Genomic DNA, 113,574 nt, shown 5'->3' on the forward strand with positions numbered 1-113,574 from the left:
CACTCGGCGTAGAAGCGGTCCGGTCGATCCCCTCGGTTGATGGCGTCGTGCATCGGGGGGTAGTAGTCGGGGATGTATTCGGTGACCCGTGCGCCCAGCTTGTTCAGGTTGAAGTGCGCGTTGCGCCGGATAAGCGGGTCGAACGTCCATAGGATGCGGTTCGCGCTCCGCGCGAGCGCCCAGTCACGCTGCCCGAACTTCAGAGCACTCCCGATGCCTTTGCCCGCCTCGGTGGAGCTGACCGCGGCGATGAGCGAATAGATCGAATCCACCCCGGGCCCGCCGGCGACGCCGACGGTGACCCCGGCGAGGTCGCCGCCCGCCGTGAACGCTCCCAGGACGCAGCCGCCGGCATGCGCGATGGACGCCAACAGGTCGGATGGGATGGGGGACGATTCCGGGGTGGTCCCCCAGATGTCGGCGAGCAGCCGAGTGGCGGCGACATGTTCCTCATGGCCGGCGAGTTCGACGACCTCGGGGCGGACGGAAGCGGGCATGGTGCCAAGGGTCGTGAGCCGACCCCTTCAGGTCATTGAGGCGTAGACCAGAGTTTCGGCGGAACTTTGGTGAAGCCGACAGCGGTCATGCGTGTCGATGTCCTCATCATTGTGTGATGGGCCGAGATTGACCGGTGAACAGAGGACGGCGAGAAGCATGGAAAAGGCGCCCGAAGCATCGACGGCGGATGCGGCTCGGGACCCGGCCGCCCCATCCACGGCCGGGACGTTCGCCGACGACGAGCTGACCGTCGTTCCGCGTCGGCACATCGGCCGCCTCATCGTCGCCGTGATTCTCCTCGCTTTGCTGGCGCTGGCGCTGAAGTCGGTCTTCACGAATCCGAGGTTCCAGTGGAACGTCGTCGGCGCTTACCTTCGGGACGTGTCCATCGGCGGTGGCCTGTGGATCACGATCAAGTTGACCATCGTGTGCATGCTGATCGGTGTCGTTCTCGGTCTCGTCCTCGCGGTGCTACGGCTCTCTAACAACCCCGTCGTCAACGGGATCGCCTTCGGCTACATCACGCTGTTCCGCGGTACGCCCCTGCTCGTCCAGCTCCTGTTCTGGTACAACCTCGCCGCGCTCTATCCGAAGATCACCTTTGGGCTGCCCGGGATCGCGCTCAACGCCAACCAGCTCATCACACCGACCACCGCCGCGATCCTCGGACTGGGCCTCAACGAGGCGGCATACATGTCCGAGATCGTGCGAGCGGGCATCCTGTCCGTGGAGCAGGGACAGTCGGAGGCGGCCGCCGCGCTGGGCCTGACGAGAATGCAGACGATGCGGCGCGTCATCCTGCCGCAGGCCATGCGCGTCATCGTGCCGCCTACCGGCAACGAGACCATCGGGATGCTCAAGATGACCTCGCTGGTCAGCGTCCTGGCCGTCCCGGACCTGCTCTATTCGGCGCAGCTCATCTACTCGCGGAGTTTCCAGACGATCCCACTGCTCATCGTCGCGAGCATCTGGTACCTCGTCGTCACGACGATCCTCACGGTCATTCAGTTCTACATCGAGCGGCGCTTCGCGCGAGGCAACCGCAACCTGCCGCCGACACCACTGCAACGGGTACGGACCTTCTTCAGGACACATGCGCCGGGCATCGCGGAGAGGACCGCATGAGCAGCGACACCACCGTCCAGGTGAGATCGGCGGAAACGTCCGCATCACCCATGGTCCGGGCCGAACGGGTCCGCAAGTCGTTCGGACGCCTCGAGGTCCTACGCGGTATCACCCTCGATGTGGCAGAAGGCGAAGTCGTCTGTCTCATCGGGCCGTCCGGCTCCGGCAAGAGCACCTTCCTGCGCTGCATCAACCACCTCGAGCGCGTCGACGGCGGACGCATCTGGGTCGACGGCAAGGTCGTCGGGTACGCCCAGCGCGGCGGCAGGCTCCATGAGCTGAGCGACAAGGAGATATGCAAGCGACGGACCGAGATCGGCATGGTCTTCCAGCATTTCAACCTTTTCCCGCACATGACCGTTTTGCAGAACCTCATCGAAGCGCCACGTCGGGCGTTGCGAGAGAAGAAGGAATCGGCCACCGAACGCGCGCTGGAGCTGCTCGATCGCGTTGGCCTCGCGGACAAGGCGGGCGCCTATCCCCGTCAGCTGTCCGGCGGCCAGCAGCAACGCGTCGCGATCGCTCGTGCGCTGTGCATGCGGCCGAAACTTCTCCTGTTCGACGAACCCACGTCGGCTCTCGACCCGGAACTTGTCGGCGAGGTGCTCACGGTCATGCGCGACCTCGCTGCGTCGGGCATGACGATGATCGTCGTAACCCACGAGATCGGGTTCGCCCGTGAGGTCGCCGACCGCGTCCTGTTCTTCGACAACGGTCAGGTCGTCGAAGAAGGGCCGGCCGACCAGGTCATCGCCAACCCGCGACACAGCCGGACGCGAGCATTCCTTTCCGCCGTGCGTTGAAGTGCTCGCGGCGGCGATCGCCGAGCCGACCACGCTCTTCTACCTCGTCGCCCTCGCCCGCGTGGCCTCCTGCCCCCGAGCCCGTGCTACATCACCCGCCGCACCATTGAGGGCAAGGCTCAGCCCGTGGCGACTCAGCCGTGTAGGTGGCGGCGGAGGAAGGTGTGCCAGGTCTGCTCGAACGAGCGGGTCAGGGTCGACGCGGCCGCGAAGCGGTCCCAGGCGTGGAACGCGCGGGCGTAGAGATGCAGGTCGACCGGCACGCCGGCGGTGATCAGCCGGCGGGCGAAGTCGATGCCCTCGTCCCGCAGCAGGTCGAACTGGGCGACGGCGACGAAGGTGTCCGGCAGGTCGGTGAGGTCGGTGGCCCGGCCGGGCGCGGAGTACGGGTGCACGTCGTCCGTGCCGAACCGGTCGCCCAGGACCGCGGCCCAGGCGAGCCGGATGTCCGGGCGGGCGAAGACGACCTCGGCGATGGTCTCGGAGCTCGACGGCGTCTCGAGGCGGTCGTCGAGCATCGGGTAGAGCAGGGACAGCGAGCACGGCCGCGGAGCCTGCCGGTCGCGCACCATGAGTGCGGTGGCCGCGGCGGGCGCTCCGCCGCCGCTGGCGCCGGCGAGTCCGATCCGGTGCGGGTCGATCCGGTGCTCGGCGGCGTGCTCGGCGAGGTGGGTGTAGGCCAGGTAACCGTCCTCGGCGGCGCCGGGAGCCGGGGTCTCCGGGGCGAGCCGGTAGACGACGGCGGCCAGGACGCAGTCGAGGTCCAGGGCCAGGGCGGTGTGGTAAGCGTCGTCGTCGCGGGCGTCGTCGCCGAGGACCTGGGCGCCGGCGTGGAACCAGACCAGCGCCGGGAGGGTGTGCTCGGCGTCGGCCGGGCGGTACAGGACCACCTCGAGTGCGGTCCGGTCGTCCCGGGGAATGTGGACGGTTTCGATCGTGACCCGGGGGTCCGGCGGGGTCGCGGGCAGGTGCGCGCGTGCCGCGCGGTATTGCGCGCGCAGGCCCGGGATGTCGGAGAGTTCGAGCAGGGTGCCGTTCGCGGCCTTGGGCATTTCGGCGAACGCGGCGGCGAGTTCAGGGTCGAGCGCGTCGTTGGTTCCAGGCATGGGAGGTCCTTTCAGAAGAGGGAGGGCTGGCCGCTGCCGGCGGTGATGCCGCCGTCGACGGGCAGGATCGTGCCGGTGATGAAACGGGCGTCTTCCGAGGCCAGGAAGCTGACCGCGGCGGCGACGTCGGCTGGGGTGCTGAAGCCGGCGAGCGCCCGGCGCTGGTTGAAGCGTTCGATCATGTCGGCGTGCGTCGTCGCCAGCTCTTCCGGTCCGGTCAGTGACGGGGCGACGGTGTTCACCCGGATGCCGAACTGGCCGAGGTCGAAGGCGAGCCCGCGGGTGAAGTTCACGACCGCGCCCTTGGCCGCGTTGTAGGCGGTGAGCCGGCGGTCGCCGCCGAGGCCGGAGGCGGAGGCGATCTGGACGATGCTGCCGCGACTCTCCTTCAGGTACGGCAGCGCCGCCTGCGCGCCGAAGAAGCAGCTGTCGACGTCGGTGCTCATGACCAGCCGCCAGTCCGCCGGCGTCGTCTCCGCGAACTCCTTGCCGAGGCCGACGCCGGCGTTGGAAACCAGGACGTCGATGCCGCCGAACCGGGCCGCGCCGGCGTCGATCATCGCTTGTACGGCGTCCTGGCTGGTGACGTCGGTGGCGACCGGGAGGGCGCGGTGGGTACCGATCTCGGCCGCGAGGGCCTCCAGCCGGTCCTTGCGCCGCGCGGCGAGGACGAGGTTGGCCCCTTCGGCGGCGAACCGCCGCGCGATGCCGTCGCCGATGCCGGAGCTGGCGCCGGTGACGACGACCGTCCTGCCGGTGAAGCGCTGTTCCATGGTGGCTCTTTTCGTCAGTTCCTGACATCAAGCTGTGTCAGAGACTGACGGTACTTTGAGTCAGTGACTGACGCAAGTAGTGTCAGTCTCTGACGGTCCGTGGTAGAGTCGGAGCCGTGCCACGGAACGGGGATGCAGTCCGGCTGCGGCTGCAGGAGGCCGCGCTCGACCTGTATCTGGAGCGTGGCTACGACAAGACCACGGCCGGAGACATCGCCGCCCGCGCCGGCGTCACCGAGCGGACCTTCTTCCGCCACTTCGCCGACAAGCGTGAGGTCTTCTTCGACGGCGAGGCGGAGCTACGGGACCTGCTGACCGGCGCGGTCGCGGCGGTGCCGGCCGGCACCAAACCGCTGCCCACCCTGCGGGCCGCGTTCCATCAGGTGGTGCCGCTGATCGAGCGCAACCTCCCGGTCACCGAGCGGCGGGTGCCGGTCATTGCCGCCACGCCGGCCCTGCAGGAACGGGCGCTGGCCAAGACCGCGGCCCTGGTCGCCGCGCTCACCGACGCCCTGCGGGCCCGCGGCGTCGCCGAGCCGCTCGCGGCCCTGTGCGCCCAAGTGGGCATGGACGCCTACTCGATCGCCATCCGCCGGTGGAGGGCCGATCGTGCCGACGACCTGCACACCCATCTCGACCGGGCCTTCACCGATCTGCGCCTGGCCGCGAACGCCCTGAAGTGAGCGGCGCCGGGTCGGCCGCGCCGTAGGTGCGGGTGCCGCCGGTCCGGCGGGACGACGGTCCACCGCCGGGGGTGAGCGCGACGAGGGTGGGGTGGCGTTGCGCGGCGAGAGCGCCGCGCACGATCACCTCCTTGTACAGCGCGGCGATCCGGCCGGTGAGGACGAACTCCACTGGACTGTCGTCCGCCCGCACGTACTGCACCAGCGCGTCCCGCCGTCCCAAGCTGATGCACTGGTTGACGTACCGGAACCGGAAGGGCCCCGGCTCGCGTCCGGCCAGCTCGTCGCCCACCGCGCGCGCCACATGCCGCGCGGACGGCAACGCGGTGGCACACGCCATGCGAAGCTCCTGCTCGTCCGGCCGCTGCATCACGGCCGCGTCGCCGATCGCGTACACCTCCGGATTCGATACCGAGCGCAGTGCCGGATCCACGAGCATTCGCCCGTGTCCGTCCACCGCGAATCCCGCGTCGCGGGCCAGGTCCGGCACCCGGAAACCCGTGGCCCACACGACGGTGTCCGCAGGGACGTGCTCACCCCCGTCCAGAAGCAGACCGTCCGCGCGCACCTCGGCGACCCGCACGCCGTCTCGGATTTCTACGCCGAGCCGGGTGAACACGCGCCGCACGTGCCTGCGGCCCCGTTCGGACAGCGCCGCGCCCAGCTGATCGGCGGTCAGCAACCGCACCGTCCGCTCTGGGTGCGTCTCCGCCAGCTCGGCCGCCGCCTCGATCCCCGTCAACCCGCCGCCGACCACCGCGACCGTGCCGTCGGCGGTGAGCCGCTCCCACAGCCGCGCGGCGTCGTCCGCGACGGCGACCGGGTAGGCATGCTCCGCCGCCCCGGGCACGCCGCCACCGTCGGACATGCTGCCCAGCGCATAGATCAAGATGTCGTAGCCGAGCCGCCGCCCATCGGCCAGCTCAGCCTCGCGTCGCGCGGCGTCGATCGCAGTGACCCGGCCGACGACGAAATCCACGGGCGCGCCGCCGAGCAGCTCCGCGATCGGCCGCGTCCGTACCCGCTGCCCCGTCGCGACCTGGTGCAGCCGCACCCGTTCCACGAACCGATCGCTCGCGTTGACCAGCGTCACCCGGGCGTCCCGGTGTCGCGCGGTCAGCCCGGCCGCGACCAATCCCGCATAGCCCGCACCGAGAACCAGAATGCGCACCGCCATCTCACTGATCCCTTCGCCGACGATGTCCTGTCGAGGGAGTGACTCGACAGGCCCGCCGATTCGTGACGGCCGCGCCCAGTGACGGTGCTCACACCTGCTGCGCCGCCGCGAAGGCGAGCTTGTCGGGGTTGAGAACGCTGCGCAGACCGGTCACCCGGCCGTCGTTGGCCTCGAGGCACACGATCATGTACAGGTCGCCGGCCTCGTGCACCACGATCGCCGGCTCGCCGTTGACCGTCCGGATCGAAACGTCCATGCGGGCCGCGCGCGGGTGGGCGGCCAGCCCGATGAACAGGCGCGCCACCGCGGGCCGCCCCTCGACCGGTCGTCGCGCAGCCGAGACCTTGCCGCCGCCGTCCGACCAGGCGACGACGTCCTCGGCGAGCAGCCCCTCCAGGCCGGCTACGTCACCCTCCAGCGCCGCGGCGAGGAAGCGGCGCACGATCTCCTCGCGGTGTCCGGGGCGGGCGGTGAACCGCCGCCGGGGGTCGCCCACGTGCTCGCGGGCACGCCGGTAGAGCTGTCGCGCATGCGCCTCGTCCATGTCCAGCACGTCGGCGACCTCCCGGTGCCGGTAGCCGAACGCCTCCCGGAGCACGAACGCCGCGCGTTCGGGAGGTGTCAGCCGCTCCAGCAGGACGAGGACGCCCAACGACAGTGACTCCCGTTGCTCGACCTGTTCCAGCGGGCCGAACTGGCCGCCGGCGGTGAACACCGGCTCGGGTAGCCATGGCCCCACGTACGTCTCTCTGCGGACGCGGGCCGAGCCGAGGCGGCTCAGGCACAGGTTCGTCACCACCTTGGTCAGCCATGCCGCCGGGACCTCGACCGGCCCGGTTCTCGCCCAGCGCAGGTAGGCGTCCTGCAGAACGTCCTCGGCTTCGGAGGCCTCCCCGAGCATCCGGTACGCCAGACCGAGCAGCCGCGGCCGGTTCTCCGCGAACTCAGCGAGCTGGTCCATGCGCCCCGTCTGCCTCCCGACCTCGATGGCCCAAGCCGACCGCCGAGTCCTCGATCTCCCGGTCGGTCCGCAGAGGCATTCTCCGACAGTACGCCTTGGTCTGCCGCGGTCTGCTCGGGTACGCGTTGACGGAGCCTCAGGTCTCCAGCACGATGTGCACGGTGTGATGGCCGGTTACGGCTGCGGGGATCACCGGTCGGCTCGAGCGGCCGTCGACGGTGCACGAGCGTACCCGGTTGCCGGCGCCGGTCAGGGTGATGTCGAGCGTCGCGTCACGATAGGGCACGCCGTACAGACCGACGTCGCCCCAGGCCGGAGGCAGGGTCGGGGAGATGCTCACCTGGTTCGGCGTGAACGTCAGGCCGAACAGGCCGGAGTAGATCATCCGCAGGTATCCGGAGGCCGACCAGGCCTGGTCGGGCTGGGACGTCCACCGCGAGTCGTTCCCCGTCTGCCAGCCGCCGTCCACCGCCCCGGTCAGCGAGTTGTACAGCTCGTAGAAGTTGTCGTCGCTGTCACCGACGAGGCTTGCCAGGCCGGTGATCGCGCGCTCGAACAGGTCGGTCCGTCCGCCGGCGGCCGCGGCGTGCCCGAACATGCTGTGCACCATCGGCCACACCATGACGTTGTGCCGTCCGGGCCGGTCGTCGCTGAACCTCGGGAAGTGCGGCCAGACGTTGACGATGCCCCGTGGCTGCCAATGTGCGTTGTTCAGCAGCAGCCTGGTCCGCCGCGCGTCGGCGACGCCGCACAGCACCGCGAAGGCGAGGCCGGCGCCTTCCTGGGACGGGTCGAGTTCGCCGGCGTGGGTATCGCCGCCATGGATGAGATAACCGTAGCTGCCGGGATTCTCCCGCCAGAGGTGACGGTTGATCGCCTGCCGCAGCGCCCGCGCGTCGCTCCGGTACCCGCCGGCCTCGCCGGACCGGCCCACCTGGTCGGCCATTCCCGCCAACGCGGTGAGCGCGCCGTGGTAGAGGCAGTTCGTGGACAGACACATCAGTTCGTCCGCGTGCGGGTAGTCGAGCACGAACGACGAGCCGATGCCGTCCGCCCAGGGCGGGCTGGGGTATCCGGCGATACCGTCGTTCATGAACGACGGTCCGGTGAACAGCCCGAATTCGGTGTTGAAGTTCCGTGCCTTGCGGGCCGCCAGCGTGTTCGCCGACGCCTGGTAGGCATTCGCGAGAAAGTGCCGGTCGCCGGTGATCGCGTAGTGGTTCCAGGCGGCGACCACCCAGATGACCTGGTCCCACCACTGGTTGTCCTGCTGGACGATGAGACCGTCGTGCTCCTGGCGGTCGATCACCGCCCAGAGCGTGTTGGCCCCCACCATCGGGCCCAGCAGGCTGGCCGCGTTCCAGGCGTTGACGGCGGCGTCGCGCGTCCACCTCTGCGGCGACGGATAGCCGCCTCCCGCGCGTACGAACGCCCCCGGGGGATAGTCGACGAGTCCGGCGCGGTCGTAGACCGCCGGGGTCGCGTAGACGGTGTTGATGCCGATCAGCCCCGTCAGCGCCGCTTCGTAGAGCCTGCCCAGGGAGTTCTGCCGGCCGACGTCCCTGAAGGACAGCGAGGGCATGCTGAACTCCACCCTGCGTGCCCGGGTGGTCGGGGGTGCTTCGGCTGCGGCGGCGCGGCTCTGGGGGACCAGCACGGTGGCCGCTGCGAGCGTTCCGTTCGCGGACAGGAACGCGCGTCGGGAAGTTCCTTGGCTTTGATCGGAATGCGACATGCGCGGATGGTATGACAACGTTGTCAGGTCAGATAGCCCTGAAATAGGGATGATTTGGCCGATTGTGGAAGTTTCCAGAGCAAAGCACTCGCGTGGCCCGGGGCTGCCCCAGTGCGGGTTAGCCGTACATTCGACGATCACTAGCGCGTTTCCACCGTCCTGGACCGCTCGGCGCGCAAGGTGGAGACGATTCAGGGACGGCTCTGTGCCCAGGCAAGGGCCACCGCGGGGGGCGTTCGTCTCGCGAGCTAGGCGTTGAGGGCGTCGATCACGACGTAGTCGGCCTCGCTCGGGTGCCGGCCAACGGCGTGCGGGTGGTGTCGACCTGATCGGTGGCGGCGCTGGAATACTTGCCCGACAGGAACCCGCTCTTCAGCGATCGGCCTGGTCGGCAGCCGCCTGACCGTCGTCGCCCGCGCGATCGAGTGGATCAAGACTCATTATGACCGGGTGATTCGCATCGACGACCTCGCCGACCACGTCGGTCTCAGCGTCTCCTCGCTCAACCGGCACTTCCGCGCGGTGACCGCCATGAGTCCGCTGCAGTACCAAGAACAGCTTCGACTCCAAAAAGCTCGCATCCAACTCATCGCGGCGCCGCACGACGTGGCCGCGGTCGGCTACGTCGTCGGTTACGACAGTCCATCGCAGTTCAGCCGTGAGTACCGGCGCATGTTCGGCGCTCCACCAGGGCAGGACGCAGCACGCTTGCAGGGCATGGCGACCGTCCAGGAATAGACGCGATGCACGGTGGCGGCCCAGGCACGGCTCTTCGACCGGTTTATCTGATCTTCGTAGGAGCGCTTGCGAAGCGGACGGCGTGATGTCGGTCCTTGCCGGTGGCAGACATCTCCAGGACCCATCCGCCTACCTATGGTGTTTCCCGCAGCGGCCAGACCTCGACAACACCGTGTGCGACGGCGCAGGGGGTCATGGACACGAGCTGGACGGCCTCCTCCAGCGTTGCCGCTTCAATGATCATGAACCCGGCGACTGGAAGAGCCGACGACATGAACGATCCGCTCTCCACGCTCACGCCGGCACCGTCATGGTTTCGTACCTGTACGGGCGAACCGGCGATCCCCATATCGGCTCCTGCCGCACGCAAGCGAGCGTCATGCGCGTGCGCCTGGTCGCGGACCGTCGCGTCGGTTCGGTCGTAACCTTCCTGGTCGCCGTACCCGATGGTCAGGAATTTCGCCATCGCAGGTCCTCCTTTGGTTCGTCCGGACCGCTCGTCAGTACTGACTTCCCTCGCGTCCTCGATTCATCGGTGCGTCCGGCACTACGGACACCAGGGGCAGCCACCGGGGTCCGCTCTCGGCGCGAACCCATGGCCTATCCGGCGAATGCCGTGAGGCAATTCGCGATCAACCGTCGGACCTCTGGTCAGGTTCGCGTCCGAAACGGGGCCAGGGTGGCGCGGACCTGGTCGGCCGCGCCCCAGTCGTCGTCGAACTGGGCCAGCACGGCGAGGTGCTGTCGCAGCTGGACAATCGGCATGCGGGCCCGCCAGTCGTCATCAAGGGAGGTCAGCTCCGCATAGATCTCGAAAAACCGTTGTGCCTCGGGCGGGGGCGAGGTGGACCACACGTGGGCGAGGTCGACCTCGGCCCACATGTAGGACACGGCCGGGTCGATCAGCGCGGGCCGGCCGTCCGGGGTGGCCAGGAGGTTCTGTGCCCATAGATCGCCGTGCGTCAGGCACGCCGGCCGGTCCGGCAGCAGGTCGGGCAGCCGGTGACACAGCCGCTCCAGCGCCGCCCGGTCTTCGGCGTCGAGTGCCGCCTCGACGCGGGGCTCTCCGAGCCACCGAAGCAGCCGATGCTGTGTGAAGAACGCAAAGCCGTCGTCATTCCAAGTGTTGATCTGCCGGCGGCGGCCCAGCCAGTTGTCGCGGTGCCATCCGAAGCGAGGGTGGGTCGTGCTCATGTGCAGCCGGGCGAGCGCGTGGGCGAACTGCTCCCAGAAGGTCTCGCTGCGCGGCCTCGGCCGCAGGACCGACAACACGAGCATTTCTCGGTCCGCCAGGATCACCTCGGGCGTCGCCACACCGCCGAGCTCGCGCAAGGCGGCCAGCCCTTCGGCCTCCGCGACGAAGACGTCGTCGCCGGGCGCTTCGACGAAGGCCTTCACGAACACCGACGGCGCGTGCCGGCGGGTGGCCACGCCCGCGAGCGCCGCGACCCCACCCGTCGCCGGCTCCACTGTGACGACATCGCGCATCCGGGCCCGAAGCAGGCACTCGAGCAGGGATGTCGCCGAGCGCATCACGAAGGGCTCCTTTTGTCTGGCGCGCTTGTTCGCCAGATCTTATGTAAGGAGAGTCGACCACCTTCCGAGCACCGCGCACGTGTACGGCGATGACCTGGGCGCGGAGCCGGGTGAACTTGAGTGAGGACCCTGCCCGTACCGTGTCCTCCGTGTCGACCTACTGAGCAACGGAAGGTCGACGAGCCGCACCAGGCCAGGCTTCCGAAAGGGGATTCAAGCCGGGTGCGGTGCCGTCACCGGTCCTCCTGCCTGAACGGCCCATCGGCGGAGCCCTTGGGAGGGCGGCTTGCGGCTCAGCCCGGTGAGACGCGGAAGATCGGCCAGCCGACCTCAGTACGCCATGAGCCCGGGTCCGGGTCGTCGCGCGGCCCCACAAGGTACGTCTCGTGTACCGGGCCGTCGACGACGAGGGCGTGGTCGGTGACGTAGGCACCGAGCCGTCCGTATGTCACGTCGATGTCGTCATGCGGCCCAGGATGCACGGTGACGGCGAGTTCGACGGCCGGCAGGATGACCGGCCGCACGCGGCCGACGGCGGGCGGCTCCGTGACCGGACGATAGATCAATACGTCACCGCGGCCGTCGGTGAACAGCTCGCCTGCGTATCTGCCCCCGGGCGGTCCGGTCACCCGCCGTCCGGCGAGCGCGGCGTCGAGTTCGGCCATGGCCGAGTCGTACCACTCCAGGACCCGCGCCTTGTCGACCGTCTCTCCGACCGCCGCCACCGTCATCGGCGGCACCGACCGCAGTTCGACGTCGAGCCGTCCCGGCTCCGGACGCAGCAGTCGCCGAAGCGACGTCACGGCCATCCTGGTGCGGTCCAGTTCGGATTCCAGCCGGCTCAGATGCGCGGCGACCAGGGACGCGCGGGTGTCCGGATCCGTCGCGTCCATCACCCTGCGAACCTCGCGCAACGGCATGTCCAGCTCGCGTAGCCGGTAGATGACCTGCGCGGCGGGAATCTGCTCGCTGGTGTAGTAGCGGTATCCGCTGTCGGGATCGACGACGGCCGGTTCGAGCAGGCCCCGATCGTGGTATCGGCGCAGCGTACGGACACTCAGACGAGTGATCTGCGCGAACTCGCCGATGGTGAGACCCGATCGCATGACAACACTGTGCACCCTCTCCCCGGGAGAGGGTCGACCCGGCCCCGGCCGGACTTGACCCTCTCCCGGGGAGAGGCCGCACGGTGGCCTCATGACAGACGACACCCAGGCCATCGGCCTGATTGAGCTTCCGCGAACGATCACCGATTACCTCACGGCACACCGCGACCGTGACGCGGACACGGCCATCACCCACTTCACCGACGAGGCGACGGTGATCGACGATGGGCGGACCTACCGCGGACTCGCCGAAATCCACAGCTGGCTGGACCGATCATCCGGCGAGTACACGTACACCATCGAGCTCGTCGGGGCTGAGAAGATCGATGACGAGCACTACACCGCCATCAACCATCTCGAAGGCGACTTCCCCGGTGGTGTCATCGACCTGCACTTCCGGTTCACTCTGCGCGACGGGCGCATCGCCGATCTGGTCATCGAGGCGTAACGGCATGTCCCTTGAGCGCATCGGCGTCGAGCACCCCGGCCGGTTTCTGCTCGGTATCGGTATCGGCCATCCAGCACGAAGTTCCACTCGCCGTACGACACGATGATGTCCTACCTGGACGAACTAGACGCCGCCGTCCCCGGGCCACGACCCGATGCCCGGCCACCGCCAACTGGCGAAGGCCCAACAGCGGGTCCCGAGGGTGATGTGGGTTTGCTGGGAGGTGAGCGCCGGGTGAACGTCGTCGCCGAAGCGGCCGAAGGTTCACGCCCGCCATCGGTCTTGCGGCTCACTTTGATCAGCTTGAGGTGGAAGCCGATCTCGCCACCGGCCGGCTTCGCGGACGGCCACTTGTCTGCCGCGAAGCTTGAAATGCCGCCTCCTCTTGGAAGGTAGCGTCTCAGCCATTCTCGGTCTGCGCCCAGCCCGTGTGCGGAGCCGTTCCGTGAACATGTCCCAGACGCCGGCAGCGTAAGCCGCCCTTCCCGTTCAATCGGTGAGCAGACGCGGCGCCCGCTCATGATTCGGCGCGTCGGTTCGACCGCGGCATGACGACGGCTCCGCCCCCCCGGTGCTGCGGGGGGCGGAGCCGTCACTGTCGAGCGGTGGTCAGGGCGTGGGCGTCGACCAGATACCGCGTCCGTGGGTGGCGATGTAGAGCGTGCCGCCGTCCGGGCTCGGGCTGAGGTAGACGGCCGCTGACGTGGGCAGGTTCGCCGAGGAGGTGATGTCCGCCGGGCCGAGTCGCTTCCAGTGGCCCAGGCCGTCGGCCTTGACGTCGTCGACGAACACGCCGAGGTCGGTGGCGACCGTCAGAGAGCCGTCTCGGGCGATGAACAGCCGGTTGGCGGGAGCGTCGGGGAACGAGTCGGCGGCCGTGTCGCTGCCGCTGACGTCGGTCCAGGTCTTGCCGCCGTCGGTCGTGCGCCATATGTGGCCGTAGCCGGCGCCCGGGCCTTCGTTCCAGTGCCGGGAGAAACCCGAGAGGGTGACGTAGACGGTCGCTCCCGTCGAGTCGGACGGGTCGATCGTCAGGCCCTGGATGTAGCGGTTCGGGAAGTCGCCCGGCAGGCTCAGCTGATGCCAGTCGCCGCCGTAGTCGGTGGCGATGCCGCGGCCGAAGGAACTGCCGGCGTCGCAGGAACCGCACCAGGCGGCCCAGGTCACACGCTTCTGGCTGGCGATGGCCGTGATCGAGCGGCCGGCACCCGTGTCGTACAGCTTCTGCCAGTCGGCGCCCGACGTGCTCGCCCAGGTCTTGGTGTTGGCCCAGACGTACTCGCCGCCGGCCACCCAGTAGCCCGTGTCGGCCGAGTCGGCCGCGAACGGGGCGATGAACCGTGGGGTGGGGTCACTGGGGGCGATGTTGACGATCGCCGACGGCGTACCGTCGTCGTTCGCCGTGTAGCCGCAGTTGTTGGTCAGCTGCAGCGTCAGGTCGGTGTACTCGCCGACGGTCTGGCAGCCGTTCTTCGGGTTGACCAGCTGGTCGCCGCCGTCGCCGCCGAACGGCTCGGTCATCTCGCCGTTCGGGTTGAGTTTCTCGGTGACCGGGGTGGTCGTTCCCGGGTAGGTGTAGGTGTACGTCGAGCCGGTGGGGCTCGCCATCGCCACACCGTTGTCCTGCAGGCCGCCCCAGACGGCGTCCCCGCCGCTGGGCAGGGAACCGGCCCCGACCGAGTAGTACTGCAGCGTACGCAGGGTGCCGCTCGCGTTCAGGTTGCGCCAGCCCGGCGTCTTCTGGGCGGTGGGCCTGGCGTACGCGCCGCCGTCATTGCCGACGTACACCTCGGGCGTCTTGCCGCTCCAGTCGCTGAACGCCAGCGCGTGCTGGTCGGAGTGCATGACGTTGCCGTCACAGGTGTTCTGCGCCGGCGTGTAGCTGAAGCACGACATCCCGAAGTTCCAGTACCGGCCGACCGCCTGCCAGGTCGCGCCGCCGTCCCAGGTCTCATAGACCTCTTCCAGCCCCAGGTAGAGGTGGTTCGGGTTGGACGGGTCGACGCCGAGCGACTGGTCGTACCAGGCCTGGACGCCCGGCTGGTAACCCGGGCCGATCTCGGTGCGCTTCATCGCCGAGCCGCTGTTGGCCAGGACGCTGGAGGTCGCGATCTGGTTGTACGGGCCCGCGATGTCGCCGTTCGGCGACACGTAGACCCCGGCCAGCGCGGTGCTCGCACCCTTGTTGAGCAGGGTGGGCGACTCCATGACGACGTACAGCTTGCTGCCGTCGCCGGCGTACGCGAACGTCGCGTTGCCGATCTCCTTGGGGTTGATCGCGCCGGTCGGGTTCGCGAGCTTCCACGTGAGGCCGGCGTCGTTCGAGTAGTAGAAGCCGTTGTACGGCGCGCCGCTGCGCCAGGCCACGTTCGCGACCAGCGACCTGCCGCCGCTGCCCGGCTGCACGACGAGGTCGTTGGCGATGTCGGCGTAGAACTCGGTGGTGCCGCAGGAGACCCCGGTGATCCCGACGCCGGCGCACGGTGCGAGCACCTTCTGCCAGGCGCTCGTCTGGCCGGCGTTCAGCGCGCGCCGGAAGACGCCGCGGGACGTCACCGCGAAGACATAGCCCGCCTCCGCGTCCAGGCGCAGCTCGTGAATGGACGAACTCTGCAGCTCGTCGCCACCCACCTGGTCGGCCTCGGTGAACGTCCCCCTCGACGGGTCGGCGAGCCGGTACACACCCGAGCCGACGTAGTTCTCGTACGCCGTCGTGGCCTCACCGGTGCCGAGCCAGAGCGACCCGTCCGGCATGACCGCCAGCGAGCCGACGGACAGGGCCGGGAGATGGTCCGCGATGGGCGTCCAGGTCTTGCCGTCGTCGCTGGAGCGGAAGACGCCGCCGTCGGCGCCGCCCACGTAGACCACGCCGGGATGGCCGGGGTCGACCGCCATCGCCGCGACGCGGCCCGACGAGTGGCCGGCGCCGCCACCGGAGTTGGAGGCGCTGCGGTCCCTGAAGTGCAGGGCGTCGGAGTTGAACGGCTGGGTGGTGACCTCCTTGTAGGACGCCGAGCGCACCGGCATGCCCTTGATGTGCTGCCAGGCCGCGCCATAGGCACCGGGTTGGACGGTGCCGTTCGGCGACAGGCGAGGCTCGCCGTACGACTCCAGGGCCTCCATGAGCTCGGCCGACTCGTCGCCGGCCTCCTTGACGTGGGAGGAACCCGGGGACGGCTCGGCGCCGACCGGGGGACTCGACCACAGGAGTGCCGCAGCCATGCCCGCCAGCGAAATGAATACGGCACTGTTACGCCGCGTGGTCAGAAAACGCATCTGACCTCCATACCGATCCAAGTGGGGGTGAACCCAAGAAGTGGGGCAGCGGCACGCTACCTATTTCTCCGTTCCCTGCCAAGAGAAAATGCAGGTCGTCATTCCGGCCTGCGCGGTATACGGGGTGAACGCGCGGTAGATCGGCTGATCAGGGCATGGTGAGTGGCCGGTTTACGCCACTCGTTGTTTCCGGGTAACATTTTTCTGGCTCGTGGCGGTGTAAAAGTGGGGGATTTCTATGTGTTTTCATGGTCGAGATATTCGTTCGTCCGGTGGCTTCTAAATAGATGTCGCTCACCCGAGGTTCGAGCTCGGGTCGAGGCCGGTCAGGTCGGCGGTGGCGGCCCACAGGCGCGCCGCGAGTGCGGGGTCGGCCAGGTGGCCCCGGACGGGTTCGAGGGTGGGCAGGCCGCGGATCCCGAACACCCGCGGACCCCAGAGCCCCCTGGTCGGTGAAGGATCTGCCGTACCCGGTCGTACAGGTACCGTCGGCGGATTCCACGCTCGGGTCGGGGTTCGGCGGGTCGAGCGTTATGCGATGGTTCGGTACTGCGCCGCCGCCGTGGCCATTCGACGATGTGCAGGCGTCGTCCGGCCACGGTCGGCGGTGTGAGGCGCACCGCGGACGGGCCCCCTGAACTATGCGGGACGTGTGATGGTCTCCTGGAGTTCGGTCACCCAGGTCTCGGGGTCGCCGTCGCCGTACTTGAGGTAGACCTCGCGCGCGAGGCCGGTGCTGCGGTAGCCGTTCTCCTCGATCCATCGGCCGAGCTGCTGGAACGTCGCGTCCACGTTGTCCATCGACCCGTGGTGGATGACCGTCGCCGCCTGTTCGAGCGCGGGTAGGTCGACGATGTCGAAGTCGTAGGGCTTGCCCTTCTCGGCGTTCACCGGGGCTCCGGCGTGCACCCGTACGCCCTCGGGGACCTGTTCGTAGTACGCGATCGCCGGGCCGGTGATCGCGAGTCCGGCCTCGTGGAGCCGTTTGGAAAGTTCCGCGTACAGGGGCTGGATGACCGGGCTGATCTTGTCGGACTCGTAGCTTTCCGCGACATCGCTCAACTCGGCGACGCGGACTGCGGGGACACTCTTGATCACGACATCTGCCGGCATGGCACCCTCCGTTTCGATCGCTCGGAGTCTCGCCTCGACCCGGGTCAGCCGTGCCGTTTCGTCGGCCACCTGAGCCTCCAGCTCCGCGCGGCGAAGCCGCAGCATGCCGTACAGCTCCTCCGGGCCCACCTTCTCGTCGAGGATCCGTCCCACCTGCTGGAGGCTGAGGCCGAGGTCCTTGAGCGCGATCAGCCGGTTGAGCCGGGTCAGCTGTGCCGCCTCGTAGTAGCGGTAGCCGGTGGCCTGGTCGACGCGGGCGGGCCGGAGCAGCCCGAGCGTGTCGTAATGCCGCAACATGCGTACGGACACCCGGCCGATACGTGCGAAATCTCCGATGCTGAACATGGCGTCTCCCGGTCTATGGCCTCACACGGTGTCAGGGTCAATCTCACGACGCGAGTGCCGAGATGCGCGGTCGCCGGGAGAGGCGCTCAGTACTGGTGGCCCGCGCGCAGCCATGCGATGTAGTCGGCGGCGGCGCGTTCGGTGTCGTATTCGGGCTTGTAGCCGGTGTCCTGGTGGAGCCGGGTGATGTCGAGGTGGTTCTGCTCGGTGGTCCCTCCGGTGGGGAGCTCGATCCGGGCGTCCGGGACGACCTGCTTGATCGCGGCGATGACCTCCGCGTTGGTCGTCGCGCGGCCGGACGCGACGTTGTACGTGCGGTGGTTGAGCCGGTCCGTCAGCTGGAGGAGTGCGATGGCCCGCGCGGTGTCCTTCACGTAGCACAGGTCGATCGAGTCTTCCAGGTGCGCGGGCTGGACGAGCGCGGACAGGTCGGGCCTGGTTCCGCGGACGGCGGCATGGACGAACGCGGGGGCGGGGAAGAACGGATCGGCGTGGCCCCGCGGGCCCCATGTGCCCGAGATGCGGTAGTTGACGACATCGATGCCGGTGGCGCCGGCCAGGTGGTCGTTGAGCATCTCGCCGATCTTCTTGAAGGTCGGGATCAGGTGGGGCGCGGTCATCCGCACCGGCATGTCCTCCCTGAGCGGACCCTCGCCGGCCCCGAGCGGGCCGGTGCCCGCGATGCCGGCGTAGACGCCGATCGTGCTGGCGACGCCCACTCGGCCCACACCCCAGTCCTGGGCGGCCTGGACGATGTTGAACAGGCCGCCCACGGCCTTTCGTGCCTGCTCAACGGGCTGCTCGGAGCTGGGGGGCCAGGGCATGGAGCCCGCGAGGTGCACGATGCCGGTGATCTCGTGACGCTCCCCGACGCGCAGCAGTGCGCCCGGATCGGTGATGTCGGCCTGCTCGACCGCGACCTGCTCGTCGGCGAGGTCGGCCGGTACCTCGGCGGGCCGGCGCTGGACCAGCACGCAGCCCTGGCCCAGGTCGAGCAGTGCCCGCACGGTGTGGGAGCCGATGAAACCCAGACCTCCGGTGACCAGGATCATTGTCCCGCCCTTCTGTCGTTCTCCTGATTGTCAGTACTACTGACGATCAGGTTAGCGATAGATTGGGGGCATGTCGAGCACCGATGGCGACGGCCCGGGTCCCGAGCTGAGCAGGAACCTGGTCTACCTGCTCAAACATGCGCAGCTCCGGATGGCCGAGCTGGGCACGAACGCGTTGACGCCGTACGGCATCGACGGGCGCGAAATGGGGGTGTTGCTCGCCCTCGCCGACCGTGAGCCGGCCTCTCAGCAGCAGGCGGCGCAGCGGCTCGGCATCGACCGCACGACGATGGTCGCGCTGCTGGACGCACTCGAACGCAAAGGCTTGGTGGCACGTCGCCCGCACGCGGAAGACCGGCGCCGCAACGTCGTCGAACTGACCGACGCCGGAAAGGAGACCCTCCGGTCGGCCATCAAGGCGAACGATGACGCCGAACGCGAATTCCTCGCGCCGCTCGGCGCGCAGGCCGCCGAACGGCTGCGGAAGTCACTGCAGGCGATCGTGCTCCGTCCGGACGGCCGGCGCACCTGAGGATCGAGTGGAGACTCCGAACGCGAGCCGCGCTATGTTCGCAGTCATCGCGGAAGCCTCGAGCGGGGAGCGCTCATGACGGCACTCGGTGACAACGTGCACATCTTCGCCCGGCCCCACCGTCGCGAGGCCTTGGTTCGGTGCTTCGAGACCGTGCTCGGATGTACGGTGCGGACCGTCGAGTTCCCCGGGATCGCCGAGCCGATGCTCGTGGTCAGGTTCCCCGACGGTGGCGCGCTGAGCATCGAGTTCCTCGACGACGCGCCCGACGACGACCGGCCCCGGCTGGGGGCGTGGCTCGAGCTGCGGGCCGACGACCCGGCGGCGCTGATGCGCGCCGCGATGGACGCGGGCCTCCGCGAGGTCGAGCACCCCGGCCACCCGTACTACTTCATGGCCCCAGGCGGCCAGGTGTTCACGATCGCCCCGAGGTCGGGAGGGACCGCCTCATGAGCACGCAGCTCGTACGAGGCCGGTCATGACGGCGACCGCCGGACGGTCCGGTCAAGGGGCGCCGGCCTTCCGTGCGAGGACGAGCCGGCACCGTGGGCCGCCGTCCTGACGTTGGCCGAGAGCCGTCAGGGGGACCGTCGTCACGGTGAATCCGGACGCCGTCAGGTCGTCGCGGAGCGCCGGCAGCCCGCAGGTGCGGTAGTACATGACGAACGGCGGACGCCACACGGCGTTGCGAACCCGCATGGCCAGGTCGAACCCGAGCAGCGCCCAGTACCCGGCCGAGGTGACGGGCTGCGGTCCGCTGATGGGGAAGGCGAAGAGCCCGCCGGGCCGCAGCGCGCGGTGCACCCCGGCGAACAGCGCCGGGCGTTCGGCGGGCAGGAAGTGCCCGAGCGCTCCGAAGCTGACCGCCAGGTCGAAGGCCTCGGCGAAGGGCAGGGCCCGGACGTCGGCGCGTACCCACTCGGCGTCCGGATGCGTCCGGCGCGCCTGCGCGAGCATGCCGGCGCTGAAGTCGACGCCCGTGACGCCTTCCCCGCACAGGGGCCGGAGGGCCCGCATGCCCGCACCGGTGCCGCAGCACACGTCCAGTCCCCGGCCGAACGGCCCGAGCGGGCGCAGCGCCTCGGCGGTCGCGTCGAGAATGCCGTCGGGCGTACGGAAAGGCGTGTGGTCGAACTTCGGAGCCAGCAGGTCATAGCCGCGCTCGACCGAGGACAGCGCCTGCATCGCCAGCTCACGCAGAGACGGGCCTTGAGGCGAGAACACGAGCCAAGAGTACTTCCCGACGCCGGACCGGCCCTCGGCCGGGAAAACACCTACCGCCGCCTGCGAAGACCCGGCCGAGCGGGCGTCAACCATGGCAGGGAGCGCCGACCGGCACGTGGACGGTGGCCGTCTCCCGCCCCGCCCGAACCCGCAAGGGCACGCAGGCGGCCTGGTCGAGGGAGAACCCGCCGGGGAAGACCAGCCACCGCCCCGTAGCGGCGGGCGGCGCCGGGCAGGCGGGGATGTGCAGAACGGTGGTCCACGCGGGTGCGTGGTTGCCCCAGGCGATGGAGAGGCGGGCGGCCCAGCTCGCCGGTACGGTCAGGCTTCCCTCCCGCCCCGCATGGACGAGAAGCCCGGTCTTGGCGAAGAGGCGATGGGGCCCGGCTCCCTCCGCCCTCGCGGCCTGCACCGTCGACGTGGTGTCCAGGCCCACGATGTCGAGAACGCCACGCTGCGGCCCGGTCGGCGACGGCACCGTGTCGATCGGATCGGAGCAGTCGAGATCGACCTGCCCCGGTGACGTGGCCGCACCGTCCGACGGGACCGGCGTACGTCCACGGGGCGATGCCGCGGGGTCCCCCGTGCACGCGGCCCCTAAGCACAGGACGGTCATCACGGCGACTCGAGAGACGGCGCGCATGCCCTCATTATCGGAGTCATGGCAGAGATAGAGGTGGTCCTTGGCGACATCACGCGCGAACAGACCGACGCCGTCGTCACCGCGGCGAACGCGTCGCTGATGGGCGGCGGCGGGGTGGACGGCGCGATTCATCGCGCGGCCGGTCCGCGCCTGGCCGAAGCGGGAGCGGCGATCGGTCCCTGCGCTCCGGGCGACGCGATGGCGACACCGGCGTTCGGCCTTTATCCGCCGGTCAGGTACGTGATCCACACGGTCGGGCCGGTCTGGGCGGGCGGCGGCCGGGGCGAGGCCGGTGTCCTGGCCTCCTGCTACCGCCGCTGCCTCCGGGCCGCCGACGAACTGGGCGTGCGCAGCATCGCGTTCCCCGCCATCGCGACCGGTGCGTACGGGTTCCCGGCCGAAGAGGCGGCTCGGATCGCGGTCACCACCCTCGCCTCCACCTCGACCGCCGTGCGGCGGGTCAGGCTCGTCGCCTTCGACGCGGCGACCCGCGACCTCCTGACCGCCGAACTCGCCCGGGTGTCCCCATCCGATCCCGACGACACCATGCTGCTGGCACAGCTGGACACCAGCGCCGAGCGGGTCGACGCCTGGCACCGGCTGGTGGCCGTCGCGGGCGAGTTCGCGGCCCTGCCGCACGCCGAAGACGACTGTCGCTGGGTGCGGGCGGAGAAACGGCCGGACGGCGTCATCAGGATGGGCTATCCGGTCTACGGCGAACGCGTCGACCGCGCCTGCGACGCGCTGGTCGGAGTAGGCGCGGTCACCCCGGCCTACCACTGGATGCAGCGACGCCCGCCCACCGTGCCCGCCGATGGCGTGTTGTCCCCGGCCGATGCCGTCCGCCTCGCCACGGCAACGGTACGAGGCGAGCGTTTCGGCGAGGGGACCATCGGCGACGCGGTGGAGCGGGGCACTCTGCAGGCCATTCTGACCTCGCTGTCCACCTGGTACGGGAGCCGGCCTGAACGGTGAGGGCCGTCCGTGAGTTCGCGGCTCGTGGTCAGGGGGTGAGGATGACCTTGCCGGTGACGGTCTTGGACTCGGCCAGGCGCAGGGCGTCGGCGGCGTCCGCGAGGGAGAACCGGGCCGCGATCTGCGCGGTGATGTGCCCCTCGGCCATCGCCTGCAGGACCTGCGTGAGGTCGTGCCGCAGCCGGGTGCGGAACCGCTGCTTGGCCAGACCGCGGCCGGCCCAGATGTTGTAGAAGTAGGCGTGCCGCCCGTTGGGCAGCGCGTTCCAGGCCCAGACCCGGCCCAGGATCTTGAGCACCGGGAGCTGTTTGGAGCCGGTGTCGTCGAGGGTGGCGGCGCTTCCGTAGGCGACCAGGGTGCCGCCCGGGGCGAGCAGCCGCCATGAGTCGAGCACGCTGGGGACGCCGAGGTGGTCGAAGACCGCGTCGACGCCGCCGGAGGCGATCTCGCGTACGGCGGCGGGCACGTCGGTGCGGTAGTCGATCGGGATGACGCCGAGGTCGCGCAGCCGGTCGTGGTTGCGCGGGGAGGCGGTGCCGATCACCCGGATCCCGGCGAGGCGGGCCAGCTGCACGAGGGTGGAGCCGACGCCGCCGTTGGCGCCGTGCACCAGGATCGTCCGGCCGGCCTTGACGCGGGCCTTGCGGTGCAGCATCTGCCACGCGGTGATGCCGTTCACCACGACGGTCTCCGCCTCGGCCGGGTCCAGGCCGTCGGGCACCGGCATCACGTCGGCGGCGTCGACGACCACGTGGCTGGCCCAGCCGCCCACCTTGGTCAGCGCCGCGACGCGCCGCCCGAGGACCGTGGAGTCCGCGCCGGGCCCGACGGCCTCCACGATCCCGACCAGGTCGTAGCCGGGTACGAACGGAAACGGCGGCTGGTCGTAGTACCGGCCCCGGCGCATCTGCTGCTCGGCGAAGGACACGCCTGTCGCCTCCATGCGGATCACCACCTGGCCGGCGCCGGGCACCGGGATCGGTGACGTGCGCAGTCGCAGGCCGTCGGGGGACACCACGCCCGGGAGCACGATCTCGGTGCGCTGTTCCGTGCCCATGTCCATCACTCTCCAGTCCGTTACTGCTTCTCGTATTAGTTATAGGCTCTAACGAGAGTATTATGTGCTCACTGAAGTGAAGTCAAGCGAGGGATACGGACATGGGCGATGCGGTCAAGAGCCCGCGGGCGCGTTACCGCGAGCAGGTGCGCGAGGAGATCAAGGCGCACGCCTGGGCGCAGGTCGCCGCCACGGGCGCGTCGGCGCTGTCCCTCAACGCGATCGCCAAGCAGATGGGCATCAGCGGTCCCGCTCTCTACCGCTACTTCCGCAACCGTGACGAGCTGATCACCGAACTCGTCCTGGACGCCTACCGCGACCTGTCCGACACCTGCCAGGCCGCCGTGACGCCCGGCGATCCGCCCGAGGCGAGGCTGGCCGCGATGGCGTCCGCCCTGCGCCGGTGGGCGCTGGCCGCTCCACACCGCTACCTGCTCATCTACGGCACACCGGTGCCCGGCTACGCCGCCCCGCCCGAGGCGACCACGCTCGCCGCCGGCATCATGACGCTCCTGCTCGACGCCTATGCCGAGGCCGGCACAGAGGCAGGAACGGAGGCAGGAACGGAGGCAGGAACGGCGGCAGGAGGCGGTCCGGCCTCCGATGCCGCCACGGCCCTCGACGACCACCTGGCCGCGCATCGGCAGTGGGCGGCCGACCACCCCGCTTCGGCGTCCGCCCTACGTCGCGCGCTCACCTTCTGGACCCGGCTGCACGGCGTCATCAGTCTCGAGGTCGCCGGCCACTTCACCGGCATGGGCTTCGACCCCGCCCTGCTCTACGCCGCGGAAAGCGACTCCGCCGGCGCATCGGGGGAGGTCAGAAGTCGATGAGCTCGACCTTCACCGTCGCGACGTCGCCCGCGTCGAGGGATTCGGCCGTGCGGACGGCGCGCTTGATGGGCAGCACGTAACGACCGCGCGCGCTGTCGGGGAAGATCGAGGTCGTCCACGTGCTGCCGCCGACCACGACGCGTACCCGCAGTGAACCGAAGCCGCGACGCAGCCCGCCGGCCAGGTCACGGATCTCTTCGGACTCATCGGCGGGCAGGCTGACGAAGGTCCAGGTGTCGGAGCGTCGCGCATCCCAGATCCACAGCTCGGCATCGAAGACGACCACCATGGAGGAAGCATCACACGCGGCACCGACAGTCAGGGTCGCGGGGAGCCGGGCGCGATCGTCGTCTGAGCGGCGGAGCAGAGCAGGCGCACGCTGCGGATGAACTTCTCGTCCTGGTCGTGGCGCGATGCTTCGGCCGTGGTCATCGGGAAGCGCTCGTGGAGGTCGGTGACGTCCTGCCGGTCGACGGCGGGGCCGGGGGACCGGCTCTGCTCCTGGAGCACGAACCCGGTGACGTGGCTGAGCAACGTGTCCGCGACGATGACGCGATGCTCCTCGGGCACGCCCGCGTCGCGCAGGGTCTCCAGCAGCCGTTCCATCAGGGACAGTGCGCCGGGGCTCAGCATGCTCGGGCTGTCGGCGAGCAGGAGAGGCCCGCCCGGATGCCGCCTGATGCTCTCTCGCAGCGTGAGGGCCTGCGCCTCGATCCGCGCCCGCCAGTCCGCTTCCTCCGGCAGGGCCGCCAGGGCCGCGCTGCCGGCGTCGTACGCCTGCTGGGCGATCCGATCCGCCATCAGTCTCAGCAGGGCGTCCTTGTTCCGTACGTGGTAGTAGAGGCTCCCGGCGTGCACGTCGAGACGTTCGGCCACGCGCCGCATGGACAGTCCCTGGTAGCCCACCTCGGCGAACGTGGCCATGCCCGCGTCGATGATCCGGTCCGTGCTCAGCTTCACGGCGTCACCGTAGCGCACTTTTGAACGCTGTTTGAATTGCCCCTCGGTCGGCGTTACAGTCGGCACCAGACGGATTCAAACGGTGTTCAAAAAGGCGGGCCGAGATGGGCGCACTGCTGTTCAACGTGACCACGGCGGGGCTGATGGTGCTGATGTTCAAGGCCGGTCAGGTTCTGGTGGAGCGGGACGCGATCGGGTGGCGCCGCCTCCCCTGGGCCGCGGCCGGGCTGACCGCGGTGGCACTGGCAGGCGTGGTGACCCAGCTCTGCTGGCACGGAGCGATGGCGGCCCTCGACGCGGATCCGGACAAGACGGGCTGGTGGCGCGTGGTCACCTCGGTCTTCATGCAGAACGGAGGCGTCGCCGGGGCGTCGTGGAACATCGTCACCCTGGCCGTCATCGCCGCCCTGGCCGAGCGCGTCTGGAACGGGCCGCTGACGGTGGTTCTGTTCGCCGCCGGCGCGCTCCTCCCGCGGTACGTCGACGCGCTGTTCGGCGCGACGAGCGGTAGCACCGATCCACGCGACTTCGCCGGCAGTTCCGGAGCCACCTACTTCCTCGGTGCGACCCTGGCCGGCGTCCTTCTCCTGCGCGGCCACGCCGTCAAGGAACGGCTGCTCGCCGCCGGCGTGCCGGTGTTCGGCCTGGCGCTGTGGTTCGCCCAGGGGAACGGCCACGGGCTGGTGGCGGCGTACGGCTTCGCCCTCGGCCTCCTCGTCCGTGGGCCGGCACGCCTGGTGGCCCGCCCCCAACACGGCCGGCGGCGGCTCAGGCGGGGTCCGCGCCCCGAGGACGCCGACTCCCCGCACCTTCGCGACCAGCCGCAGAACTCCTGAGTACGGCGCTCAGCGGGCGGTGGTCGCGTCGTAAGGCCCGTTCCACGGGCGCCCGGCGCCGGTGAGCGCGTCGGTCAGCGCGACCGGGACGCCGACGAGCAGGTCGACGTTGCGGTCGGCCGGAGTCCCGTGCGCCGCGGGGCCGCCGACGCTGCCGGGCTCGTTGGCCGCGGCCTCGCGGTGCAGAGCGGCCAGCCGCCACAGCCCGTGGCCGTCGGCCGGGTCGGCCGGCGCCGCCGAGTCCAGGCTGGTGCTGCGCAGCACGACGATGCCGGGCCCGGCCGTGCCCAGCTCCAGGCGCCGGCCCTGCACCGGCCACTCGGCCAGCGACGACGTCGAGATCTCCCAGAAGCCGCCGCCGGGGCCCGGCCGTGGGGTGACCCGGTTGACGTGGGTGTGCCCGGACACCCACGCGACCACGTTCGGGAACCGGTGCAGCAGGCGCTCGACGTCCGGCGCGAGCAGCCGGGGCAGGTCGGCTGCGGTCCGCTCCGCCGGGTCGGCGGGCGGCACCCCGTTGGTGAGGGTCGACAGCCCGTGGTGGGAGAAGAGGACGACGGCCCGGTCGGCGCCCGGGCCGTGCACCTCGGCGAGCCGGTCGGTCAGCCAGGCCGCCTGCCGGGCGCCCAGGCTGCCGTCGGCGTACCCGCCCGGGTTGGTCGTGTCGAGGCAGATCAGGCGGACACCGGGGACGGCGTCGTAGACGTAGTACCCCGTGCCGTCGGCCGCGTTCGCGGCGGTGAAGCCGTGTCCGGCCGGGTCGCCGCCCGCCTCGAGGTGGGCCCGGACGTACTCGGCCACCCCGACGTGGCGGCGTTCGGGATCCGGGCGCACCGGCCGCGAGGCGCCGCCGCTCACGACGGTCGGGTCGAGCCGGTACGCGTCGATGAGGTCACCGCCCGGGAGGCCGAGCGGTGGCGCGACCGGCTTCGCCGCCCCGCGGACGAGACGCTCGAGGGCCGGTGTCGTCGGCGCCCGGCCCTGGACGAGCGTGTCGTGGTTGCCGAAGCAGGCCAGCCAGGGCACCGCGAGCCCGGCCGGACGGAACGGCCGCGCCGCCTCGGCCAGCAGACCCGGCACGTCGGGAAAACCGCGCTCGCGCTTCCAGACGTCGGCCGGGCCGGGCTCGGGGTTCCAGTACGCGCCGCCGCGGACGGCCGCCGGCGTCGCGTCCAGCCCGCCCGCGCCGCGCGCCGGGTCGATCGGCGCGGCCCCGGTGAGCAGGTCGAGCCAGGTGCGCAGCTCGTTGGCCTGCGCGCTGTCGGTGTTGTCGCCGGTGGTCAGCACGAGGTCGATCGGCCCGCCGGCCGCCGCCGGGTCGCGCAGTGTCCTGATCATGGCCTCGGCGCCGTGCAGGGCGAGGAACTCCTGCGGCCGGTAGGCCGGCAGCATCAGCCGCAAGCCGGGCGTGCCCTCCCGCTCCTGCAGGAACTCCACCCGTGCCGGCGAGGCCAGGTCGGCGATCTGGAGGTCGGTGAGGTGCACCGCCCGCAGCACCACCGAACCGCCCGGCTCCGGCGCCCGTTCCGGCACCAGGTCCGTACGGACCGTATGCGGCTCGCCCGGCCCGTCGGCCAGCACGCGGTACGGCGCCACGGTCCCGGTCCGTGCCGTCGCGGCCCGCCTGATCGTCCTGGTGGTCGTTCCCGGGGCGTACGGGGGCGGTTCCACAGGCGGCTCCTCACGTCCGGTCGACAGGCATCACTTTAACGTTTGAGTCCGGAAGCGGCGCGGCCTGGTGTCCGCGGGTCAGCGCGGAGGCGGGGCGGTCGAGCCGCGGACGAGCAGCGTGGCGGGCAGGCTGACGTCACGCGTGGTGGCCGGCCGGCCGGCGAGCGCGTCGAGGAGCAGGCCGGCCGCGGTCACACCGATGGTGCGGCGGTCGACGGCCAGGGTCGTGAGCGGGGGAGCGAGCAAAGCCGAGGTGGGCAGGTCATCGTGGCCGACCACGGAGAGGTCGTCGGGGATGCGCAGGCCCTGTCCGGCCGCCGCCGCGTAGACGACGTGGGCCAGGTGGTCGCTGTTGGTGATCACCGCGGTGGCGCGGGAGCGCCGGGGACGGGCCAGCTCGGCGTCCAGGGCGGGGCCCGCCGCGGCGGCGGTCAGCTCGGTCTCCAGGATCCGGCCGGACAGCCGGCGCTCGGCGACGACGCGCAGGAACGTGTCGGCCCGCTCGGGGTCGGGGCTGCGCCGCCGGGGCGCGGAGAGCAGGGCCAGCCGGCGGTGGCCCAGGTCGGCGAGGTGGCCCACGGCCTGCTCGACGGCCGCGACACCGTCGACGTGGGTGCGCATGACGGGGAGCGCGCGCCCGAGCCGCGCAGCGTTGAGCAGCACCGTCGGACGGCCGGTCGTCCGGTGCCACTCGCCGGCCGCACGCGAACCGCCGACCGGCGCCAGCGCCAGCGCGTCGACGCCCCGGGCGATGAAGGTCCGCATCAGCTCGGTCTCGCGCCGCAGGTCGTAGTGCGAGGACGCGGTGATCAACGCGTACCCGCTCCCCGCGCACACCGCCTCGAAGCCCTCGATGACGTCGAGGAAGAACGGGTTGGACAGGTTGCGGATGAGCAGGCCGATCGTCCGCGACCGGCGGGTGCGCAGGGCGACGGCCGAGGTGTTGGGCCGATAGCCGAGGTCGGCGGCGGTCTGCCGTACCCGGGCGCGCAGGTCCTCGCTCACTCCGGACCGGTCGTTCAGGGCCAGGCTCACCGCCGACACCGAGATGCCGAGGGCGCGTGCAACGTCGTGCTGCGTGGGTGCGTTGCCGCCGGGTCCTGCCACGGGCACAACAGTAACCGGTGTCTGGACGGTGGCGGACCGAGCTGCTAGAACGTTTGAGTACCAGCAGCACCCCGCCCCGCTCGCCGCTGACCGGGAGTTCTCGTGACCACGACCGACTTCTCCGTCTTGGACTCCGAGGAACTGCGCGGTTTCCACCGCAAGGTGACGGCTCTGTCCGTCGCGGGCATGTTCCTCGACGGGTACGACCTCGCGGTGATCGCGGTCGCGCTACCCGTCCTCACCAAGCAGTGGTCGATCCCCTCGTCGATGACCGGGCCGCTCGCGGCGTCCGCCGTGTTCGGCATGCTGGTCGGCGCGCTCGTGCTCGGCCGCCTCACCGACCGGCTCGGCCGCAAGAAGATGTACCTGGTCGACCTCCTGTGCTTCTTCGTCTTCGCGGTCCTCACCGCGGTCAGCCAGAACTACTGGGAGCTCTTCGTCTTCCGGTTCCTGCTCGGCCTCGGGCTCGGCGCCGACTACTCGATCTCCTCCACGCTGCTGGCCGAGTTCGCGCCCGCCCGCCGGCGCGGCATGCTGATGTGCGGGCTGGGGGCCACCTGGTTCGCCGGTTCGGCGACCGCGTACCTCGCCGGGCTGGCGTTCTCGCCGCTCGGCGCGAGCTCGTGGCGCTGGATGCTCCTGCTGGGCGGGGTCTTCGCGGCGGTCGTCATCTACCTGCGCAGCAAGGTCCCCGAGTCGCCGCGGTGGCTGCAGTCCAAGGGCCGCACCGCCGAGGCGGCCGCCGTGCTCTCCGACCTGTCGGGCCGTCCCGTCGCGGAGGTGGAGGCGCGTCCCGCGCAGGCGCCGTTCAGCCGGCTGCTGACCGGGCGAATGCTGCGGCTCACGCTGTTCTGCTGCGGGTTCTGGTTCATGTACACGCTCACCTACTACGGCATCACGATCTACACGCCGACCATCCTCGGGCATCTCGCCTCGACGCCGACCGAGGCCCGCGTCGGGTCGTGCGTGGTCGGCCTGCTCGGCGTCGCCGGTGCGTCCATCGGCGTGGCCGTGGTCGATCGCGTCGGCCGGCGGCCGCTGATCATCGTCTCCTTCGCGGGGCTGGTCGTCGCACTCGCCGTGCTCGCGCTGATCCCGTCGCCGCCGCTGGCCGTCGTGGTGCTGCTCTTCGCCCTCGCCGTGCTGTGCGCGAACGCCGGGCCGGGCATCCTCGACTTCGTCTACCCGACCGAGCTCTTCCCGACCTCGCTGCGCGCGAGCGGCACCGGCCTGGCCGCGGCCACGAGCCGGGTCGGCGGCATCATCGGCACCCTGGCCTTCCCCGACATGGTCGCGGCCTGGGGCATCTCCAACGCGCTGTGGCTCTTCGTCGCGGCGGGCGTGCTCGGCGTGCTGATCTGCGTACGGCTCGCCCCCGAGACCAAGGGCGAGACCCTGGAGGCGCTGAACCGGCGGCTGGTCGGTGAGGCGGAGCTGCGCGAGCTGGACGAGGCCGCGGCACCGGCCGCGTGATCAGGCTCCCGTGAGCGAGCCGGAACGCTTCGGGGCGCCGGGGGCGTCGGTGGAGCGCGCCGCGGCGACCTCGACGGCCGTACGGACGAACGCGGCGAGCGCGCGGTCGCGACGCTCCTCGGGCCAGGCGGCCAGCAGGGTCGTCCGGCGATCGTCGACGGGAACGGCGACCAGGCCGCGGCCGATCCGGCAGGCGACCGACTCGGGCAGTACGGCGGTGATACGCCCGAGCGCGACCAGCTCGGCCACCTGCCCGGTGTCGGTGATGACCGGCCCGTCGCCCGGTGACTCGTCGGTCCAGCGCGGGAGGACCTCGCCGGCCAGGTCGACCGTGCGTACCGACGCGCGGCCGGCCAGCCGATGCGTGGGCGGCAGCACCACCAGCTCGCGCTCGGTCAGCAGCTCCTCGGTGGCCAGCCCGGACAGGTCGCTCTGCGGCGTGCGCAGCAGCGCGACGTCGGCGGTTCCGTCGCGCAGCAGGCTCTTCTGCTCGCCGATGCCGCAGATCAGCACCTCGACCTCGACCGTGTCCGGGTGTGTGGCGAAGCGGGCCAGGATCGGTTCGAGGAGGCCGGCGTCACCGGCCGGTTTCGTCACCACCACCAACCGCGGCTCGCGCCCGGCGCGGCGGGTCAGCCGCTCGGCCGCGGCCAGGTTGGTGAGGGCCTTGCGACCCTCGTTCAGCAGGACCTCGCCGGCGGGGGTCAGGGACACGTGGCGGCTGGTGCGCTCTAGAAGCCGTACGCCGAGCCGTCGCTCCAGGCGCTGGATCGCCCGGGACAGCGGCGGCTGGGCGATGCCGAGCCGCTCGGCCGCCCGGCTGAAGTTGCGCTCCTCCGCGACCACGACGAAGTAGGCCAGCTCCCGGGAATCCATACCTTCAGGGTATAGGTGCGCGTCCCCATCGGTCTTGGTGTCGTCCGGCGGCGGCTGGTGAGCTGGCGTCATGACGGACACGACAACGATCGCCCTGGTCACCGGGGCCAACAAGGGCATCGGCTACGCCATCGCGGCCGGGCTCGCCGACCGGAAGATGACAGTACTCATCGGAGCCCGCGACACCGGGCGACGGGACGCCGCGGTGGAACGGCTGCGCGCCGCCGGCGGCGACGTGCACGGGATGACCCTGGACGTGACCGCCGCCGACACCGTGGCCATGGCCGCCGAGGAGATCGCGACCCGGTACGGCCGGCTGGACGTCCTGGTCAACAACGCCGGGATCACCGGCGACGAACGGCAGATTCCCGGCGCGGGCACGGACGTGCCGGCCGAGGTCCGCAGGGTGTTCGAGACGAACGTCTTCGGCCTGGTCGCGGTGACCGAGGCGATGCTGCCGCTGCTCTTGCACTCGCCGGCCGGACGCGTGGTGAACGTGTCCGGGCGGGGCGGCTCGCTGACCGCGATGGCCACGCCGGACGGAGAGCTCGCCGACCTGCCACCGTTGCTGGGCTACCCGGCGAGCAAGGCCGCGGTCAACGCGGTCACGACGCAGTACGCCAAGCACCTGCGCCGGAACGGGATCCTGGTCAACGCCGTCTGCCCGGGCAGGACCGCGACCGAGGGCAACGGGTTCAGCGGCGACCGCACCGCCGAGCAGGGCGCCGCGATCGCGGTGCGCATGGCGACGCTCGGCCCGGACGGCCCGACGGGCACCTTCGTCGACGAGAGCGGGCCGATTCCCTGGTGACCCGGCGCCGACCCGCATGCGTGCCGTCCCCACGCCCCCTGCCGGGCTGGGGGCGGCGCCGTTTTATGGGTCTTACCGGCTGAACCTGCGGTCGGCGGCTTGGGTTCCAATCACCCTCACTGTGACGTTCCCATTACCTTCCGTGCAGACTTCTGTGCACACTCGTCCCCTTAACGGCCTCAGACCTTCACACCTAGTGTTCGACGGGCAACGCGCTGTGCATCTCGCGACCGTCTCCAGATGGGAGCCTGTCATGACCGACGCCATCGCCGAACCGGCGGCCGAACACGACAGGCTGAGCCTCGGCACGCAGGCGGCCCGTAATCTCGCCACCACCACCAAGACCGTCCCGCAGATGCAGGGCATCACCTCGCGGTGGCTGCTGCGCACACTGCCGTGGGTCGAGGTCTCCGGCGGAACCTATCGGGTGAACCGGCGGCTCAAGCTCGCCGTCGGCCGCGGCCGGGTCGGGTTCGTCCAGACGGGCGCCGACGACGTGCGGATCGTTCCGGAGACCCTGGCCGAGCTGCCGCTCCTACGGGGGTTCGACGACACGGCGGTGCTCGCCGACCTGGCCCGCCGGTTCGTGCTCCGCCACTTCGAGCCCGGCGAGGTCATCGCCGAGTCCGGCGCGCGGGTGACGGACGTGTTCATTATCGCGCACGGCAAGGTCGAACAACGCGGCACCGGCGCGTACGGCGACGTCCAGCACCGGGGCGTGCTCATCGACGGCACGCACCTGGGCGACGAGGCGCTTCACCGGTCCGAGCCGGTATGGCGGCACACCTACAAGGCCATCACGGCGGGAACCCTCATGGCCCTCAGCCGGCGAAGCCTTCAGGAGGTCCTCGACGGCTCGTCGCGCCTCCGGTCGCACATCGCCGAACGCCTCGCCGTCACCGGCCGGCCCGTCAACCGCAAGGGCGAGGCCGAGGTCGCGGTGGCCTCGGGACACCACGGCGAGCCCACGCTGCCGGGCACGTTCGTCGACTACGATCCGGCGCCCCGTGAATACGAGCTGGGGGTCGTGCAGACCGTCCTGCGGGTCCACTCGCGCGTTCATGACCTCTACAGCGACCCCATGGACCAGCTCGAACAGCAGTTGCGGCTGGTCGTGGAGGAGATCCGCGAAGGCCAGGAGCGAGAGCTCCTGAACAACCGCGAGTTCGGGCTGCTGCACAACGCCGAGTACGACCAGCGCATCAGCACCCGGTACGGGCCGCCGACCCCCGACGACATGGACGAACTGCTCACCCGCCGCCGCGGCACCAGGCTGTTCCTGGCCCACCCGAAGGCCATCGCCGCGTTCATGCGCGAATGCAGCCGGCGCGGCGTGTACCCCACGACGGTCGTCGAGGACGGGCAGGCCGTCACCGCCTGGCGGGGCGTGCCCATCTTCCCCTGCGACAAGCTGCCCATCAGCGCGGGGCAGACGACCACGATCGCGGCGATGCGTCTCGGCGAGGACGACCAAGGCGTCGTCGGACTGCGCCAGACCGGGCTTCCCCACGAGTACGCGCCGGGGCTCAACGTCCGCTTCATGGGCATCGACGAACGCGCTCTGACCCATTACCTGGTCTCCGCCTACGCGTCGGTAGCGGTCCTGGTGCCCGACGCGATCGGTCTGCTGGAGAACGTCGACATCGCCGCCGCACGCGACTGAGCAGCAACCCCCCACCGAAAGGAATCAGGCATGACCATCGCCAGCGTGTACCAGAACGACGTGGCCAACTACTGGAACGCCGAGCGCAACCCCGTCAACCTGCGGCTGGGCGATGTGTCGGGGATCTACCACCACCACTACGGCGTCGGCGAGGTCGACTGGTCCGTCCTCGACGTCGCCGACGACCACGCACGGGACGAGGCGGTCATCACCGAACTACACCGGCTGGAGAACGCCCAGGCCCGGCTCCTGCTCAGCCACCTGGGCGAGATCCGGCCCGAGCACCGCCTGCTCGACGCCGGCTCCGGCCGGGGCGGCACCAGCATCATGGCGAACTCCGCCTTCGGCTGCCGGGTCGACGGCGTCTCCATCTCCCAGGCCCAGGTGGACTTCGCCAACGACCAGGCGGCCAAGCACGGCGTCGCCGACAAGGTGCGGTTCCACCTCAAGAACATGCTCGACACCGGGTTCGAGGCCGGCGGCTTCCAGGCGATCTGGAACAACGAGTCGACGATGTACGTCGTCCTCGACGACCTCTTCGCGGCGCACTCCCGGCTGCTGACGCGCGGCGGCCGATACGTCACCATCACCGGCTGCTACAACGACGTGTACGGGCTGCCGTGCAAGGCGGTCTCCACGATCAACGCCCACTACGTGTGCGACATCCATCCCCGCAGGGACTATTTCCGCGCGATGGCGGCCAACCGGCTCGTGCCCGTCAGCGTCATCGACCTGACCGCGGACACCATCCCATACTGGGAGCTTCGGCAGAAGTCATCGGTCGCCACCGGCATCGAGGAGGCGTTCCTGGAGGCCTACCGCACGGGCGGCTTCCAGTACCTGCTGATCGCCGCCGACCGGATCTGAGTCCCTCCTCGCAACGACCGTGTTCGACGAAGGCAGGTGAGCAGGCATGAACCCGACGCACGGGCCGTGCGGCACCGGAGGCCGGCCCATCCCGCCGGTCGCCGAGGTGCGGCTGGGCAGACCGACCGGCCTGGGGACCGACGCGGCGCTCCTGCCCTCGCTGCTCGCCGCCGCGGGCCCCAGCCGCCGGCCGGCGTACGGCACCCTCCCGGACGCGGTCCCGGGCCCGGCGCGCGGTGGTCCGGGCTATGCCGAACGGCCGTGGGGCGACGGTACGCACTCACCGCTCTACTGCCCGCTGCCCGAACGCGTCGACCAGAGGCTCGCCGACGAGGTGGACGCCAGGCTCGGAGACTGGGCGCGCGACCGCGGCTTCAGCGACGACGAACTCGACGCGCTGGGCAAGGCCGCGTTCGGGAAGCTCGTCACGCTCGCCCATCCCGACACCGACGATCCCGACGCACTCCTCGTCGCCGCGCAGCTCAACGCCGCCTGGTGGGCGGCCGACGACTACTACGCCGACGACACCGCACTGGGTGCCGTGCCCGCACGCCTTCCGCAACGCCTCACCCTGGCGATGTCGGCCATGGACCCGGTCCCGCCCGTGGGAGACCTCACGCCTCCGCTGCGCGAGGCCCACGGAGACGACCTGGTCCTGCGGATGCTCGAGTCGGCGGTCGCCCACCTGAACCGCCACGCGACCTCGGCCCAGGTCCAGCGCATCTGTTACTCGACCTTCGCCATGTTCGTGAGCTGGACCGCGTACGCGGCCTGGCGGGAGACCGGCGAGGACCCACCCGCGTGGGAGTACCTCGCGGCGCGCCAGCACGACAGCTTCTACACCTCCATGACGCTCATCGACGTCGTCGGCGGCTACGAGGTGCCGGCCGAGCTCTTCTACGAGCCGCGCGTCCGCCGCGCCTCCATGCAGGCCGGCACCGCGAGCGTGCTGGTCAACGACCTGCACTCGGTGGCCAAGGACGCCGCCGACGAGAACCCCGTCTGCAACCTCGTCCTCCTGATCGCCGCCGACCGGGACTGCACCGTCGACGAGGCGACCGAGATCACCGTGACGCTCCACAACGACCTCGTACGCGACTTCGAGGCCGGCCACCGAGAACTCGCGGCCGTCCCGTCCGCCGAACTCCAGCGCTACCTGCGCGGGCTGCGCGCCTGGATGGGCGGCGGCTTCGAATGGCACGCCACCAACCCTCGCTACGGCCGGCAGGAGTGACGCGGCATCGGCGCGCTCACCGTCCGCGGGACGTACGCCCTACCTGGCCGGTGACACGGTCGTGGCGAGGAACTCCCGGAACGGCACGGGCGGCCGGCCGAGGAGGCGGGCGAGGGACGGGTCCACCTCGGCGAACTCCCCCTGCCGGCTCGCGACGAAGATGCCCAGCAGCAGGTCGGCCGCCGGCTCGGGAACGCCGTGGGCGACCAGCCCGGCGCGGTACGCCTCGTCGGACACGACGGTCCGGCGGATCGTCCGGCCCGTCAGCTCCGAGGCGATCTCCGCCATCCCGGCCATGTCGATCGCCTCGAAGCCGGTGAGGGCGGGGGTCAGGCCGTCGAGCCCGCCGCCGGCCGAGCCGTCGGGTTCGCCGCCGCCGGTCAGGGCGAGTGCGGCGGCCTCGGCCAGGTCGGCGTGGGCGGTCCAGGACACCGGACCGTCCTCCGGCACGGCCAGCTCGCCCGTTCTGAGCGCGTTCTCGAGCAACATGGCGCCGCTTGCCGCGTAGAAGCCGTTGCGCAGCGAGGTGAAGGGCACGCCGGAGTCCCGCAGCGCGACCTCGGTGGCGGCATGGTCGACCATCGGCGCGAAGGGCGAGGCCGGGTTCGAGCCCATGTGGCTGGTGTAGAGGATGCGGCCCGCCCCGGCCTCCTTGGCGGCGTCGATCGCCGTGCGGTGGTGGCGCACCGCGACCTCGCCCGTGGTGGCGGTGGACACGATGAGGACACGCGACGCCCCCTCGAACGCGTGCACCAGGCTCCCCGGGTCCTCGAAGTCACCCCGGCGTACGCGGACGCCGCGCGCCGCGAACTCCGGCACCTTCTCCGGGTCACGGACGCTCACGCCGATCTGCCCGGCGGGGAGGCGTTCGAGCAGCCGCTCGACGGTCGCCCTGCCCAGCTGACCGCTGGCACCGGTAACGATGATCACGCTGGTCTCCAGTCATGAAGGAGTGGGCCGGAACCCGGCCCGCGACGGCGTTTCCGTCGCTAACGCGGTGACGTTAGCATCGATATCAAAGAATCGCTAACGCTGGACTGTTAACATCGATTCATGGACGACGTCGGTTCGACCCCCTCGGCCGGCGCCCGGGAGGACACGCGGACGCGGATCCTCGCCGCGGCGGCCGACCTTCTCGCGGAGGGCGGCCGGGAGGCCGTCTCGACCCGCGCCGTCGGCGCCGCCGCCGGGGTCCAGGCCCCGACCATCTACCGCCTCTTCGGTGACAAACGCGGACTCCTCGACGCGCTGGCGACCTACGGCATCACCAGGTACCTGAGCCGCAAGACCGAACACCAACCCGGCGACGACCCGGTGGAGGACCTGCGCGCCGGATGGGACCTGCACGTCGGCTTCGGCCTGGCCAATCCCGAGCTCTACGCGCTGATGTACGGCGACCCGCACCACGGTTCCACCTCCCCGGCGGCCGCCGCGGCGTTCGACATCCTCGCCGGGCACATCGGCAGGATCGCCCGGGCGGGCCGCCTGAGAGTCGGTGAGGAACGCGCGGCACAGCTCGTCCACGCCGCCGGCAGCGGCACGACGCTCGTCCTCATCGCCCTGCCGGAAGAGGCCCGCGACCTGCGGCTGTCCTCCCTGGCCCGGGAGGCGATCATCGCCGCGATCGTCACCGACGTGCCCGTTCCGGCCGCGACCGGGCCGGTCGGCGCCGCCGTCGCCCTCCGAGCCGTCCTGCCGGAGACGACCGCCCTGACGCCGGGCGAGCGGAGCCTGCTGTCCGAGTGGCTCGACCGCATCGCCGCGGACGACGCGCCCCAGGTCCGGGCCGAATGATCGTTACGGCTCACTACGCTGGTCGGCCATGGACGAGATCGCCGGAATGGCCGGGTTTTTTGCCGCACACGGTGTCTGGAGTGTCTCCGACGGGGCGACGCTGATTCCCCTGCTCGGTTATGAGCAGGTGGACGGTGAGCGGGGCATGGACCGCCTCGTGTTCGACGACATCGCCGACGGTGCGAGAGCCGGCCAGGAGGCGCTGGAGGCGGGGCGTGACGGCCGGCTTCGCGCGGTGCTCGTCGCCGACGCCTACCTTCACCTCGACGCGGGCCGGGTCGACGCGTTGATGGTCGATGCCGTCGAGTACCTCCCGGTCCGGCGGTCGCTGAGGATCGCCGTCCCCTACCGGCCGCGGTCGGCACCTGAGGGCTTCGCCGTGTACCGGCCCCGGTTCGTCGGGGACACGGGCTTCGACGAGCCCGACTACGCGGCACTGGCCGACGCCTTCTTCGCCGGGGTCGATTCCCACGAGCAGGCGGCGGTCGTGTGGAACGCGCACCTCATCGATGAGTCCGTTGAGACCGTTCACGGCCGATGAGTGAGCGGGGCGAGGCCTACCGCCGGTGGGGATCGTCCTCGGGTAGCCAGGCCTCGGGGTCGTGGATCCCCAGGTCGCCGACGCCGTCGGTGAGTGCGTCGACGGCGGCCAGAACGGCGGGCCGATCCTCGTCGCGCCGCCAGACGAGGGACCAGGTCCAGTAGACCCGCGGTGCGATCAGCGGGCGTTTGACCAGGTCGGGCGGCAGCGAGGCGGTCCGGCCCTTGGGTGAGTCGACGATCGGGCGCGGGCTGCGGCGTACGTGGTCGAAGAAACCGGATCCGGTGATGCCGGAGTCGGGGATGCGCACCGCGCGGGCGCCGGTCTCGTGGGCGAGCCGTTCGGCGTAGACGTTCCACGACAGCCACGACGCGGTGTCGTCGGAGACGAGGACGGACGTGTCCTGGACGCGGACGTCGCCGGGGTCGGTGCCGGTCGCGACCGCGTAGAGCCGGTCGGCGCCGAGGAGCCGGGCGTTCAGCCCGTGCCGCTCGAGGTCGTCCGTGCACACCCAGCACACCGCGAGGTCCAGGCCGCCGGCGGAGACCCGGGCCGCCTGCGTGTGCGAGGGCGCGACCCAGGCGTCGATGTGCGGCTGAGCCACCGTGGAGACGCGGGGGACCAGGTCCGGGGGGAGCCAGCTGACGTACCCGAGCCGTACCGCCTCGGAGCCGGACAGTCGTGCCGCGCGGTTGCGGACGTCGTCGGCCCGTTCCAGTACGGCGCGAATGTGCGGGAGCAGGGCCGAGCCGGCGGGAGTGAGGCTGACCGAGCGGCGGTCGCGGTCGAACAGCCGTACGCCGAGGTCGCGTTCGAGCGCCTTGATCTGCTGGGAGAGCGACGGGCCGGCGATCAGCAGCCGCTCGGCGGCGCGGCCGAAGTTGAGTTCTTCGGCGACCGCGACGAAGTATCGCAGCTGACGAAGCTCCATCTCCGTCATGGTACGGCGCTGGGAGGCTGCGCCTACCAGCAGGGAGGAATCCGGTCCTGGCGTCATCCCCGGCGGACCTTGCATCGTGGAGGCATGGGAAACGCGACGGCACGCCACCGCCGGTCCTCACCGGGCCCGAGGAGAACCGCGTCCGGGCGCGCCGCGCCACGTCCCACGGCCGCGAGCTGACGAACGACTCCGCCCGGTCGCACCCGCCCCCACGGCTTCCCGCTGCCGCCCCCCGCGGCCGAGCGGGAGCCGTCCCCCCAAGGCTCCCGCCGCAGCACTCCGGGCTGCGGCGGGAGCCACCCCGCCCACCGTCCCGCCTCGCCGAGGAACTCCCATGTGCTCCGCATCGCTGCAAGAGCGCGGCGTCACCGACGCCGGCGCGGCCCGCTCGCCCCGGGCCCACATCATTCCCAGCGCCGCCGCGCTGGCGGCGGGCATGGGGGTGGGCCGGTTCGTCTACACCCCGATCCTTCCCCTGATGAACGCCCAGGCCGGCCTGTCGGCCGGGACCGGCGCGAGCTTGGCGACCGCGAATTACGCCGGTTACCTGGCCGGCGCCCTCGGCGGCATCCTGCTGCCGCGGCTGGTGCGTTCCTCGACCGTCCTGCGCTGCTCGCTGGTGGTCCTCGGCGTGTCCCTCGCCGCGATGCCGCTGACGCACGCGACCGCGCTGTGGCTGGCGCTGCGGTCGGTCGCCGGCGTGACCAGCGCCTTGATCTTCGTCATCGCCGTCAGCTCCGTCCTGGACCACCTGCGCGGCCACCCGGTCCACCTGCCGGGCTGGGCCTTCGGCGGTATCGGCGCGGGCATCGCCCTGTCCGGGCTGCTGGTGCTGATCCTGCGTTCCGTCGCGGACTGGCGCGTCGCGTGGTGGGCCGCCGCCGGGCTGGTCGTCCTGCTCACCGTCCCCTCGTGGAACCTGAGGACGGAACCGCCACCCCGGCCGGTGAACGTTGCCGGCCGGGAGCGAACGGGCGGCCGGCGCGTCCACCGCCGCTTCGCCGCCCTGTTCGTCTCCTACACGCTGGAGGGCGTCGGCTACATCATCGCGGGCACCTTCCTGGTCGCCGCGATCGAGCAGAGAGCCCCCGCCTGGATCGGCAGCGCGGCCTGGGCCCTGGTCGGCCTGGCGGCCATCCCCTCCTCCGCCCTGTGGGCATGGCTGCACCGGCGCTGGTCCCGCCCTGGTCTCCTGCTCACCGCGCTCATCGTGCAGGCGGTCGGCGTCGCCTCACCCGCCCTGGTCGGCGGTGTGGCGGCGGCACTGGTCTCGACGGCCCTGTTCGGCGGCACGTTCGTCGGGGTCAGCACCCTCGCGCTCGCCACAGGCACCGACCTGCGGTTCCCGCGCTCCGTCGCGCTGCTGACCGCGGGGTACTCCGCCGGCCAGATCGCCGGGCCGCTGGTGGTGACTCCGCTACTCCACCACGGATACCAGGGCGCCCTCACCGTGGCGGCCGCCGTGATCCTGGCGTCCGCCGCCGCAGCCGTCCTCCTCCGGATCGGCTTTCCGACCGGCGACACCGGCGGCAGGCCGGGCTGAGCCCGCGCGCCGCCCATCCCGGGGCCGATGCGGAGCTTGTCGGGGCGGCCCGTTCCTGCCACCGTGAGGACATGACCGGGGAGCGCACGCGGGTTCGCATGTCGCGTGAGGTTCGCGCCTGGCTGGCGGCGTTGCTGGCCGAGGACCACCAGATGGGCCGGGTGGTCGGTGAGGCCGTGACGGTGCTGTTCCAGGGCGGATTCGAGCCCGGTGCGCCGTTCGTCATCCCGCTGGAGTCCGCGCTTCGGGATCAGCATCCCGGGATCGCGCTGGATCACTCCTACCAGCGCCGGCTACGCCTCTTCCAGCGGGTCCGCCGGAGCGTCGCCGACCTGGCGACCGCACGCAGACGCCTGGAGCTGCGGATCGGTGCGGGCGGCCTTGATCCGGACACCCTGGCCGAGACGCGTCGGCAGTACGAGGAAGTGGTGGGGGAAGAAGCCAGGGCCGCCCTGTTCTCGCGGCGGATCCAGGCCGGACTGAACGTGTTCGCCGCACGCAAGGAGGCCGTGAAGGCGGGGTACGCCGCGGCGCTGGCCAACCGGACGATCGACGAGGCGTTCGCCGCCTTCGACGAGTCGTACGTGCCGGGCCGGCCGGTGGACGACGTGGCACCGGCCCGGGCCGCCGCCGACGACATGCTGCGCGGCGCCGCCGAGCTGGAGCAGTGGCTCGGCGGCGACACCGCGCCCGAGATCAGTGAGCTGCGGCTCGAGACCTCCGAGCTGCGTCTCCTGTTCGCGGTCGTGTCGCCGGACACGGCCGTACTCCTGGTCGTGGGCATCGGTCATGACGACTGGGACCGGTGGTACGAGCAGGCGCTGCCCCTGGCCCGGGACGAACTCGAGCTGGAGGACGGCGAGTTCACCGGCTACGACCTGACGACGTTCCTGACGGAGTACTTCCCCGGCGAGGAGGCGGAGATCCAGGCCGCCGCCCACCTCGTACGGACGTCCGGGTAGACGCACGTACAGGGCACCGAGGCGACCCGGTCTCAGGCGAAGAACGTCGCGAGGTCCGTGGGGCAGACTGGCCGCGTGCGGATCGTGGTCGGTGGCGACGACGTCCCTCTCGCCGAGCGCATGGCGAAGTTGAGCCGGGCGTACGGCGCGGAGGTGATGATCACAGGTGACGGATTCTCGGCGCTGATCGAGATGGCCGAGCGAGAGCGGCCGGACGTGACCATGACGACGGTGGGTCCGTCGTACGCGGACCACGACAAGGTACGGACGGCGCTGGACCTGCGGCGCCGGCACCCGGCGACCGGAGTCATGCTCGTCTCATCGAGCGCCGAAGTGAGCTACACGAGGGAGCTCGTGGCCGCCGGCGGCGGCGTCGGATATGTGTCGGGGAGCAGTTTCGACCGGCCCGCCGACGTCGTCCTCGCGCTGCTGCGCGTCGTCGCGGGGGAGTTCGGCCTGGACCGAGCGGTGATCGAGAATCTCGTCGGCTCGACCCGGGTGCCGGAGCTGCGCGGCCTGAACAGGGTGGAACGCGAAGTCGTGGATCTGGTCGCCGGGGGATGGTCCGACGAGGTGATCGCCGCGCGGCTGCTGTTCTCCGAGGCGACGGTGGTCAGGGTCGTCGGTGAGGTCTTCGACAAGCTCGGTCTGGAGCCGGTGGCCGACCCGGCGCGCCGGGCGCACGCCATGCTCTCTCTCGCCGCGGACCGCACACGTCCGCCGTCCTGACCTCAGTCGCGGAGCGCGTCGGCGAGCAGGATCGCGTGGACGTCGTGGGCCAGGTCGTCGAATCCGTTGCGACCGTGCACGCGCACGTCGCCGGTCTGGTCGGGCCTTCGGAGGAGCCGGCTCTCGGCGCCGGGGGCGTCAGGGGTCGCGAACCAGCCGTCCTCGGCCAGCTCGATCCGCAGGGCGGGGGCCGCGCCACCCGCGCTCACCACCAGCCGGCCGCGAGGGTCGTCCCGGTCGACGTCCTCGCGTTCGAGCACCCGCAACCCACGGCTGCGAAGGGCCCGGTCGAGTCGCCGGACGGCCTTCGCGAGCCAGTCGATCAGTTCGTCCCGTACGGAGGTGTCCGCGCCGGCGACGAGGTAGCCGCACCGTCCGTCGTCGAACACCAGGGTCTTGGTCAAGCCGACGTTGAACGGCGAGTGGCCGTTCCGGGAGAACCACGCGCGGATGTCGTCGGGGCTCGGTGGGCCGAGTTCGCGGCCGAGCGAACTCAGCCGGCGGAACGCGCCGGGACGCACTCCGGCGATCTCGACCGCTCGCTCGGTGAGCCATGGCGTGACGCCGACGCCGTACACCGCCGCCCTGCGCCAGCCCAGTTCACGTGCCAGTGGGGCCTCGACCTCCGCGATCGCGCCCTCGTTCCGCGGAAAGACGTCTTCCAGATCCCACTCGGGATCGCCCGCGTCGAGGCGGATGGAGTCGCCGGCGAGCCTGAAGGAGGTGCTGGAGTTGAAGGGGTACCACCGAGGGTTCAAGCGGGTCCACTCCCCATGGCGGGCAACGGCCGGGAGGCCACCGGGCCAGGGACCGGGTGACCGGTGTCCGCGGCTGGTCGCCGCGGGCGGCCCTCCGTTCAGGACGAGGTCGAGTGCCGAGCCGAGATCCTCGCCGAGGAGGTACCAGGCGTTGTCGTACCGAGCGAGGATCCGCCCGGTTTCGTCGACGAAAAGCCGGCCGCGGCCATTGATGTACCCCGGGCCGAGGACGTCGCCGCAATCCTCGATCAGGCCGATCGGAAAGAGCCGCGTCCCGATCTCTTCGGCGTACCACGCGTATTCCACCGGATCGATCCACGCGTCCAGCGGGAAGAAATGGATGTGGTACCCGACCTCGGCCATGTCGAGCAGGCCGAACTCCGCCAGGAGCGCGACGGCCGCGGGAAAGGCCTGATGACGGCGGCCCTGAATTCCCTCCCGGGCACAGAATTCGGTGAGCCAGGGTGTCACGCGAGCGCCGGCGTCCCGTCCCGGCTGCCAGCCCGCGCCCATCAGGGAGATCTCGACGTCGACGGTGAAGGGGGAGTCGTCGCTCAGCAACTCGTCCATCCGGTCCGGATCGTACGGAACGGTGGGCGGGTCGTTCGCCCAGCCCGACCGGTCGATCGAGCACTGGTCGACGGATCGGAGGTGCAGTTCCTCCGCGATCTCGCGATGGGCGCGAAGGGCGGACCGCGCCTTCGCGACCACGGCCGGTGAGACGGACGCGCACCGGTATTCGGCGGCGGCGATGTGCCTGAGGAATTCGGGCTGTGGCGCGTGGTGGTGGGCGATCAGGTGGTAGGCGCAGCCGTCCGACCAGATCCATGTGCCGTCGGTGTAATAGGACAGCGGGACCCCTTCGGCCGAGGCGGCCGGATCGTCGAACAGCGTGAACAGCCATGCCTGGCTCTGTTCGAGCACCTCGGCTCCCCGAAGGTAGCGGGCGATCCGGGCGCGTTCGGCGGCGTCGTCGATGACGGCGCGGGAACGCCCGTGACGCTCGGCATCACCGTCGAACCGATGAACCTCATCCGCGATACAGAACTCCTCGACCGTCGAGGGCAGGACCGATATCGGGTCACCGCCGAATACGTCCATGCCGCCATGCTATGGGAATTAATGGATCTCGTCCGCGGGTAATTGTTGTGTCATCGATATTTCAACGGGCCTGACTAGCTTCGCAGCGTAAACAGCGAAAGGCCTACTTACGGAGCCTCACGGGGGTAGCGGAGTGCCGGCGGCGTCCTCGCCGGGCCCGATGCCCGCGTTCTCCACTCCGGTTCACCGCGAACCGGCAAGCCATCGACCCGCGGTCGGCGGCTCTCCTCCTTTGCCACCCTCCGGCGCACCCGCCAGAGCCTCCCCGGGGCGCGCCGGAAAGTCCCCCAACAGCGAGGAAGGCGACAAGTGCATTCCATGTCGAACGCGAGAAGGCGACCAGGAAAAAGGCGCGCACGAAGGCTGGGACTGGCCGCGTTGGCGGTCACGGCGGCCGGCGCGACCGTGGCGGCCGCGACCATCTCCCCGCAGAGGGCGGCCCGCGCCGATTCCGACGTCACCTGCAGCCCGGTGAAGCTGATCTCGGTGCCCGGGACCTGGGAGATCACTCCATCCGCGGATCCGAACGCCGCGACGGGCATGCTGAAGGGCATCACGGACGGCCTCCAGCAGCAGTTCGGCTCGCGGGTCTCCACGTACACCGTGCCGTACGACGCCCAGGCCTTCACCCAGAACGAGACCTACGCCGACTCGGAGCAGGCGGGCCTCAGGGCCGCCCGGGCCGCGGTCACCAAGATCTCTCAGTCCTGCCCCGGCACCAAGTTCGTCGGCATCGGCTACAGCCAGGGCGCGGACATCGTCGGCGACCTTCTCGCCCAGGTCGGGAACGGCAACGGCCCGGTCCCGGCCGGCGACTTCATCGCCGGGGGCAACCTGGCCGACCCGCAGAAGGGCACGGACGGCGAGGTCGTTCTGGGCAACGAACTGCCCGGCACTCAGGGCCTCCTCGGTCCGCGCAAGGGCGGATACGGCGCCCTGAACGGGAAGATGGCCGAGGTCTGCCTCAAGGGCGACCTGTACTGCGCCTCGCCGAAGGACAACCACCTGACGCTGGCGCTCGGTGCGGTGCTGGGCAACGTCGGCCTCACCAACCTGCTGAACAGCGCCGACGACGACCTCACCCAGTCGCCCGACCCCAGCAAGACCGACGACCCGGACAAGAAGGAGGACGGGGCGAACCCCGACCTCAGCCTGCTGCCCACCGGCATCAAGAAGCTCGCGACCCAGGCGAAGCACAAGGACGCCAAGGGCGCCCGGCGTACGGCGACCAACCTCACCGCCCTCGTCCAGCCCGTGCAGGCGCTGGCCAAGCTCGCCTCCAACCCGTTGCTGGTGAACGCGCTGCTGGCCAACCCGCAGACCCACGACGCCGGCCAGGTGCTGCAGACCCTCGGGCAGATCGACATGGCCGGGCTCGCGAGCGACCTCGACAAGGCGACCACCGCCGCGTCCAACCAGGACCTGGACTCCCTGGCCTCGGTCGCGGCCGACGCCACCGGCAAGATCGCACCGCTGGCGGGTGTGCCGACGGGCCAGGTGGCGCAGGTCACGACGATCCTGCTGGCGCTCCAGCCGACCCATCTGCTGGGGCAGGCCAACAACATCCTCAAGCTCACGAAGATCGACTTCGCCGGCATCACGAAGGCCGCCAGGGCCCTCCCCGAGCAGATGAAGAAGGGCGACGTCAAGGGCACCTTCCGCTCGGTGAACGCCATCGAGGAGCGGCTCATGCCGCTGGCCCAGATCGCCAACGACATCGACTTCAGGGCGATCGGCGCGGCGCTGGAGCTGGTGCCCGACCAGAACGCCCAGCTGGTCGGCAAGGCGCTCATCGTCCTGGATCGGGTCAACTGGACGCGCATCGTCCGCGACCTGCGCAAGATGCAGACCGCTCTGGAGAAGTTCGACCCCCGGCACCCGCCGGTCATCGACCAGAAGCACCCGGTGAAGTCGCTCGACAACGTGTTCGGCGTCAACGTGCTCGGCATGCTGCCGCAGGTCCTCGACCTGGGTGAGCACGGTCTGCAGGTGGCCGGGCTCAAGCTGCCGAACGGCACTCTCAAGCAGCTGGTGAAGGAGGACCTCACCCCGAAGAACGTGGTGAGCGAAGGCCTCCAGGTCGCCGTCTTCTACGGATCCCAGGTCCACGTGGCCTACGGCACCCGGTCCGTCGACGGCACGGGCAAGCCCGCCGTGGACACGCTCGAGGAGTGGCTGGGCCAGCGGATAGCGGCCTCCTGAACCAGGCGCCCCCGGCCTCGCACAGGCGGGCCGGGGGCGCTCCGAGTTACGAAAGAGAAACGATGAAATACCTGAAAATCGGGGTCGCCGTCGCCGCAGCGGCGGCGACGGTCGCCGCCGTGACCGCCGCGGTGCAGTCCCCGGAGCAGAAGACGGCCGGAACCGTCGCCGCGAGCGCCGCGAACTCCGACAGCCCCGCCGCGATCCGCGCGTCGATCCTCGACGGCACCCTGTGGCGCACTCACAAGGTGGTCAACTCGTGCGCGGGTCCGAAGAAGTACCGCATCGGGTGCGACTTCGGGCTGCTCTCGGCGTCCGGTGACGCGTCGAAGCCCGCGAACACCGCACAACCCGCGGGTCTCGGCCCCGACGACCTGGCGCGCGCCTTCCACCTGCCGGCGGACAAGGGGAAGGGCGGGACCGTGGGCATCGTCACCATGGCCCACCACCCGAGCCTGGAGTCCGACCTGGCCGCCTACCGCAAGCAGTACGGGCTCCCGGCCTGTACGACCGCGAGCGGCTGCCTGAAGGTCGTCGGTGAGAAGGGCGGGAAGCCGCCGGCGACCACCGTGAGGCTGCCGCTGCTCTCGCAACTCGCGCAGAGCTACACCCTCGAGACCGTCATGGACGTCGAGATGGTGTCCGCGGCCTGCCCGAACTGCAAGATCCTGGTCGTCGAGCAGCCCATCGAACCGGCCTCGCTCGCCGCCGGCGCGGTCGGCTTCCCGCAACTCGACGCGCAGCACGAGGTCAATGCCACGAACACGGCCATACGCCTCGGCGCGGACGCGGTCTCGATCAGCTACTTCATCGGCAACGGACACCAGAGCAACATCCTCACCCAGGGCACGCTGCCCAAGGGCATGCACCACCCGGGTGTCCCGATCGTCTCCGCAGCGGGCGACCTGGGCTTCCTCGGGACCGCCCCGAAGGACCAGAACTGGCCGCAGCAGCTGCCCTTTGTGATCTCCGCGGGCGGGGTGGAGCTGACCTCGGCCGACGGCGGCCAGACCTTCACCAAGAAGGCGTGGGGCAAGGTGGAGGGCGAGAAGTACATGTCCTCCTCCAGCGGGTGCAGCACGACGCTGCCGCCCGCGAACCGGCAGCCGGCGTCCGTGTCGAAGATCTGTGGGGGACACCGCGCCACCACGGACATCGCCGCCGCCGCGAGCGGCCTGACGATCTACGACACCTACTGGCCCACCGCGAGCGCGGACCCGATCGGCGGCTGGGGCGTCGGCGTGGGCACCAGCGCCGCGTCGCCGTACATCGCCGGTCTGTTCGTCCGGGCCGGCGCGACCGAGAAGGTCAGCGGCCCGAACACGATCTACCGGGCGCCGAGCAGCGCGATCGAGGACGTCACCAGCGGCTCCAACATGCAGAACGGCGCCGAGGGCTGCAAGGACGCCCCGGCCGTGCTGTGCGTGTCCGGGCCGGGATGGGACGGTCCGACCGGCGTCGGCGTGCCGAACGGCCTGGGGGCCTTCCGGCCCGCGTCATGACGGCGGGCCGGCGCTCCCGTGAGCGCCGGCCGGCGACGGCCCCCGCAGGCCGGTGCTCCCCGCGGAGTACCGGCCTGCGGGTATTTTCCGGATAACTATTGAACGATCGGTCAATACTGCTAGTTTGCTGCCATGGTCAGGGTTCGCCTCGATACGGACCAGCGGCGCGAGCAGCTCCTGCGCGTCGGCATCGAGCTGCTCGGCACGCAGCCGGTGGAGACGCTGTCGGTCGGCACGATCGCCAGAGCCGCCGGGGTCTCCAAAGGGTTGCTGTACCACTACTTCCACGACCGGGAGGAGTTCCTCGTGGCAGTGGTGTGGGCGGCGACGGAGGAGCTCGTCGCCGCGACGGAACCGGACGTCTCGCTGCCGCCGCTGCGGCAGCTCGAGCACGCCATCGACGGCCTCATCACGTACGCCGAGGAGCACGCCATCGGCTACGCGGCGCTCGTCGAAGGGCGCATCGGCATCCCCGGCGTCGCCGAGGTGACCAAGGCCCAGCGCGAGCGGAGAGTCGCGAGCTTCGTCGACCACATCGCGCGGATGAGCCCGGCGGACCTGGAGACCGTACGCGGCTCGGCGGTGCTCAGGACGGCCATCGACGGGCAGCTCACCTTCCTCCACCAGTGCGTGCTGCGCTGGCTCGAACACCGGGACATGGATCGCGCGACGCTCCACCGCCTCCTGGTGAACGCCTTCCTGATGGCGATGCTCGCGGCGAACTCCGTCGACCCGAGGCTCCGGTTCGACGCGCTGGGCGCCTCCCCTTCCTTCCAGGCGGCCGTCGCTGAGAGCGAGAGAGCGTGATGGGAACCCTTCGGCAACTGCGGTTCACGGTGCTCGGTCCGGTACGGGCGTGGCTCGGCGACGCTCCGCTGGACCTCGGGCCGGTTCGCCAGCAGGCGCTCCTGGTGGCCCTGATGCTGCGGCCGGACGCGACGGTCAGCCGGCAGGAGCTGCTCGACGGGATCTGGGGCGCGGAGCCGCCGGGCACCGGCGGCAAGGTGATCCCGGTCTATGTGCACCGGCTGCGCGAGCGCCTGCGCGCCGCGGGTGCCGAGGACACCGTGATCAGCCGTGACCGGGGCGGATACCGCTTCGTCAGCGAGGGCGCCCGGGTGGACACGGCACGGCTGGAGGAGATCGCCGTCGAAGCGGCCTCGGCGCGCGACGCCGGCGATCTCAGTGCCGCGGTGGACACCTGGTCCGACGCCCTCAAGCTGTTCCGCGGCGAGCCGCTGAGCGGGCTTCCGGGGCCGTTCGCGGAGGGAGAGCGGCTGCGGCTGACGGAGCGCAGGATCGCTCTGCTGCAGGAGAAGCTCGAATGCCAGCTGCGGCTGGGCCGGTACGCGGAGGCGGTGAGCGAGCTGTCCGCGCTGACGGCGACGCACCCGCACAGCGAGGCGCTGGCCGGGCTGCTGATGCGCGCCATGTACGGAAGCGGCCGGCAGGCGGACGCGCTGTCGGTGTTCACCCAGATACGCGGCCGGCTGGTCGACGACCTGGCGGTCGAGCCGGGCGAGGAGCTGCGGCGGGTGCACCAGGCCGTGCTGCGCGGTGACGACGCGTTCCTCCTCGGCGGCGCACCACGGCGCGCGCCGGCCGACGAACCGGCTGCGGCGCCACCGGCCGGGCCGGGTCACTGCCGGCGCAACGAGCTGCCGGGTGACGTCGGCGAGCTGACCGGACGCGCCGCGGAGATCGCGGTCCTCACCGCGCCGTACCGTACGGACGCGGTGTCGGTCCTGGCGGTGGACGGTGTGGCGGGGGTCGGCAAGACGGCGCTGGTGGTGCACGCCGCACGGCTGCTCCAGAAGGGTTATCCGGACGGCTGCCTGTTCGTCGACCTGCACGGGCACAGCGACGGCCGCGAGCCGCCGGCCACGCTGCGCGTGCTGCGGCGGCTGCTGCGCACGGTCGGCGCCGACGAAGAGTCGGACGACCTCGACGAACTGACCGCGTCCTGGCGTGCGGCGACCGCCTCGACGCGGACCCTGCTGGTGCTCGACGACGCGGCCGGCGCCGAGCAGATCCGCCCCCTGCTGCCCGCGGGGGCGGGCAGCAGGGTCCTGGTCACCAGCCGCCGGCGGCTGGTCGGACTCGACGTGGACCAGCGGGTCTCGCTGGGACCGCTCGAGCTCGACGAGGCCGGGGAACTGCTCGCCCGCTTCGTGGGTGACACGCGTGCCTACCAGGAGCCCGCGGCGGTGCGGCAGCTGGCCCGGCTGTGCGACCGGCTCCCGCTGGCCCTGCGGATCGCCGGGGCACGGCTGCAGAGCCGGCCGATGTGGACGTTCGAGTACCTGGTGGCCCGGCTGTCCGACGACGAACGCCGCCTCGGCGAACTGACCGCCGAGGACCGCAGTGTGGAGGCGGCGTTCCGGCTCTCCTACGACCACCTTCCTCCCTGCACCCAGCGCGCGTTCCGCGCGCTGGGGCTGTCGCCGACGGTGGAGTTCGACCGGCTGACGCTGGCCGCCATGCTCGGCTGGTCGCGGCACGACACCGAACACGCCCTGGAGAGCCTGGTCGACGCCAGCCTCCTGTGGCAGCCGACCGCGGGTCGTTACCGCCTGCACGACCTGGTCGCGGCGTACGCGCGGCGGCTCGCGGCCGAGAACCCGGCCGAGGTCACCGCGGCCCGCACCGGCGTGTTCCGGCTCTACGTGGCCGCCGCGCGATGCGCGAACGGCTACGGCGTCGAGAGCTTCCCGGCGGGGCCGGGCCGGGAGTTCGTGCCCTTCGCCGACGCGAAGGAGGCGGCGTCCTGGCTGAACACGGCGGCCGGTGAACTTGCCGACGTGGCCGCTCACGCGGCGGCCGTGGGGCACATGGACGACGCTCGCCGCATCGCCGACAGCCTGGTCGACTACCTCGTCCGGCAGGGCCGGTACCACGAGTGCCGGGTGGTCGCCGAGACGGCGCTGCCGCTGGTCGAGGCGTCCGACGACCGGCTGGCGTCGTCACTGCGGGTGTGTCTCGGCATCGCGTACGGTCTGCAGGGCGAGTACGAGCAGGCGCACACCTGGCTGACCGACGCCCTGGCCATCAGCCGTCGCACGGGTGACCTGCGCGAACAGGCGCGAGCGCTGGGAGTGCTGGGGACGGTCACCCGATGGGCGGGGCGCACCTCCGAGGCGCTCGCCCGGCTGACCGAGGTGCTGAAGCTGGCCGGGCCGCTCGGCGACGACTGGCTCGTCGGCATGGCCACCTGCAACCTCGGCGCCGTCTACCAGCAACTCGGCCGGTACGACGAGGCGCTGGACCACTACGTGCGCTCCCTCCGGATCGCCGAGAAGCTCGGCAGCCCGAGGGTCATCGGCAAGACGCTGAGCCACATCGGCAGCCTTCACATGGACCGCGGCCGGCCGGCCGACGCCGTCGGGCCGCTGTACCGGGCCGCCGACCTGGCCGAGCAGGTCGGCGACCTCCCGCAGCAGGCCGCGCTCCTGACCCGGCTGGGCACGACGGAAGAGGGGCTGGGGAACACCGGCGCGGCCCTCGAACTCCATCGCCGGGCCCTGGCCGCGATCCGCGAGAAGGCCGACGTCGGGCTCGAGGTGGAGATCCGCAACCGGCTGGGCGGCAGCCTTCTCGCGACCGGCGACCTCGACGAGGCGTGCGAACAGTTCGACGCGGTGCTGGCCCTCAGCCAGACCGACGACGCCCCCGAGCAACTCGCCGGAGCCGTCGAGGTTCCCGGCCGTTGGGTGTGACGGCCGCCCGTCGCGATGCGGGTCCGTCCGGCGAGAGACCGGTGTGTTCCCCGGCGAACGCCAGGATGTCCGCGGTCAGGGCGCGTTCCTTGCTCGCGGGGGAGGCCGCGTGGGCGGTGCCGGGCTCGCGCCGCATGAGGACCGGCCGGTCGCTGCTCGTGGCGTGCTGGAGGGCCGCGCACATCTTGCTGACGTGGGCCTCGCCGGTCTGCAGGTCGGTCACCGCGCCGGCGAGGAGGAACGCCGGGTAGGGCGTTCCGGGCGTGATGTTGTGGTACGGGGAGTACCGGAGCAGCCAGCGGAGCTGTTCGGGGTGGGAGGCGGTGCCGAACTCCTCGGTCCAGGTGTGGCCCAGGCCGAAGCGCTCGTAGCGCACCATGTCACAGAGCGGACCGGCGGCGACGACCGCGGCGTACAGGTCCGGTCGCTGTGTGGCGGCGGCGGTGACCAGCAGTCCGCCGCCGGACACCCCGTAGCTCGCCAGCCGGGCCGGCGTGGTCCGGCCCGTCTCGACGAGCCAGGCCGCGGCGTCGTTGAAGTCGCTGATCGACCGGTGTTTGCGCGCGCCGCGACCGGCCTCGTGCCAGTGCTCACCCGCTTCGCCGCCCCCGCGCACGCAGGCGACCGCGAACGTGCCGCCGGCGCTCACCCAGGCGGCCGCCAGCGGGAAGAACCACGGCCGCATCGGCATGCCGAAGCTGCCGTAGCCGTACAGGAGGGTCGGGCGGGGGCCCGGGGGCTCCTCCGCCGGGGTGAACAGGAACAGGGGGATCTCCGTGCCGTCGCTCGCGCGGTAGCGAACGCCGTGGCTGTGGATCCTCGGAGCGTGCCCGGAGATCGCGGCGCCGGTCTCCCGTTCCAGCGTTCCGTCGGCGGCGTCGTAGCGGTAGATGACGGGCGGCGTGGTCAGGTCGCAGTAACCGAACCAGGCCTGACGGCCGTGCGGGAGGTTCGTGCGCAGCGACGACACGACGCCCGCCCCGGGCAGCGGCAGCCGGCCGAGCGGCCGTCCGTCGGCCAGGTCGTGCGGGGTGACGGTGGAGATGCCGTGCCGGGCGCGGGCCACCAGCAGGACGGGGCGCGCGAGCGCCGGGTCGTCCAGGACCACGCACTCGTCCAGGGGCGCTTCGGGATCCTCGGGGACCAGCGTGCGCCAGGCCGCCGGGTAGGTGTCGTGCCGGTCGGTCACGCAGATCCGGCCGCACGGCGCCTGGTAGTCGGTGACCAGCAGCAGGTCGCCGTTCGCGAGGAACCGGGGGAGCACGCGGGCCCGCGTCGTGCGCCCGTCCACCACCCGGACGAACCGCGGGGCCCGCGGGTCGATGAGCTCGGCCACGTACACGTGGTTGGGCGCGGCGGGTCCGGCCATCGCGGTGATCGCCAGGCTACGGCCGTCGGCGCTGACCGTGAGCCCGTAGTAGTGGTCCGGGGCGTCATCGTCGCCGAACACCACCGTGTCGGCCTCCCAGGACGTGCCGATCCGGTGCCACCGCACGCGCCGGTGCAGACGCGTGTCACCGGGGGCGAGTTGCTCGGCGGGAACGCGGCTGACGTAGTAGAACGCCTCTCCGCCCGGAAGCCAGGCGAGTGAGGTGTTGCGGGCGCGGGGGAGCGGCCCGTCCACCGTCTCGCCGGTACGGGCGTCCAGCACGATGATGTCGCTGCCGGGCTGCTCGGCGACCTCCAGCTGGACGGCCACGCGTTCGCCCTCCCGCGACGGCCACCAGGCGTACAGGCCGGTATGGCCGGTCGGGTCGATCTTCGCCGGATCGACGAGCACCCGCCGGCTCCCGTCGGCGTCGACGACGAGAAGCCGCCGTTGCTCGTCCTCCCGCCGCTGCTCGGCCAGGAACCTGACCGGACCGCGCGCCATGGGAGGCTCCGAAACACCGAACGACGACACCTCATCCACCAGGGACGCCCACGATCGCGCCTCGGGCCACCGGGCGCGATACGCGCGGAACAGCCGATCCTGGGCGCTCGTCCAGTCCCGTACGCTCCCGTCGTGGCCGTCTTCGAGCCACCGGTAGGGATCGGCGATCGACAAGCCGAAAAGGTTCTCCACCACATCGCCGCGCCGGGCGGCGGGATAAGAAAGCCGTGCCACCAACGACCCCCGTCCCATCATGAGCCGGGGTACCGCGGCCGGTGAACCCCGCGATACCCCGACGTATTCAGCTACGACTCGCCACGGAGAATGTCCTCCTGCCAGCCGCGTACGCCCCCGAAGCGAGGAGCCGGACTGGTCTCCTTATATGGCAGGTATCCATTCATGACAGCCTCCTGGATCCCTTTAGCAAGCCCAGAACGGGCGATTACTGACGACAGACATCCCCGTGGCTGCGATCGATAAACGAGGTATATCCCTCAACGGTTGGCAAAGTCATCATTTGGTAGATCGGCGGTAAATAACGGTGAATGCGCGTCATTCGGCGTCAGATCGGGCTCGGCGCCCGTTTGCTGAGAATTCTCTGAGATGCCGTCGTTAGCGTCGCGCCCGGACGTCGATCGCACGTCCCCGTGCTCCCGTGGAGGTGGAACCGCGATGCCCTTTCTCTCCTCGCTTCCCGACGCCGCCGGCGTCCTGGACGTCATGAAGGCCTTTCCCGAGGCCTCCGCGCCCTTGGTCGACTACCACGAGGTGGTTCTCCGCGGCCCGTCCGCGCTGACGGTCGGCGAGCGGGAACTGATCGCCGCGTACGTCTCGGGGCTGAACGCCTGTCACTACTGCCGCGGTGTTCACGGGGCGGTCGCCGAGGCGTTCGGCGTGGAGGAGGGCGTGCTGACCGCGCTGCTGGCCGACGTGGAGTCCGCGCCCGTACGGGACGAGTTGAAGCCGTTGTTCGCCTACGTGCGAAAGCTCACCCTGACGCCGAGCCGGATGGCCGCGGCCGACGCCGACGCGGTCTTCGCGGCCGGCTGGGAGGAGAAGGCCCTCTTCGACGCGGTGTCGGTGTGCGCGTTGTTCAACTTCATGAACCGCCTCGTGGAGGGCCTGGGCGTCAAGGCGCCCGACGACGCCTACTTCGCCGTCGCCGCCCGGCGCCTGACCTCCGGCCGCGACTACTCCGGCTACCGGCAACTGATCGCTCACGACCATCAGGCCTGAGGCGTGACGTCGGATATTTGCCAGCCGTGGCGCCGGCCGGTGACCACACTGCGGCCCATGGTCGATTTCTCTGAAGGGCTGGTCGATCGGTTCCTCCGGGCCAGTGCCGGGTTCGAGCGGAGGCTGGGGGCGGTCCGGCCCGAACACTGGGCCGGGCCGACTCCCTGTTCCGCGTGGAACGTACGTCAGCTGGTCAACCACATGACGCGAGGAAACCTCGGCTACGTGCGGCTGCTGCGGGGCGGGAGCGGCGCGGAGTTCCTGCGGCTGCGGGACGCCGACGCCCTGGGCGCGGATCCGGTGGGCGCCTACCTCCGGTCCGTCCAGGAGTGCGCCGAGGCGTTCGCCGCTGCCGGGGCCTTCGAGCGCGTCCTCGACTACCCGCTGGGGAAGGTGACCGGCCGCCAGGCCCTCGCGGTGCGGACGACCGACACCGTCGTTCACACCTGGGATCTGGCGCGCGCCGTCGGCGCGGACGAGGCACTCGACGGCGGTCTGGTCGCCTGGATCGATGACTTCCTCGAGGAGATCTACGCCGGGCTGGCGGAGACGCCCACCGCCGCGGAGACGACGCACCGGTTCTTCGCCGCGCCCGGCGGCGCGCTCGCGCCGGGCGCGTCCCGGCAGGAGCGGCTGCTGCACCGCATGGGCCGAGCCGGGTAGGCGCGCCGCCGTTTCCGCGGCTTGTGTATTCGCTAATGCGACGTTGGCTTTTGCAAGAGCACCGATGAGCCGGTGACGCCCCGGACGCGAGACGCGGTGTGTCCAGGGCGTCGCCTCGGCGTGGGTCAGGAGTCCTCCATGACGCGGGCGAAGTGCGCCCGCGCCTCCGCGGTGCGCCCGTTGCCGTAGACGCGCAGCATCGTGGCCAGGTCGGGATGGTGCGCCTCGATGAGCCGTGCGGCGTCCTCGATCTCCGCCGCCGACGCGAGCCCGCGCAGCAGCGCCTGGATTCCGGCGACCGGATCGGCCGATCGCGCGGCCGGTGAGGAGCGCTGCGCCGTCGGGACGCTCAGGTACGACGGCGTGGTGTTCTGGGAACGCACCTGGTCGAGCCGCTCGCGCACCTCGTCGGCCGACAGGGCGGCGAAGCCGGGCTCGGCGACCATCGACTCGACGGCCATCAGGCGGGACACCACGGCCGGGTTGCTGATCTTGGCGCGCTGCCCGGACATGAGCTGGGACAGCATCGGGGCGGACAGCCCGAGCACCTCCGCCAGGGCGGACTGGGGCAGCCGGAGCCGGTCGAGGAGCCGCCGGAAGCGGTCGTGCAGCGGCTCGCCGTACCACTCGATCTGCCGAGCTCGGTTGCGGATGACAATGTCGTCCGTCACGACCGTGCCTTTCCGACGCTGGGTCCGCGTCGCTCGGTGTGCATCTGCACACGACATTCTCCCACCCCGCCAGGCTATTCGGCGGCAGCGCGCGCCGTCGTCTCCGGGTGGGTCGCCGGCGGCGGTCCGTGCCGGTCGCGTTTGCGGACGCACAGAGAGGTCAGCGGGCGAGGGCGCCGAGAAGGCGCTCGGCCTCGGCCGCGACGACGGGCAGCGCCTTCGCCGGATCGCCGGAGCGGGCGAGCAGCATCCCCGCCTCGCACAGCGCACCGAAGATCAGCTGGCAGCGGGCCGGCAGGTCACCGTCGGCCATCGTCCCGTCCGCGGCGGCGGCGCTCATGCCTTCGGTGAGGACGCGGAGCGTGTGGGCGTACTCGATCTCGCGGACCTGCTCCCAGCCGAGGACCGCCGGGCCGTCCAGCAGCACGATCCGGCGGAACACCGGGTTAAGGCAGTGTTCGAGGAAGGTGCGGCACCCCCGGAGCAGTGCGGACCACGAGTCGGGCTCCCGCGCGGCGGCCTCCCGCAACGTGTCGGCGATCCGCCGCTGCTCCTCGACGAACACGCTGCGGAACAGGGCGGCCTTGCTGCGGAAATGGTGGTACGCGGCGCCCTTGGTCACGCCGGCGGCGGCGGCGACCGCCTCGATCGAGGTGGCGGCGTAGCCGTCCCGGCCGAACAGCTCCCGGGCCGCCGTGACGAGCATGGACGTCGTCGCGTCCGAGCGTTCGGCCTGCGTACGGCGAGGCGGGCGAGGCAACGGCGAACCCCCTTGACAGCGCGATCGGCTCGAACCTACGTTCGATGCCGGAAGTTACATACCCTCGGTACGGAAGTGGGATGGTCATGACCGCACCACTCATCGCAATCTACGGCGCGACCGGGCATACCGGACGGCTGGTGGCCGCCGAGCTGATCGACCGGGGCCAGGAGATCGTGCTGGCCGGACGCGACGGCGCGGCCCTTGGGGCGATGGCCGGTGAGCTCGGCTGCCGCGCCGTGACCGCGCCGCTGGACGACCGGGCGGCGATCCGCGGGCTCGCCGAGAGCGCCGACGTGCTGATCCACTGCGCCGGACCGTTCTCGGTGACGGGCGACCCGGTCGCCTCGGCCGCGGCCGAGGCGGGCTGCCACTACATCGACCACGCCGTCGAGCCGCACCATGTCAAGCACCTGTTCGACACGCATCAGGCGACGGCCCAGCGCACCGGGGCGATCATGATCCCCTCGCTGAGCTTCTACGGCGGCCTGGGTGACCTGCTCGCGGGCGCCGTCACCGAGGGGATGGCGGACGTCGCCCGGGTGACCGTCGCGTACGCGGTGACCGGCTGGCGGATGACCACCGGAGCGCTGGAGACCGCCCGGCAACTCTTCGCGGAGACCGCGCGGATCGGCTTCTCCGACGGTGCCCGGCAGGTGGGCTACGTGGAGCCGCGCAACGTGGTGTTCCCGTTCCCGCCGCCGGTCGGCCCCCGGTCGATGATCGCTCCCATTCCCTTCCCGGAGGCCGTGACCGTGCCCCGGCACGTGCCCGCCCGCGAGGTCGAGGCGATGCTGACCGCCCGGACGTTCGAGGAGGAGCCGGTGTTCACCAGTGAGGACGCCGACGCGCAGACCCGGGCGCGGACCGAGTTCACCGTCGCCGTACAGGCGTTCGGCGAGCACGGCGACCGGGCCGGCCACCTGAGCGGACACGACCTGTGGCGGGCCGCCGCGCTGGCGTCGGTGACCGGCGCCCTGCGGCTGACCGGCGGAGAAGCGCCCGCCAAGAGCGGGGTGCTCAGCCCCGGCGAGGCGTTTCCCGCGACACCGTTCCTCGCGTCGCTCGAACGGCTCGGCGCCTTCACCGTCACGCTGTGAGAAAGGACCAGGCGATGCGACCGATTCTCGTCACGGGAGCCGCGGGCGGCCGGCAGGGCTCCACCGGACGGCACGTCACGCGGATGTTGCTCGAACGCGGCCAGGCCGTACGCGCGTTCGTGCGCACCGATGACGCGCGAGCCGCCGAGCTGCGCGCGATGGGCGCGGAGGTGGTCGTCGGCGACCTCCGGGAGATCGCTTCGGTGATCCCGGCCGTACGGGGTGTGCGCCGGGCGTTCTTCACCTACCCGGTGACCGACGGGATGCTCGACGCCACGGCCGTCTTCGCCGCGGCGGCCGGGCAGGAGGGGCTGGAGCGCGTCGTCGACGTGTCACAACTCGCCGCCGACCCGGCCGCCGGCACGCCCCACATGCGCCGGCACTGGGTGTCGGAGCAGGTCTTCGACCGGGCCTGCGTCGGCGCCGTCCACCTGCGGGCGGCCGTCTTCTTCGAGAACCTGGCCGTGCTCGCGGACGCGAGTGACGGGCGCACGCTCGAGTTGCCCCTCGGGTCCGGCGAGACCGTGCTGCCGTTGGTCGCGGGGGCCGACGTCGCCCGCGTGGCCACGGGCCTGCTCACCGGGCCGGACGGTGAGGTGGACCCGGTCTGCCGGCTGACCGGCGAGGTCATGACCATCGGCGAGGCGGCGCGGCGCTTCGGGCTGGTGTACGCCGACCAGGACCCGCGGCGGTGGCGGCACCGTGCGACGGCGCTGTACGGGGACGCCGTCACGGTGGAGCACCTGTCCCATCTGTGGGAGCTCTTCCGGGCCATCGGCGGCGGCCACGCGCTCTACCAGGTCACCGAGGCCATCGAGCGGGTCGGCGGTCGCCCGCCACGGACCCTGCGCGACTTCACCGCGGCCCGGCCCCGGCCGGTCACCCGGTGAACGACGGGGCGCGGGTCTCGGCGCGTGGGCGACGGGTGCGGGTCCCGGCCGCATGAGGCGGTCAGGCGGTGGCGGCGGTCTGGTCCGCCGCGCGGTAGCGCCCCGGCGCGACGCCGAAATGTCGTTTGAACGCGTGGGCGAAGGCGTACGGCGAGCCGTAGCCGACCCGCCGGGCGATCTCCGGAAGCGACAGGTCGGAGTCGCGCAGCAGCCGCGCCGCGACGGCCATGCGCCACCACGCCACGTACGCCATCGGCGACTGCCCGGTCAGCGACGTGAACCGCCGGGCCAGGGTGGCGCGTGACAGGCCGGCGGTGGCGGCCAGGTCCTGGAGTCGCCACGGCCGGGCCGGATCGGCGTGGAGGGCCTCCAGCGCGGCGGCGAGCGTGGGGTCGCGCAACGCCTGGGGCCAGCCGGTCGCGGCGTTGTCCTCGAGCCAGGCGCGCACCATGTAGACGAGCAGGAGGTCGAGCAGGCCGGACACCGCCGCGTCGCGGCCGGGCCGTCGATCGACCACCTCGCCGCCGAGCAGGTCGATGGCCGCGCGGAGCCCGGCGTGCCGCCCGGCCCGGGCGGAGAGGTGCACGACCTCGGGCAGCCGCGCCAGCACCGGGTGCGTCCGCGTCCGGTCGAGGCGGTACTTGCCGCACAGCACGTCGGTCGGCCCGTCCGGCTCGCCGACCGCGTTCTCGAACGGGACGGCGTGCTCGGCGCGCGGCGAGTCGGAGAGGACGTGCGCGCCGCCGTGCGGCACCAGCACGACGTCACCGGGGCCGAGCGGCGTGGGGTCGCCGTGGTCGGTGATCAGCCAACCGGTGCCGCGCAGGAACACGTGGAAACCCGCCCCGTCGTAGGGCGCGAAGCGGTAACACCACCGGGAGCCCAGGCGCAGCCGGTCGGACGACGGCCGTCCGGTGCGCATGACCGTGATCACGTCGCTCAGCACGTCCATGAACCCGCATCCTAGTCACGGGATGAGACGATCGAACATCGATGAGCGCATCCCAAGCATTGAGATGCTCATCGGCGGGACCTAGCGTGGCGCTTATGAGTGGTTCCATGAGTTTCCAGCTCGGCGACGTCGAGATCACGAAGGTCGTCGAGTGGCAGGGCGAGATCGCCCCCGCCCGCTTCATCGTCCCGGACAGCACACCGGCGATCTGGCAGGACAACCGGTCCTGGCTCGCGCCGGACCACTGGAACCCCGAGACCGATGAGTACCGCGGCGCCGTGCAGACCTGGCTGCTGCGCAGCGAGGGCAAGGTCGTCCTCGTCGACACCGGGGTGGGCAACGACCGGCACCGGCCGCAGATCCCGCTCTTCGACCATCTGCGGACCCCCTTCCTGGACCGGCTCGCCGAGGCCGGAGTCCGGCCGGAGGACGTGGACGTCGTCGTCAACACGCACATCCACTACGACCACGTCGGCTGGAACACCCGGCGGGAGGGCGACGAGTGGGTGCCCGCGTTCCCGAACGCCACGTACCTGATCCCCAAGGCCGACCAGGAGTACTTCGACCCTCGCAACGCCCACCGCCGTCCCGCCGTGCGCGACGAGCACGACCGGCTTCGCCGGGAGGGGAGCCTCATCGTCTACGCCGACAGCGTCGCGCCCGTGCTCGGCCGGGCCGTGCTGTGGGAGGGGGAGTACCGGATCGACCGGAACCTCTCGCTGGAGCCCGCGCCCGGACACACGCCCGGCTCCTCGATCGTCCGGCTGTCCTCCGGCTCGGACCGCGCCGTGTTCGTCGGCGACCTGCTGCACAGCCCCGTGCAGATCCTCGAGCCCGCGTACAGCAGTTGCTTCTGCGAGGACCCCGCGCAGGCGGCCTCCACCCGCCGCGCCGTCCTCGAACGCGCCGCCGACACGCGTGAGCTCGTCGTACCCGCACACTTCGCCGGCGCCGGCGCGGCCGAGGTCCGGCGCGACGGCCAACGCCTGGCCATCCGCCGGTGGGCGAGCCCCACCGGCGGATGAGGCCGGCCTACGTCTGTTGCCTGCCTCTCCAGCCGTAGATCGTGTTCCGAGAGCGAGGGACGGCCGTTATTCGAGCCACTTCCCGTCGCGCATGATGACTCTCCCGCGTAGTTCCGGCTCGCCGCGCCAAGCGCGCACGGTCCTCGGGACCACGCGTACATAGAGAAAGGACCCCTCTTCCACGCGTGGATCCCACCCGAACTTGCCGGCGAACGCCTCCGCTGCGCCTCCGGGCACCTCCTGGTCCGGGAAGCACTCCGCCTCACCCTGGAGGAGCACCACGTCGAAGGTGTCCGGTAGCGACAGGCGCACGCGCGGCTCTTCGCGGACGTTCCGCGCGGTCACCGAAGTGGCGCCGGTGCACATCCACACTGCTCGCCCATCCCACAAGAACCACAGCGGCACCTGGTGCGGCCCGTGATCAGGGTGGGCCGTCGACACCCATACATCCCGCTCGGTAACGAGCCGCTCCAGAGCGTCGCGCCTACGCTCCGCCGTCCGGCGACGAACGATTCCTGTGGTCTCCATGAGGGCCGACGCTAGCCAGGCAGGGCGAAGCGCGCCTCAGGCGCAGGACCTACTCCCGGCGACCGATGAACCCTCGGCTTTCGGCGAGTTCACCGGTGGTGCGGTTGCGACCGACCAGGAGCCGGTGGTGGCCCAGCGCCACCTCGGCCAAGCGGAACGCCGGGAAGAGGGCTTATCGGGAAAATCGCGTTCGCGGGACCGGTGGTGTCCGCGATGATGGACCGGATGAAGATCCGGCTCGCGGGTGGGGTGGTGGCCGATGGCCGGTGCGCCTGGGTTCCCGGGTCGCCGGACCCGGTGGACGGGTCCGACGCGCCCGCGGGAGCGGCCGTCGCCCTCGGGCCGGCCGAGGCCACCGACGATCAGGTCCGACGCGCGGTCGACGAGCTCGGCCGGCTGGTGGCGGCCGGCGGCGTCGTCGCGGCGGGCGCCAACGTCGATCTCGGCGCGGGCTTCCGGTCCGCGCGGCTGGCCGGGGCGCGCGGGGACCAGCGCGACGCCGTCCTGGCGGCTCTCCGGGTGCTCGGTGTGGAGGACGCCCATCGTCTGGGCGACCGCGCCGGGTTCCTCGTGGCGTTGTTCGGGCCCGCGGTGACCAGGCGGGTCGGGGCAGCGGCGGCACGCGCGATCGGTGAGGGCCGGTGGGCGGCGCTGCACCTCGCCGTCGCGGCCAGCGACACACTCGGGCCGGAACAGGTGGAGCAGGTCCTCGCCCTGCGGGCGCCGGAAGGCGTCGACCTCACCCCGGACGGCCCGCCGTCCGCGCTCGCCCACCACCTACGGCAGGTTCTCGAACCCGTGCCACGTCCGCGCCGGCTGGAGCTGGTCCTCGACCTGTGGGCCCAGGTGCTGGAGCATCACGCCGGCCTCGCGCGGCGCGCGCGGCGGCTCGCGACGCAGAGCCGCCGCGACCGGATCGGCGACCTGCGCCTGCGCCGCCGGCACGACGATGACGAGGTGATCCTGGGGTGGCTCAGGGCGTACGAGGGCCGGAATCCGTCGCTGGCCGACGCCGCGCGGTGGGTCCCGCCCGACGGGTACTGGTCGCAGGCGCTGGGCGCGCTCCTGCAGGACGCGCTCGCCACGACCGCCCTGCTCCGTACGGCGGTCGCGGTCGCCGACCACGGCCTGGAGGACGGCCTCGCGCGCTCCGCCGCGCTCATCCGCGCCGCCGACGCCGAGACCGCCTGGGTCGCGACGAGCTCCTCCCGCCCGGTGCCGGGTCTCACCGGCCTGCCGTCCCATCCCATCGCGTACGTCCGCGACATCAATCGCAAACTGACCGACGGCACGCTCCATGACGCGAAGTTCGCGGCCTACATCCGGCAGCGGCTGGCGTGCGCCCGTGACTACGCCCGGGTCGTCATGGAGACGGCCGCGGCCCTCCTCTACGCGTACCCGGGCGCCCCGGAGCACGTACGGCGGAACTGGGCCCGGTCGGACCTGCGGAAATGGCGCGCGGGAGCCGGGTACGGCCCCGCCCGGCCGCCCGCCGGGTGGGAGGGCATCCCGCCCTGGACCGTCCCTCTCCTCGGGCAGGAGGAGCCGCTGTCCCGGCGGCTCGCGGCCTCGCCGGACGCCGCCCCCGCCGAGGTGGAGATGGTCGGCGACCTGCTGTGGTACGCCGACCTCATCGACGCCCTGGCCGAGCTGTACGGAAACGACGTCGCGGGGGTGACGCGGGGCACCGGCGCTCCGTGGTTCGACCACGATCCGCCGCCGCCGGACGAGCCGCTGACCCCGCGGCTGGACTCCGTCACGCTGGCCGTCTCGGGCGCCGCTCAACTCGTCGCGCTCGGCGGCACTCCGCCCAAGGGCGTCCGCACCTGGCGCGGGCTCACCGAGGGTCTGCTGGCCGGCACCGCGATCGCCGAGGCGCTCACCGGCGAGTTCCCCATACCGGCGCCCCTGGCCGCGCTGGACGGTGCCGAGGTGCCCGGCGTGGGCGTCCGCTTCCGGGTGGCGCGGGGCGCCCGCACGCTGGCCGAATGGTCGGACTACATGGGCAACTGCATCGCCGGGCCGTACTACCTGGAAGAGGCCAGGGCGGGCCGGTCCTGCCTCGCCGGGCTGTACGACGAGGAGGGGACCCTTCTCCTCAACGTCGAACTGATTCCGCGCCGGCCCGCCGGCCGGGGCTGGCGGGTGGGTGAGATCGCGGCGAGGTTCAACGACACGCCCGACCCGGTCCTGGAGAGGCGGATCTGGGACTGGGTCGACACGATCCCCGGCACGACCGCCGATGACGCGAGCGCGGCGGCGGAACCCGCTCCGCCGGACGAGACGCCGCCCGCGCGGCCCGCCCGGAGGCATTCGGCGTCCCGCCTGATCGCGGAGGCCGGACCGGCGCTGGACGCTCTCGCGCGGCGCGCGTGGGAGGACGAGGCCGGTGAGGAGGTGCTCGGGACCTTCGCCCGCCTCGCGGGCATACCGCCGGAGGCGGCCCTCACCCGGCTGCGGCGCCTCGGCGCGGCGCGCCTCGCCGACGCCTGCCGGCGCGCGCTGGACACCGGCGCCGTCGACCTCGACCAGCTGTGGACCGCCGGGGGCATCCGTCCGCTGACGACCGCGGTCGAGGCCCTGGACCCCGCCGTACGCGACCGCTTCGAGGCGCTCTCCCTGCTGCTGGACGGGTCTCCGCTGCCCAAGTCACTGCGCAAGCTGGTCAAACTGCCGGCCGTGGCCGACGCGTACGCGCTGGACCTGGCCGCGCGCGGCACGCGCCGGGCGATCGGTGAGCTGGCGAACCGCGACGACCCGGTCGTCGCCCGCGCCGTCGCCGGCCGCCCGTCCGAACCGCTGCTCTGCGCGCTCACGGTCATGGTCACCTGCCGCGCTCCCGCGATCGAGCTCACGCCCGTGGCGCCGCCGCGTACCGTCGCCGTGCCCGGCCACCCGGTCACGTCCCTGGAGGACGAGAGCGGCCCGTGGCAGCGCGCGTTCCCCCTCGCCCGCGAGATGGGCGCCGACACCACCCGATTCTGGGACGCGATCGCCGAACACGGCCTGCGCCTGCCCGCCTCGTGGCTGGGCACGGGCGGCTGGCCGGCTTTGTGGTCCCGAGCCCACCGCCACCGCCCCGCCTAGCAGGTCGAGTGGAAGAGACCGCCGACCGGGCGGGAGGCGGCCAGGTGGTTGTAGAGCTCGACGGCCTTGCGCGTCTCCTCGACATGAACCTCGATGTTCCGGCCGCGGAGGAGGTCGAGGGTCTCCGGGCACGTGCCGAGCCGGCACTCCATGCCGCGGCTCAGCACGACGACCGCGGCTCCGTGCTCGATGAGGTCGGTCACGTCGGCGGGCTGGATGCCGGGATCGTGATGCGTGCCCGTCTCGTTCCAGTCCCACCGGCGTCCTCCACCCGGATAGAGAATGAAGTCGCGTCCGGTGCCCAGGGTCTCGACCTCCATGCGGCCCCAGGAGTTGCCGAGAACGCGCGGCGACCGGCGCGCGGCGTCCAGTGGTTTCGTGGCCATGGGCTCGCTTCCTCGCGTTGGAGTCACAGGCGGTGGTCCGCGATCTCCACGGTATTCATGTCTCTGACCTCACCGCTCGTCCGGTCGCCCGGGCAAAAGTGCTCGTGATCCGATCTATCGGCAGAAAGGGAACCTGGTTTCCCTCGAATGTGGGATTGAGCTCGTTGACGGATCGAGAGAGCCACTTCATCCCGAAGGAACCGTCGCCTTTCAACGTCGCGGTGAACCCCAAATTGCGCGTTGGATCGACGTTCAGCGTCTTCGAGAGCACGTTGTTCACCCTCAGATGCCCGAGGTTGCGCGGAACACGGTTGGCGGGTACTCCTCCGTCGAGCAGCAACGTGTCGCCGCTCGGGTAGGCGAGGAAGCGGTCGCTCGCGGGATTGTAGACGCCCGCGAACCTCGCTCCCTCGCCGAAGCGGCCGAGCGTGGCCTCGTTGTCGCCGTTCTTGAAATTGGAGAGCGCGTTCTCAACTTCCTCCGGCTGCAGCGTGTAGTGCTCCGCATCGCGTCCGCCGGCCGTCAAGAACGCCGTGGCGCCGAAATCCGTGGCACCCGTGCCTGCGGGCTTGGTCTCGGGGCCTCTGAGGAAATCCTTCATCAGCTTCGAGAACATATTCGCGCCCACGTCGCGGCCGGCCATGACGACTCCCGAGGAGATTCACGGTGCGAGGAAATGCCGGACGAAACCGCAGACTACTCCCGCGATAGGCCGTGCTCAACACGACGCGGCATCGCGCTTCAGGGTGACTCGAAGAGGCCTTCGGTGTACTCGCCGGCCGCCTGTTCGGTGGCCTTGTAGTGCAGTTTCTTGCCGGTCGCGTTCATCGGGAGAGCGTCGACGAAACGGTAGGCGCGCGGTCGCTTGTACGGGCTCAGCATCGGGTGCGTGCGGCAGTGGCGTTCGCAGTCGGCGGCGGTCAGCGTCTCGTCGGCGCGGACCACGTACGCGACGACCCGCTGGCCCCAGCGCTCGTCCGGGACGCCCACGACCAGGGAGTCCGCGATGCCCGGGTGGCCGCCCAGAGCCTCCTCCACCTGGGTGGGATGGACGTTCTCCCCGCCCGACACGATCATGTCGTCCCGCCGGCCCACGATGGTGATGTACTCGTCCGCGTCCCACGTCGCCAGGTCTCCGGTGTACAGCCAGCCGTCGTGGAACTTCTTCGCGTCCGTCTCGGGGGAGTTGGTGTAGTGGTAGCCGGACTTGGGGGAGCGGACGATGACCTCGCCGATCTCCGCGCTGTCGTGGGCGACCGTCTCGTGCGGCTCGGCGCGCCGGTCGTCGAACAGCCGTACCACGGCGACGTCGTCGTCGGTGCAGGCGCGTCCGGCGCTGCCCGCGTGTTCGGGCAGGTCGGAGGGGCGTAGGAAGGTGTTCCAGAACGTCTCGGTGGTGCCGTACCCGTTGAAGATCCGCGGCGTCAGCACCTCCTGGTAGCGCAGGCACGCGTCCCGGGTCAGCGGCGCCCCCATGGTGACGATGCCGCGCAGGCTGGACAGGTCGCGGCGGCGCTCGAGCTGGGCGCGCGTGAGCATCTCCAGGTTCGTGGGCGCGCCGATCAGGAACGTGACGCCGAGGCCTTCGACGTGCTCGAGGACCAGGTCGGGGTCGAACGCGCGCATCGGCACGGCCTGTGCGCCCGCGTAGAACACCGGGTTCGGCCCGCCGGAGAACAGGCCGCCACGGTGGAACCACGGCGTCATGTTCAGCGTGATGTCCTCCGGCGAGAGCGGGAAGTGCATGATCACGTCGTGCGCGCTGAGCACCTCGACGAGGCTGTTCAGCGCGACGCCCTTGGGCATGCCGGTGGTGCCGGACGTGTAGAGCCGCGTGGTCTCCTCATATCCGGTGGCCGCCGGTTCCGGACGGGCCGCGCCCGGCGCGGCGAACAGGTCGCCGAACGCCACCGCGTCCTCGCGTGCGGCCCCGCCGTCCCCCGGCTCGCCGAGTGCGGCGACGACGTCCGGCCGGTGCCCGGCCAGGGCGAGTGCGTCGCGCGCCGGGCCGGCCAGCGCGGCGTCGTACACGAAGACCTTCGGCGCGCTGTCGTCGAGGATGTAGGCGGTCTCGCCCGGGGCGAGCCGGTAGTTGATCGGCGCGCCGATCGCCCCGCATGCCTGCGCGGCCAGGTACACCATGGCGAACTCGGGGCAGTTGTAGAGCTGGTAGACCACCACGTCGCCCGGGCCCACGCCCGCCGCGGCCAGGCCCGCCGCCAGCCGGTCCACGTCCGAGCCCAGCTCGGCGTAGGTCCACGAACGGCCGGACTCCGGGTCGTGCAGGGCAACCCGGTTCGCGTACCGGTGGGTGTTGCGCTGGAAGCCGTGCAGGTACGTGAACTCGTGCTCGAGCACCGCCCGGAAGGCGGACGGGTCGTACTCGGCTTGGGTGGACATGCGGCTCCTTCCCACGGCCCGGCGGTCGGCTCGGAGGGTCGGCCTCCCGTGTCGTGACGGTCGTCATCCGTTTCGTGGCCGGAACGCCTCCAGGCACGCGCGGGCGCCGGGGGCGGACACCCGGTGCGTGGAGACTTCCTTGCGGGGTGAAACGATAAACCGCGATCAATCCCCGCCCGTCACGCGGGTCGGACAGAACGGGAGGAAGGCGGACATGCGCGCACCGGCCGGAACCGAGAACGAGCGGCTGCGGTGGGGCGTGTACCTGCCGACCCTGGACGCGTTCCGGCAGGGGACGCCGCCGCTGGTCGAGGCCGCGCGGCGGGCGGAGGAACTGGGCTTCGACACCGCCTGGGTCGGCGACCACCTCGTCTTCCACCCACCGCTGCTGGAGTCGATGTGCGCGCTCGCCGCCGCCGCGGCGGTCACCTCCCGCATCCGGCTCGGCGTCGGTGTGCTGCTGCTGCCGTTGCGCGACATCGTGTGGGCGGCCAAGCAGCTCACCACAGTGGACGCGCTCGCGCCCGGCCGGCTCACGCTGGGCGTGGGCATCGGCGGAGAGAACCCCGAGGAGTTCGCCGCCGCCGGCGTGCCGGTCCGCGAGCGCGGACGCCGCCTCGACGAGGCCCTGGAGATCCTGCCGGACCTGCTCACCGGCAAGCCGGTCGACCACTCCGGCCCGCTGCTGTCCGTGCACAGCCCGGGCCTGGAGCCCGCCCCCGCGTCACCGCCGCCCCTGTACGTCGGCGGGCGCAGCGACGCCGCGATGGAACGCGTCGCCCGCCACGGGGACGGCTGGCTGGCCATGTGGCACCGCCCGGACACGGTCGCCGCGCGGCGCCGGACGCTGGCCGCCCGCGCGGCGGAGCTGGGCCGCCCGGAGCCGTCCACGACGATGCTGGTCTTCGTCAACGTGGCCGACCGGGAGGACACCGCACGGGAGGAGGCCGCGGCCATGCTCTGGGGCCAGTACCGGCTGCGGCTCGACACCGTCGAGCGCTACACCCTGTTCGGCCCGGCCGCCCGGGTCGCCGAGCGCCTGGCGGCCTACCGCGAGGCCGGGGTCACCGAGTTCGCCCTGCACCCGGCCGCCCCCGACCCGCTCGCCCAGTACGAGGCCTACGCGAAGGTCCGCGAGCTGCTCGGCTGAGCGGCCCGGATTCCCCCGCCCTGCCGCGCAGCGCTCGAGACGGGGACTCTCAGCCGTCCGTCACGCCGTTGCGGCGCCACATGCGGTCGACGTCGCCGCCGCTCGTGTACGCGGTGAGGGCCCCCGCGCCGTCCACGGTGACCTCCTCCCCGGTGACGTACCGTCCCGCGTCGGACAGCAGGAACTCGATGACCGGGGCGATCTCGTCCGGGTGCGCGGCGCGGCGGAGCGGCAGCTCGTGCTCGATGGCCGTGCGCAGGTGCGGGCGGGACATCAGCGGCGCGGCCATCGGCGTGTCCATGTAGCCGGGCGAGACGGCGTTCGCGCGGACGCCGCGCGGCCCGTACTCCAGGGCGACCGCGCGGGCCAGCGAGGCCACGCCCGCCTTGGACACGGCGTACGCGGCGCCGCCCGGCTGTGGGTACCGGCTCGCGACCGACGCGACGAGGGCGACGGCGCCCTGCGTCTCCAGCAGGTGCGGCAGCGCGGCGCGTACGACGTGGAAGGCGCCGGTCAGGTTGACGTCCAGATGAGTGGCCCACGCCTCGTCCGTGAGCAGGTGCAGCGGGGTCAGGTCGTTGTGGAACACCCCGGCGCAGCCCGCCACCGCGTGCAGGCCGCCCAGCTCGTCCACGGTTCGCGTCACCGCGTCCTCGACCGCGCGCGCGTCGCGGACGTCGGCGGTGACCGTCAGCGCCGCTCCGTCGTCGGACGCCTCGGCGCGGTCCAGGGCCGCGACCGTCCACCCCCGTTCGGCCATCAGGCGTACGACCGCGCGGCCCAGGCCCGACGCCGCCCCGGTGACCAGCACGACCTTCATGAGCCCTCCTTCCGCGCGGCGTCCGTCAGCACCTTGCGGGCCACGACGAGCTGCTGGATCTCCTGCGTGCCCTCCTCGAACCAGAAGCCGCGGGCGTCCCGGTAGATGCGCTCGATCGGCGCGGCCACGCTGTAGCCGAACCCGCCGTGCACCCGCAGCGCCAGGTCGGTCACCCGGCCGATCATGTTGAGGCAGAACAGCTTGGCGGTGGACGCGGCGGCGGTGACCTCCTCGCCCCGGTCGAACGCCTCCGCGGCCCGCCGTACGAGACCGCGCCCGGCGTCGATGTCGGCCCGCATGTCGGCGAGGTGCGCCTGGATCGCCTGGCGGTCGGCGATCGGCCGGCCGAAGGTGGCGCGCCGCAGCGCGAACCGCGCGGCCTCGTCGAGCGCGCGCTCCCCGAGCCCGACCATGCACGCGGACAGCGAGATGCGGCTGTAGTCGAGGAAGTACAGGCCCACGTCCAGGCCCTCGCCCACCGCGCCGAGCCGGTGCGCGTCGTCCAGGCGCATGCCGTCGTACCGCAGCCAGGCGTGGCCGGTGCCGTGCAGGCCCATGGTGCGCTGGGTCGCGTCGATGCCGAACCCCGGAGTGTCCCGCGGGATCAGGAACGCGGTCAGCGAGTCCTTCGCCGCCCGCTCGTCGGACGCGGCGACGAGCAGGAACCAGTCGGCGCGGTCGGCGAACGTGATGAGGTGCTTCTCACCGGTCAGCAGCCAGCCGTCGCCGTCGCGCACGGCACGCGAGCGCAGGTCCCGCCCGGTCCCCGCGGTGGCCTCGGTGAGGCAGAACGCCACGACGGCGTCGCCGGTGCCGATCCGCGAGACGATGCCGCGCTGGCGCTCGTTCCCGTACCGCAGGATCGGCCGCCAGATGCCGTTGGACAGGTGCACCAGCATGCGCCCGGCGCCCGGTCCCATCGCCGCGGCCTCCAGGTAGGGCAGCAGCTCCACCGTTGACAGGCCGAAGCCGCCGTGGGACTCGGGCAGGGTCAGCCGGTAGGCGCCGATCCGGGCCGCCCCGTCGAGGACGGTCGGTGGGATCCGGTCGGTGCGCTCGATCTCCGGCGCCGCCGCCTCCACCTCGCCGGTGAAGAAGGCACGGAAATCGTTCAGCTCGGGGATGCCGGCCACGGGGGAGTTCTCCTTCTCTTTCGAGCCTTCTCTTCTCGGGTTCGGCCTCGGTCGGGGCCCGGCTCAGGGTTGGGCGACGATCCGCACCAGGCCGTCGGGCCGCCGGTCGAGCAGGTCGAACGCCTCGGTCGCCCGGTCCAGCGGCAGCCGGTGGCTGACCATGCCGGACAGGTCGAGGCGGCCGTCGCGGACCAGTGCGACCACCTGCCGCAGGTCGTCGATGGTGGACGTGTACGTGCCGGACACGCTGATCTCGCGGGTGACGAACGAGGTGATCCAGCCGAGGTTCAGGTCGCCGGGGGTGACCGAACCGAGCACCAGCCGCCCGCCGGGGCGCAGCGTCCGTACCGCCTGGGCGGGAGTCTCCGGAGAACCGGTGAAGTCGATCGCCACGTCGGCCGGGCCGACCTCGCGCCGCAGCTCCTTCAGCCGCCCGGCCGTGAACGCGGGGACGCCCAGCTCCGCGACGCGCCGCCGCGTGGCCTCGCTGCGCACGACCGCGACCACCGTCGCCTCCGGCACCAGAACGCGGGCGAGGTGCACGAGAGCGGTGCCGACGCCGCCCGCCCCGAACACGCACAGCACCCCGTCGTCGGGCACGCCGGCCACGGTCAGCGCGTGGTACGCGGTGGCCGCCGCGTCGGGCAGGATCGCGGCCGTCACCGGATCCAGGCCGTTCGCGCGCACGAGCCGCGACACCGGCCAGACCAGCTCGTCGGCCAGCCCGCCCGGCTCGTGGATGCCCAGGATCGGTGCGGTCGCGCACCGCTGCTCCCGGCCGGACGCGCACGACTCGCAGGCGCCGCACGGGGTGATCAGATGCGGCAGGACGAGGTCGCCCACGGCGATGTCGCCGGCCGGCCCGTTCAGCTCCGTGACGACTCCGGCGACCTCGTGGCCGGGCACCAGCGGATAGGAGACCCCCGGCGGCAACGGCATGCCGCGCAGGTAGTGCGCGTCGGTGCCGCAGATCCCGCACGCCACGACGCGGATGCGCGCCCACCCCGGACGCGGCGACGGCGGACCGGTCGTGTCGAGACGCACCGAACCCGGCCCGTTGATCGTTATCCGTCGCACGACATGTCACGTTAGTCGCCTCGCTCGTGCCTGTTAGTGGGTGTACGGCGTGCGGTGTCCGATTTACGGAGGCGTACTGTGTCTGCCGGGTGTGGCCATGTCGCGTAAGGGAGATGGACAGCAGGTGGCAGAGCGGGTGCTGGTGACCGGGCTCGGCGCGGTGACCCCGGTGGGGAACGACGTGGCCTCGACGTGGGAGGCGCTCACGCACGGCCGGTCCGGCATCAAACCGATCACCCGGTTCGACGCGTCCCACGACCGCGTGCGCATCGCGGGGGAGGTCACCGGCTTCGACCCCCAGCAGGTGCTCGACCACAAGCGGGTGCGTCGTTCGGCGCGCTTCTCCCAGTTCGCCGTCGCCGCCGCGCGGGAGGCCGTGAAGGACGCCGGGCTGGTGCTGGACGGTGACACCTCGCGGGTCGGCGTGGTCGTCAACAACGCCGTCAGCGGCTTCCCGGAGATCCAGAGCGGCGTCGAGACCCTGCACGAGCGCGGGGAGCAGCGCGTCAGCCCGTACTACGTCTCCTCCGTCATCCCCAACATGCCCGCGTGCGAGGTCGCCATGGACCTCGGGGTGCACGGACCGGTCACCGCGGGTGCCCTCGCCTGCGCCAGCGGCGTGTACGCGCTGCTGGACGCGCGGCGGCTGATCCTCGCGGGCGAGGCGGACATCGTCATCGCGGGCGGTACGGACGCCGGCATCACGTCGGCGATATTCGCCGGCCTCACCAACATGGGCGCGCTGTCGCGCCGCAACGACGAGCCCGAGCGTGCCAGCCGCCCGTTCGACGGCGAGCGCGACGGGTTCGTGTTCGGCGAGGGAGCGGTGCTGCTGGTCCTGGAGTCCGAGCGTCACGCGCGGGCCCGGGGCGCCACGCCGTACGCCGAGGTCGCGGGCGGAGCGCTGACCAGCGACGCGTTCCACGTCAGCGCGCCGGAGCCGGACGGCGCGTACGCGACGGCGGCGATCCGCCAGGCCCTGGAGCGCACCGGCACCGCCCCCGCGGACGTCGACTACATCTGCGCGCACGGCACCTCGACCAAGGCCAACGACGTCACCGAGACCAAGGCGATCCGGGCCGCGCTCGGCACGCACGCCGATCATGTCGCGGTGAGCTCGCCGAAGTCGATGGTCGGCCACATGATCGGTGCGGCCGGGTCGCTGTCGGCGATGGTCTGCGCGCTGGCGATCCGCGACGGCGTCGTGCCGCCCACGATCAACCAGGAGACGCCCGACCCCGAATGCGACCTGGACTACGTGCCCAACACGGCACGTCCGCTGCGCGTGCGCACCGCGCTCGTCAACGCGTTCGGCTTCGGCGGACAGAACTGCGTCGCGGTCATCCGCGAGCCCTGATCAGGCGTCCGGGTCCGGCCGGTGGAGGCGCCGGCCGACGGCCGCCGCGCCGGCGGCGAGCGGCAGGCAGCATCCGGCGATGAGCAGCACGACCGCGCTCGCGGACTCGTTCCACAGGTACACCTGGTCCGGCAGGAGCCGGTACAGGACCGCGCCGAGCACCGGGCCGGCCGCACCCGCCGCCGTGGCCGCCGCCCAGGCGCCCGTACGCCGGGCGGTCACGCCGCTCACCACGCAGGCCAGCACGAGGGTCACCACCGCGACCGGAAGCATCGTCGGCAGGTGATAGCCCAGGTTGTACGGCAGATTCGACAGCGCCGACCCCCACGGCCTCGCGAGGTCCAGGCCCAACGGCTGCACCAGGCCCGCGTACACGACCGTCGGGGAGACGAGCGCGGTGAGCACGAGCGCGGCCACCCACAGCAGCACGGCGTACGCCGCGATGCCCCGGCCGATGACCGGAGCCGCCGCGACGGCGGCCCCGCCCGCGACGCCCAGCAGGACGCCGAGCAGCACGGCGGTCCCGATGTCGGCACGGACGGCCTCACCGCCGAGCCGGGCGATGAGCGGATGGGCCGCGAGCGCTCCGACGGCCGCCGCGGGGACGGCCGCCGCGCGGGTTCCACGGTCACGGCGTGCGCCCGCGAGCCAGGCGGCCGTCGGCACCGCCATCGCGCAGTACCAGGCGACCAGGGTCACCTGAACGCCTTGGACGCGGTCGTCACCCGCCCCGAAGTCCGCATCGAGCGTAAGGATGCCGACCGCCTCCGCCACCGCGACCTGCGCGAGACCGAGTAAGGCCCCCACGGCGGCGGCCAGGACGAGGGGACCGGCGTTCCGGGCAACATTCATGAAATAAAGGACGCTTCGCACCGCGAAGGCGTTCGCCTGGACGGTGGCAAGGCCGGGGAGTGCCAACGTTCGGGCGCGCGGCTGGGAACATCTGACCGGTTCGGAAGCGGCGTACGACCTCTATCGTGGCGACGCTCGCCCACGGAAAGGAAACGCGCCCGCCATGAAGAACAGTCGGCCCGGCCCCACGCCTCGGTGGTGTTCCTGTCGTATACCGGACGACGCCGAGCAGCGGCGGGGAGTCAGCCGCAGGCAGGTGCTCGGCGGGCTGACCGCGACGAGCGCGCTCGCCCTCGCGGGCTGGCCCGGCGCGGCCGAGGCCGCCACGGCCGGCAAGGGCGGCAAGGACTCGGTGACCATCACGATCATGGGCACCTCCGACATCCACAGCCACGCCGTCGACTGGGACTACTACAAGGACGCCGCCTACAGCGACAGCGCGGGCAACGTGGTCGGCTTGGCCCGGGTGTCGAGCCTGGTGAACCAGATCCGCAAGGACCGCGGGCGCGACCACACCCTGCTGTTCGACGCGGGCGACACCATCCAGGGCACGCCGCTGGGCTTCTACTACGCCACGGTGGAGCCGTTCACCGAGACCGGCCAGACCCACCCGATGGCGCTGCAGATGAACGCCATCGGCTTCGACGCCGTGGCGCTCGGCAACCACGAGTTCAACTACGGCCTTCCGCTGCTGGACGCCTGGATCGAGCAGATGCACGCGCCGGTGCTGGCGGCCAACGCCGTGCACGCGGGCACCGACCGGCCGGCGTACCGCCCGTACATCATCAAGAAGATGCACGTCCACGGGCACCCGCCGATCAGGGTCGGGCTGCTCGGCCTGACCAACCCGGGCGTCGCCATCTGGGACAAGGCCAATGTCTCCGGCAAGCTGGACTTCCTGGATCTGGTCGAGACGGCCAAGCGGTGGGTTCCCAAGATCCGCGCCGAGGGCGTCGACGTCATGGTCGTCAGCGCGCACGCGGGTGACAGCGGCCTGTCGTCCTACACCGGCGACATCCCGGTGGAGAACGCCGCGGCCATGGTCGCCGAGGAGGTGCCCGGCATCGACGCCATCCTCTTCGGCCACGCGCACCTCGAGATCTCCGAGCGGTTCGTCACCAACAAGGCGACCGGCGAGACCGTCGTGATGAGCGAGCCGATGTGCTGGGGCGAGCGACTGTCCGTCTTCGACCTCACGCTGACCCGCGACCGCGGCCGCTGGAAGGTCGCCGGAAAGTCCGCCACCACGGTGAACACCAACACGGTGCAGGAGGACCCGAAGCTCGTCGCGCTGGTCAAGAAGCAGCACGACGCGGTGGTCGCCTACGTCAACCAGGACGTCGCCACGTCCACCGAGGCGATGTCGGCGGCCGAGTCCTGCTGGAAGGACACCGCGATCCTCGACTACGTCAACCTGGTGCAGACCGAGACGGTCAAGAAGGCCATCGCCGGCACCGCCAACGAATCGCTGCCGGTGATCTCGATCGCCGCGCCGTTCAACCGCGCCGCGACCTTCCCGGCCGGGAAGGTGACGGTCAAGGACATCGCCGGGCTCTACATCTACGACAACACGCTGCTGGCCAGCATCCTGACCGGCGCCCAGATCAAGGCCTACCTGGAGTACTCGGCGCGGTACTACGAGCAGGTCGCGGCGGACGCCCCGGTCGACCCGGCGTCGTGGACCAACGCCCACGACCTGCCCGACTACAACTACGACCAGATGTCCGGCGTGACGTACGACGTCGACATCGCCAAGCCCGAGGGCTCGCGGATCACCGGCCTCGCCTACGACGGCACGCCGGTGACCGACGACCAGAAGTTCGTGGTCGCGGTCAACAACTACCGCCAGTCCGGCGGCGGCGGCTTCCCCGGCATCACCACCGCGCCGGTCGTCTACAACGCGCAGGTCGCGATCCGCGAGGCGATCGTCGCGTACGCCTCGGCGGCCAAGACCATCGACCCGGCCACCTTCCACGTGGAGAACTGGAAACTGGTACGCGACGGCGCCCCGGTGTTCTAGGCGTCACCGGTCCGGCGGGCCGGGGACGAGCAGGCCGCGGTTGTACGCCTCGGCGACGGCCGCGGCACGGTCGCTGACGTCCAGCTTGTCGTAGATGTGCAGCAGGTGCGTCTTGACCGTGGCCTCGGTGATGAACAGCCGCGCCGCGGCCTGCCGGTTGGTGCATCCGGCCGCGACGAGTTCGAGCACCTCGACCTCCCGCCGGCTGAGCGGCCCCGAGCCCGGAGTCCGGACCCGGTTCATCAGCCGGGACGCCACCGACGGGGACAGGACCGCCTCGCCGTGGGCGGCGGCGCTCACCGCCCGCAGCAGTTCCGACCGCGGGGCGTCCTTGAGCAGGTAGCCGGTGGCGCCCGCCTCGATCGCCGGCAGCACGTGGCTGTCGGTGTCGTAGGTCGTGAGTACGAGGACGCGCGCCGCCGTGCCCCGGCGGGCCAGCTCGGCGATGGCCGTCACGCCGTCCATCCCGGGCATCCGCAGGTCCATCAGGATGACGTCGGGCCGTAGCTCCTCGGCGAGCCGTACGGCCTCGGCGCCGTCGCCGGCCTCGCCGACCACCTCGAACCCGGGCTCACGCGCGAACATGCTGCTCAGACCGTCTCTCACCACCGGGTGATCGTCGGCGATCAGCAGCCTGATCGGGCCTTCCGGGCGGCTCACGCGGAGGCCTCCGCGGGCCCGGCCGGCACGCAGGCGGAGATGCCCGTGCCCGCGCCCGGTTCCGACTCGACCTGGAGCGTCCCGGACAGGCCCTCGATCCGCTGGCGCATCGCGACGAGGCCGAACCCGCCGCCCGTCTCCGTGCGCTCGCCGGTCATCTTCGCCGGGTCGAACCCGCACCCGTCGTCCCGCACGTCCAAGGCCACCTCGTTCTCCATGTAGGACAGGGTCACCCCGACTCTCGTCGCCCGGGCGTGCCGGGCCACGTTGGCGAGCGCCTCCTGGGCGGTGCGCAGCAGTGCGACCTCCACCTCGCGCTCCATCGGCCGTGCCGTACCGGTCGTGGTGACCTCGACGGCGAGCCCGTGCAGCGCCGACCAGCGCCCGGCGACGCCGGTGAGCGCCTCGCTGAGCCGCGCCGTCTCCAGGGGCTCGGGGCGCAACGCGTGCACCGACCGCCGCGCCTCGGTCAGGCTCTCCCTGGCCAGCCGTGTCGCCGCCGTCACGTGCCGGCGCCAGTCCGCGGTGTCATCCTCGGCCTGCTCGGCCGCCTGCAGCTGGGTGATGATCCCGGTCAGCCCCTGGGCGAGGGTGTCGTGGATCTCCCGCGCCATCCGCTGGCGCTCGTCCATGATCCCGGTTTCGCGCGCCTGGGCCACGAGCCGCTCGTGCAGGCCGGCGTTCTCGGCCAGGCTCGCCTCGAGCCTGCGGTTCGCCTCCCTCGCCTCGCGGAGGGCCTGCTCGCGCTGGTCGTTCTGCTCGCGGCTCCGCCGGGCGAACCAGGCGAACCCGCACATCGGAAGCGTGTTCGCGGCCACGACGGCGAGGTACACGACGAACCCGAGCAGCGTCGTCTTGCCGATCGCGGAGGCCTGCGCGGTGCCCGCCAGCGCCGCCACCACGGCGACGCCGAGCAACTGCCACGGCCAGAGGATGAGCCGGAACGCGTACAGGTATCCGGCGGGAGCGAAGAACCCCCACCAGGGGTCGCGCACCACCAGGACCGTCATGATCGCCATGAGCACGGTGAAGAACACGGCCATGGCCGGGGGGCTCTCCCGCCACGCGGGACGCAGCGTGACCATGCACAGCATCCACAGGGCGGCGAGCCCGCAGAGCACCAGGTCGACGGTGAGGCCGCCCGAGGAGTGCTTCTCCGCCACGGTGATGGCGGTCAGGATCGCCAGCAGGAGGTACGGCGCGACGGCCACCACGAGAGGCCACTGCTCCCGCGCGTCCAGCCGGGCACGCGGCACCGGACCGCTCATGTCCGTCCTCCCTGGCGACAGCCACCTGTCCCAGGACAATCTAACCGGGGCCGTTCCGTACGCCATCGCGGTTCGCGCTCGTCACGCGCCCGCGAACAGCGATCGCAGGTGCCGGCCGTTGACGAGCACGACGACGCAGAGCAGGAGGAGCCCGCAGACGCTCTGTTCGAGCCGCAGCCACAGCGGGAACGTCCCGGGCAGCGAGATGATCACGATGATGGCCACGACCATGACGGCCGAGGCGATCCGCAGCCGCAGGAACGCGCCGCGGGAGCCGCGGGCCGCGCGGGCGGCGAACGAGAACATCAGCAGCGAGGTGAGGGCGACGATCGTGCCCCGTATCCAGACGGCGTCGTTCACCACGGAGCGGTGGCCGCGGAGCAGGACGATGGCCGCGAAGGTGACCACGCTGAGGAGGAGATAGCCGCCGACGAGCAGCTTCACGGTACGCAAGGCCGTACGGGTCTCCGGTCGGGTGTCCATGTCATGCCTTTCTGTCTTGCCTGCTTGCCTGTCTTCGTCAGGTGCCGTCAGCGTCGCAAGAGCGGGCATGCGCGGACATCGCCCGTACTCCCGGGTCGGCGGCTGAAACCGCGGACCGGCCGGACGGCCGAGCCGATCCACCGATCGGTTGATCCGGGCCGCCGGGGAGACGACGGCGGCTTCTAGACTCCGAGACATGAGGCGACTCAGCAGCACGGTGGTCGTGGTGGCGGGCGAGCAGTCGGGGAAGGTCGTCTCCGGGCTGGACGGGCTGCACAACGTCCGGGCGATCAGCCGTGGCGAGCGCTCGCCGGCCGAGATCGAGGAGGCGGTGCACCGGTCCACGGCGACGTACGTCGTGCACGACGCGGACCCGCTGGCGGCGGTCGGCGACGCGTGGGTCGGCCTCTTCGACGGCGCGGCGCCGGTCGGCGGCCTGGAGGTCGCCATCGAGACGGCCCTGGCCGGACTGCGGTCGGACCGGCTGGCCCTGCCCGACTACTACGTCGTGCTCGACCCCGACGACATGCCGGTCACGCGACGCCACTGGTGGCTCGGTGCCCTGGCGGGCAGCGCCCCGTCGCGCGTCGTACCGGCCCGTGCCTCGGCCGCCGCGGTCACGGACGCGCTGGGCCGGCTCTCGTCCGGCCGCTGGTGGTCGTCGGACCTGGAGGGCTGGCTCCGCGGCCTCACCCGGGCCGTCCCCGACCGGGTGGGCCTGCCGTCGAGTTCCGGCTTCGACCCCACACCTTGACCCGGGTGGTTCCCGGCCGGGTGGGTCCGCCGTCGACCTCCGTCCTCCACCGCACACCCTGACCTGGGCCGTTCCCGGGTGGGTGGCCTGCCGCCGGACTCCGGCCTTGACCCCGCGCGCCGATCCGCGCGGGAGCGCGCTCGCGTCGCGCCCGTTTACAAAGGCGTCTTCGGCGAACGAACGTTGTCGGTATGGGGACGAGACGGGGCCTTCGCCACGATTCCGGTCAACGGCGCCGATTCCGCACGAACCTGGCATCGCGCATCGGAAGGCTGATCCCGCCGCTGCTCACCGAGCCGCCCTTCCGGCGTTACTGGACCGGCCAGACGATCTCGTTACTCGGCGACGAGGTGTCGCTGATCGCCCTGCCGCTGACCGGCGTACTCGTGGTGCACGCGGGGCCGGCGCAGATGGGGTACCTCATGACGGCCTGGCTCGCGCCGAGCCTGCTGTTCTCCGTGCCGGCGGGTGTGCTCGTCGACCGGTACGGTCACCGCCGTCGCGCCATGGTCGCTGCGGATCTCGGCCGGGCCGCCCTGATGGCGAGCATCCCCATCGCGTACGCGGCCGGGGTGCTGACCAGCGTCCAGCTGTACACCGTCGCGTTCGCCGTCGGCACGCTCAGCGTGCTGTTCGCCGTCGCCGACAGCACACTCTTCGTCTCGCTCGTACCGCCGGAGCGCTACGTCTCCGGCAACTCCCTCCTGCACAGCAGCTACGCACTGGCGGACGCCGGCGGGCCCGGGCTCGGCGGCGCCCTCGTCCAGGCGCTGTCCGCGCCCGCGGCGCTGCTGGCCGACGGCCTGTCGTACCTGGCGTCGGCGTTCTTCCTGTTCCGCGTCAGGTCGCCGGAGCCGGCCACCGCACGGACCCCGGGGAACTCGCCGGCGGGCGGGTTCCGGTTCATCGCCGGCTCACGGGTGGTCCGCGCCGCGCTCGGCGCGACCGCGACGATCAACTTCTTCACCTACATGTTCGCCGCGCTGTTCGTGCTGTACGCGACCACCACGCTGCGCGTGCCGCCGGGGCTGCTCGGGACCGTGCTCAGCGCCGGGGCGGCCGGGGGGCTGCTCGGATCGATGATCACGGGCCGGGTGGCCTCGCGGATCGGCATCGGACCGGCGTTCATCGCCGGCTGCGTGCTGTACCCCGCCCCGCTGTTCCTCGTCCCGGCCGCGGGCGGCGGGCGGGACACCGTGCTCACGCTGCTCTTCCTCGCCGAGTTCGGCTCCGGGATCGGCGTCATGATGCTGGACATCTCGGCTGGGTCGATCTTCGCCGCGGTCATCCCGGATCCGGTGCGGGCGCGGGTGTCCGGCGCGTACCGCGCGGTCAACTACGGTGCGCGCCCGCTCGGATCACTGGCCGCCGGGGCCCTCGGCACGGCGGTCGGCCCGCGTACGACCCTCGTGATCGCCGTCGCCGGCGCGCTCGCCGGAGCCGGCTGGCTGCTGCCCTCGCCGCTGCTGCGCATGCGCACCCTGCCGATCCCGCCCCCGGGAAACGCCAGGGCGCCGACGTCACCGGCGGGCGAGGACCGCACCCCCGACGGGGCGGGCGGCCGTTCCACGACGTGACGTCAGGGCCCGCGCGGCGTCGGGTCATCGCGGCGGGGTCGACCGGGGGCTTCTCGGAAAGACGATCTGGATGCCCGAGACCGAGCACATCGGAGTGCCGTCGGCGTCGGTGAACTCGACCTGGACGTGAATGGCCTGCCGGGTCTTGCAGGTCACCTTGCTGGTGATCCACAGCACGCCGTTACGGACCGGGCGGTAGAACGTGACGTTCATCTGGGCGGTGCGGAAGGCGTTCTCATCCTCCAGCACCGACATCGCGGTGTGGCCCATGACCTGGTCGGCGAGGGCCCCGAGGTATCCGCCGAACAGCTGGCCGCCGGTGGTGAAGAAGTCCTCGTCGGTCTCCCACTTGGTGACGACCTGGCCGGGCTCCCACGAAACGATGTCGGGGAGCCGGAGAATCTCCACGACCGTCGGTTTGGGGGCCTGACCGGCCTGGATGCTGTCGAGACGATCCGTCCAGATTGTCATCTGACTCCTCGCGGCATGGTGTCCCGATCCGGAGGATCGCCCACATCGTCGGCGGCCGCAAGGGACGGTCGGTGATCGCTCACCGGTCGTCCGCCGAGTCCGATCTGGACGAAGACAGGGACTCACCTGCGGTTTTGTGTTCTGCGGCGTTTGTCGCGCGCCGACGCGGGCAGGCCTGGGAGGAATCGGCACCGAGCGCGCGACCGCAGGCCGCTGCGCACCCGGTCGCCGTCAGCGGCCATGCCAGAGAGAACCGCACGCCATGAACCCGCCCGAGGACCTGATCACCGTCCTGACGGAGGATCACCGAGAACTGAACCAGCTGTTCACGGAGCTGGAGGTGCTCTCCGGCGGGGAACCGCTGCAACGCTCGCTGACCGACCAGATGATCATCGAGACGGTCCGGCACGCCGTGGCCGAGGAGGCCTACTTCTACCCGGTCATCCGCGAGTACCTGCCCGACGGGGACCTGATCGCGGATGGCGCCTGCGGCGAGCACGAGCATGTCGAGAAGATCCTCAAGCGGCTCGAAGGGTCCGACCTGCCCGACGATCAGTTCTCTCTGCTCCTGTCCTGGGCGATCATCAGTGCGCGGCGGCACATCGCCGACGAGGAGGAGCGGATCTTTCCGCTCCTGGCCGCGCACCTGAGCCGGGAGATGCTCGTCTCGCTGGGGGAGAAGGCGAAGAAGGCCAAGGCGGGCGCGCCGAGCCGGTGCACGTCCGCCGAACCGCAGCCGCCCCTGCTGCACACGATCGTCAAGAGCGGCGTCGGGCTGGTCGAACGCGTGCGGGACCACCTCTGCGGTCCCGGCAAGGCCTACTCGCCGGCGAGCCGCGAACCGGAGTGATCTGGGCCCGGAACGGAAACGGTCCTGGGTGATGACCGTAGCGATCGCACTGTTCACGGCCGATCTGCGGACGCACGACAGCCCGGTGCTGCGCGGTGCGCTCGACGCCGCCGACCAGGTCGTTCCGCTGTTCGTCCTCGATGAGGGGATCCGCGCCGCCGGGTTCCGCACGCCCAACCGCGCGGCGTTCCTCGCCGGCTGTCTCGCCGACCTCGACGCCGCGCTGCGGGAGCGCGGCGGGCGGCTCGTGATCCGATCGGGCGACCTCGTACGCGAGGTCTGCCGCGTGGCCGAGGAGACCGGCGCGGGCCAGGTGCACGTGGCGGGTGACGTCAGCGCGTTCGCCCAGCGCCGCGAGGAACGCCTGCGTGCCGCGCTGGCCGGGATGCGCCGCGAGCTGTGCGTCCACGCGGACGCGGCCGTGGTGATCCCGCCCGGCACGATCACGCCGGCGGACAAGGGGCACTCGGCGGTCTTCACCCCCTTCTTCCGCAAGTGGAGCGCCGTGGGAGCGCGCCGGCCGCTCGGGGCGCCGCGGAAGGTCTCGGTGCCCGGCGTCGGTTCGGAACCGCCGCCCGAGGCCGTCGGGCTCGCCGGCGGCCGGCCGTCGTCCGGCCTGCCCCGGAGCGGGGAGACCGAGGCGCGGCGGCGCCTGAAGGCCTGGCTGGCCGGCCCGATCGACCGGTACGAGGACCTGCACGACGACCTGGCCGCCGACGCCACCTCCCGGCTGTCGCCGTACCTGCACTTCGGCTGCCTGTCGCCGGTCGAGGTGGTGCACCGCGCGCGGCAGCGGGGCGGAGCCGGCGCGGAGGCGTTCGTCCGGCAGCTGGCCTGGCGCGACTTCAACCGGCAGCTGCTCGCCGACCGCCCCGACGCGGCGCGGGACGACTACCGCTGCCGGCAGGACCGGTGGCGGCCCGACGGCGACGACGCCGAGGCCTGGCGGGCGGGCCGTACCGGCTATCCCCTGGTCGACGCCGCGATGCGCCAGCTCGTCACGGAGGGCTGGATGCACAATCGCGGCCGGCTGATCACCGCGAGCTTCCTCGCGAAGACGCTGTACGTCGACTGGCGTGTGGGCGCACGGCACTTCCTCGACCTGCTCGTCGACGGTGACGTGGCCAACAACCAGCTCAACTGGCAGTGGGTGGCCGGCACCGGTGCGGCCACCCGCCCGAACGTCGTGCTCAACCCGCTGCTGCAGGCGAGACGCTTCGACCCCGAGGGCGACTACGTACGCCGCTGGGTACCCGAACTGGGAGAGGTCGAGGGGCCGGCGGTCCACCGCCCCTGGCTGCTGCCCGGAGACCTGCGCCGCCGCCTGGACTACCCGGATCCCATCGTGGACCTGGACGAGGCGCTGGCCCGCTTCCGTACGGGCCGGGCGGCGTGACGAGGGGGTGGGGCGTGTGACGCTGTGTCTCGTCACGGGGGCGACCGGCTACATCGGGGGCCGCCTCGTGCCCGAGCTGCTGTCCCGCGGTCACGAGGTGCGCTGCGCCGCCCGGTCGCCCGAACGGCTGCGCGACCACCCGTGGAGCGGGCGGGTGGAGATCGTCCGCGCCGACCTGACCGACCCCGGCTCCGTACGCCGGGCGCTCGACGGCGTCGACGTCGCGTACTACCTCATCCACGCCCTCGGCACCGGCCGCGACTTCGGCGCGACCGACCGCCGCATGGCCCGTACGTTCGCCGCCGCCGTCCGCGAGGCCGGTGTGGGCCGCGTCGTCTACCTCGGCGGCCTCGCGCCGTCCGGCCCCGAACGCGTGTCGGAGCACCTGCGCTCGCGCGGCGAGGTGGGGGAGATCCTGCTCGCGTCCGGCGTACCGACCGCGGTCCTGCGGGCCGCCGTGGTGATCGGGTCCGGCTCGCTGTCCTTCGAGCTGATGCGGTACCTCACCGAGCGCCTGCCGCTCATGGTCACCCCGCGATGGGTGCGGTGCCGGATCCAGCCGATCGCGGTCCGCGACGTGCTGCGCTACCTCGCCGAGTGCGCCGCGCTCCCGCCGGAGGTCAGCCGGTCGTTCGACATCGGCGGCCCGGACGTGCTCACGTACGAGGAGATGATGGCGCGGTACGCCGTCATCGCCGGCCTGCGCCCGCGTCGGATCCTCCCGGTCGCGGCGCTCACGCCGAGGTTGTCCAGCCTGTGGATCGGCCTGGTCACGCCCATCCCCGGCACCGTCGCCCGGCCGCTCGCCGAGTCGCTGCGCCACGAGGTCGTCTGTCACGAGCACGACATCGCCGCGTACGTGCCGGACCCGCCGGGGGGACTGGTCGGATTCGACCGGGCGGTCCGGCTCGCCCTCGAACGCATCGGCAGGTCCGACGTGGCCACCCGCTGGTCGTCGGCGTCCGTGCCGGGCGCGCCGAGCGACCCGCTGCCCACCGACCCGCACTGGGCCGGCGGCAGGTTGTACGCCGACGTCCGCGAGTCGCCGGTCGACGCGTCACGCGACACGCTGTGGCGGGTGATCGAGGGCATCGGCGGGGAGAACGGCTGGTACTCCTGGCCGCTCGCCTGGGCCGCGCGCGGCCTGTTCGACCGGCTCACCGGCGGCGTCGGCCTGAGACGCGGCCGGCGCGATCCGTACCGGCTGCGCGTCGGTGACTCGCTGGACTTCTGGCGGGTGGAGGAGCTCGACCGGGGACGGCTGCTGCGGCTGCGCGCGGAGATGCGGCTGCCCGGGCTCGCCTGGCTCGACCTGTCGATCGACGAGCGGGACGGCGGCACGTGGTTCCGGCAGCGGGCGCTGTTCCACCCGCGCGGGCTGCCCGGCCAGCTCTACTGGTGGGCGGTGTGGCCGTTCCACGGGATCGTCTTCGGGCGCATGCAGCGCAACATCCGCCGCGCCGCCGAACACGCCTAGAAACCTCGTCGCTACGCCGCCGCAGCGCCGTGACAGGGCCACCGGTCTCCTCGCTCCGCCCGCGCCCGGCGACCCGGAACCCGGTCGGCCGGGCTGGAACGGGGCGTTCGTGGCGGACGCGGTAGGCGATCTCCACCTACTCTTGGCGCCGTGAGGGATTTCTTCGCCGGTGTGCGCTACTTCGCCCGCGGTCTCGGCTGGGTGGCGCGGCGGCCGAGACAGTGGCTGTTCGGCCTGATTCCGGCGCTGATCGTTCTGGTGCTGTACGCCGTCGCGCTGACGTTTCTCGGCATCTACCTCTCCGACCTGGTGAAGGCGGCGAGCCCGTTCGCCGACCACTGGTCGAGCGGCCTGCGCGACACCGTACGCGTGCTGATGGGCGTCCTCATCTTCGCCGCCGCCGTGATGCTCTCGATCGTCACGTTCACCGGTCTCACGCTCGTCGTCGGCGAGCCGTTCTACGAGAGCATCTCCGGCCGGGTCGAGGAGTCGGCGGGCGGCCTGCCGCCCGAGGCGGGCGTGCCGCTGTGGCGGCAGGTCCTGCGCGGCATCGGGGACGCGATCGTCGTCGGGCTGATCACGGGCCTGTTCGCGGTGCTCTTCTTCGTGCTGGGGTTCCTGCCGGTGGTCGGGCAGACGGTCGTGCCGGTGGTGGCGGCCCTGGTGTCGGGCTACTTCCTCACCCTGGAGCTGACCTCGATCGCGCTCGAACGCCGTGGCCTGCGCCGACGCGAGAAGTTCGCGCTGCTGCGGCGCGAACGCGCGCTGTCGGTCGGCTTCGGCGCCTCGGTTTTTGTGGTCTTCCTCATTCCGTTGGGTGCGGTGCTGGCGATGCCGGGTGCCGTGGCGGGGGGCACGCTACTCGTCCGTGAGCGCTTCGCTCGCCAGGATGTTTTCGCACGTCAAGACGCTTCTTCGGTCGACTTGGGGTGAGGTGGCTGTAACCTCGGTGCCACGCCTTGGCTAAGAAGCTGTGGCCTGAGCGTAATTAGTGACGTAAGCGAGAAATGTTGATCTTCACGTACCCTGTGCGGCATGTCGGATCAGGGGGACGCCGGGGCGTGGCGCCCGGCCACCAGCCAGAACGACCAGAACTCCGTACCCGATGACACGACCGGGCCGCTACCGAAGATCTCCGAAGAAGAGTCCGGTGGCCAGGGTTTCCCGTCCGTGACGGGCCAGTCGTCCGTCAACGGCCCCGCCCCGTCGTGGCCGGCGGATGACGATGCGCCGACCGGGGGCTTCCCGGCCGTCTCCCCGTCGGAGGAACAGCCGGCTCCGGCGTCGCCCTCGTCGCGTTCGCCGTTCGAGCCCGCCGACCGGACGGAGAGCCCGCGCGAGCCCGCGGACGAGGTCGAGGATCCGGGGCCGAACGGCGCGACGCCGAAGTTCGGCACCGAGGTGCAGAACCCGCGCCCGGCCGAGCAGTCCTTCGGGTCGTTCGACGACTCCTCCTTCAGCGACACGTCTTTCGGGGACTCTTCCTTCCGCAACACCTCGTTCGGTGACGCCTCCTTCGGTGACGCCTCCTTCGGTGACGCGTCATCCGGCAGCGGCTCCTTCGGCACGTCGTCCTTTGGCGACTCCTCCTCCGAGCCGGCCGAGCCGGAGACGCCGGGCTCCTTCGGGTCCGGGTCGTTCGGCTCCACGGGCTTCGACGACAAGCCGTTCGGCTCGAACGGTTTCGACGACAAGCCGGCCGGCGTTCCCAGGTCCTCGTACGGCCGCGAGACGTTCTCCGCAGAGTCCTCGTACGGGCGCGAGACCTTCTCCGCAGAGTCCGCGCCGGAGTCCTCGTACGGCCGCGAGACCTTCTCCGCCGAGTCCGGCGCGGCCGTCTCCTCCGGCACCGGAGCGCCGCCGGAGGGCGTCTCCTCCACCACCGGCGCCTTCTCCCTGCCGCAGGCCGAGAAGCGCCCGACCGCGGAGGACGAGGCGGCCGAGAACGATTTCTTCGCCCCCGACGACCACCCGCCCATGTGGGACAAGGTGGTCGCGCCCTCCGGCCCGCCGCCCAAGCCCGGCAAGCCGAGCAGCGGCAACCTCCGGCTCCCGGAGTGGATGCGGGAGGAGGGCGCCGCCGGTGGTGGCGGAGAGGCGGGCGGCGCGATCGCCTCCTACGACGACGAAGAGGGCGGCTCCCGGCGCCCGCTCTTCATCGGCGTCGGCATCCTGGTGGTCGGCCTCGTCGCGGTCGCGGGCGTCTACTTCCTCAAGAACAACGGAGACAGCAAGGCCGCCCCCGCGGCGGCCCCCACGACGGCGAACTCACCCTCGCGGAGCCCGTCACAGCCGGCTCAGGAGAAGGAGCCCGCACGCAAGGCGCTCCCGAGGTTCAAGGGCGTGCACACCAAGGCCCTCGGCCGGCTCGCGGACCGGCGGTCCGGCCTGTCGTACGCCCGGTTCGCCAAGCCGTGGGCGGCGGCGGCGAAGAACAGCCCGATGAACGAACTGGGCTTCAGCACGAGCCAGTTCGCCGTCACGGAGAAGGCCGGCGGGCAGCCCAAGCACTGGGCACGCCTGATGAGCGCCGAGCTCTCCGGGGCGGCCAAGGACGCCTACACCGGCCCCGGCACCGAGCGCGCCGCCGCGGCCGAGGCCGCGCGGGTGTACGAGGCGCGCATGTTCGGCTTCCAGCACAAGAAGCGCGTCCTGGCCAACGAGCCGCTGACCATCGGCGGCCACAAGGGATGGCTGGTCAGCGACTACCTGACGTACCGCCGTCCGGGCGTGAAGGCCACCGGCGACATCGTCGCCGTGGCCCTGGTCGACACCGGCAAGAAGACGCCCGGGATCGTGTTCATGACGGTGCCCAACACCAACAAGAAGCTCTGGCCGGACATCAACTTCGTGGTCCGCTCGCTGCGGGTCCTGTCAACTTGACCCGGCCCTGAAGAAGGGCCGGGTTTGGAGGTAGCTCCCGGCCGGCTGCTGGGTGGGCTTTCCGTCCAGGCACCGCTATGGGGTGGCAGGGACGCGTGACTCACGCCCCGCGGTCCACGCAGCCTCGCCTTTGCGGGCGATGTTGTGGGAGGCGTTGCGGTCGGCGTGGGCAACGACCCCGCAGTTCCGGCAGATGAAAGCCGACTGGCTGACCCGGTTGTTGCTGTTGATGTGGCCGCACTCGGAGCACTGTGCACGCACTTGGTCTCCCGCGGCGCGTAGCCCAGCCCCGGCCGCAGATCATTTCACGCCGACACGGCGTACCCAAGCTCGGATGACTCGCTAGATCATGCTGAACTCTGGGACGCTCACGGCGGTCCGCGCGTGACCGCCGTGAGCGTCCACGTGCGCGGTCGCGGCGGGGGTTCGGGATCTGTGGCCCGAATCAGGTTCGAATCGTACCGAATGCCATTCCAATACCGGCTCGGCGGCCTCTAGGGTAGGCCGTGAGAGGACGTCGCGAATGGGGTGTTGAGATGGGGATCGGGCTGACCGAGGAGCACGAGGCGCTGGCCGACGCGGTGCGTGGCTGGGCGGAGCGTTACTCACCCGTCGGCGTCGTACGGGCGACGCTCGACGCCGATGAGGAGACCCGCCCCGGCTTCTGGGCCGGCCTCGCCGAACAGGGCCTGCTCGGCCTGCACGTCCCGGAGGAGTTCGGCGGGCAGGGCGCCGGGCTGCTGGAGCTCGCGGTGGCCGTCGAGACCCTCGGGCGCGCGATGGTGCCGGGACCGTTCCTGCCCACCGTGCTGGCCGGGGCGGCCCTGCTGCGGGCCGACGAGTCCGCCAAGGCCCGCGCGGAGCTGCTCCCCGGCCTCGCCGACGGCAGCGTGATCGGCGCCCTCACCCTGGCCACCGGTCTGACCGGCCACCGTACCGACGCGGGCCTGACCGTCAGCGGCACGGCCGAGCCGGTCCTCGGCGGCGCCCTGGCCGACGTGATCGTGGCACCGGTGAGCACCGACGACGGCGAACGCTGGGTCGCCATCGACGCCTCCGCGCTGACCGTGACCCCGCTGGTGAGCCTGGACCGTACGCGCCGGGTCGCCCGGGTCGAGGCGGCCGACGTGACCGTACCCGCCGACCGGATCCTGACCGGGCTGGAGGGCCAGGAGGTCCTCGACCTCGCGGCCCTGCTGCTCGGCGCCGAGGCGGCCGGCATCGCCGCGTGGTGTGTCGAGACCGCGTCGGAGTACGCCAAGGTACGCGAGCAGTTCGGCCGGCCGATCGGGCAGTTCCAGGGCGTCAAGCACAAGTGCGCGCGGATGCTGATCGAGCTGGAGAAGGCCCGCGCCGTCGTGTGGGACGCCGCCCGCGCCTCCGACGACCCCGCCGACGAGTCGGGCTTCGCCGCGGGCGTCGCCGCCGTGATCGCGCCGGACGCCGCGCTGCGCTGCGCCCGCGACTGCATCCAGGTGCTCGGCGGCATCGGCTTCACCTGGGAGCACGAGTCCGGTCTCTACCTGCGTCGCGCCTCGACGCTGCGCGTCCTGCTGGGCCCGGCGAAGGACTGGGCCGGCTCGGTCGCGACGCTGGCCCTCGACGGCGTGCGCCGCGCGGTCGAGGTCGAGCTGGACGAGGACACCGAGCCCCTGCGCAACCGCATCCGCGCCGAGGTCGCCGAGCTGGCCGCGATCGAGGACAACAAGACGCGCTTCGCCCGGATGGGCGACGAGGGCTGGGTGTTCCCGCACCTGCCCAAGCCGTGGGGCAAGGCCGCCTCGCCGATGGAGCAGGTGCTGATCCTGCAGGAGCTGCGCGCCGCGAAGGTCAAGGGCCCGCAGCTCGGGATCGGTGCGTGGGTGGTCCCGTCGCTGGTCACGTACGGCACACCCGAGCAGCAGGAGCGGTTCCTGGCCCCGACGCTGCGCGGCGAGATGGCGTGGTGCCAGCTGTTCAGCGAGCCGGGCGCGGGCTCGGACCTGGCGTCCCTGCAGATGAAGGCCGAACGGGTCGAGGGTGGCTGGAAGCTGACCGGCCAGAAGATCTGGACGTCGGTGGCCCGGCAGGCCGAGTGGGCGATCTGCATCGCCCGCAGCTCGAACGAGCCGAAGAAGCACGACGGCATCACGTACTTCATCGTCGACATGAAGTCCGAGGGCGTCGACGTGCGCCCGCTGCGGGAGCTGACCGGCGAGGCGATGTTCAACGAGGTCTTCCTCGACGGCGTGTTCGTCCCCGACGACCGGGTGGTGGGCGAGGTCGGCCAGGGCTGGAAGGTCGCCCGCAACACCCTGAGCAACGAGCGGGTGCAGCTGTCCAGCGGTTCGGGACTCGGCGCCGGCGTGAAGGAGCTGCTGAACTTCTTCGGCGCCCGCGACCTGGACCCGGTCAGGCGCGCGGAGCTGGGGGAGTACCTCTGCGAGGGCCAGGCGATCGACCTGCTCGGCCTGCGCCTGACGCTGAAGCAGATCTCCGGCCACGAGCCGGGCGCGGAGGCGAGCGTCCGCAAGCTGCTCGGCGTGCAGTTCAACCAGCAGGTCGCCGACTTCATCTGGGAGTCGCAGGGCGCCGTCGCGGCCCTGGAGGACATGACCGGGCCGACCGGCCTGTGGGCGCGCTACATGCTGTTCAGCCGCTCGATGACCATCTACGGCGGAACGACGGAGGTCCAGCTCAACGTCATCGCCGAGCGCATGCTCGGCCTGCCCCGCGACCCCGAGCCCGGCAAGTAACACGGGAAAGCCGGGGAATCCGGCCGTCGCTCGTATCATGATCCGGAACGGAACGTCGGCCGGCTGCGTCGGATCAACGGTCGCGCAGGGCGGTGGAGCGGGAAGGGACGGCGGTCGACCGGGGATGTTGACGCGTGTGATCGCCGGCTTCCGTAAGGAGGTGCCGGCCCGGACACTGGAGTCGATCCAGCGGGCCGGCGTGGGGGTCTATCGCGCGCTCGACGACGCCGAGGCCGTACGCCGCGACCTGGCCGACCAGGGGGTCAGCGCCTGGCGCATGCCGGCCGCGGCGGCCGCCCAGCAGCTGTACGCCTGGAACGCCTACGTCCTGCAGACCCTGGGCGACAAGATGATCGACGCCGACTACCGTTCCGACTCCCGTACGGTCGGCTACCTGCCCAAGGTCACCGCCGAGCAGGTGTGGGCGTTCTTCGGCCAGGTCGAACGCTGGCTGTCGCTGAGCCGCCAGGCCGCGGCCAACCCCGGCTACCGGGTGGAGGACCCGAGGTATCTGCCGGCCGACCTGCCCGGCTGGATCGAGATCGAGCCCTGTCCGGCCGCCCACCTGGCGGCGATGATCGCCGCCTGTTCCGCCGTACAGGAACACGCCGAGGTCGCGCTCGGCACCTTCGAGATCACCGCCGCCCGCGACGGCCGTCACGCCGAGATCGCCCGGCTGCGGCAGCTGTCGGCGGAGGCGGGCACGTCGTCCGACTACGCCATGCAGGCGTTCGACCCGGCCGCCGGCCGGCGGTTGCACGAAGTCGTCGAGAAACGTTTGCAGCGGGCGCTGGAGATCTACTACCACCTCGGCCAGCTCATCGCGATGCCGAGCCTGCTGAAGACCTACGGCCGCCGCGGCGGGGCCGGGCCGACGGCCGGCCGGCTGCCGCTGCCGGGAAGCGGCGACTTCGACCCGTGGTGCCTGACCGAACGCGACGCCGTCAGACGCTGGCAACGTGATCCCCGGGCACGCCAGGCGATCAATGACCTGTGGCGCAACGATCCCGACCCCGCGGCGACCCTGGCGATCCAGGAGCAGCTCAACACCGCGCTCCGGCGCGACGACATCAGGCGTACCGGCGCGATGTACTACGCCCCGCCGTGGGCGCCGATCTACCGGGCCCAGCGCCCCGTGGTGATCGCCCGCCGATGGTTGCAGCCCGGGCAGGACTTCACCTTCGAGGTCTCCGCGGAGCCCCTCCGCTACAACCACCCCTTCATCCGCCAGATCGTCGCCGGCCCGTTCCACCAGGCCCGCCGGCACTGAGCGCCGGACCGGGTCGTGACCGCGTCCCCGGCCCTCATCGGCCCGCCGTGTCGTCGCCGTGGGGGAGGCGGAACAGGGCGGCCGCGATGAGCGCCAGGCCCACCAGGCGCAGGGTCAGGTCGGCCGCGTCCGGTGGGAGGTGCTCGCCGAACATCGGGGTGCCCGCCACCACGGTGTAGAGCGTGGAGACCACCGTGGACACCGGGGCGACGATCGACGCGCGTCCGCGCTGCAACGCCGTCTGGAAGACCACGAAGCCGGTCAGGGCCACCGGTACCAGCAGGTACAGGTACGGCGAGGCCAGCGCCGACGCGGCGATCGCCGTCGGGCCGTGGAAGTCGATCGACGCCGACAAGCCCTTGGAGATCATGCCGGCGACGCCGTACACGATCCCGGCCGCCAGACCGTACGGCACGTCGCCGGCCGGGCGGGGCCGTACCCGTCCGCGTGCGGCCGTCACGAACACCGCCACGCCGGCCAGCGTCGACGGCGCGGCGACCAGCAGCACGCGCACCGCGTGGCCGCCCGTGCCGGCGACGTCCGTGCGCGGGTCCAGCGACGCGAGGACGCAGACGACTCCGGCCGCGATCCCCGCCAGCCCGGTCCACTCGCGCGCGGTGAGCCGTTCGCCGAGGACCGTCATGCTCAGCAGGAGCAGGAACACGATCCCGGAGGCGAACACCGGCTGCGCCACGGTCAGCGGGATGCGCGTCAGGACCACGAGCTGACCGGCCAGGCCCGCGAGGATCAGCCCGAACCCGGCCAGCCAGCGCGGGGTGGTCACCAGCGTCCGGACCAGGGCCAACGGCAGCCGTACGGTCAGCGGCGGCAGCGCGGACAGCGCGCCCTTCTCCAGTACGAACCCGGCGTTGTAGGCGAGCGTGGCGACGAGCGCCAGCACCACACCGAGGATCACGGCCGCCCCGGGCGTGACCCGGCGGTCATGGCCGCCGCGCCTGGACGAGCAGGATGCTCGCGGCCGACGGCCACCGGCACAGCAGCAGGTCCAGCGGCCGCAGGACGCCCGGCACGACGTGGGACGGCGCGCCGTCCACGCGCTCGCAGACGAAGCCCCCCGCGGTGAGGAACTCCGTCAGCGCCCGCTTGGTGAACATCCGCAGGTGACCGGCCACCTGGCGGCCCGGCCGTCCGTAGATGCCGCGCATGCTGACCTCGGAGAAGATCGGCTGGATGCCGAGCGCGAGCAGGCCGCGGTTGTACCAGGCGGCGAGGTTCGGCGTGGACAGAAGGAGCCGGCCGCCGGGCCGCAGCACGCGGTGGAGTTCGTCGATCGCCGCGTCGGTGTCGACGAGGTGCTCGATCACCTCACTGAAGATCACCAGGTCGACGCTGCCGTCCGCGAGAGGCAGCCCGGGCGCGTCGAGCCCGCCGCGGATCAGGAGGAGGTCGTGGCGCCGGGCGTTCCGCAGCGCCATCATCGACCAGTCGACGCCGACGACCGTGTGCCCCAGCCGCCGTACGAGGCCGGTCGCCGCGCCGTCGCCGCAGCCGACGTCCACGATCACCTGGGTCCGGTCCGCCTCGGCGAGAACGGCCTCGACCATCCGGAGCTGCCGCCGGGCCCGGCCGGTGCCGGAGCTGAGCGGGACGTTCGGGTCCTCATAGAACCGCTGGAGCGCGCCGCCTCCGGTCGTCACCCTGACCGCTCCCTCCCGCGAGCCCGGCGGTGTCGCCGCAGCCGCCGCGGATCGGTCGAGCCGTGGACCGATTTGCGCCATTCTGTGGCGGTTATCATCCACTGTCAACGACGTCCCTCCACCCCCACCGGCCCCGACAGGAGAGAGCGCATGGCCGCACCCCGGACTCTTCCGCGCCGGCCGGTGGAGCCCGCCGTTCCCGGGCGTTTCCGCTCGCTGCGGCTGTTCCGCGGCTTCCTCGGTGAGCAGTCCGACCCGGACGGCTTCTACACGCTGCTCGCCGGCGACGCGGTACGGCAGATCGAGCGCCACGTGGACCTCGCGGGCCGTACGGTCCTCGACGTCGGCGGCGGCAGCGGGTACTTCACGGACGCCTTCGACGCCCGCGGCGCGCGCGGCCTCCTCGTCGAGGCGGACCTCGGCGAGCTGTCCGGGCGGGGCGGACCCCGGCCGGGGTCCCTGGTCGGCGACGGCTGCCGGCTGCCGCTTCGCGATGCCGGCGTCGACGTCAGCTTCTCCTCCAACGTGCTGGAGCACGTGCCGGATCCGGGCGCCTTCATCGACGAGCTGGTGCGCGTCACCCGGCCCGGCGGCATCGTCTACCTGGCCTACACGCTCTGGCTCTCCCCCTGGGGCGGCCACGAGACCTCGCCGTGGCACTTCCTCGGCGGGGCGTACGCGGCGCGCCGCTACGCCCGGAGGCACGGGCATCCGCCCAAGAACCGGTACGGCACGAGCCTGTTCGCGCTCGGCGCGGGCCGGGTGCTGCGGCTGGTCCGTTCCCGCGACGACGTCACGGTGCTGGAGGCGCGGCCCCGCTACTACCCGCGCTGGTGCGGCTTCGTCGTCCGGCTGCCGGGGCTGCGCGAGCTGCTGACGTGGAACCTCCTGCTCATCCTCCGGCGCGAGTCATGACGGCCACCGACCCCGGCCCCGAGGAGACCGTCGCCGGCCCCGAGGAGACCGTCACCGGCCCCGGGGAGGCCGTCACCGGCCCCGGGGAGGCCGTCACCGGCCCCGGGGAGGCCGTCGCCGAGCCCGGCCGCGCGGAGGCTGCCACGCTCGACGGTCGGCTGCTCCCACTGCTGGCGTGCCCGGTGGACAAGGAGGCGCTGCTGTACTTCGCCGGCGACGGCCTGCTCTACAACCCGCGCCTGCGCCTCGGCTACCGGGTCGAGGACGGCATCCCGGTCCTCCTCGCCGGCGAGGCCGAGGAACTCGGCGCCGAACGCCACGCGACGCTGACCGCCCGAGCCGGACGCGGCGAGGCGACGGCCACCCTCGGGCGCGACCCCGCCGGACTGGCCGGACAGGGCGAAACCGGCATGGCGGACGCCGGGGTTTGATTCCCATCGCGGTGACATGGCCAAACGATAGAGTTCCCGCGTGCAGCTTCGGTACGGCTTCCGTTTGTACCCGACCGCTGATCAGCGCACAGCGTTAGCTCAGGCGTTCGGGTGCGCGCGGGTTGTCTTCAACGACGCGTTACGTGTTCGCGAGGACGCCCGCGCCGCCGGGCTGCCGTTCGTCACCTTGGCCGAGTTGTCCAAGCGGCTTACGGTGGAGAAGAAGACACCGGAGCGGGAATGGCTCACCGAGGTGTCCTCGGTGATCCTTCAGCATCTCTGCGGGACCTGGATGCGGCTTATCGGAACTTCTTTGACGGTCTAAACGGCAAACGGCCCAAGGCGGGCCCGCCACGTTTTAAGTCCCGTAAGGACACCCGGCAGTCGATCCGTTTCACCGCGAACGCCTCTTGGCGGATCACTCAGGGGCAGAAGCTGCGGCTTCCGAAGGTTGGGGATGTGAAGGTGAAGTGGTCTCGTGCTCTGCCCTCGGTTCCGTCGTCGGTGACGGTAATCAAGGACGGTGCGGGTCGGTACGTCGCCTCGTTCGTCATCGACACCGGCCTCGAAGAGCCGTTGCCCGAGGCGACACCGCAGGTCGGGATAGACTTGGGTCTGGGGCATTTTGCTGTCCTGAGTGACGGCCGGAAAATTGGTTCACCGCGGTTCCTGCGTCGCGCCGAAAAGCGCCTTAAGCGTGCGCAGCGGGAATTGTCCCGCAAACAGGAAGGTTCGAAGAACCGGGACAAGGCCCGGCTGAAGGTCGCTCGCGTGCATGCGCGCGTGGCTGATGCACGCCGGGAGTTTCATCACCAGCTGTCCACCCGGCTGATCCGCGAGAACCAAGCGGTCGCCGTGGAGGACCTGGCGGTGAAGGGACTCGCCCGCACGCGCCTGGCCAAGTCCGTTCACGACGCGGGATGGTCCGCGTTCGTGTCCATGTTGGAGTACAAGGCTGCACGACACGGTCGGACGTTTGTCAAGATCGGCCGTTTCGAGCCCACCTCGATGGTGTGTTCGGCGTGCGGTGTCAAGGACGGACCCAAGCCCCTGCACATCCGTACCTGGACGTGCGGAGCTTGCGCGACCGTGCTGGACCGAGACGTCAACGCGGCGGTCAACGTCGCCAAGGCCGCCGGACTGGCGGTGACCGCCTGTGGAGCGCAGGTAAGACCGGTATCCGTACCGGCACAGCGCGATGAAGCAGGAACCCACCCAGACCCGCACATGCGGGTGGAAGGACTCCCGGCCGCCTAGTGCCGGGGGGAAGTCAAAACGTCAACACCGCGCTCGTGGACGGGCGGTGCGTGCCGCAGAACCTCCGGCAGGCGTCGGTCTACCGGCCGCGGTTCGTCTCCGCCCCGCTCGGCGTCTTCCGCCGCGGCTACTCCGCACCGCCCGCGCGCCCCACGTCGATCGCCCCCGGCTGGTACCGCACCTGCCCGGCACGGCGGTGACGGGCCCTACCGAATCGCGTTCGGATTTGATCTATCGTGGGCGCATGGGCATAGGACTGACCGCCGAGCACGAGGAACTCGCCGCCTCCGTACGCGCCTTCGCGGCGCGACACATCCCGCGCGAGGCCGTGCGCGCGGCCCTCGCTCCGGACGCGGGCGATCGGCCGGACCACTGGAGCGCGCTCGCCGGCCAGGGCCTGCTCGGCCTGCACCTGCCGGAGGACCGCGGCGGGCAGGGCTTCTCCCTGGTCGAGCTGGCGGTCGCCGTCGAGGAGATGGGCCGCGCCCTCGCCCCCGGCCCGTACGTCCCCACCGTGTGGGCGAGCGCCGTGCTGCTCGCGGCGGGTGCCGGGGACCTGCTGCCCGGCCTCGCCGACGGCACCCGCCGCGGGGCGGTGTCCCTGGCGGGCGGGCTGACCGGGCGCCGCGAGGGTGAGGTGCTCGTCGTGTCCGGGGCCACTGAGCCGGTGCTGGGCGGCCTGGCCGCCGACCTGTTCGTGCTGCCGGTCGCGACCGGCGACGGCGAGGAGTGGGTCGTGGTGCCCGCCGCCGAGGTCACGGCCGAGCCGCTGGAGAGCCTCGACCCGGTACGCCGGGTGGCGCGGGTCCGGTTGGACGGCGTGTCCGCGCGGGTGCTGACCGGCCTCGCACGGCCGGACGTGCTCGCGACCGCCGCCGTGGTCCTCGGCGCGGAGGCCTGCGGGGTCGCCGGTCGCGCGGTCGACACGGCGGCGGAGTACGCGCGGACGCGGGAGCAGTTCGGCCGCCCGATCGGGCAGTTCCAGGGCGTCAAGCACAAGTGCGCCCGCATGCTGGTCGGGCTCGAACGCGCCCGCGCCGCCGTCTGGGACGCCGCGTACGCGGTGACCCACGACTCCGGCGACCAGGTCGCCTACGCGGCCGGAGTCGCCGCCGCGCTGGCCCCCGACACGGCCGTCTCCGCCGCCCAGGACTGCATCCAGGTGCACGGCGGCATCGGCTACACCTACGAGCACGACGCGCATTTGTACTACCGGCGGGCGCTGACCCTGCGGGCGCTGCTCGGCCGCGCGTCGGAGCACCGGGCGTCGGTCGCCGCCCTCGCGCTGTCCGGCGTGACCCGCGAGCGCGAGCTCGACCTGCCCGCCGAGGCGGAGCCGCTGCGGCGCGAGATCCGTACGGAGGTCGCGGCACTGGCCGCACTCGGCGAGGCCGAGCGGGTCGAGGCGCTGGCCGCGGGCGGCTGGGTCCAGCCGCACCTGTCCCGGCCCTGGGGCCGGGCGGCCTCGCCCCTCGAACAGGTCGTCATCCACCAGGAGCTGCGCGCCGCCGGTGTGCAGCCGCCCGCACTCCTGATCGGAGCCTGGGTGGTGCCCTCGCTCGTCGCGCACGGAACGCCCGAGCAGCAGGAACGCTTCCTGCCCCCGACCCTGCGCGGCCAGATCATCTGGTGCCAGCTGTTCAGCGAGCCGGGCGCGGGCTCGGACCTGGCCGGGCTGCGCACCCGTGCGGAACGGGTGGACGGCGGGTGGAGGATCAGCGGGCAGAAGATCTGGACGTCGCTCGCCCAGTACGCCCAGTGGGGCATCTGCGTCGCCCGTACCGACCCGGACGCGCCCAAGCACCAGGGCATCACCTACTTCCTGGTCGACATGGCCTCGCCCGGCATCGAGGTGCGCCCGCTGGCGGAGCTGACCGGCGAGCAGATCTTCAACGAGGTGTTCCTCGACGAGGTGTTCGTGCCGGACGCGATGGTGGTCGGTGAGGTGAACGCGGGCTGGCAGGTCGCCCGCGGCACCCTCACCGCCGAGCGCGTGAACCTGTCGACCGGCTGGCAGCTCGGCGCCGACGTGCCGGGGCTGCTCGCGCTCGCCGGGGAGCTCGGCCTCGCGGAGGACCCGGTCGTACGCGACGCCCTGGGCGGGTTCACCGCCGACGCGCACGTGTTCGCGCTGCTCGGCGAACGGGCGATCCTGAAACAACTCTCCGGCGTGGACGCCGGGGCCACCGCGAACGTCGGCAAGCTCGTCGGCATGGAGCACGGCCAGCGGGTGACGGAGTACGGCTTCGGGCTGCTCGGCGCGGAGGGCGCGCTCACCGGCCGCGACACCGACGGGGGACGCCGGCACTGGACCCGCCTGCTGCTCGCCTCGCGCGCGATGACCATCGGCGGCGGCACCACCGAGGTCAACCTCAACGTCATCGCCGAACGCCTGCTCGGCCTGCCCCGCGACCCGTGAGGTAGCGTTTCGTCCTCCTATGCGAGCCACGAAGCGAGGCCGGCACACCGCGGTCGCGGCCGGCGTCGGGCTGCTGCTCGGCGCGCTGGCGCTGGGGCCGGCGCTCGCCCCGGGGTTCGTGCTGGCGTACGACATGGTGTTCGTGCCGCGTCCGGCCCTGTCCGAGGCGACGTTCGGGCTGACCGGCATGTTGCCGCGGCACGTGCCCAGCGACGCCGTCGTGGCCGCGCTGTCCCACCTGGCGCCGGCCGGGCTGGTGCAGAAGGCGATCCTGCTCGCGATCTTCGTGCTCGCCGGCGCCTCCGCGTCCACGCTGGTGCCCGGCGAACGGCTCCTGCCACGGCTCGCCGCCGGCGTCGTCTACGCCTGGAACCCGTACGTGGCCGAACGCCTGCTGCTCGGTCAGTGGGCGCTGCTTCTCGGGTACGCGGCGCTGCCGCTCGTCGTGACGGCGGCGGCGCGCGGGGACCACCGGCGGCTGGCGCTCGCGCTGGTCCCGGCCGCCGTCGGCGGCTTCGCGGCGCTCGCCGTGTCGGGGCTGGCCGCGCTCGTCGTCGCGGGCCGCCGGGGCCTGCGACCGGCGCTCGTCACGGCGGCGATCCTGCTTCTGGCCGCGCTGCCCTGGCTCGTGCCGAGCCTGCTGCGCGCGGCGAGCGCGCCGGGCGACCCGGCGGGGGTGGCGGCGTTCGCCGCACGCGCCGACACCCCGTTCGGCACGCTCGGCAGCCTGCTGCTGCTCGGCGGCGCCTGGAACGCCGAGACCGTGCCCGGCGGGTACGGCGGCCCGGTCACGGCCGCGCTCTGGCTCCTCGTCGTGGCCGCCTCGATCGCCGCGTACGCCGGTAGCGGGAGGATCCCCGGGCTGACCGCGTACCTCCGTGGCGGCCGAGCCCTCGGGCCGACCTCGCACGCCCGTGGCGAGGGAATCCCCGGGCCGACCTCGTACGCGCCCGGTGGGCGGGTTCCCGGGCTGGCCGTGGCCGCCGTGCCGGGGTTCGCGCTCGCCGCGCTCGGTGCGGTCGTGCCCGGCGTGCTGCGCGGCGCGATCGGGCTGTGGCCGGGCTTCGCGTTCCTGCGGGACGGTCAGCAGTTCGTCGCGCCGCTGGCGGTCCTCGTCGCCGCCGGGGCGGGCCGGGCCGCCGCCCGCCTGCCCGGCCGGACGGCGCCCGCGCTGCTGGTCCCGCTGCTCCTGCTGCCCGGACTGGCCTGGGGCGCGGGCGGGCGGCTGCGCGCGGTGCACTATCCGGCGGACTGGGCGCGGGCCCGTACGGCGGTGGCCGCCGATCCCGGCGACGTGCTCGTGCTGCCCTGGGCGGCCTACCGGAGTTATCCGTGGAACGGCGGGCGGCGCGTGCTGGACCCGCTGCCGCGGTTCCTGCCCGCCCGGGTGATCGTCAACGACGGCGTGCGCGTCGCCGTGCCCGGTGGGCGGGACATCGGCCTGGCCGCCGAGGAGCCGCGCGCCCGCGAGCTCGACGCCCTCGTACGCTCCGGCGCCCCGCTGACCGCGCCGCTCGCCGCGCGCGGCGTGAAGTACGTCGCCGTCGACGCCGGAGCGCCGGACGGCCGGCTCGCCGGTGCCGAACGCCTCGTCGCCGGCCCGGACCTCACGCTGTACCGCCTCCCGGGTGCCGTTCCGGCGAATTCGCCGCACATACCGCGATTGCCGGTCTACATTGCGTGGTTTATTACATTTGCGACATTTATCTGGTCCTGGCGAGTACCGACTAGTAACCTCGAAAAACGATCACTTCCGAAGGAGTCATGATGCGGATCGCCGCCGCCGTGCTCGCCGGAGCCGTCCTCGCCCTGCTGACCTCTTTCGGCGTCGTACGGGTCGTCACGACGTCCGAGAAGGACCCGGTCGCCAAGCCGCTGTACAACTACGGCACGCGGTGACCGGTGGGTCCGCGCGGCCGGCTCACTGAAGGAGCGCTGGACGTCGTCATCCCGGCGAGGAACGAGGCGGCGCGGCTCGCCCACGGCCTGGCGACCCTGTCGGGCGGGCTCTGTGAACTTCCCGTGTCCACCACCATCACCGTCGTGGACAGCGCCAGCACCGACGCCACCGCCGAGATCGCCCGCCGGTGGTCGGGCCCGGTGCCGGTGCGCCTCCTGCGCTGCCCCCGGCCCGGCAAGGGCGCGGCGGTACGGGCCGGGCTGCTCGCCACCACCGCGCCGTACGTCGGCTTCTGCGACGCCGACATGGCCACCGGCCTGGATATCCTCCCGGACGTGCTCGCCATGCTCCGCACCGGCGCCCAAGTGATCATCGGCTCCCGCCGCCATCCGGAGTCGGACGTGGAGGTCTACGGCCGTCCGTTCCGGCGCGTCGGCGCCCTCGCCTTCAACCGGCTCTGCCGCGACATCACCGGCGGCGTCACCGACACCCAGTGCGGCTTCAAGTTCTTCGCCGGTCCGCTCGCCCGGGCCGCCGCCGCCGACCTGCGCACGGCCGGGTTCGCCTTCGACGTGGAACTGCTGGTGCACTGCCGCCGCCGCGGCGCCGCCATCACCGAGGTTCCGGTGACGTGGCGCGACATGCCCGGCTCGACGTTCTCAATCACCCGCCACGCAGGAGCCTGCGTACGCGACCTGCTCCGCATCCGCGCAGCAGCAAGAGAGCCGGTGGCACCCCCCGCGAGAGCGCCGCTCGCCGACGAGCTCGCGAGGTGAGGCGAGGTGTGAGGCGAGGTGTGAGGGGTCCCCTCACCATGCCAGGGCCTGGTGAGGGGACCCCTCACCAGACCCGGGTCCACTCCCGGGGCGGCTCCCGGGTCGCGGTCGTCAACTGGCGTGATCTCTCTCATCCGGCGGCCGGCGGGGCTGAGCGGTACGCCTGGGAGATCGCTCGGCGGTTCGTCGCGGAGGGCAGGCGCGTTGACTACGTCACGGGGCGGGCGCGCGGGCAGAGTCGGCGGGAGACGGTCGAGGGCGTCCGGGTCGTACGCCTCGGCGGTCGGTTCACCATCTACCCGCTGGTGCTCGCCTGGATGCTGGTCCGGCGCCGGTCCTGGGACGCCGTGATCGACTGCCAGAACGGCATCCCGTTCTTCACACCGTGGGTGCTGCCGCGCGGCGTTCCGGTGTTCTGCGTGGTCCATCACGTGCACGACGAGCAGTTCGGCATGCACTTCCCCGCCTGGCTGGCCCGGGTGGGGCGGTTCCTGGAGGGGCCGGTGGCCCGCCGCGCGTACCGGCGTCACGCCTGCGTCGCCGTCTCCCCGTCCACGGTGGCGGCCATGCGCGAGCGCCTCGGCTGGACCGGCCCGGTGTACGTCGTGCCGAACGGCGTCGTCCCGCCCGTGTCACCGCCCGGGTCGCCGCCCGCGCCCGGCGACGGCGCCGGGCTGGTGTGCGTCAGCCGGCTCGTGCCGCACAAGCGCCTCGACCGCCTCCTCGACCTGGCCGAACGCCTCCAGACGCCGGTGCACCTCGTCGGCCGGGGCCCCGACGAGGACCGGCTGCGGGCGGAGGTGGCCGCGCGCGGCCTGGATCACCTGGTGGTCCTGCACGGCTACCTGCCGGAGGACGCGAAGAACGCGCTGGTCGGCCGCTCTCGCCTGCACCTGAGCACGTCGCGCGGCGAGGGATGGGGCCTCAGCGTCACCGAGGCGGCGGCGCTCGGCGTGCCGACCGTCGCCTACGACGTGGACGGCCTGCGCGACGCGGTCCGCGACGGCGTGACCGGCTGGCTCGTGCCCGCCGGAGAGGACGTCGGCGACACGGTCGAGCGCGCCCTGAAGGAGCTGGCCGACCCGCGGCGGCGCCGGGAGACGGCCGCCGCCTGCCGCGACTGGGCCGGGCGGTTCGACTGGGCGCGCAGCGCCGCGCGCATGGCCGCGCTGGTCGACGCCGCCGTCCGCCGGGGCACCGCGCACAGCGCCCGGCCCGAGGCGGTCGTGGTGCGCGGCGCGGACGGAGAGCGGGTCGTGGAGGGTCCGGTCCGCGACGAGGTGCTGGAGCGGGGCGAGGCCGAGCCGGTCCGCACGGCCACGGAGCTGGAGCGCCTGCTCGGGCGGGCCGGTGGATGGCCGCGGTGACGACGTCCCCGGCGGTCGCGGAGCGGCCGTCTGAGGAGGCGGCCGGCGAGCCGGATCCGGTGCTGCGCGAGCGGCTGCGCGTCCTGCTGTGCTGCGCCTGCCTGAGCCTCCTCGCCACGGCCACGCGGCCCGGCCGGATCATCCCGGACACCAAGATCGATCTGCCCCTCGCCCCGGCGCGGTTCCTGGGCCGGGCGCTGCACCTGTGGGACGTCGAGCAGTTCGGCCAGCTGCAGAATCAGGCGGCCGGCTACCTGTTCCCGATGGGGCCGTTCTACGTGCTCGGGCACCTGATCGGGCTGCCCGCCTGGATCGTCCAGCGGTTCTGGCTGGCGCTGTTGCTGTGCGCGGCGTTCGTCGGCACGCGGCGGCTCGCCGAACGGCTCGGCATCGGCTCGCCCGGCGCCCGCCTGGCGGGCGCGATGGCGTACGCGCTGAGCCCGCACGCGCTGGCCGTGATGGGCATCAACTCCTCGGAGTACCTGCCCCTGGCGATGCTGCCCTGGATCATCCTGCCGCTGGCCACGGTGACCCGCCGTGACCGTCCGGTTGGGCGCGGCAGCGGGCGGATCAGAGCGGCGGCGCGGTCGGGGCTGGCGGTCGCCTGCTGCGGCGGCATCAACGCCACGGCCGTCCTCGCCGTCGTGGTCGTGCCCGCGCTGTTCGTGCTCACCCGGCCGCGCGGCACCGCGCGGATCCGGCTCCTCGCGTGGTGGGCCGCCGCCGTCGCGTGCGCCACGGCGTGGTGGAGCGTGCCGCTGGTCCTGCTCGGCCGGTACGCCTTCTCCTGGCTGACCTACACCGAGAAGGCCGTCACGACGACCTCCTCCACGAGCCTGGCCGACATCCTGCGCGGCACCGAACGCTGGACGAACGTCCTCATGGTCGACGGGAGCCCGTGGCTGCCGCTCGGTCACCTGTTCCTGAGCCGCACCCTGCCCGTCCTCGCCACCGCCGCGGTGGCCGCGCTCGGCGTCGCGGGCCTGGCGCGGCGCGGCCTGCCGGAGCGGACGTTCCTGCTGTTCACGTTGCTGCTCGGCGTCACCGTCATCGTCTCCGGCCACGCCGGACCGTTCGCCGCCGAGGTCCGGCAGTGGATCGACGGGCCGCTGTCGCCGCTCCGCAACCTGTACAAGTTCGACGGCCTGGTCCGGCTGCCGCTGGCCCTGGGCCTCATGCACCTGCTGACGCCGCCGGGCACGCGAAGACGCCGCACCTGGCCGGTGGCGGCGGCGCTGGCCGCCCTCGCCGGGGTGGGCCTGTCCACGCTCGGTACCGGCCTGTCCGTCAGCGGCGACTTCACGTCCGTGCCGCCGTACTGGCGCCAGGCCACGTCCTGGCTCAACGCGCACGCCGGGAACCAGGGCGTCATCACGGTCCCCGGCTCGCGCTTCGCCGAGTACCTGTGGGGGCGCCCGCTCGACGAGGTCACCGAGCCGCTGATGACGGCGCGGTGGGCCGAACGGCAGATCGTGCCGGCCGGCTCGGCGGGGCTGACCCGCCTGATGGACGCGATCGACCAGCGGCTCACCAGCGGCCATGGGTCGGCCGGGCTCACCGAGGTGCTCGGCCGGATGGGCGTCCGGTACGTCCTCGTGCGCAACGACCTCAAGCGCGACGACCTGCGCGGGGCCTGGCCCGCCCGCGTCCACGAGGCGCTGTACTCCTCACCGGGGATCAGCCGCGTCGCGTCGTTCGGCGGCGCGGTGGGCACGACCCTGCCCGGCGACGCGGTGAACACGGTCGACCAGCCGTACCCGGCCGTGGAGGTCTTCGAGGTCGCGGGTGCGGACGGCGTCGTGAGCATGACCGGCGTCGACCAGGCGCTGCGGCTGTACGGCTCGCCGGAGGCCGTGCTGACCCTGGCCGACAACGGGCTGCTAGACGGGCGGCCCGTCCTGCTGGACGACGACGACCCGCAGGCGCCGGGCCGCGCGGCGGTGTCCGACTCGCTGCGCCGCGTGCAGCGCAACTTCGGAGAGCTGCGCGGGCAGACCTCCCCGACCATGACCGCGGACGAGAAACCGGGCCGGCCGGGCGACGAACGCGACTTCATGGAGAACGCCTGGGACCGCTACTCGACGGTCACCGGCTACACCGGCATCAAGGACGTCACCGCGTCCTCCTCCGCCTCCGACATCGACTCGATCGCCCAGCTCGACGACCCGGGCGCCCTTCCGTACGCCGCGATCGACGGCAACCCCTGGACTCGGTGGGAGACCGGCGGCTGGCACGGTCCGGTCGGGCAGTGGCTCAAAGTCGACTTCGGCCGTCCGGTGACGCCGCGGAACGTCACGGCGGCGTTCAGCCAGGACTCCTGGCTCGGGCCGCCGCCGAGCCGGATCGAGATCCTGACCGAGAACGGCCGGGTCGAGCAGAAGGTCGCGCGGACCACCGCCGCCCAGCCGCTGGCGGTCGCGCCCGGCCCGACGAGGTGGCTGCGCGTCCGCGTCCTCGCGCTCGCCGAGAAGCCGCTCGTGCCGTCCGGGGCGCGCGTCGGCCTGTCCGAGCTGCACATCGACGGCGTCCAGGCGCTGCGGCAGTATCGGCTGCCCGCGGTGCCCGGCGGCGGCACGGCCGTGATGACCCGCGCCCCGGGCCGGCTGCCCGCCTGCATGCCGGGCCCGATCCGGTGGGTCTGCTCGCCGCAGCTACAGCGGCAGGACGAGGAGGGCTACGGCTTCGACCGGGTCTTCACCGCACCGGCGGCGACCAGGGCGCGGCTGACCGGAACCGCGGCGCTCGTCGACACCGCGCTGATCCAGCGGTACATGAGCACCGACCCCCGCGTCTCCATCGCGGCGAGCTCGGCGTCGACGAACGATCCGGCCGGCATGGCGCGCTCGGCGTTCGACGGCGACGCGACCACGACCTGGATCCCGGCCGACGGCGACACCGACCCGACGCTGGCGCTGCGGTGGCGGCGCGCGACCGTGGTGCGGAAGATCACCGTCAAGCGACCGCCGGGCGCGAGCGGCCTGCTGAGGGTGCGTGTCGAGGGCGACCGCGGCCGGTGGCGCGAGGGCGTGATCGGCGCCGACGGCGTGCTGACCATCGCCCCGATGCGCACGGCCCGGTTGACCCTGCGGTTCCCCGGGGAGACGCCCCAGGTCACCGACATCGTCATCCGGCACGTGCCGAACCTGCGGCGCCTCCCGGCGGCGAACCTGTCGCTGCGGTGCGGGCTCGGGCCCAAGCTCCGGGTGAACGGGGTGACCGTGCCGACGCGGGCGAGCGGCAGCTTCGCCGACGTGCTCGCCGGGCGGCCCCTGCGCTTCACCGCCTGCCGCAGCGTACGGCTCCGGGCGGGCGCGAACACTCTTGACCCGGTCGCCTTCGACTCCTTCCGCGTCGACTCGGCGGTCGTGGACCCGGCGGGCGGCATCGCGTCCGTGCCGGCCGCGCGACCGTCGTACGTCCGGGTCACGCGGTGGACACCGCAGACGCGGAGCGTGGAAGTCGACGCCGAGCAGGAGTCGTACCTGACCGTCGAGGAGAACTACAACGCGGGCTGGCGGGCGACGATCGGCGGGCGGACGCTGCGCCCCGTACGGCTCGACGGCTGGCGGCAGGGGTGGATCGTGCCCGCGGGCACGACCGGCACCGTCCGGCTGACGTACGCGCCGGACCGGGTCTACCGGGCCGCCCTGTTCTCCGGGATCGGGCTGTTGCCGCTGCTCCTCGCGGTCGCGCTGTGGCCGGCCCGGCTCACGCCTCTGCGGACCCGTACGGTGCCCGCACCGGTCGCGGGGCGGTGCCGTGGCCGGGTGGCCGGGATCGCGGGTGAGGCGGCGGCGGTGCTGGTCGCGTCCGCGGTCGGCCTGTGGTCCGGCGGGATCGCGGGCGTGGCCGTGGCGGCGGTCGCGGCGGCGGCGTTCGCCTGGGCGCCACGGCGGCAGCGCTCCTGGCTCCTGTCGCCGTGGACGGCGGGCGGTGCGCTGCTCGCGGCGAGCGTGGTCGCGCCGGCCGGGGCGCGCGTGGACGGCCCGCACGCGCAGGTGTTCGCCGAGCTGGTCCCCCGGCTACTGTGCCTGGTCGTCATCGCCCGCCTGGCCGTCGCGCTCAGTGGCTCGCCCGGCCGGGGCGGTGAGCCGGTCGGCGCGCCACCGCCGCGAGGTGAGCCGGAGGATCGGCCGCTCGACGTAGTAGAAGGAGATCGTCGCGATCCCGACGGTCAGCAGGGCGATCACCGGGAACTCGGTGAGGAAGTGGCCGGTGAAGGGCGTGTGCCCGACGAGCTCGCTCCAGCCGATCAGGACCGGCACCTGCCAGAGGAAGACGCCGTAGGAGACGCGGCCGAGGAACCGCATGACGCGGTTGCCCAGAACGGCGCGCATGACGGGCTCGCCGGCGGGGGCGAGGGCGACCGGGCCGACGGCGAAGACGGCGACCAGCCCGTACAGCACGACCCGGAACTCCGACGTCCAGACGGTGTCGATGGTGGTGAGGTCGGCCGGCCCGGAGAGCGGTGACGCGGCGATGCCGTACAGCACCGCCGCGGTGAGCCAGCACGTGCCCCACGACCGCGCGACGGTGCGGGCGAACCGCGCCGCGCGCGCCGAGCCGGTGCGGGCCCAGACCGACACGACCGACAGGGCCATGCCGATCGCGAACCACGCGAAGTAACGCGGCAGCCAGGCACCGAGCAGCGGCCGGTAGGACGGGTGGAACATGAGGATCGAATAGACGAGCGACAGCGCGGCGTACGCGGCGATCGCCCAGAGCAGGCGCCGGGCCCGCCGGTCGGTGTCGGGCGCGCCGCGCTCGCGGAGCCGGGCGTACCACCCGAGGATCGCGGCGGTCACCGGCAGCAGGACGTACCAGGCGACCTCGACGGTGAGGCTCCAGATCTGCCACAGGCCCTCCGGCCCGAGGCTGTTGCCCCACCACGGGTGCGGGTCGTAGGTGTAGGTGAGCGTCAGCAGCCGCAGCCAGGTCCACGCGTCGCCGAGGTGGGCGCTCAGGTAGACGATCATCACGTACAGCACGAGCACCCAGTACGCGGGCAGGATGCGCAGCGCCCGGCGCCGGTAGTACCCGCCGAGGTCGACCCGGCCGTCGGCGGCCAGCGTCCGCGTCGCCCACGGGCGGTAGAGCAGCAGCCCGGACAGCGTGAAGAAGACCGTGACCGCGATCGCGCCGCCGGACAGCAGCCACGCCTTGGCGTCGTGCTTGAGCGTGCCGCCGGTGTCGGCCCCGATGTGCAGCACGAGCACCCCGAACGCCGCGACCGCGCGTACGCCGTCCAGCGCGTCGTAGTGCTCCTGCGGCCCGCTACGGCCGGCAGCGCGCACGCCGGTCGCGGACGGTGCGGGAGCTGTCACGGACCACCTCCGGGCCGGGAAAAGGCAAGCCTACGCACAGGTAACATGATCGTCACAAAGATCGCCCCACCCGGCGACAAATATCACATTCCCCTATGATTCAGGCATTTCCCCTTGGGAGGTGCGCGGTGCGGCGCAAGGTGGGCTTGATCTTGATCGGGGCCGGAGCGTTCTTCCTCGCACTCGCCCCGCTGGTGCGCTTCTATGTCGCGCGGCAGGTCGTCGCGGCGCCACTGAACGTGTACGAGAAGACCACGCTCCGCGCCGACAACGCCACGTATCTGGACACCTCCAAATGGCGGGTCCAGAAGGGCGCCACCGTCACCGCGACCAACACCACGCGAGGCGACGTCCGCGCTGGTGACGGAAAGATCGCCGTCTGGGACTCCTTCACCTCCATCGAGGACCCGACCAACAACGCGAAGATCGAGACACAGACCCAGCGCGCCGTGTTCGACCGCCGCACCGCCGGGATGCGCAACGGCCGGGGAGCCGCGGTGAACGGCGACTCCAACGTGCGCCAGTCGGGCGTCGGCCTCTTCTGGCCGATTGGCGTGAAGCGCAAAACCTATCCCTATTTCGACATCAGTACGAAGCGCACCTGGCCGATGACTTATGAGGGCGAGGAAAAGGTCCACGGCATCACGACGTATCGCTTCGTGCAGCAGATTCCGCCGACCGTCACCGACACGATAAAGCCGGGTGTGCCCGCCTCGCTGCTCGGCCTGCCGGCCAAGCAGGTCGCGCGGCTGCCGGGCTATGACAAGAAGAACAACGCGGTGATGGTGAATCGCGTCTACCAGGCGACCACCACGGTCTGGGTCGACCCGCGCACGGGCGCCCCGGTCAACCAGGAACAGAAGGTCACCCAGACACTGCGCACCAGCGACGGCGTCGACCGCCTCACCGTCGCGGACCTGGACCTGAAGATGGTCCCGGAGAGCCAGCGGGACCTCGTCGACCTCTCCGGCGGCCAGGCGTACAAGGTCGCGCTGGTCAAGGCCTGGCTCCCGTACGGCGGCGGCGCCCTCGGCATCGTCCTGCTCGTCGTCGGCCTGGCTCTCGCCGTCACCGGCCGCCGCGAGCCCGCGCCGGGCGGTGCGGCGGGGGAGAGCGCTGAGGGCCCCCGGCCCTCCGGTGAGCAGCCGCCCGACCGGGAACCGTCCTCCTGACCTGGCCGACCGCAGAGGATCAGTCGTCGATGAGAAAGTCCTCGATCCGGGCGATGGTGCCGGCGTTGCCGGTGTGAAGGTGGCCGGTCATACCGAGCGCCTCCGCGGCGGTGACGTTGCCGTGAGCGTCGTCGATGAACAGGACGTCGCCGGGTCCCGCCGTGAGGCGTTCGAGAGCGACCGTGTAGATCCGGGCGTCGGGCTTGGCATAGCCCACCACGCAGGAGAGGACGACCTCGTCAACGACACCCGTCAGCCCGGCCTCCGTGATCCTGGTGCGCATGTTCGGCCATGCGTTGCTGACGATGGCGGTCTTCGCGCGACCATGAAGACTGCGGAGAAGCGCCACGAGCGCGTTGTCCCACACATGCCTGGACGCCAGGTCACGCCGCAACTCGGCGAGCAGGTCCGGGCTGGCCCGGAGGCGTTCGCCGACGATGCTTCACTCTGTGATCACTGGAGCGTCGCGGCCGTACGGGGTCAGTGCGCGCAGGCCCGTGCCGCGCATGGGGGTCTTCTCGCTCAGTTCGGTGGGGTCGATGCCGAGCGGCTCATCCGTGTCGATGCCCTCGGTGGGGTCGGTGTCGCCCCATTCGTCGTCGTCGGTGACCTCTCGTTCCCAGATGAGGTCGCCGTTCTTCGCGCATGCCCACGCCGCCGTACCGCCGTAGCCGCGTCCGGCGAACCCCCACGCGACGCCGAACCGCCCGCTCAGCCGCCGCATGACGTCGCGCGTCCGGGCGTACCACTCGTCGTCCCACGCCGGGTAGCACCAGCCGCTGACGATGAGAGTCCAGCCGTCGACCTCCGGCGTGACGAACGCCTCGGCCCGCTGCTCGTGCTCGACCTTCGGCACCGTCCACCACGAGCCACTCGCGACGGCCAGGCCCAGGTCGAAGTACATCGGGCTCGGGTCGGAGAAGTCCAGGAGCTCCAGAACGGCCTGCTGGTCACCGCCCGGAACCGCGATGCAGCTGTTCTCCCAGATCTCCTGGGGACGGTCGGCGGCGGCCTTCGCCCCGAGGTGGCGTCGCCACAGTGCCCGGTCCTTCTCGGACAGGGCCTCGGGCCCGCCGATGTTCATGATCGCGCTGAAGGCGTTCGCGCGACAGGCGCCCGGTCCGGACTCGCGCACCTTCCGCAACGCGTCCAGCGTCCCGGGGCCCAGCTCTTCCAGCGCCCAGATCGCTCGTTGCCGCACGTCCGGGTCGGGGTCGCCGAGCAGCCGGATCAGCGCGCCGGTCGCCGGGAGCGCCTCGGCTCTCATTCTCTGCAGGCAGAGGGCCGCGCACTCCCGCACGTCGGCCGAGGGATGCTCGAGCGACTCGATGAGACGGTCCCAGTGCTCGCCGAAGAAACCGCCGAACGTCCACCGAGCCCGCCGGGCCGGCTCCTGCGGCAGGTCGGCGGCGACCGCGTCACGGATCGCGCAGAACGCCGCGTCGCCCAGCTCTCTCAGCAGAAAGCCCGCCTGGGCCCAGTCGAGCGGCGACTCCTCATCGAGGAGCTCCGCCATCAACGCGGGAACCCCGGCGTCACCGAGCTCTTTGAAGCGGTCCCAGGCCGGTCTCCAGATCGCCTTGTCCGGCGACGCCAGATCACTGATCAGTCCGTCGAAATCCACTTCAATGATCATAGGGAGTGGCTCAGGCCGCGGGGAGTTCGACGGTGATCGTCAGTCCGCCCTCCTCACGTGGACGGGCGGTGATCGTTCCGCTGTGAGCGTCCACGATGGCCCGCACGATCGACAGGCCCAGGCCGCTGCCCCGATCGGAGCGCAGCCGGTCCGCGTGCAGCCGCCGGAAAGGTTCGAAGATCGTCTCGATCTCGTACGGCGGCACGGCCAGCCCGGTGTTGGCCACCACCAGCTCGGCCAGGTCACCGCGCTGCCGGGTCGTCACCCAGACCTCGCCGCCGCTGTGGTTGTGCCGGATCGCGTTCTCCACGAGGTTCTGTGCGATCCGTTCCAGCAGTATCGCGTCTCCCGCGGTCGGCGCCGTGTCCATCAGCCGGTGGAGCGTCACGGTCTGCTCTTCGGCCTCGTCGGTGACCTGGTCGAGGACGTGTTCGACCACGTCGGTCAGGTCGAGCGGACGACGGTCGAGGACCGTCTGCTCGCCTTCGGCGAGGGCGAGCAGCCCGTCGATCAGCCGTTCGTGCCGGGTGTTGACCACCAGCAGTGACTCGCCGAGCCGCTTCATCTCCTCGGTCGCGTCGGCGCGGCGGACCGCCACGTCCACCAGGGTCCGGTTGATGGCGAGGGGCGTCCGCAGTTCATGGGAGGCGTTCGCGACGAAGCGGCGCTGACCGTCGAACGCACGGGCCAGGCGCCCGACCATCGTGTCGAAGATGTCGGCGAGCTCGCGCACGGTATCGGGCGGGCCCGTGTAGTCGATGCGTTCGGTCAGGTCGTGGCTCTGCGCCACCCGCCTGGCCGTCTCGGTCACGCGATTCAGCGACCGCAGCACCCAGCCCGCCGCCAGCCAGCCGAACCAGCCCGCCGCCCCGCTGACCAGCACGACCGTTATGACGCCCCAGAGCAACAGTGAATCCATGGTGGTGTCGGCGGCGTGATGGGCGGTACCGCTGAGCCACCCCTGGCTTCCCACGCCTGTGTTCTCGTCTGCTGCGCGGATCAGCGCCTCGGTCTCGCTCCGTAGGTGGCTCCGCAGCAGCAGGTGAACGACGAGGAGAAGGACGGCGCCCCAGAGGAGGGAAAGACCACCGCAGAGCAGCGCGACGCGCAGGCGGATCGTCAGCTTCATCGAATTCGGTACCCCACTCCCGGGACGGTCTCGATGATCGGAGGGTCGCCGAGCTTGCGGCGCAGCTTCATCACCGTTACCCGCACCGTGTTCGTGAACGGATCGGTGTGCTCATCCCACACCTTCTCCAGCAGGTTCTCGGCCGGGACCACCGCGCCGTTCGCCCGGAGCAGCTCGGCGAGCACGCCGAACTCCTTGCGGGCCAGGGGTACGTACCGGCCGTCCCGGAAGACCTGGCGGTGGGCCTGGTCGAGCAGCACCCCCATCCGCTCCAGCTTCGGCGGATCGGCGGGCCGGGACCTGCGGCCCAGCGCGTGTACGCGGGCGAGGAGTTCCTCGAAGGCGAACGGCTTCGTCAGATAGTCGTCGGCGCCCATCATCAGGCCCGAAACGCGCGAGCGCACGTCGGTCGCGGCGGTGAGCATCAACACCCGCACGAGCGTCCCCGAGCCGGCCAGGTGCCGGCACACCTCGTCACCGTGCACGACCGGCAGGTCCCGATCGAGGATGAGCACGTCATAGTCGTTCACCCCGAGCCGCTCCAGCGCCGCCCCGCCGTCATAGGCGATGTCCACGGCCAGAGCCGCGGCGCGCAAACCCTCGGCGATCGATTCGGCGAGCATGCGCTCGTCCTCGGCGATCAGTACCCGCACTGCCCCTCCTGAACGACCTGGCCGCCCAGGATGCCTCGGGAGGGATAACGCGGGCGTAACCAGATCTGGTTATGACCGGATTATCGGCGATTGGCTGAACTTTCGGCCCGTGGCCATTCAAATCACCGGGCCTGTCGCCCTGGTCCCTCCAGCCGTCTCCTCTGCCGCGAAGGACGGCGGCCGGAGCCGTCGGAGCAAAGCCACGTGGCTCGTCCTGCTGGGCTGGCTCGCCCAGGTGGTCCTCCGGGTGTGGACGTCCTGGCACGCGCATGCGCCTGCGGCCTTTCCCGATGAGGCGGGTTATCTGCTGGCCGCGCGCCGGCTGGCCGGCGGTCCGGGTGGAGACATGTCGTATTCGACGTTCTACCAGGGTGGATACCCGCTTCTCCTCAGCCCGGTCTACTGGGTCACCGCGGACCCCACGACCGCGTACCGGCTGGTGCTGATGATCGGCGCGGTCATCGGCGCGGCGGTCTTCCCGCTGTCGCTGGCGATCTCGCGACGGCTGGGGCTGCGCCCGGCCACCGCCTTCGGGATCGCGTTCGCCGTGGCGTTGCTGCCGGCGAACGTGTTCTTCGGTGCATGGGCGCTGGCCGACGCCATCCTGCCCGCCATCGTCGCCTGCTGGCTGCTGGCGCTGATGCGGTTCGCCGACACGGGCGGCCGCCTGGCCGGATCCGTGGCGAGCCTGGCCGCCGCCTATGCGTACGCGGTGCATGCCCGGGGCACCGTGATTCTGCTCGTACACGCCGGAGTGCTCGGTTTCCTGCTGGTCCGCGGGTGGGTGCCGCGTCGGCGCACCATGGTCGGGATCGGTGTCGCGGCCGTCGGCTACGTCGGCGCGAGCCGGCTGAACGCCTTGCTCCTCCACGCGATGTGGCCTGACGGGTCACTCGACCTGAGCGCCGTGCTGTGGTCCCGGCTCACCTCCGCCGACGGACTGCTCCGCACCCTCTCGGGTGCCTGCGGCCAGGTGTGGTACCTCATCGTCGCGACCTACGGACTCGCCGGTCTGGGGCTGGTGGCGACCGTCGCGCGGCTGCTCTCCCCGCGCGCCGATCGATCGCTGCGGCTGGTGGCGGCCGCCGCCATCGCCGTCACGGCGGGCATCGCGCTGGCCACGACGGCGGCACTGCCGGACGAGCACCGGATCGGCAACTACGCCTACGGCCGCTATCTCGCCTGCGTGGCGATCCCGTTGTCGCTCGCCGGAGCCGGGACGCTGGTCCGGGCCGGCCGCCGCACAATGATCACCGCGGTCCCGGCCACGGTCGGAGTCCTGGCCGGGGCCGCGCTCGCCGTCACGACGTATGCGGGGCCGCGGCTGCACGAGTACACCTTCATCGGCTTCGACTTTCCCGAGACCTCCTACCTGACCGGGAACTGGCGCTCTCTCGACATGCTCACCGCAGGCCTCGTCGCGGGCGCGCTCTTCGGCGGCATGATCCTGCTCCGCAGGCTGCCCATCCTCGTGGTGGCGCTGCTTCTCCTCGTGAACGGAGGATTCATTCTGCACACGCGCGCAACTTTCGTCCGCCCCGCGGGCGACCTCCGCCACGCCTTGAGCGGGAAGGGCGGGGTGGAGGTCGCCCGTGATCTCCGTTGGTGGACCGTCATGAAGCTGCGCTACCGCGTCGGGTGGACGACGGTCGGATGGTTGAATTCCGCGGCCCCGCGCGCTCAGACCTGTACCGTGCTTACCGCTTGGCCGGGCGGTGCCGCCTCATCCACGTGGCCCGGCCATCCGGACGGCTGGACGGTCGCCGACCAGAAGCCGAGCCAGTGGGTCGCCTGGCGCAGGGAGAGCTGTGCCGCCCGCTGAGCCGGCGCGGACGCGCTTCGGTGACATCCGCCCACGACGATCGGTCAGCCATCGATGCGGTGCCGGCTCCAGAAGGACGTCAGGTCGGTCGTGGTCAGCGCCTGCGCCGCAGCCTTGAACTCCGCGGTCGTCGAGACGCCGTACCAGTGCGACCGGGCGTAGTCGTGCGTCAGCCTGGTCATGGCCGTGGTGCCGAGCACCCGGCTCAGGTCGTGCAGCGCGCACTTGCCGTAGCCGTACACGACCATGGCGTACCGGCCGGGGTGGGCGTCCCAGTACGCCATCG

103 protein-coding genes and 1 pseudogene (2 of these 104 only partly in view) are annotated in these 113,574 nt (G+C 71.8%); 55 read left to right on the forward strand and 49 right to left on the reverse strand.

Annotated features, from left to right (window positions below; genetic code table 11):
* Positions 1-497, reverse strand: partial view of a GNAT family N-acetyltransferase gene (locus OG417_RS08025; protein ID WP_329251943.1) — the 5' portion only. The gene continues 295 nt to the left of window position 1, outside the view; the window shows 497 of its 792 coding nt (coding positions 1-497); the start codon lies at positions 495-497; the stop codon falls past the left edge of the window.
* A gap of 157 nt (positions 498-654) precedes the next feature.
* Between OG417_RS08025 and OG417_RS08030 the strand changes: the two genes are divergently transcribed.
* Complete coding sequence (locus OG417_RS08030; RefSeq protein WP_329251947.1) at positions 655-1,623, forward strand: amino acid ABC transporter permease; 969 nt, start codon at positions 655-657, stop codon at positions 1,621-1,623.
* Positions 1,620-2,426, forward strand: coding sequence for an amino acid ABC transporter ATP-binding protein (locus OG417_RS08035; RefSeq protein WP_329251950.1), 807 nt, complete (start codon positions 1,620-1,622; stop codon positions 2,424-2,426). The genes OG417_RS08030 and OG417_RS08035 overlap by 4 nt, the downstream gene beginning before the upstream one ends.
* Before the next feature lie 134 nt (positions 2,427-2,560).
* On the opposite strand, the gene OG417_RS08040 is transcribed toward OG417_RS08035, so the two are convergent.
* Positions 2,561-3,532 (reverse strand): alpha/beta hydrolase fold domain-containing protein, encoded by a 972-nt coding sequence (locus OG417_RS08040; protein ID WP_329251953.1) that lies wholly within the window; start codon positions 3,530-3,532, stop codon positions 2,561-2,563.
* 11 nt (positions 3,533-3,543) lie between these two features.
* Positions 3,544-4,305, reverse strand: a complete 762-nt coding sequence (locus tag OG417_RS08045) for an SDR family NAD(P)-dependent oxidoreductase (protein ID WP_329251956.1) — start codon at positions 4,303-4,305, stop codon at positions 3,544-3,546.
* 116 nt (positions 4,306-4,421) lie between these two features.
* Between OG417_RS08045 and OG417_RS08050 the strand changes: the two genes are divergently transcribed.
* Positions 4,422-4,988 (forward strand): TetR/AcrR family transcriptional regulator, encoded by a 567-nt coding sequence (locus OG417_RS08050; protein WP_329251960.1) that lies wholly within the window; start codon positions 4,422-4,424, stop codon positions 4,986-4,988.
* Here OG417_RS08050 and OG417_RS08055 read toward each other — a convergent pair.
* The 3 genes from OG417_RS08055 to OG417_RS08065 all read right to left on the reverse strand — a co-directional run bounded on the left by OG417_RS08055 (position 4,951) and on the right by OG417_RS08065 (position 8,861).
* Positions 4,951-6,165: an NAD(P)/FAD-dependent oxidoreductase gene (locus OG417_RS08055; RefSeq protein ID WP_329251963.1), complete on the reverse strand. Its 1,215-nt coding sequence runs from the start codon at positions 6,163-6,165 to the stop codon at positions 4,951-4,953. The genes OG417_RS08050 and OG417_RS08055 overlap by 38 nt on opposite strands.
* Before the next feature lie 88 nt (positions 6,166-6,253).
* Positions 6,254-7,126, reverse strand: coding sequence for an RNA polymerase sigma factor SigJ (sigJ, locus tag OG417_RS08060; protein WP_329251966.1), 873 nt, complete (start codon positions 7,124-7,126; stop codon positions 6,254-6,256).
* A gap of 136 nt (positions 7,127-7,262) precedes the next feature.
* The gene (locus OG417_RS08065; protein WP_329251969.1) at positions 7,263-8,861 is read right to left on the reverse strand and encodes an MGH1-like glycoside hydrolase domain-containing protein; all 1,599 of its coding nucleotides are present in this window, start codon (positions 8,859-8,861) and stop codon (positions 7,263-7,265) included.
* Between the two features lie 429 nt (positions 8,862-9,290).
* Here OG417_RS08065 and OG417_RS08070 point away from each other — a divergent pair, with 429 nt between their 5' ends.
* Positions 9,291-9,599, forward strand: a complete 309-nt coding sequence (locus OG417_RS08070; protein ID WP_329262186.1) for a helix-turn-helix transcriptional regulator — start codon at positions 9,291-9,293, stop codon at positions 9,597-9,599.
* A 133-nt stretch (positions 9,600-9,732) separates the two neighbouring features.
* Here the strand turns inward: OG417_RS08070 and OG417_RS08075 are convergent, their stop codons facing one another.
* From OG417_RS08075 to OG417_RS08085, 3 genes are all read right to left on the reverse strand, one after another.
* The gene (locus OG417_RS08075; protein WP_329251971.1) at positions 9,733-10,065 is read right to left on the reverse strand and encodes a hypothetical protein; all 333 of its coding nucleotides are present in this window, start codon (positions 10,063-10,065) and stop codon (positions 9,733-9,735) included.
* A gap of 185 nt (positions 10,066-10,250) precedes the next feature.
* Positions 10,251-11,132, reverse strand: a complete 882-nt coding sequence (locus tag OG417_RS08080; RefSeq protein ID WP_329262189.1) for a fructosamine kinase family protein — start codon at positions 11,130-11,132, stop codon at positions 10,251-10,253.
* 296 nt (positions 11,133-11,428) lie between these two features.
* Positions 11,429-12,241, reverse strand: a complete 813-nt coding sequence (locus OG417_RS08085) for a MerR family transcriptional regulator (RefSeq protein WP_329251974.1) — start codon at positions 12,239-12,241, stop codon at positions 11,429-11,431.
* A gap of 91 nt (positions 12,242-12,332) precedes the next feature.
* On the opposite strand from OG417_RS08085, the gene OG417_RS08090 reads away from it, so the two are divergent.
* A complete protein-coding gene (locus tag OG417_RS08090) occupies positions 12,333-12,689 on the forward strand; it encodes a nuclear transport factor 2 family protein (protein WP_329251977.1) in 357 nt (118 codons plus the stop codon).
* 609 nt (positions 12,690-13,298) lie between these two features.
* Here the strand turns inward: OG417_RS08090 and OG417_RS08095 are convergent.
* The 4 genes from OG417_RS08095 to OG417_RS08110 all read right to left on the reverse strand — a co-directional run bounded on the left by OG417_RS08095 (position 13,299) and on the right by OG417_RS08110 (position 18,475).
* The gene (locus OG417_RS08095) at positions 13,299-15,911 is read right to left on the reverse strand and encodes a hypothetical protein (protein ID WP_329251979.1); all 2,613 of its coding nucleotides are present in this window, start codon (positions 15,909-15,911) and stop codon (positions 13,299-13,301) included.
* 348 nt (positions 15,912-16,259) lie between these two features.
* Entirely contained in the window at positions 16,260-16,391 is a 132-nt protein-coding gene (locus OG417_RS08100) for a hypothetical protein (protein ID WP_329251982.1), read from the reverse strand.
* Positions 16,392-16,604: 213 nt separating this feature from the next.
* Positions 16,605-17,423 (reverse strand): MerR family transcriptional regulator, encoded by an 819-nt coding sequence (locus OG417_RS08105; RefSeq protein ID WP_329251985.1) that lies wholly within the window; start codon positions 17,421-17,423, stop codon positions 16,605-16,607.
* Positions 17,424-17,509: 86 nt separating this feature from the next.
* A complete protein-coding gene (locus OG417_RS08110; RefSeq protein WP_329251989.1) occupies positions 17,510-18,475 on the reverse strand; it encodes an NAD-dependent epimerase/dehydratase family protein in 966 nt (321 codons plus the stop codon).
* Between the two features lie 70 nt (positions 18,476-18,545).
* Here OG417_RS08110 and OG417_RS08115 point away from each other — a divergent pair, with 70 nt between their 5' ends.
* Both OG417_RS08115 and OG417_RS08120 read left to right on the forward strand, forming a co-directional pair.
* Complete coding sequence (locus tag OG417_RS08115) at positions 18,546-19,007, forward strand: MarR family winged helix-turn-helix transcriptional regulator (protein ID WP_329251991.1); 462 nt, start codon at positions 18,546-18,548, stop codon at positions 19,005-19,007.
* Positions 19,008-19,082: 75 nt separating this feature from the next.
* A complete protein-coding gene (locus tag OG417_RS08120; protein ID WP_329251994.1) occupies positions 19,083-19,460 on the forward strand; it encodes a hypothetical protein in 378 nt (125 codons plus the stop codon).
* Positions 19,461-19,511: 51 nt separating this feature from the next.
* Here OG417_RS08120 and OG417_RS08125 read toward each other — a convergent pair whose 3' ends face one another.
* Together OG417_RS08125 and OG417_RS08130 are read right to left on the reverse strand one after the other, a co-directional pair.
* Positions 19,512-20,231, reverse strand: coding sequence for a class I SAM-dependent DNA methyltransferase (locus OG417_RS08125; RefSeq protein ID WP_329251997.1), 720 nt, complete (start codon positions 20,229-20,231; stop codon positions 19,512-19,514).
* Between the two features lie 85 nt (positions 20,232-20,316).
* Positions 20,317-20,709 carry a hypothetical protein gene (locus OG417_RS08130; RefSeq protein WP_329252000.1) on the reverse strand — a complete coding sequence of 131 codons (393 nt, stop codon included), beginning with the start codon at positions 20,707-20,709 and terminating at the stop codon, positions 20,317-20,319.
* Between the two features lie 183 nt (positions 20,710-20,892).
* Between OG417_RS08130 and OG417_RS08135 the strand changes: the two genes are divergently transcribed.
* Positions 20,893-21,849, forward strand: coding sequence for a macro domain-containing protein (locus tag OG417_RS08135; RefSeq protein ID WP_329252003.1), 957 nt, complete (start codon positions 20,893-20,895; stop codon positions 21,847-21,849).
* Positions 21,850-21,877: 28 nt separating this feature from the next.
* On the opposite strand, the gene OG417_RS08140 is transcribed toward OG417_RS08135, so the two are convergent.
* Complete coding sequence (locus OG417_RS08140; protein WP_329252006.1) at positions 21,878-22,906, reverse strand: medium chain dehydrogenase/reductase family protein; 1,029 nt, start codon at positions 22,904-22,906, stop codon at positions 21,878-21,880.
* Between the two features lie 101 nt (positions 22,907-23,007).
* On the opposite strand from OG417_RS08140, the gene OG417_RS08145 reads away from it, so the two are divergent.
* Positions 23,008-23,739 (forward strand): TetR/AcrR family transcriptional regulator, encoded by a 732-nt coding sequence (locus OG417_RS08145; protein WP_329252009.1) that lies wholly within the window; start codon positions 23,008-23,010, stop codon positions 23,737-23,739.
* Here the strand turns inward: OG417_RS08145 and OG417_RS08150 are convergent.
* Positions 23,726-24,028 carry a DUF1905 domain-containing protein gene (locus OG417_RS08150; protein WP_329252011.1) on the reverse strand — a complete coding sequence of 101 codons (303 nt, stop codon included), beginning with the start codon at positions 24,026-24,028 and terminating at the stop codon, positions 23,726-23,728. The genes OG417_RS08145 and OG417_RS08150 overlap by 14 nt on opposite strands.
* Positions 24,029-24,057: 29 nt before the next feature.
* The gene (locus tag OG417_RS08155) at positions 24,058-24,699 is read right to left on the reverse strand and encodes a TetR/AcrR family transcriptional regulator (RefSeq protein WP_329252014.1); all 642 of its coding nucleotides are present in this window, start codon (positions 24,697-24,699) and stop codon (positions 24,058-24,060) included.
* A gap of 104 nt (positions 24,700-24,803) precedes the next feature.
* Here OG417_RS08155 and OG417_RS08160 point away from each other — a divergent pair, with 104 nt between their 5' ends.
* Positions 24,804-25,535, forward strand: coding sequence for a hypothetical protein (locus OG417_RS08160; RefSeq protein WP_329252017.1), 732 nt, complete (start codon positions 24,804-24,806; stop codon positions 25,533-25,535).
* Positions 25,536-25,544: 9 nt separating this feature from the next.
* Here OG417_RS08160 and OG417_RS08165 read toward each other — a convergent pair whose 3' ends face one another.
* Together OG417_RS08165 and OG417_RS08170 are read right to left on the reverse strand one after the other, a co-directional pair.
* Positions 25,545-27,206: a TIGR03767 family metallophosphoesterase gene (locus tag OG417_RS08165; protein ID WP_329252021.1), complete on the reverse strand. Its 1,662-nt coding sequence runs from the start codon at positions 27,204-27,206 to the stop codon at positions 25,545-25,547.
* Positions 27,207-27,284: 78 nt separating this feature from the next.
* Positions 27,285-28,313, reverse strand: coding sequence for a LacI family DNA-binding transcriptional regulator (locus tag OG417_RS08170; RefSeq protein ID WP_329252023.1), 1,029 nt, complete (start codon positions 28,311-28,313; stop codon positions 27,285-27,287).
* A 102-nt stretch (positions 28,314-28,415) separates the two neighbouring features.
* On the opposite strand from OG417_RS08170, the gene OG417_RS08175 reads away from it, so the two are divergent.
* Entirely contained in the window at positions 28,416-29,786 is a 1,371-nt protein-coding gene (locus OG417_RS08175; RefSeq protein ID WP_329252028.1) for an MFS transporter, read from the forward strand.
* Here the strand turns inward: OG417_RS08175 and OG417_RS08180 are convergent, their stop codons facing one another.
* Complete coding sequence (locus tag OG417_RS08180) at positions 29,787-30,662, reverse strand: LysR family transcriptional regulator (RefSeq protein WP_329252031.1); 876 nt, start codon at positions 30,660-30,662, stop codon at positions 29,787-29,789.
* A 70-nt stretch (positions 30,663-30,732) separates the two neighbouring features.
* Between OG417_RS08180 and OG417_RS08185 the strand changes: the two genes are divergently transcribed.
* From OG417_RS08185 to OG417_RS08200, 4 genes are all read left to right on the forward strand, one after another.
* Complete coding sequence (locus OG417_RS08185; RefSeq protein ID WP_329252033.1) at positions 30,733-31,473, forward strand: SDR family NAD(P)-dependent oxidoreductase; 741 nt, start codon at positions 30,733-30,735, stop codon at positions 31,471-31,473.
* 253 nt (positions 31,474-31,726) lie between these two features.
* Positions 31,727-33,136 carry a family 2B encapsulin nanocompartment shell protein gene (locus OG417_RS08190; protein WP_329252036.1) on the forward strand — a complete coding sequence of 470 codons (1,410 nt, stop codon included), beginning with the start codon at positions 31,727-31,729 and terminating at the stop codon, positions 33,134-33,136.
* A gap of 30 nt (positions 33,137-33,166) precedes the next feature.
* Positions 33,167-34,003 carry a geranyl diphosphate 2-C-methyltransferase gene (locus OG417_RS08195; protein WP_329252040.1) on the forward strand — a complete coding sequence of 279 codons (837 nt, stop codon included), beginning with the start codon at positions 33,167-33,169 and terminating at the stop codon, positions 34,001-34,003.
* Between the two features lie 46 nt (positions 34,004-34,049).
* The gene (locus OG417_RS08200) at positions 34,050-35,237 is read left to right on the forward strand and encodes a family 2 encapsulin nanocompartment cargo protein terpene cyclase (protein WP_329252043.1); all 1,188 of its coding nucleotides are present in this window, start codon (positions 34,050-34,052) and stop codon (positions 35,235-35,237) included.
* Positions 35,238-35,276: 39 nt separating this feature from the next.
* Here OG417_RS08200 and OG417_RS08205 read toward each other — a convergent pair whose 3' ends face one another.
* Positions 35,277-36,167, reverse strand: coding sequence for an NAD(P)H-binding protein (locus tag OG417_RS08205; RefSeq protein WP_329252046.1), 891 nt, complete (start codon positions 36,165-36,167; stop codon positions 35,277-35,279).
* A gap of 123 nt (positions 36,168-36,290) precedes the next feature.
* Here OG417_RS08205 and OG417_RS08210 point away from each other — a divergent pair, with 123 nt between their 5' ends.
* Positions 36,291-37,031, forward strand: a complete 741-nt coding sequence (locus OG417_RS08210) for a TetR/AcrR family transcriptional regulator (protein WP_329252049.1) — start codon at positions 36,291-36,293, stop codon at positions 37,029-37,031.
* Positions 37,032-37,059: 28 nt separating this feature from the next.
* Positions 37,060-37,572 carry a hypothetical protein gene (locus OG417_RS08215; protein ID WP_329252050.1) on the forward strand — a complete coding sequence of 171 codons (513 nt, stop codon included), beginning with the start codon at positions 37,060-37,062 and terminating at the stop codon, positions 37,570-37,572.
* Between the two features lie 16 nt (positions 37,573-37,588).
* Here OG417_RS08215 and OG417_RS08220 read toward each other — a convergent pair whose 3' ends face one another.
* Positions 37,589-38,503 carry a LysR family transcriptional regulator gene (locus OG417_RS08220; RefSeq protein ID WP_329252054.1) on the reverse strand — a complete coding sequence of 305 codons (915 nt, stop codon included), beginning with the start codon at positions 38,501-38,503 and terminating at the stop codon, positions 37,589-37,591.
* A 343-nt stretch (positions 38,504-38,846) separates the two neighbouring features.
* On the opposite strand from OG417_RS08220, the gene OG417_RS08225 reads away from it, so the two are divergent.
* From OG417_RS08225 to OG417_RS08235, 3 genes are all read left to right on the forward strand, one after another.
* On the forward strand, positions 38,847-40,055 hold the full coding sequence (locus OG417_RS08225) for a YbfB/YjiJ family MFS transporter (protein ID WP_329252057.1): 1,209 nt from the start codon (positions 38,847-38,849) through the stop codon (positions 40,053-40,055).
* 71 nt (positions 40,056-40,126) lie between these two features.
* Positions 40,127-41,017 carry a hypothetical protein gene (locus OG417_RS08230; RefSeq protein ID WP_329252060.1) on the forward strand — a complete coding sequence of 297 codons (891 nt, stop codon included), beginning with the start codon at positions 40,127-40,129 and terminating at the stop codon, positions 41,015-41,017.
* A gap of 75 nt (positions 41,018-41,092) precedes the next feature.
* Positions 41,093-41,746 (forward strand): DNA-binding response regulator, encoded by a 654-nt coding sequence (locus OG417_RS08235; RefSeq protein WP_329252063.1) that lies wholly within the window; start codon positions 41,093-41,095, stop codon positions 41,744-41,746.
* Positions 41,747-41,748: 2 nt separating this feature from the next.
* On the opposite strand, the gene OG417_RS08240 is transcribed toward OG417_RS08235, so the two are convergent.
* Positions 41,749-43,605 (reverse strand): SUKH-3 domain-containing protein, encoded by a 1,857-nt coding sequence (locus OG417_RS08240; RefSeq protein WP_329252066.1) that lies wholly within the window; start codon positions 43,603-43,605, stop codon positions 41,749-41,751.
* Between the two features lie 378 nt (positions 43,606-43,983).
* On the opposite strand from OG417_RS08240, the gene OG417_RS08245 reads away from it, so the two are divergent.
* The 4 genes from OG417_RS08245 to OG417_RS08260 all read left to right on the forward strand — a co-directional run bounded on the left by OG417_RS08245 (position 43,984) and on the right by OG417_RS08260 (position 51,025).
* On the forward strand, positions 43,984-45,807 hold the full coding sequence (locus OG417_RS08245) for a cutinase family protein (protein ID WP_329252069.1): 1,824 nt from the start codon (positions 43,984-43,986) through the stop codon (positions 45,805-45,807).
* A gap of 62 nt (positions 45,808-45,869) precedes the next feature.
* Positions 45,870-47,309 carry a hypothetical protein gene (locus OG417_RS08250; RefSeq protein ID WP_329252072.1) on the forward strand — a complete coding sequence of 480 codons (1,440 nt, stop codon included), beginning with the start codon at positions 45,870-45,872 and terminating at the stop codon, positions 47,307-47,309.
* A 132-nt stretch (positions 47,310-47,441) separates the two neighbouring features.
* Positions 47,442-48,116, forward strand: a complete 675-nt coding sequence (locus OG417_RS08255) for a TetR/AcrR family transcriptional regulator (protein ID WP_329252075.1) — start codon at positions 47,442-47,444, stop codon at positions 48,114-48,116.
* Positions 48,116-51,025: an AfsR/SARP family transcriptional regulator gene (locus OG417_RS08260; protein ID WP_329262191.1), complete on the forward strand. Its 2,910-nt coding sequence runs from the start codon at positions 48,116-48,118 to the stop codon at positions 51,023-51,025. Before OG417_RS08255 ends, OG417_RS08260 begins: the two co-directional genes overlap by 1 nt.
* On the opposite strand, the gene OG417_RS08265 is transcribed toward OG417_RS08260, so the two are convergent.
* Complete coding sequence (locus OG417_RS08265; RefSeq protein WP_329252078.1) at positions 50,958-53,153, reverse strand: prolyl oligopeptidase family serine peptidase; 2,196 nt, start codon at positions 53,151-53,153, stop codon at positions 50,958-50,960. The genes OG417_RS08260 and OG417_RS08265 overlap by 68 nt on opposite strands.
* Positions 53,154-53,570: 417 nt before the next feature.
* Here OG417_RS08265 and OG417_RS08270 point away from each other — a divergent pair, with 417 nt between their 5' ends.
* Together OG417_RS08270 and OG417_RS08275 are read left to right on the forward strand one after the other, a co-directional pair.
* Entirely contained in the window at positions 53,571-54,134 is a 564-nt protein-coding gene (locus OG417_RS08270; protein WP_329252081.1) for a carboxymuconolactone decarboxylase family protein, read from the forward strand.
* Positions 54,135-54,191: 57 nt separating this feature from the next.
* Positions 54,192-54,797, forward strand: coding sequence for a TIGR03086 family metal-binding protein (locus OG417_RS08275; RefSeq protein WP_329252084.1), 606 nt, complete (start codon positions 54,192-54,194; stop codon positions 54,795-54,797).
* A 125-nt stretch (positions 54,798-54,922) separates the two neighbouring features.
* On the opposite strand, the gene OG417_RS08280 is transcribed toward OG417_RS08275, so the two are convergent.
* Both OG417_RS08280 and OG417_RS08285 read right to left on the reverse strand, forming a co-directional pair.
* Positions 54,923-55,468 carry a DNA-binding protein gene (locus OG417_RS08280; protein WP_329252087.1) on the reverse strand — a complete coding sequence of 182 codons (546 nt, stop codon included), beginning with the start codon at positions 55,466-55,468 and terminating at the stop codon, positions 54,923-54,925.
* Positions 55,469-55,628: 160 nt separating this feature from the next.
* On the reverse strand, positions 55,629-56,228 hold the full coding sequence (locus OG417_RS08285) for a TetR/AcrR family transcriptional regulator (RefSeq protein ID WP_329252089.1): 600 nt from the start codon (positions 56,226-56,228) through the stop codon (positions 55,629-55,631).
* An 86-nt stretch (positions 56,229-56,314) separates the two neighbouring features.
* Here OG417_RS08285 and OG417_RS08290 point away from each other — a divergent pair, with 86 nt between their 5' ends.
* Positions 56,315-57,328 (forward strand): saccharopine dehydrogenase NADP-binding domain-containing protein, encoded by a 1,014-nt coding sequence (locus OG417_RS08290; protein WP_329252091.1) that lies wholly within the window; start codon positions 56,315-56,317, stop codon positions 57,326-57,328.
* 14 nt (positions 57,329-57,342) lie between these two features.
* On the forward strand, positions 57,343-58,218 hold the full coding sequence (locus OG417_RS08295) for an NAD(P)H-binding protein (protein ID WP_329252094.1): 876 nt from the start codon (positions 57,343-57,345) through the stop codon (positions 58,216-58,218).
* Positions 58,219-58,279: 61 nt separating this feature from the next.
* Here OG417_RS08295 and OG417_RS08300 read toward each other — a convergent pair whose 3' ends face one another.
* Positions 58,280-59,170 carry an AraC family transcriptional regulator gene (locus tag OG417_RS08300; RefSeq protein ID WP_329252097.1) on the reverse strand — a complete coding sequence of 297 codons (891 nt, stop codon included), beginning with the start codon at positions 59,168-59,170 and terminating at the stop codon, positions 58,280-58,282.
* 95 nt (positions 59,171-59,265) lie between these two features.
* Between OG417_RS08300 and OG417_RS08305 the strand changes: the two genes are divergently transcribed.
* Entirely contained in the window at positions 59,266-60,195 is a 930-nt protein-coding gene (locus OG417_RS08305) for an MBL fold metallo-hydrolase (protein WP_329252099.1), read from the forward strand.
* A 66-nt stretch (positions 60,196-60,261) separates the two neighbouring features.
* Here the strand turns inward: OG417_RS08305 and OG417_RS08310 are convergent, their stop codons facing one another.
* Positions 60,262-60,723, reverse strand: a complete 462-nt coding sequence (locus OG417_RS08310; protein ID WP_329252101.1) for a pyridoxamine 5'-phosphate oxidase family protein — start codon at positions 60,721-60,723, stop codon at positions 60,262-60,264.
* A 225-nt stretch (positions 60,724-60,948) separates the two neighbouring features.
* Between OG417_RS08310 and OG417_RS08315 the strand changes: the two genes are divergently transcribed.
* Complete coding sequence (locus tag OG417_RS08315) at positions 60,949-63,810, forward strand: hypothetical protein (RefSeq protein ID WP_329252103.1); 2,862 nt, start codon at positions 60,949-60,951, stop codon at positions 63,808-63,810.
* Here the strand turns inward: OG417_RS08315 and OG417_RS08320 are convergent.
* From OG417_RS08320 to OG417_RS08330, 3 genes are all read right to left on the reverse strand, one after another.
* A complete protein-coding gene (locus OG417_RS08320) occupies positions 63,807-64,196 on the reverse strand; it encodes an Mth938-like domain-containing protein (protein WP_329252106.1) in 390 nt (129 codons plus the stop codon). The two genes, OG417_RS08315 and OG417_RS08320, sit on opposite strands and share 4 nt — an antisense overlap.
* A 55-nt stretch (positions 64,197-64,251) precedes the next feature.
* The gene (locus tag OG417_RS08325) at positions 64,252-64,839 is read right to left on the reverse strand and encodes a hypothetical protein (protein ID WP_329252109.1); all 588 of its coding nucleotides are present in this window, start codon (positions 64,837-64,839) and stop codon (positions 64,252-64,254) included.
* 98 nt (positions 64,840-64,937) lie between these two features.
* Complete coding sequence (locus OG417_RS08330; RefSeq protein ID WP_329252112.1) at positions 64,938-66,596, reverse strand: class I adenylate-forming enzyme family protein; 1,659 nt, start codon at positions 66,594-66,596, stop codon at positions 64,938-64,940.
* A gap of 214 nt (positions 66,597-66,810) precedes the next feature.
* Between OG417_RS08330 and OG417_RS08335 the strand changes: the two genes are divergently transcribed.
* On the forward strand, positions 66,811-67,746 hold the full coding sequence (locus tag OG417_RS08335) for an LLM class flavin-dependent oxidoreductase (RefSeq protein ID WP_329252115.1): 936 nt from the start codon (positions 66,811-66,813) through the stop codon (positions 67,744-67,746).
* Positions 67,747-67,795: 49 nt separating this feature from the next.
* Here the strand turns inward: OG417_RS08335 and OG417_RS08340 are convergent, their stop codons facing one another.
* The 3 genes from OG417_RS08340 to OG417_RS08350 form a co-directional block, all read right to left on the reverse strand.
* Positions 67,796-68,566 (reverse strand): SDR family NAD(P)-dependent oxidoreductase, encoded by a 771-nt coding sequence (locus tag OG417_RS08340; protein ID WP_329252117.1) that lies wholly within the window; start codon positions 68,564-68,566, stop codon positions 67,796-67,798.
* Positions 68,563-69,699 (reverse strand): acyl-CoA dehydrogenase family protein, encoded by a 1,137-nt coding sequence (locus OG417_RS08345; RefSeq protein ID WP_329252120.1) that lies wholly within the window; start codon positions 69,697-69,699, stop codon positions 68,563-68,565. Before OG417_RS08345 ends, OG417_RS08340 begins: the two co-directional genes overlap by 4 nt.
* Positions 69,700-69,762: 63 nt before the next feature.
* Positions 69,763-70,776 (reverse strand): zinc-dependent alcohol dehydrogenase, encoded by a 1,014-nt coding sequence (locus tag OG417_RS08350; protein ID WP_329252124.1) that lies wholly within the window; start codon positions 70,774-70,776, stop codon positions 69,763-69,765.
* Positions 70,777-70,900: 124 nt separating this feature from the next.
* On the opposite strand from OG417_RS08350, the gene fabF reads away from it, so the two are divergent.
* Positions 70,901-72,133, forward strand: coding sequence for a beta-ketoacyl-ACP synthase II (gene fabF / locus OG417_RS08355; protein WP_329252127.1), 1,233 nt, complete (start codon positions 70,901-70,903; stop codon positions 72,131-72,133).
* On the opposite strand, the gene OG417_RS08360 is transcribed toward fabF, so the two are convergent.
* Positions 72,134-72,985 (reverse strand): hypothetical protein, encoded by an 852-nt coding sequence (locus OG417_RS08360; RefSeq protein WP_329252130.1) that lies wholly within the window; start codon positions 72,983-72,985, stop codon positions 72,134-72,136.
* Between the two features lie 163 nt (positions 72,986-73,148).
* Between OG417_RS08360 and OG417_RS08365 the strand changes: the two genes are divergently transcribed.
* A complete protein-coding gene (locus tag OG417_RS08365; RefSeq protein ID WP_329252133.1) occupies positions 73,149-75,005 on the forward strand; it encodes a bifunctional metallophosphatase/5'-nucleotidase in 1,857 nt (618 codons plus the stop codon).
* Positions 75,006-75,008: 3 nt separating this feature from the next.
* On the opposite strand, the gene OG417_RS08370 is transcribed toward OG417_RS08365, so the two are convergent.
* The 3 genes from OG417_RS08370 to OG417_RS08380 form a co-directional block, all read right to left on the reverse strand.
* Positions 75,009-75,665: a response regulator transcription factor gene (locus OG417_RS08370; RefSeq protein ID WP_329252135.1), complete on the reverse strand. Its 657-nt coding sequence runs from the start codon at positions 75,663-75,665 to the stop codon at positions 75,009-75,011.
* Positions 75,662-76,933, reverse strand: coding sequence for a sensor histidine kinase (locus tag OG417_RS08375; protein ID WP_329252138.1), 1,272 nt, complete (start codon positions 76,931-76,933; stop codon positions 75,662-75,664). Before OG417_RS08375 ends, OG417_RS08370 begins: the two co-directional genes overlap by 4 nt.
* An 81-nt stretch (positions 76,934-77,014) precedes the next feature.
* The gene (locus OG417_RS08380) at positions 77,015-77,416 is read right to left on the reverse strand and encodes a hypothetical protein (protein ID WP_329252141.1); all 402 of its coding nucleotides are present in this window, start codon (positions 77,414-77,416) and stop codon (positions 77,015-77,017) included.
* 196 nt (positions 77,417-77,612) lie between these two features.
* On the opposite strand from OG417_RS08380, the gene OG417_RS08385 reads away from it, so the two are divergent.
* Positions 77,613-78,170 (forward strand): hypothetical protein, encoded by a 558-nt coding sequence (locus OG417_RS08385; protein WP_329252145.1) that lies wholly within the window; start codon positions 77,613-77,615, stop codon positions 78,168-78,170.
* 191 nt (positions 78,171-78,361) lie between these two features.
* A complete protein-coding gene (locus OG417_RS08390) occupies positions 78,362-79,747 on the forward strand; it encodes an MFS transporter (RefSeq protein ID WP_329252148.1) in 1,386 nt (461 codons plus the stop codon).
* Positions 79,748-79,771: 24 nt separating this feature from the next.
* On the opposite strand, the gene OG417_RS08395 is transcribed toward OG417_RS08390, so the two are convergent.
* Positions 79,772-80,218 carry a PaaI family thioesterase gene (locus tag OG417_RS08395; RefSeq protein ID WP_329252151.1) on the reverse strand — a complete coding sequence of 149 codons (447 nt, stop codon included), beginning with the start codon at positions 80,216-80,218 and terminating at the stop codon, positions 79,772-79,774.
* Positions 80,219-80,480: 262 nt separating this feature from the next.
* Between OG417_RS08395 and OG417_RS08400 the strand changes: the two genes are divergently transcribed.
* From OG417_RS08400 to OG417_RS08420, 5 genes are all read left to right on the forward strand, one after another.
* On the forward strand, positions 80,481-81,068 hold the full coding sequence (locus tag OG417_RS08400; RefSeq protein ID WP_329252154.1) for a hemerythrin domain-containing protein: 588 nt from the start codon (positions 80,481-80,483) through the stop codon (positions 81,066-81,068).
* A 31-nt stretch (positions 81,069-81,099) separates the two neighbouring features.
* Positions 81,100-82,464, forward strand: a complete 1,365-nt coding sequence (locus tag OG417_RS08405) for a cryptochrome/photolyase family protein (RefSeq protein ID WP_329252158.1) — start codon at positions 81,100-81,102, stop codon at positions 82,462-82,464.
* 16 nt (positions 82,465-82,480) lie between these two features.
* Positions 82,481-83,941 carry an SDR family oxidoreductase gene (locus tag OG417_RS08410; RefSeq protein WP_329252160.1) on the forward strand — a complete coding sequence of 487 codons (1,461 nt, stop codon included), beginning with the start codon at positions 82,481-82,483 and terminating at the stop codon, positions 83,939-83,941.
* Between the two features lie 150 nt (positions 83,942-84,091).
* On the forward strand, positions 84,092-84,874 hold the full coding sequence (locus OG417_RS08415; protein ID WP_329252164.1) for an EI24 domain-containing protein: 783 nt from the start codon (positions 84,092-84,094) through the stop codon (positions 84,872-84,874).
* A gap of 102 nt (positions 84,875-84,976) precedes the next feature.
* Positions 84,977-86,824: a hypothetical protein gene (locus OG417_RS08420; protein ID WP_329252167.1), complete on the forward strand. Its 1,848-nt coding sequence runs from the start codon at positions 84,977-84,979 to the stop codon at positions 86,822-86,824.
* A 75-nt stretch (positions 86,825-86,899) separates the two neighbouring features.
* Here OG417_RS08420 and OG417_RS08425 read toward each other — a convergent pair whose 3' ends face one another.
* A complete protein-coding gene (locus OG417_RS08425) occupies positions 86,900-87,085 on the reverse strand; it encodes a zinc ribbon domain-containing protein (RefSeq protein WP_329252169.1) in 186 nt (61 codons plus the stop codon).
* A 275-nt stretch (positions 87,086-87,360) separates the two neighbouring features.
* Between OG417_RS08425 and OG417_RS08430 the strand changes: the two genes are divergently transcribed.
* The gene (locus OG417_RS08430; protein WP_329252171.1) at positions 87,361-89,559 is read left to right on the forward strand and encodes an acyl-CoA dehydrogenase; all 2,199 of its coding nucleotides are present in this window, start codon (positions 87,361-87,363) and stop codon (positions 89,557-89,559) included.
* A 124-nt stretch (positions 89,560-89,683) separates the two neighbouring features.
* On the forward strand, positions 89,684-90,829 hold the full coding sequence (locus tag OG417_RS08435) for a hypothetical protein (protein ID WP_329252174.1): 1,146 nt from the start codon (positions 89,684-89,686) through the stop codon (positions 90,827-90,829).
* A 34-nt stretch (positions 90,830-90,863) separates the two neighbouring features.
* Here the strand turns inward: OG417_RS08435 and OG417_RS08440 are convergent, their stop codons facing one another.
* Together OG417_RS08440 and OG417_RS08445 are read right to left on the reverse strand one after the other, a co-directional pair.
* Positions 90,864-91,745: a hypothetical protein gene (locus OG417_RS08440; RefSeq protein ID WP_329252177.1), complete on the reverse strand. Its 882-nt coding sequence runs from the start codon at positions 91,743-91,745 to the stop codon at positions 90,864-90,866.
* A 25-nt stretch (positions 91,746-91,770) separates the two neighbouring features.
* Positions 91,771-92,487 (reverse strand): class I SAM-dependent methyltransferase, encoded by a 717-nt coding sequence (locus OG417_RS08445; RefSeq protein ID WP_329252180.1) that lies wholly within the window; start codon positions 92,485-92,487, stop codon positions 91,771-91,773.
* Positions 92,488-92,637: 150 nt separating this feature from the next.
* On the opposite strand from OG417_RS08445, the gene OG417_RS08450 reads away from it, so the two are divergent.
* The 11 genes and pseudogenes from OG417_RS08450 to OG417_RS08500 all read left to right on the forward strand — a co-directional run.
* Positions 92,638-93,402: a class I SAM-dependent methyltransferase gene (locus OG417_RS08450; protein ID WP_329252183.1), complete on the forward strand. Its 765-nt coding sequence runs from the start codon at positions 92,638-92,640 to the stop codon at positions 93,400-93,402.
* The gene (locus OG417_RS08455; RefSeq protein WP_329252186.1) at positions 93,399-93,833 is read left to right on the forward strand and encodes a Trm112 family protein; all 435 of its coding nucleotides are present in this window, start codon (positions 93,399-93,401) and stop codon (positions 93,831-93,833) included. The genes OG417_RS08450 and OG417_RS08455 overlap by 4 nt, the downstream gene beginning before the upstream one ends.
* 40 nt (positions 93,834-93,873) lie before the next feature.
* Positions 93,874-94,158 carry a helix-turn-helix domain-containing protein gene (locus tag OG417_RS08460; protein WP_329252189.1) on the forward strand — a complete coding sequence of 95 codons (285 nt, stop codon included), beginning with the start codon at positions 93,874-93,876 and terminating at the stop codon, positions 94,156-94,158.
* Positions 94,074-95,090, forward strand: coding sequence for an RNA-guided endonuclease InsQ/TnpB family protein (locus OG417_RS08465; protein WP_329252192.1), 1,017 nt, complete (start codon positions 94,074-94,076; stop codon positions 95,088-95,090). The genes OG417_RS08460 and OG417_RS08465 overlap by 85 nt, the downstream gene beginning before the upstream one ends.
* Positions 95,091-95,140: 50 nt before the next feature.
* Positions 95,141-95,290, forward strand: a complete 150-nt coding sequence (locus OG417_RS08470) for a hypothetical protein (RefSeq protein ID WP_329252195.1) — start codon at positions 95,141-95,143, stop codon at positions 95,288-95,290.
* 44 nt (positions 95,291-95,334) lie between these two features.
* On the forward strand, positions 95,335-97,509 hold the full coding sequence (locus OG417_RS08475) for an acyl-CoA dehydrogenase (protein WP_329252198.1): 2,175 nt from the start codon (positions 95,335-95,337) through the stop codon (positions 97,507-97,509).
* A 19-nt stretch (positions 97,510-97,528) separates the two neighbouring features.
* Entirely contained in the window at positions 97,529-99,277 is a 1,749-nt protein-coding gene (locus tag OG417_RS08480; protein ID WP_329252201.1) for a hypothetical protein, read from the forward strand.
* On the forward strand, positions 99,277-99,408 hold the full coding sequence (locus tag OG417_RS08485; RefSeq protein WP_285583051.1) for a hypothetical protein: 132 nt from the start codon (positions 99,277-99,279) through the stop codon (positions 99,406-99,408). The genes OG417_RS08480 and OG417_RS08485 overlap by 1 nt, the downstream gene beginning before the upstream one ends.
* Before the next feature lie 3 nt (positions 99,409-99,411).
* On the forward strand, positions 99,412-100,185 hold the full coding sequence (locus tag OG417_RS08490) for a glycosyltransferase (protein ID WP_329252204.1): 774 nt from the start codon (positions 99,412-99,414) through the stop codon (positions 100,183-100,185).
* A 38-nt stretch (positions 100,186-100,223) separates the two neighbouring features.
* Positions 100,224-101,552, forward strand: coding sequence for a glycosyltransferase family 4 protein (locus OG417_RS08495; RefSeq protein WP_329252207.1), 1,329 nt, complete (start codon positions 100,224-100,226; stop codon positions 101,550-101,552).
* Positions 101,540-103,564, forward strand: a pseudogene (locus tag OG417_RS08500) (alpha-(1->3)-arabinofuranosyltransferase domain-containing protein); the annotation flags it as partial. The gene OG417_RS08495 and the pseudogene OG417_RS08500, both read left to right, overlap by 13 nt.
* A 2,010-nt stretch (positions 103,565-105,574) precedes the next feature.
* Here OG417_RS08500 and OG417_RS08505 read toward each other — a convergent pair.
* Complete coding sequence (locus OG417_RS08505; RefSeq protein ID WP_329252210.1) at positions 105,575-106,876, reverse strand: acyltransferase family protein; 1,302 nt, start codon at positions 106,874-106,876, stop codon at positions 105,575-105,577.
* A 146-nt stretch (positions 106,877-107,022) separates the two neighbouring features.
* Between OG417_RS08505 and OG417_RS08510 the strand changes: the two genes are divergently transcribed.
* Positions 107,023-108,048: a DUF3068 domain-containing protein gene (locus OG417_RS08510; RefSeq protein ID WP_329252213.1), complete on the forward strand. Its 1,026-nt coding sequence runs from the start codon at positions 107,023-107,025 to the stop codon at positions 108,046-108,048.
* A 19-nt stretch (positions 108,049-108,067) separates the two neighbouring features.
* Here OG417_RS08510 and OG417_RS08515 read toward each other — a convergent pair whose 3' ends face one another.
* The 4 genes from OG417_RS08515 to OG417_RS08530 all read right to left on the reverse strand — a co-directional run bounded on the left by OG417_RS08515 (position 108,068) and on the right by OG417_RS08530 (position 111,466).
* A complete protein-coding gene (locus OG417_RS08515; protein ID WP_329262193.1) occupies positions 108,068-108,415 on the reverse strand; it encodes an HAD-IA family hydrolase in 348 nt (115 codons plus the stop codon).
* A gap of 75 nt (positions 108,416-108,490) precedes the next feature.
* The gene (locus OG417_RS08520) at positions 108,491-109,672 is read right to left on the reverse strand and encodes a HEAT repeat domain-containing protein (protein ID WP_329252217.1); all 1,182 of its coding nucleotides are present in this window, start codon (positions 109,670-109,672) and stop codon (positions 108,491-108,493) included.
* 22 nt (positions 109,673-109,694) lie between these two features.
* Positions 109,695-110,813 (reverse strand): sensor histidine kinase, encoded by a 1,119-nt coding sequence (locus OG417_RS08525; RefSeq protein WP_329252220.1) that lies wholly within the window; start codon positions 110,811-110,813, stop codon positions 109,695-109,697.
* Complete coding sequence (locus OG417_RS08530) at positions 110,810-111,466, reverse strand: response regulator transcription factor (protein ID WP_329252223.1); 657 nt, start codon at positions 111,464-111,466, stop codon at positions 110,810-110,812. Before OG417_RS08530 ends, OG417_RS08525 begins: the two co-directional genes overlap by 4 nt.
* A 109-nt stretch (positions 111,467-111,575) precedes the next feature.
* Here OG417_RS08530 and OG417_RS08535 point away from each other — a divergent pair, with 109 nt between their 5' ends.
* Positions 111,576-113,288 carry a hypothetical protein gene (locus tag OG417_RS08535; RefSeq protein WP_329252226.1) on the forward strand — a complete coding sequence of 571 codons (1,713 nt, stop codon included), beginning with the start codon at positions 111,576-111,578 and terminating at the stop codon, positions 113,286-113,288.
* 44 nt (positions 113,289-113,332) lie between these two features.
* On the opposite strand, the gene OG417_RS08540 is transcribed toward OG417_RS08535, so the two are convergent.
* Positions 113,333-113,574: the final stretch of a M1 family metallopeptidase gene (locus tag OG417_RS08540; protein ID WP_329252229.1), read on the reverse strand. It continues 1,111 nt past the right edge of the window; 242 of the gene's 1,353 nt are visible here — the last part of the coding sequence; its start codon lies beyond the right edge, outside the window; its stop codon occupies positions 113,333-113,335.

The sequence above is a fragment of the Actinoallomurus sp. NBC_01490 genome, from assembly GCF_036227085.1.
Lineage (GTDB): Bacteria > Actinomycetota > Actinomycetes > Streptosporangiales > Streptosporangiaceae > Actinoallomurus > Actinoallomurus oryzae.

Excerpts from the sequence above, each read along its gene's own strand:
- OG417_RS08030 (WP_329251947.1), top strand. The coding sequence starts at position 655 with ATGGAAAAGGCGCCCGAAGCATCGACGGCGGATGCGGCTCGGGACCCG.
- OG417_RS08035 (WP_329251950.1), top strand. The coding sequence starts at position 1,620 with ATGAGCAGCGACACCACCGTCCAGGTGAGATCGGCGGAAACGTCCGCA.
- OG417_RS08040 (WP_329251953.1), bottom strand. The coding sequence starts at position 3,532 with ATGCCTGGAACCAACGACGCGCTCGACCCTGAACTCGCCGCCGCGTTC.
- OG417_RS08045 (WP_329251956.1), bottom strand. The coding sequence starts at position 4,305 with ATGGAACAGCGCTTCACCGGCAGGACGGTCGTCGTCACCGGCGCCAGC.
- OG417_RS08055 (WP_329251963.1), bottom strand. The coding sequence starts at position 6,165 with ATGGCGGTGCGCATTCTGGTTCTCGGTGCGGGCTATGCGGGATTGGTC.
- sigJ (WP_329251966.1), bottom strand. The coding sequence starts at position 7,126 with ATGGACCAGCTCGCTGAGTTCGCGGAGAACCGGCCGCGGCTGCTCGGT.
- OG417_RS08065 (WP_329251969.1), bottom strand. The coding sequence starts at position 8,861 with ATGTCGCATTCCGATCAAAGCCAAGGAACTTCCCGACGCGCGTTCCTG.
- OG417_RS08075 (WP_329251971.1), bottom strand. The coding sequence starts at position 10,065 with ATGGCGAAATTCCTGACCATCGGGTACGGCGACCAGGAAGGTTACGAC.
- OG417_RS08080 (WP_329262189.1), bottom strand. The coding sequence starts at position 11,132 with ATGCGCTCGGCGACATCCCTGCTCGAGTGCCTGCTTCGGGCCCGGATG.
- OG417_RS08085 (WP_329251974.1), bottom strand. The coding sequence starts at position 12,241 with ATGCGATCGGGTCTCACCATCGGCGAGTTCGCGCAGATCACTCGTCTG.
- OG417_RS08090 (WP_329251977.1), top strand. The coding sequence starts at position 12,333 with ATGACAGACGACACCCAGGCCATCGGCCTGATTGAGCTTCCGCGAACG.
- OG417_RS08095 (WP_329251979.1), bottom strand. The coding sequence starts at position 15,911 with ATGGCTGCGGCACTCCTGTGGTCGAGTCCCCCGGTCGGCGCCGAGCCG.
- OG417_RS08105 (WP_329251985.1), bottom strand. The coding sequence starts at position 17,423 with ATGTTCAGCATCGGAGATTTCGCACGTATCGGCCGGGTGTCCGTACGC.
- OG417_RS08110 (WP_329251989.1), bottom strand. The coding sequence starts at position 18,475 with ATGATCCTGGTCACCGGAGGTCTGGGTTTCATCGGCTCCCACACCGTG.
- OG417_RS08115 (WP_329251991.1), top strand. The coding sequence starts at position 18,546 with ATGTCGAGCACCGATGGCGACGGCCCGGGTCCCGAGCTGAGCAGGAAC.
- OG417_RS08120 (WP_329251994.1), top strand. The coding sequence starts at position 19,083 with ATGACGGCACTCGGTGACAACGTGCACATCTTCGCCCGGCCCCACCGT.
- OG417_RS08135 (WP_329252003.1), top strand. The coding sequence starts at position 20,893 with ATGGCAGAGATAGAGGTGGTCCTTGGCGACATCACGCGCGAACAGACC.
- OG417_RS08140 (WP_329252006.1), bottom strand. The coding sequence starts at position 22,906 with ATGGGCACGGAACAGCGCACCGAGATCGTGCTCCCGGGCGTGGTGTCC.
- OG417_RS08145 (WP_329252009.1), top strand. The coding sequence starts at position 23,008 with ATGGGCGATGCGGTCAAGAGCCCGCGGGCGCGTTACCGCGAGCAGGTG.
- OG417_RS08150 (WP_329252011.1), bottom strand. The coding sequence starts at position 24,028 with ATGGTGGTCGTCTTCGATGCCGAGCTGTGGATCTGGGATGCGCGACGC.
- OG417_RS08160 (WP_329252017.1), top strand. The coding sequence starts at position 24,804 with ATGGGCGCACTGCTGTTCAACGTGACCACGGCGGGGCTGATGGTGCTG.
- OG417_RS08180 (WP_329252031.1), bottom strand. The coding sequence starts at position 30,662 with ATGGATTCCCGGGAGCTGGCCTACTTCGTCGTGGTCGCGGAGGAGCGC.
- OG417_RS08185 (WP_329252033.1), top strand. The coding sequence starts at position 30,733 with ATGACGGACACGACAACGATCGCCCTGGTCACCGGGGCCAACAAGGGC.
- OG417_RS08190 (WP_329252036.1), top strand. The coding sequence starts at position 31,727 with ATGACCGACGCCATCGCCGAACCGGCGGCCGAACACGACAGGCTGAGC.
- OG417_RS08195 (WP_329252040.1), top strand. The coding sequence starts at position 33,167 with ATGACCATCGCCAGCGTGTACCAGAACGACGTGGCCAACTACTGGAAC.
- OG417_RS08200 (WP_329252043.1), top strand. The coding sequence starts at position 34,050 with ATGAACCCGACGCACGGGCCGTGCGGCACCGGAGGCCGGCCCATCCCG.
- OG417_RS08210 (WP_329252049.1), top strand. The coding sequence starts at position 36,291 with ATGGACGACGTCGGTTCGACCCCCTCGGCCGGCGCCCGGGAGGACACG.
- OG417_RS08215 (WP_329252050.1), top strand. The coding sequence starts at position 37,060 with ATGGACGAGATCGCCGGAATGGCCGGGTTTTTTGCCGCACACGGTGTC.
- OG417_RS08220 (WP_329252054.1), bottom strand. The coding sequence starts at position 38,503 with ATGGAGCTTCGTCAGCTGCGATACTTCGTCGCGGTCGCCGAAGAACTC.
- OG417_RS08225 (WP_329252057.1), top strand. The coding sequence starts at position 38,847 with ATGTGCTCCGCATCGCTGCAAGAGCGCGGCGTCACCGACGCCGGCGCG.
- OG417_RS08230 (WP_329252060.1), top strand. The coding sequence starts at position 40,127 with ATGACCGGGGAGCGCACGCGGGTTCGCATGTCGCGTGAGGTTCGCGCC.
- OG417_RS08240 (WP_329252066.1), bottom strand. The coding sequence starts at position 43,605 with ATGGACGTATTCGGCGGTGACCCGATATCGGTCCTGCCCTCGACGGTC.
- OG417_RS08250 (WP_329252072.1), top strand. The coding sequence starts at position 45,870 with ATGAAATACCTGAAAATCGGGGTCGCCGTCGCCGCAGCGGCGGCGACG.
- OG417_RS08255 (WP_329252075.1), top strand. The coding sequence starts at position 47,442 with ATGGTCAGGGTTCGCCTCGATACGGACCAGCGGCGCGAGCAGCTCCTG.
- OG417_RS08260 (WP_329262191.1), top strand. The coding sequence starts at position 48,116 with ATGGGAACCCTTCGGCAACTGCGGTTCACGGTGCTCGGTCCGGTACGG.
- OG417_RS08265 (WP_329252078.1), bottom strand. The coding sequence starts at position 53,153 with ATGATGGGACGGGGGTCGTTGGTGGCACGGCTTTCTTATCCCGCCGCC.
- OG417_RS08270 (WP_329252081.1), top strand. The coding sequence starts at position 53,571 with ATGCCCTTTCTCTCCTCGCTTCCCGACGCCGCCGGCGTCCTGGACGTC.
- OG417_RS08275 (WP_329252084.1), top strand. The coding sequence starts at position 54,192 with ATGGTCGATTTCTCTGAAGGGCTGGTCGATCGGTTCCTCCGGGCCAGT.
- OG417_RS08290 (WP_329252091.1), top strand. The coding sequence starts at position 56,315 with ATGACCGCACCACTCATCGCAATCTACGGCGCGACCGGGCATACCGGA.
- OG417_RS08295 (WP_329252094.1), top strand. The coding sequence starts at position 57,343 with ATGCGACCGATTCTCGTCACGGGAGCCGCGGGCGGCCGGCAGGGCTCC.
- OG417_RS08300 (WP_329252097.1), bottom strand. The coding sequence starts at position 59,170 with ATGGACGTGCTGAGCGACGTGATCACGGTCATGCGCACCGGACGGCCG.
- OG417_RS08305 (WP_329252099.1), top strand. The coding sequence starts at position 59,266 with ATGAGTGGTTCCATGAGTTTCCAGCTCGGCGACGTCGAGATCACGAAG.
- OG417_RS08310 (WP_329252101.1), bottom strand. The coding sequence starts at position 60,723 with ATGGAGACCACAGGAATCGTTCGTCGCCGGACGGCGGAGCGTAGGCGC.
- OG417_RS08315 (WP_329252103.1), top strand. The coding sequence starts at position 60,949 with ATGAAGATCCGGCTCGCGGGTGGGGTGGTGGCCGATGGCCGGTGCGCC.
- OG417_RS08320 (WP_329252106.1), bottom strand. The coding sequence starts at position 64,196 with ATGGCCACGAAACCACTGGACGCCGCGCGCCGGTCGCCGCGCGTTCTC.
- OG417_RS08325 (WP_329252109.1), bottom strand. The coding sequence starts at position 64,839 with ATGGCCGGCCGCGACGTGGGCGCGAATATGTTCTCGAAGCTGATGAAG.
- OG417_RS08330 (WP_329252112.1), bottom strand. The coding sequence starts at position 66,596 with ATGTCCACCCAAGCCGAGTACGACCCGTCCGCCTTCCGGGCGGTGCTC.
- OG417_RS08335 (WP_329252115.1), top strand. The coding sequence starts at position 66,811 with ATGCGCGCACCGGCCGGAACCGAGAACGAGCGGCTGCGGTGGGGCGTG.
- OG417_RS08340 (WP_329252117.1), bottom strand. The coding sequence starts at position 68,566 with ATGAAGGTCGTGCTGGTCACCGGGGCGGCGTCGGGCCTGGGCCGCGCG.
- OG417_RS08360 (WP_329252130.1), bottom strand. The coding sequence starts at position 72,985 with ATGAATGTTGCCCGGAACGCCGGTCCCCTCGTCCTGGCCGCCGCCGTG.
- OG417_RS08365 (WP_329252133.1), top strand. The coding sequence starts at position 73,149 with ATGAAGAACAGTCGGCCCGGCCCCACGCCTCGGTGGTGTTCCTGTCGT.
- OG417_RS08375 (WP_329252138.1), bottom strand. The coding sequence starts at position 76,933 with ATGAGCGGTCCGGTGCCGCGTGCCCGGCTGGACGCGCGGGAGCAGTGG.
- OG417_RS08380 (WP_329252141.1), bottom strand. The coding sequence starts at position 77,416 with ATGGACACCCGACCGGAGACCCGTACGGCCTTGCGTACCGTGAAGCTG.
- OG417_RS08385 (WP_329252145.1), top strand. The coding sequence starts at position 77,613 with ATGAGGCGACTCAGCAGCACGGTGGTCGTGGTGGCGGGCGAGCAGTCG.
- OG417_RS08390 (WP_329252148.1), top strand. The coding sequence starts at position 78,362 with ATGGGGACGAGACGGGGCCTTCGCCACGATTCCGGTCAACGGCGCCGA.
- OG417_RS08395 (WP_329252151.1), bottom strand. The coding sequence starts at position 80,218 with ATGACAATCTGGACGGATCGTCTCGACAGCATCCAGGCCGGTCAGGCC.
- OG417_RS08400 (WP_329252154.1), top strand. The coding sequence starts at position 80,481 with ATGAACCCGCCCGAGGACCTGATCACCGTCCTGACGGAGGATCACCGA.
- OG417_RS08405 (WP_329252158.1), top strand. The coding sequence starts at position 81,100 with ATGACCGTAGCGATCGCACTGTTCACGGCCGATCTGCGGACGCACGAC.
- OG417_RS08420 (WP_329252167.1), top strand. The coding sequence starts at position 84,977 with ATGTCGGATCAGGGGGACGCCGGGGCGTGGCGCCCGGCCACCAGCCAG.
- OG417_RS08430 (WP_329252171.1), top strand. The coding sequence starts at position 87,361 with ATGGGGATCGGGCTGACCGAGGAGCACGAGGCGCTGGCCGACGCGGTG.
- OG417_RS08435 (WP_329252174.1), top strand. The coding sequence starts at position 89,684 with ATGTTGACGCGTGTGATCGCCGGCTTCCGTAAGGAGGTGCCGGCCCGG.
- OG417_RS08450 (WP_329252183.1), top strand. The coding sequence starts at position 92,638 with ATGGCCGCACCCCGGACTCTTCCGCGCCGGCCGGTGGAGCCCGCCGTT.
- OG417_RS08455 (WP_329252186.1), top strand. The coding sequence starts at position 93,399 with ATGACGGCCACCGACCCCGGCCCCGAGGAGACCGTCGCCGGCCCCGAG.
- OG417_RS08465 (WP_329252192.1), top strand. The coding sequence starts at position 94,074 with ATGGCTCACCGAGGTGTCCTCGGTGATCCTTCAGCATCTCTGCGGGAC.
- OG417_RS08475 (WP_329252198.1), top strand. The coding sequence starts at position 95,335 with ATGGGCATAGGACTGACCGCCGAGCACGAGGAACTCGCCGCCTCCGTA.
- OG417_RS08480 (WP_329252201.1), top strand. The coding sequence starts at position 97,529 with ATGCGAGCCACGAAGCGAGGCCGGCACACCGCGGTCGCGGCCGGCGTC.
- OG417_RS08485 (WP_285583051.1), top strand. The coding sequence starts at position 99,277 with ATGCGGATCGCCGCCGCCGTGCTCGCCGGAGCCGTCCTCGCCCTGCTG.
- OG417_RS08495 (WP_329252207.1), top strand. The coding sequence starts at position 100,224 with ATGCCAGGGCCTGGTGAGGGGACCCCTCACCAGACCCGGGTCCACTCC.
- OG417_RS08525 (WP_329252220.1), bottom strand. The coding sequence starts at position 110,813 with ATGAAGCTGACGATCCGCCTGCGCGTCGCGCTGCTCTGCGGTGGTCTT.